The organism is Streptomyces sp. NPDC004435 (assembly GCF_042873895.1).
Taxonomy (GTDB): domain Bacteria; phylum Actinomycetota; class Actinomycetes; order Streptomycetales; family Streptomycetaceae; genus Streptomyces.
In genome coordinates, this window is the sequence record NZ_JBIAMB010000010.1 from 1 (window position 1) to 113,268 (window position 113,268).

Genomic DNA, 113,268 nt, shown 5'->3' on the forward strand with positions numbered 1-113,268 from the left:
AGCGTTAGGGAAACGCCCGGTTACATTCCGAACCCGGAAGCTAAGCCTTTCAGCGCCGATGGTACTGCAGGGGGGACCCTGTGGGAGAGTAGGACACCGCCGAACAATCATTGTGGGAAAGCCCCGCACCTTCTGGTGCGGGGCTTTTCTGCGTTCACCGCGACCCGGGTCGGGAAGGGGTACGGGCGGGAGGTAAGGTCAAGGGTCAACCCCGTCAGTACCGTTCTCAGCAGGAGGCCCTCGGGTGGAGGTCCAGGAGACCGAGGTCCAGACGGACCGGGTCCTCACCATCCCCAACATTCTCAGCATGGCGCGCCTCCTCGGCGTGCCGCTGTTCCTGTGGCTCATCCTCCGGCCGGAGTTCGGCGGGCCCAACAGCGACGTCTGGGCGCTGCTCGTCCTGATGCTCAGCGGCGTCAGCGACTATCTCGACGGCAAGCTCGCGCGGAAGTGGAACCAGATCAGCAGCCTCGGCCGGCTGCTGGATCCCGCCGCCGACCGGCTGTACATCCTGTCCACGCTCGTGGGCCTCACCTGGCGCGAGATCCTGCCTCTGTGGCTGACCGCCGTCCTCCTGGCGCGCGAAGTCATGCTGCTGGTCATGGTGGGAATCCTTCGCCGGCACGGCTACCCGCCGCCGCAGGTGAACTTCCTCGGGAAAGCTGCGACTTTCAACCTCATGTACGCCTTCCCGTTGCTGCTCCTCAGTGACGGAACCGGCTGGCTGGCGTCACTCGCTGAAGTTTTCGGATGGGCTTTCGCCGGATGGGGTACAACTCTGTATTGGTGGGCAGGGATCCTCTACGTGGTCCAGGTCCGTCGACTCGTGAAGGCGGATACCGAGGCCGATTGAGCCCGTCCGTCCCGTGCCGTGCAGCGTCGCCGACAGGAACGAGGACGTCCGAGGGCAAGTAAGCGGACAGGTTCGGTCGGCAGGACCGTCGTCTCTTCAAGGAGGACGCTTCCGACATGAAGGCCGTCGTGATGGCCGGTGGCGAAGGAACACGACTTCGCCCCATGACCTCGAGCATGCCCAAGCCTCTTCTGCCGGTGGTGAACCGGCCGATCATGGAGCACGTCCTACGACTGCTCAAGAGGCACGGTCTCAACGAGACCGTGGTCACCGTCCAGTTCCTCGCTTCTCTCGTCCGGAACTACTTCGGCGACGGCGAGGAGCTCGGGATGGAGCTCACGTACGCCAACGAGGAGAAGCCTCTTGGCACAGCGGGCAGTGTGAAGAACGCCGAGGAAGCGTTGAAGGACGACGCCTTCCTCGTGATCTCGGGGGATGCCCTCACCGATTTCGACCTCACCGACCTGATCCGGTTCCACAAGGAGAAGGGCGCTCTCGTCACCGTCTGTCTGACGCGTGTGCCGAATCCCCTGGAATTCGGCATCACGATCGTCGACGAGGAAGGACAGGTCGAGCGCTTTCTGGAGAAGCCGACCTGGGGACAGGTTTTCTCGGACACCGTGAACACGGGCATCTACGTCATGGAGCCCGAGGTCTTCGACTACGTCGAGGCCGACACCTCGGTCGACTGGTCCGGTGATGTCTTCCCGCAGCTGATGAAGGAAGGCAAGCCGATCTACGGCTATGTCGCCGAGGGCTACTGGGAGGACGTCGGCACCCACGAGAGCTACGTCAAGGCACAGGCCGACGTGCTGGAGGGCAAGGTCCAGGTCGACATCGACGGCTTCGAGATCTCGCCCGGCGTCTGGGTCGCCGAAGGGGCGGAGGTCCACCCCGACGCGGTGCTGCGCGGACCGCTGTTCATCGGCGACTACGCCAAGGTCGAGGCCGGCGCCGAGATCCGGGAGCACACCGTCGTCGGATCCAACGTGGTCGTCAAGTCCGGAGCCTTCCTCCACAAGGCGGTCGTCCACGACAACGTCTACATCGGGCAGCAGAGCAACCTCCGCGGCTGTGTGATCGGCAAGAACACCGACGTCATGCGGGCCGCCCGCATCGAGGACGGGGCCGTCATCGGCGACGAGTGCATGATCGGTGAGGAATCGATTGTGCAGGGCAACGTGAGGGTCTACCCGTTCAAGACCATCGAGGCCGGCGCGTTCGTCAACACCTCGGTGATCTGGGAGTCCCGCGGACAGGCCCACCTCTTCGGCGCGCGCGGCGTGTCCGGGATCCTCAACGTCGAGATCACGCCGGAACTGGCCGTCCGGCTCGCGGGGGCCTACGCGACGACGCTGAAGAAGGGCGCCACCGTCACCACCGCCCGCGACCACTCACGCGGTGCGCGAGCCCTCAAGCGGGCCGTGATCTCCGCGCTCCAGGCCAGCGCCATCGACGTGCGGGACCTGGAGAACGTGCCACTGCCGGTCGCCCGGCAGCAGACGGCGCGCGGGAGCGCCGGCGGGATCATGGTGCGTACCTCGCCCGGTGTGCCGGACTCGGTCGACATCATGTTCTTCGACGAGCGGGGAGCGGACCTGTCGCAGGCCGGACAGCGGAAGCTGGACCGGGTGTACGCGCGGCAGGAGTACCGGCGGGCCTTCCCGGGGGAGATCGGGGACCTGTCCTTCCCGGCGAGCGTCTTCGACTCGTACACCGGCTCCCTGCTGCGGAACGTCGACACCGGCGGGGTCGCCGAGGCCGGGCTCAAGGTGGTCGTGGACGCGTCCAACGGCAGCGCGGGCCTCGTGCTGCCGAGCCTGCTCGGGCGGCTCCAGGTGGACTCGCTGACCATCAACCCCGGACTCGACGAGTCGCGGCCGACCGAGTCCGCCGAGCGGCGGCGGGCCGGGCTCGTCCGGCTCGGGGAGATCGTGGCGTCGGCGCGGGCCGCGTTCGGCGTGCGGTTCGACCCGGTGGGCGAGCGGCTGTCGCTCGTCGACGAGCGGGGCCGGATCATCGAGGACGACCGGGCGCTGCTGGTGATGCTCGACCTGGTGGCGGCCGAGCGGCGGTCCGGGAGGGTCGCGCTGCCGGTCACCACGACCCGTATCGCCGAACAGGTGGCGGCGTACCACGGCACCCAGGTCGAGTGGACGACCACCTCGCCCGACGACCTCACCCGGGTCGGCCGGCAGGAGTCGACGATCTTCGGCGGCGACGGGCGCGGCGGGTTCATCGTGCCCGAGTTCAGCAGCGTCTTCGACGGGGCCGCGGCCTTCGTGCGGCTCATCGGGCTGGTGGCGCGGACGCAGCTCACGCTCAGCCAGATCGACGCGCGGATCCCGCGGGCGCACGTCATCAAGCGGGACGTCGCGACGCCGTGGGCCGTGAAGGGACTCGTGATGCGGCGGGTGGTCGAGGCGGCCGGCAGCAGGTCGGTGGACACCACCGACGGCGTGCGGGTCGTGGAGGCCGACGGGCGGTGGGTGATGGTGCTGCCGGACCCGGCGGAGGCCGTCACCCATCTGTGGGCCGAGGGTCCCGACGACACCTCCGCGCAGGCGCTCCTCGACGAGTGGACCCAGGTGGTCGAGAGCGCAGGTCGCTGACCGGATGACGGACGGAGGCCGGGCGGCGGCGGGACGGAGCCGCCCGGCCTTCCGTGGGGCCATTCGGCGGTAGGGCGCGCGACGTGCGACGATGTGCGGCATGTCGCAGCAGCCCCCCGTTCGGAGCACCGGTTCTCCGCCCCCGCGCCCGGACGCGTCGATGTCGCTGCTGAACAACGTCATGGACCACGCGCTGGACGACGGGTACGCGGAGGCGACCGCCCGGCGCAAGGCCGAGGGCGGTGCCCTGCCGAAGCCGCTGCGGGCGAAGCTCGGGCTGGCCGCCGGTCTCGTGCTGGCCGCCGCGGTGGTGACCGTGGGCGCGGCGGAGGCGAGGATCTCGGCTCCCGTCGTCGCCAAGGAGCGCCAGGAGCTCATCGACCGGATCGAGGGCGAGAACGAGGCGGCCGACGGCCTGGAGCGGGACGTCGAGCGGATCCGCACCGAGGTCGGTGACCGGCAGCGGGCCGCGCTCCAGGAGCACGGCGGCGACCAGGGAGAACTGGTCGCGCTGCTCTCCGGCGCCACCCCCGTGCAGGGCCCCGGGGTGAAGCTCGTGGTCGACGACGCGAAGGGTTCCGACGGCGGGGGAGGCGGTCCGCGCGAGAGCGCCGGCTTCTCCGACACCGGGCGGGTGCGCGACCGCGACATGCAGCGGGTGGTCAACGGGTTGTGGGAGTCCGGTGCGGAGGCCGTGTCGATCAACGGGCAGCGGCTGACCGCGCTCTCCGCGATCCGGGCCGCCGGCGACGCCATACTCGTCGACAACCGCCCCCTCGTGCCGCCGTACACCGTGCTCGCGGTCGGGGACGGGCAGCGGCTCAGCACCGCCTTCCAGGACAGCGCGGACGGGCAGTACCTGCACGCGCTGGTGGAGAACTTCGGGATCCGCAGCAGCATCTCGGCCGAGAGCGCCGTGACCCTGCCGGCCGCGCCGAGCCTGATCGTACGTACAGCTGAGCCGAGGGGGGCCGGGGCGGCGACGCCGTCCGGCCGGGCCACGGCCGACAAGGGGAAGGCAACATCGTGATCGCCGTACTGGGCCTGATCGTCGGAGTCGTGGCGGGACTGCTGGTCCGGCCCGAGATCCCGGCGGTCGTCGAGCCCTATCTCCCGATCGCCGTGGTCGCAGCCCTCGACGCGGTCTTCGGCGGGCTGCGGGCCATGCTCGACGGGATCTTCGTCGACAAGGTCTTCGTCGTCTCCTTCCTCTCCAACGTCGTCGTGGCCGCGCTGATCGTCTTCCTCGGCGACAAGCTCGGTGTCGGCGCGCAGCTCTCCACCGGTGTCGTCGTCGTGCTCGGCATCCGGATCTTCTCCAACGCGGCCGCGATCCGCCGCCATGTCTTCCGGGCGTGAGGCCGATGAGTGTGAACCCGAACGAGAAGCCCGAGCCGGGCGGCGAGGAGCCGAAGGCCGGGGAGACGGCGAAGTCGCCCGGGACGCGGGAGACTCCGGCCGAGCTGCCCGCGGCCGTACCGGTGCCCGCGTCCGCGGAGGGCGGTGAGAGCGCTCCCGAGGGGGCTGTGTCCCCTCCGGAGCCACCCGGCGGTGCCGGGGGCGGGCCCGACGGGCGTCGGCGCCTGGCGGACGCCCTGTGGCCGCCGCGGGTGACGCGGGCGCAGCTCGTCGTGGCCCTGCTGCTGGCCTGTCTGGGCTTCGGCCTCGCCATCCAGGTCTCCTCGACCAGCGAGGGCAGCGCCCTGCGCGGGGCCCGGCAGGAGGACCTCGTACGGATCCTCGACGAGCTCGACGACCGCACCCAGCGGCTGGAGGACGAGAAGGCGCGGCTGGAGAAGCAGCGCTCGGAGCTGGAGTCCAGCTCGGACCAGGCCGAGGAGGCCCGCCGGCAGACGCAGGAGAAGGAGCGGCAGCTCGGGATCCTGGCCGGCACGGTGGCCGCCGAGGGGCCCGGGATCACGCTGACCGTGACCGACCCGGTCGGCGCGGTCGAGTCCGACATGCTGCTCGACGTCATCCAGGAGCTGCGCGCGGCCGGTGCCGAGGCGATCCAGGTCGACGGGGTGCGGGTGGTGGCCAACACCTATTTCACCGGTGGCGGCGAAGACATGCGGATCGATGGAACGCAGGTGACCGCTCCGTACGTCTTCAAGGTCATCGGCAAGCCCGAGGATCTGGAGCCCGCGCTCAACATCCCCGGTGGAGTCGTCCAGACCCTCGAGAAGGAGCAGGCCACGGCCACCGTGGAGCGGTCGGCGAAGATCGTCGTCGACGCCTTGCGGCCCGCGAAGCGGCCTGACTACGCTCGGTCGTCCTCCCCGTGAGAGAGGGGGTGGGGGGTCCCGCGACATGGGCTGGAGCGTTGCGGGGGGTCGGCGCACCACAACGGTGGTGCGTGGTGGAAACTGTCCGGAGGATACGGACGTTGTGAAGGTGTCCGGGTCGGCAGGTGTGATGGATCTCGGTTCGTCCTGCCCCACGGGCGGGTCTGTTTCGGTCAAGGGGAATCGCCCGTGAAGTTGTTTGCGAAGTTGTTCGGCAAGAGCGCACGCGAGGACGGCGGCAACGCCAGGCACCGCGCGCCGCGCCACGCCCAGAGCGAGGAGCAGGGCGGCGAGCGCCCGCTCTTCCGTGACGAGGTGGGTGGCGACATTCCGGGCGCGCAGGGCGCGTCGTCTGTTGACCACACCGGTGCCGCGCGCATAGGTTTCGGTGAACCATCAACCTCAAGTACGGGTGGAGGGTTCAACCCCGATCCGTACGCGACCCAGACCTCCGCGGGGCAGCCGCGGCAGGAGGACGCGTCCATGCCGGTGTGTACGAGGTGCGGTCACCGCAACACGGCGGACAGCCGTTTCTGCTCCCACTGCGGTACGCCGCTGCGGGGCGGGATCGCCGCCGAGCGTCCCTCCGAGACGACGTCGACGATCTCGATCTCGGGTCTGGAGGCGTACGACGCGGAGACCACCGGCCAGATCGCGATCCCGGCGCTGTCCCCCGAGGCCCTGGCGGCCGTCGAGGCGCTGCCGCCGGGCTCCGCGCTCCTCGTGGTGCGCCGCGGCCCGAACTCGGGCAGCCGCTTCCTCCTGGACGGCGAGCTGACGACGGCCGGCCGTCACCCGCAGAGCGACATCTTCCTGGACGACTTCACGGTCTCCCGGAGGCACGTCGAGTTCCGCCGGGGCCACGACGGACGGTTCACCGTCGCCGACGTCGGCAGCCTCAACGGCACCTACCTCAACCGTGAGCCGATCGACTCGGTCGTGGTGCTCAACAACGGCGACGAGGTGCAGATCGGCAAGTACCGGCTGGTCTTCTACGCGAGCCAGCGAGGCGTCTGACACACGCCTGGCGGAGATCCTTCAGGAAAGGTCCATGGTGCGAACACCGACGGGCGGTGCCGGTTCCGGCACCGCCACCGCGGGCGACCGGCTGGTGAGTATCGGCACCGTGCTGAACCAGCTGCGGGACGAGTTCCCCGAAGTGACGATCTCCAAGATCCGCTTCCTGGAGGCCGAGGGGCTCGTGGAGCCCCGGCGTACGGCCTCCGGGTACCGGAAGTTCAGCCCGCAGGACGTGGAGCGGCTCGCCGCGGTCCTGCGGATGCAGCGGGACCACTATCTTCCGCTGAAGGTCATCAGGGAGCACCTCGACGCCCTCGCCCGCGGCGAGCAGGTGACCCTTCCCGCGCCCGGGCGGCGCCGTGATCTGCTGGACGGTCTGCTCGACGCGCCCGCGGACGGCGAGGCGGGCGAGCGGCCGACCGCTGCGCGTCTCGGCCGGGCCGAGCTGGTCGCCGCGGCCGGGGTCACCGAGGCCGAGCTGGCGCAGTGGGAGTCGTACGGCCTGATCGGCGAGAGCGAGGGCGGCGGCTACGACGCGGAGAGCGTGAACGTGGCCTTGGTCGTCGCCGATCTGGGGCGGTTCGGGCTCGAACCCCGGCATCTGCGGGCCGTGAAGGCGTCCGCGGACCGGGAGGCCGGGCTGATCGAGCAGGTGGTGGCGCCGCTGCGCCGGCACCGCAATCCTCAGACCAGGGCCCACGCCGAGGAGACCGCCGCCGAGCTGGCGCAGCTGTCGGTGCGGCTGCACGCAGCGCTGGTGCAGACGGCCCTCGGGATCCGCCTCCAGTGACGCTCTCCGGCGCCTCCCGGGCGGGGGCGAGGGGGTGTCGGGCGGGGCCCGACTATCCAAACCGGTCGGGCACGTCCTAGGGTTGCTGTGTGAACGAGCTCGACGTTGTGGGTGTCCGGGTGGAAATGCCCTCCAACCAGCCGATCGTTCTCCTGCGCGAGGTGGGAGGCGACCGGTACCTTCCCATCTGGATCGGACCCGGCGAGGCGACCGCGATCGCCTTCGCCCAGCAGGGCATGGCCCCGCCGCGGCCGCTGACGCACGACCTGTTCAAGGACGTGCTGGAGGCCGTGGGCCAGGAGCTGACCCAGGTGCGCATCACCGATCTGCGGGACGGCGTGTTCTACGCCGAGCTGGTCTTCGCCAGTGGGGTGGAGGTGAGCGCGCGGCCGTCCGACGCCATAGCCCTGGCCCTGCGGACCGGTTCGCCGATCTTCGGCAGCGACGGCGTCCTCGACGACGCCGGCATCGCGATCCCCGACGAGCAGGAGGACGAGGTGGAGAAGTTCCGCGAGTTCCTCGACCAGATCTCGCCGGAGGACTTCGGGAGCCAGTGACCGGTCGGTCCTGGGCGCCGGTTCGGTGACGGCGCGAAAGGGGCGGCCGGAGAGCGCCGTCAGCGCATTCGAGTAGCCTTTCCCCGGAGTGGGGCACGTGAAACCACTCTCTGGGTGATTATCACTCGGCGTGCCGAGTGTGGCGATCGTTGACGCACCCCTAGCGACTGCCTACCTTCGAGTGGGCAGGTCAAGGACGGAGGGTCGGCGTGATGAGCAGCGCGGACGGTACGGCAGGGAGCTCGCTCGGACGCGTGTCCGAGGAGAGCGGTCCGTATCCGCTTCACGGCAGTGTGGGCGACTTCGGCACGGAGACGAGCGCAGGGGTGGCGGACGAGGCGATCGGCTACCGGGGCCCCACGGCCTGCGCCGCCGCCGGCATCACCTACCGCCAGCTGGACTACTGGGCGCGCACCGGGCTCGTCGAGCCGAGCGTGCGGCCCGCGTACGGCTCGGGGACGCAGCGGCTCTACAGCTTCAGGGACGTCGTCGTCCTGAAGATCGTCAAGCGGTTCCTCGACACGGGCGTCGCCCTCCAGAACATCCGGGCCGCGGTGCAGCACCTGCGCGCCCGCGGTTTCCGCGACCTGGAGCGGATGACGCTGATGAGCGACGGGGCGACCGTCTACGAGTGCTCCTCGCCCGACGAGGTCGTCTCCCTGCTCCAGGGCGGGCAGGGAGTCTTCGGGATCGCGGTCGGGGTCGTCTGGCGGGACGTCGAGTCGGCGCTGTCGCAGCTGCACGGGGAGCGGGTGGACACCGGCGAGACGCTGGTCCGCCCCAACCCCCAGGACGAACTGGCCCGGCGGCGGCGCGACCGGGCCGTCTGAGGCGTCCCGGAGGGCTGTCCGGCGGTTCGCCGCACAGGGTTTTCCGGCCGGTGCGGGCCTGTCGCCCGTACGGGCGAATGTCAGTGGCGTGAGGCAGCATCGGAGACGTGAGAGCCGCCCCCACGATCCTGCATCTGGACATGGATGCCTTCTTCGCCGCCGCCGAGCAGGCGTCGAAGCCGAGCCTGCGCGGCAAGCCGGTCGTCGTGGGCGGGCTGGGGCCGCGCGGTGTGGTCGCCACCGCGTCGTACGAGGCGCGGCGCTTCGGGGTGCACTCGGCGATGCCGATGGGGCAGGCGCGGCGGCTCGCGCCCAACGCCGCGTATCTGGTGCCGCGCTTCGCCTTCTACCGGGCGATCAGCGGGCAGGTCATGGAGCTTCTGGGGCGGCTGTCGCCGCTGGTGGAGCCGCTCAGCCTGGACGAGGCGTTCGTGGACCTGGAGGCGGGCGGGCTGGCGGAGGACAGCGCGGGCGCGCGGGCCGTGGGCGAGCGGCTGCGGGCCGAGATCCTGGCGACGACGGGGCTGACCGGCTCGGTGGGGCTCGCCGGGTCGAAGATGCTCGCGAAGATCGCCTCGGAGGAGGCGAAGCCGGACGGGCTGGTGCTGTACGAGCCCGGCACCGAGCGGGCGCTGCTCGCTCCCCGGTCGGTGCGGATCATCCCCGGGGTGGGGCCGGCCACCGGTGACCATCTGCGGCGGGCGGGGATCACGACGGTCGCCGATCTGGTGGAGGCCGGCGAGGACGAGCTCGTACGGATCCTGGGGCGGTCGCACGGGGCCTCGCTGTTCCGGATGGCGCTCGGGCACGACGACCGGCCCGTGGTGGCCGAGCGGGACGCCAAATCGGTCTCGGTCGAGGACACCTTCGACATCGACCTGCACGACCGGCTGCGGATCCGGCTGGAGGTGGAGCGGCTGGCCGAGCGGTGCGTGGCGCGGCTGCGGGGGTCGGGGCACTCGGGGCGGACGATCGTGTTGAAGGTGCGCCGGTACGACTTCTCGACACTGACCAGGTCCGAGACCCTGCGCGGGCCGACGGACGATCCCTTGGTGGTGCGGGAGGCGGCGGAGCGACTGCTCGAACTGGTGGACACCACGGGCGGGGTGCGGCTGCTGGGGGTCGGGGTGAGCGGGCTCGCCGACTACACGCAGGAGGACTTGTTCGCCCAGGCGGAGGCCGAAGCGGGCGCAGGGGTCGGAGCGGGCGCTGAGGCGGGAGCGGAGGCTGAGGCGGGCGTCGGAGTCGGGGCCGGTGCCGGGGTTGGGGCCGGGACGGACGCGCGGGCGGGGGCCGGGCGCGGGACGGTCGGGGGAGCGGCCGCCGGGCCGGCGGGGGCCGGGGAGGCGGTGGAGGTCGTGGCCGCGCCGGGGACGGCCGCGGAGGCCGGGGGACGCCGGTGGGCGCCGGGGCACGACGTACGGCACGTGGTGCTGGGCGCGGGCTGGGTGCAGGGCAGCGGGCTCGGCCGGGTCACCGTCCGTTTCGAGGAGCCCGGCAGCACGGTCCCGGGACGGGTGCGGACCTTCGCGGTGGACGATCCGGAACTGGAGCCGTCGGATCCGCTGCCGCTGGTGCCCGGCGGGGTGACGGGCGCGGAGGGGGCCGCCCCGGTCACGCCGTCGGGCGGGTGAGGCGGGCACCGGGCGAGGTGCCCGGTGGGCGGGGGCGCCAGGCGGCGGTCCGCGTGGCGATGGGCGGCGTGGTGATGGCCGGGGCGGGCCGAGCGTGGGGGATACGAACGTACGGCCGGGGCCGGCGGCGGGTGGCCCGAGCGGCGGCCCGGCACCGGTCGGGAGGGACGCGGAGGCTGTGCGGTCCGGGGAGAGCCGGGACGGCCGGACCGGCTGGTTGACCGGCCGGCCCGGAGGCGGCCGGGCGGAACCGGAGGTCCGGTGGAAGGGGGCCGGTCCGGGATCGGGCGGGCGGAATCGGAGGCTTGCCGGAAAGGAGCCGTCCCGGAGGCGGCCCGTGCTGCGCGGAAGCCCGTCTTCCGCGCGAGCCCGGGTGGAGCAGTGGCGGTTCGGTCCCGGCCTCGGCCGGCCGGGCGGGGGTGTCAGGGGAGGATTCCGAGGCCGGGCCGGTGCTAGGAGGCGTCGTCCTGGCCGGCCAGGCGGCCGAAGTCGGGGATCGCGTCCGGCGCGGGCGGGAGCGTCAGCTCGTAGTGGCGGTAGAGCTGGAGCTCCTGCTCGGGGGAGAGGTGACGGCCCACCCCGAAGTCCGGGGCGTCCTTGATCAGGGAGCGTTCGAACGGGATGTGCAGACCGTCGTCGGCCAGCTCGCTCGGCTCCAGCGGGACGAAGGCGTCCCGGCTGAACAGGCCCGTGCGGACGGCGGCCCACTCGGGCACGCCCGTCGCGTCGTCCAGGTACACCTCGTCCACGGTTCCGATCTTGTGCCCGTTCCGGTCGTACGCCTTGCGGCCGATCAGGCTGCGCGGATCGATGTCGGTCTGCACGGTCCCTCCAACTGGTCGCAACTGCTCTACACCCCTACGAAAGTGCACATCCGAGATGTCGGCCACTTGAGCGATGGAGGCGACAACCGCGCTGGTAGGCTGGCTGTGGCTGTCGACACCGTGCGGGAGAGTCCTCCGGAGAAGGTTTCCGGGGGCGCCGAAGGAGCAAATCCTCCCCGGAATCTCTCAGGCACCCGGTACCGCGCGGGCGAGGTCACTCTGGAAAGCAGGGCGGGAGTCCGACGGCATCCGCTCTCACCGACGGTGAAAGCCGGCGTGCCCACGGGCGTGCCGGTGAAGCTCTCAGGTTGAGATGACAGAGGGGGAGGCCGTCCGGGCACCCGCGCCGTGGTGCCCCTCGCAGGTCGTGACGACCAGGAGGCCCCCGCATCATGACCGCCAACCGCACCCCGCTCTCCGAGCTCGAGCAGGGCATCCCCTTCGAGCAGCGGCACATCGGACCCGACGCCGAGGCGCGGGCCAAGATGCTCGCCCAGGTCGGCTACGGCTCGCTCGACGAGCTGACCGCCGCCGCGGTGCCGGACGTCATCAAGAACGCCGAGGCGCTCGACCTCCCCGGCGCCCGCACCGAGGCCGAGGTCCTCGCCGAGCTGCGCCGGCTCGCCGACCGCAACGAGGTCCTCGCCCCGATGATCGGCCTCGGCTACTACGGCACCTTCACCCCGCCGGTCGTCCTGCGCAACGTCATGGAGAACCCGGCCTGGTACACGGCGTACACGCCCTACCAGCCGGAGATCTCGCAGGGCCGCCTGGAGGCGCTGCTCAACTTCCAGACCATGGTCGCCGACCTGACCGGTCTGCCCACCTCCGGCGCCTCCCTCCTCGACGAGGGCACCGCGGCCGCCGAGGCCATGTCGCTCTCCCGCCGCGTCGGCAAGGTCAAGAACGGCGTCTTCCTGGTCGACGCCGACGCCCTGCCGCAGACCATCGCCGTCATCGAGACCCGCGCCGAGCCGACCGGCGTCGAGGTCGTCGTCGCCGACCTGAGCGAGGGCATCCCGGCCGAGGTCGCCGAGCGCGGCGTCTTCGGCGTCCTCATCCAGTACCCCGGGGCCTCCGGCGCCGTCCGCGACATCAAGCCGCTGATCGACGCCGCCCACGAGCTCGGCGCGATCGTGACCGTCGCCGCCGACCTGCTCGCCCTCACCCTGCTCGTCTCGCCCGGCTCGCTCGGCGCCGACATCGCCGTCGGCACCACCCAGCGCTTCGGCGTCCCGATGGGCTTCGGCGGCCCGCACGCTGGCTACATGGCCGTCCAGGACAAGCACGCCCGCTCGCTGCCCGGCCGTCTGGTCGGCGTCTCCGTCGACGCCGACGGGAACAAGGCGTACCGCCTCGCCCTCCAGACCCGCGAGCAGCACATCCGCCGCGAGAAGGCCACCAGCAACATCTGCACCGCCCAGGTGCTCCTCGCCGTCATGGCCGGCATGTACGCCGTCTACCACGGCCCCGACGGCCTGAAGCAGATCGCGCAGCGCACCCACCGGTACGCGGCGATCCTCGCCGCCGGCCTGACCGCCGGAGGCGTCGAGCTCACCCAGGGCGCGTTCTTCGACACGCTCACCGCCCGCGTGCCCGGCCGCGCCGACGCCGTCGTCGCCGCCGCCCGCGAGGCCGGGGTCAACCTGTACCGCGTGGACGCCGACCAGGTCTCCATCTCCTGCGACGAGACCACCGGCCGCGCCCAGCTCGCCGCCGTCTGGGGCGCCTTCGGCGTCGAGGCCGACGTGGAGGCCCTGGACGCCGCCACCGAGGACGGCCTCCCGGCCGGACTGCTGCGCTCCGACGCGTACCTGACCCACCCGGTCTTCCACGCGCACCGCTCCGAGACCTCGATGCTGCGCTACCTGCGCCGTCTCTCGGACCGCGACTACGCGCTCGACCGCGGCATGATCCCGCTCGGCTCCTGCACCATGAAGCTGAACGCGACCACCGAGATGGAGCCGGTGACCTGGCCCGAGTTCGGCCAGATCCACCCCTTCGCGCCGATCGACCAGGCCCAGGGCTACGTCACGCTCATCACCGAGCTGGAGGAGCGCCTGGCCGAGGTCACCGGCTACGACAAGGTCTCGATCCAGCCCAACGCCGGTTCCCAGGGCGAGCTGGCCGGTCTCCTCGCGGTCCGCGCCTACCACCGCGCCAACGGCGACGAGCAGCGCACCGTCTGTCTCATCCCGTCCTCCGCGCACGGCACCAACGCCGCCTCCGCCGTGATGGCCGGCATGAAGGTCGTCGTCGTCAAGACCGCCGAGGACGGCGAGGTCGACGTCGAGGACCTGCGCGCCAAGATCGCGCAGCACCGCGACGAGCTCTCCGTGCTGATGATCACCTACCCGTCGACGCACGGCGTCTTCGAGGAGCACGTCGCCGACATCTGCGCCGAGGTCCACGAGGCCGGCGGACAGGTGTACGTCGACGGCGCCAACCTCAACGCCCTGGTCGGCCTGGCCAAGCCGGGCCACTTCGGCGGCGACGTCTCGCACCTCAACCTGCACAAGACCTTCTGCATCCCGCACGGCGGCGGCGGCCCCGGCGTCGGCCCGGTCGGCGTCCGCGCCCACCTCGCCCCGTACCTGCCCAACCACCCGCTCCAGCCCACCGCGGGCCCGGAGACCGGTGTCGGCCCGATCTCGGCCGCCCCGTGGGGCTCCGCCGGCATCCTGCCCATCTCCTGGACCTACGTCCGCCTGATGGGCGGCGAGGGCCTCACGCGCGCCACCCAGGTCGCCGTCCTGGCGGCGAACTACATCGCCAAGCGCCTGGAGCCGCACTACCCGGTCCTCTACACCGGCCCGGCCGGGCTCGTCGCCCACGAGTGCATCGTGGACCTGCGCCCGCTCACCAAGGCCACCGGCGTCTCCGTCGACGACATCGCCAAGCGCCTGATCGACTACGGCTTCCACGCCCCGACCATGTCCTTCCCGGTCGCCGGCACGCTGATGATCGAGCCGACCGAGTCCGAGGACCTGGCCGAGCTGGACCGTTTCTGCGACACGATGATCGCGATCCGCGCCGAGATCGAGAAGGTCGCCTCCGGCGAGTGGCCCGCCGAGGACAACCCGCTCGCCAACGCCCCGCACACCGCGGCCGCGCTCGGCGGCGAGTGGAGCCACGCCTACGACCGTGACGTGGCGGTCTTCCCCGCCGGCGTCTCGGCCGCCGACAAGTACTGGCCGCCGGTCCGCCGCATCGACGGCGCCTTCGGCGACCGGAACCTGGTCTGCTCCTGCCCGCCGCTGGACGAGTACGACAACTGACCGCAGGCATGACCGAGGGCCGGACCGGAGGAGACTCCGGGCCGGCCCTCGGCCGTGCCCGAGCGGCGATCAGGCCGCCGTCGTCACCCGGCCCGTCGTCAGCGGCCGGTGCGGAGCGATGATCTGCCCGTCCGGCAGCAGTTCGCCGGTGTCCTCGAAGAGCAGGACACCGTTGCACAGCAGGCTCCAGCCCTGCTCCGGGTGGCACGCCACAGGGTGGGCGGCCTCACGGTCGGCGGAGTCGGCGGTGGGACAGGCAGGCTGGTGCTGGCACATGGGTGGGTTCTTTCGCTGCGTCGTGGTGGATGTCCTGCGGCTCTTCGCGCTCATGGCCGCCCCCGTCGGTCGGTTCGGTTCCGGTCCCCAGTCTTGCCGCACGGACGCTCTTCCGCAGGTATTTCGCGTCAGCTCGTCCTCTCCTGGGAAGACGCATCACCCGCAGGGGCGGTTCAGGGCAACACCCCAGCTCTTTCGGGTGGTTAGAGATGGCCCGACCGGGCTAGTCCGGATGGGAGGGGTGTTCGGCGAGGGCGTTCGGGCGCGGTTTCCGGACAGCAGTGCGCCCCGTGACCCGGGCAGGTCACGGGGCGGTGCGCGCGGTGCGGATCAGGCGGGCGCCGCGGAGCCGAGCAGCGGCGGCGGCGCGAGACGCGTACTGAGCACGGGCAGCAGATCGGCCACCCGATAGGGGCGGTTGGCGGCGATCCCGGGCGGGGCCGGGGCGAGCGGCACGAGGACGTCGGCGGACTCCGCCGCCGGTTCGGTGTCGTCCGGGTCCGGCTCGGCGTGCAGCCACAGCGTCAGCATGTACAGCTCCGGGACCGAGAGCAGCCGCGGCTGGTACGTGCCCGGCAGCGCCTCGGCCTGGACCAGGGCCCGCTCCGTGGCGGCGACGTACGGCCCCTCGAAGAAGTGCGAGAAGGACCAGCCGTCCGGGGTGAGCATGGTGTCCGCGGCGGCGACCGCCCGGTCCCCGCTCCTGATCAGGAAGCGCCAGCCGACGAGCCGGGTGCCGGGCGCCTGCCCCGGTGCCTCGGAGATCCTCAGCACATGGACGGGCAGCGGGAGTTCGGGGCACAGCGGGCCCGGCGCGGCACGCAGGGCCGGCGTGCGGGCCTCGCGTACGGCGGTGGGCGAGCCGAGTGCCGCGAGGACGCTGCGGAGGGCGGGCGCGGGGGCCGGGGAGGGTCGGAGCATCGTGTGGGTCGCCTCTCGCTCAGGAGACACGGGGATACGGGAACGCACGGCCAAGGGACTGGTACGACGGCGCTGTCGGCGGCGGGGGCGGAGCGGGGGGCCATGGGTCATGGCCGTCGCCGGCGCTCTGCCTCGTCCGCGGAGTTTATACGACACGTGTTCACAGAGTGTTTCCGCTAGACGCCGCCGATATTCCTGGCAAGGCGTCATCAGGTCGTATGCGGTGGGCCGCGGAGTCGAATCGGAGCGAAGACAGGATCTCCGTCCTCGCATTCCCCGGCAAGCCGGACGTCAGAATTCCGAAAGTCTAGCCGCCCGCACCGGCAGGGCAATATGACAGTGGTATATGTCGTCAGCCGGTCCGATCGCGGAGGGCCGTGCGCGCGGCGGCAGGTTCGTACCAGACTATCCGCGGAGCGGCCGGAAACGCAGGCGTTGTCGATCAGTGGCGTGGGCATCATCGTCCGTACGCGCGGCCCGCCCGGGCCGCCACGCGGGAGGGACGCCTCGATGGGGGAGAAGGTCGCGACGGACGGGTTCGGCCCGGCCGACCGACAGCGCTACCGGCGCAAGCTCCAGCAGTGTCTGGCGGGGCTCGCCCGGCTCCTCGCGGAGCAGCGGTTCGACCGTCCGCGGAACCTCATGGGCGTCGAGATCGAACTCAATCTCACAGGTTCCGACGGACTCCCCCGGATGTTGAACGAAGCCGTCCTGGAAAAGATCGCGAGCGCCGATTTCCAGACGGAACTCGGAATGTTCAACCTGGAAGTCAACATCGCTCCGCGGCGGCTCGGGGGCCATGTTTTCGACCGGCTCGCGGAAGAGCTGAGAACCGGCCTGGGATATGCCGACCGCAAGGCCGCCGAAGTCGACGCCGGGGTCGTCATGATCGGCATACTGCCGACCCTGTCGCAGCGCGAGCTCGTCTTCGAGAACCTTTCCTCGGCCGACCGCTACGCCCTGCTCAACGACCAGATCCTCATCGCCCGCGGTGAGCAGATCACCCTCGACATCCAGGGCGTCGAACGACTCCGGCACACCGCGGGGTCGATCATCGCGGAGGCCGCCTGCACCTCGGTCCAGCTGCACCTCCAGGTCACCCCGGCCCGCTTCTCCTCGGTGTGGAACGCGGCCCAGGCCGTCGCCGGGGTGCAGATAGCCCTGGGCGCCAACTCGCCCTTCGTCTTCGGCCGCGAGGTGTGGCGCGAGTCCCGCCCGCCGCTCTTCCAGCAGGCGACCGACACCCGCCCGCCCGAACTCCAGTCGCAGGGGGTGCGGCCGCGCACCTGGTTCGGCGAGCGGTGGGTGGACTCGGTGTACGACCTCTTCGAGGAGAACGTGCGCTACTTCCCCTCTCTGCTGCCGCTCTGCGACGAGGAGGATCCGCTGCGCGTCCTCGACGAGGGCGGGGTGCCGCAGCTCAAGGAGCTCGTCCTGCACAACGGCACCGTCTACCGCTGGAACCGGCCGGTGTACGGCTGGGTGGACGGCGTCCCGCACCTCCGCGTGGAGAACCGCGTCCTGCCCGCCGGCCCCACCGTCACCGACGTCCTCGCCAACGCCGCCTTCTACTACGGACTCGTCCGCTCGCTCGCCGACGACCCGCGCCCGGTCTGGAAGCGGCTGGCGTTCGAGGACGCGGAGGCCAACTTCGACACCGCGTGCCGGCACGGCATCGAGGCGGAGCTGCGCTGGCCCCGGCCGGGCCGGGCGGGCGGGACGGCGGTCGTGCCCGCCGCGCGCCTCGTCCTCGACGAGCTGCTGCCGCTGGCCGCGGCCGGGCTCGACGCCTGGCACATCGACCCGGCGGACCGCGACTTCTACCTCGGCGTCATCGAGCAGCGCTGCCGACGCGGGGTCAACGGGGCGTCCTGGCAGGCCGACACCTTCCACCGGGCCCTGGAGTCCGGCCTCGACCGGGAGGCGGCCCTGGCGGCGACGACCCGCCGCTACCGCGAGCTGATGCTGGAGGGCGAGCCGGTGCACACCTGGCCGGTGGGGGCCGACGGCGCCTGAGGCGGCGCCGGGCGGGGACCTGGATGGCGCTCCGGGCGTGCCGTCGCGGATGATCGTCCTACGGGGGACCGAGGGTGGTCCCCGAGGCGGTCGCGACGGGAACGGGAGTCGGGCGTGGTGTCGGAACAACGGGTCGTGGACGCGGCCCCGGGCGGTCTCTCGCGGCGGATGCTGGGCTCAGAGACGCTCATCGTGCTCGCGCTCTCGCTCGGGGCGAGCGCGGTCTCCTCGCTCATCAGCTTCATCGGCTCGCTGACCCGGCCCGGCGCGCTCAAGGAACAGGCCGCCAACCTCAACGGGTCGTACGCCCCCGGACGCCCCTGGCTCGACCTCACCTGGCAGCTCTTCGGCATCGCCACGGCACTCGTCCCTGTGGTGCTCGTGGCGCACCTGCTCCTGCGGGAGGGGGCCGGGCTCAGGGCCATCGGCTTCGACCGCACCCGGCCGTGGCCGGACCTCGGGCGCGGGACGCTGGTGGCCGCCGGCATCGGCAGCGCCGGCCTCGCCTTCTACCTCGTGGCCCAGGCGTCGGGCTTCAACCTCACCGTCGTCCCCGAGTCGCTGCCGGAGGTGTGGTGGAAGTACCCCGTCCTGATCCTCTCGGCGATCCAGAACTCCGTCCTGGAGGAGGTCATCGTCGTCGGCTACCTGCTGCGCCGCCTCGGCCAGTTGGGCTGGTCGCCGATGGCCGCGCTGGTGGCGAGCTCGGTGCTGCGCGGCTCGTACCACCTCTACCAGGGCATCGGCGGCTTCATCGGCAACATGGTGATGGGCGTCGTCTTCGTGCTGCTCTACCGGCGCTGGGGGCGGGTGGGACCGCTGGTGGTCGCCCACGCGCTGCTCGACATCGTGGCCTTCGTCGGATACGGGCTGCTGGCGGGGAAGGTGGACTGGCTGCCCACGGTGTGAGCGGGGGCGAAGAGAAGGGGCGTACGGCATGGGGCCGTGCGCCCCTTCGTCGTACCGGAGGGGCGGTCGGCGTCAGGCGTGCAGCTCGCCCTCGATGACCGTCACCGCGTGGCCGGTCAGGAGGGTGCGGTCGCCGCGCAGGCGGGTGCGGACCAGGCCCGTACGGGCTCCGCCCTGGAGGCCGGTGAGTTCGTCGCGGCCGAGGCGGGCCGACCAGTAGGGGGCGAGCGCGGTGTGGGCGCTGCCGGTGACCGGGTCCTCGTCGATGCCGACGGAGGGGAAGAAGCCGCGCGAGACGAAGTCGTAGCCCCGGCCGGGGTCGGCGGCGGGCGCGGTCGCGATCACGCCGCGGGAGGAGTGGGCCTTGAGGGCGGCGTGGTCGGGCGCGAGGCCGCGGACGGCGGCCTCGTCGCGCAGTTCGACCACCAGGTCGCCGACATGGGCGGCGGTGTCGTGGACGGCGAGGATCTCGGCGCCGAGTGCCTTCGCCAGACCGTCCGGGACCGGGAGCGGGGTGAGCGAGGAGGTCGGGAAGTCCAGGGTGATGCCGCCGTCCGCCCCGGTGACGGCGCCGAGGACGCCCGAGCGGGTGGCGAAGCGGACCGGGCCGGTCGCCGCGCCGGTGGTGTGCAGGACGTGGGCGGTGGCGAGGGTGGCGTGGCCGCACATGTCGACCTCGGTGGTCGGGGTGAACCAGCGCAGCGCCCAGCCGGCCTCGCCGCCCGCCGGCAGCGGGTGCGCGAAGGCGGTCTCGGAGAGGTTGACCTCGGCGGCGACCGCGCGGAGCCAGCTGTCGTCGGGGAAGGAGTCGAGGAGGAGGACTCCGGCGGGGTTGCCCGAGAAGGGCCGGTCGGTGAAGGCGTCGACGATTCGGATGCGCATGCTCCGGACCGTACCGGCGGGCGGTGGCGCCCGGCCAAGGCCAATCCGGGACCGGCGGCCTCGGATGCCGTACGAGGGGCCGCGACAGTCGGTGGGTTGCTCACCGAACAGTTCCGATATATCGTTGAGGCATCGCGACAGTTCAACGATGGATTCTCACGGAAGGAGCGTTGCGATGCGTTCACATGGACACGACCACGGACACGAATTCGGTCACGGGCACGGCCCCGGTGCCGGGCGCGGGAACTGCGGGCCCGGACCGCGGGGCGAATTCGAGGGACGGCGTGCCGCCTTCGGGCCCTTCGGCCCCGGTTTCGGCGGCGGGCCCGGTTTCGGCGGCGGCCCCTTCGGGCGCGGCCGCGGCGGCGGCCGGGGGAGGGCGCGGCGCGGCGACGTGCGCGCCTCGATCCTGGCGCTGCTCAAGGACCGCCCCATGCACGGCTACGAGATGATCCAGGAGATCGGCGAGCGCAGCGGCGGGGCCTGGAAGCCCAGCCCCGGCTCGGTCTACCCGACCCTCCAGCTGCTGGAGGACGAGGGGCTGATCGTCAGCGCGAGCGAGGGCGGCAAGAAGCTCTTCTCGCTGACCGACACCGGGCGCGAGGAGGCCGAGGCGGGAGCCGAGGCTCCTTGGGAAGAGGTCGGCCGCGGTGTCGACTGGGAGGCGATGAACGAGGTCCGGCAGGCCGGTTTCGGTCTGATGGAGGCGTTCGGGCAGGTCTGGAAGACCGGCAGCGCCGAGCAGCGGCAGAAGGCCGTCGGGGTCATCAACGAGGCCCGGAAGAAGCTGTACCTGATCCTCGCCGACGAGGACTGACGGCCGGTGACGATACGGAAGGGCCCCGGTGGCGGATGCCACCGGGGCCCTTCCCCGTGTCCGGGACGTTCGGCCGACGTGTCGGGGACGCTCAGCCGACCAGGCCGGCGAGCTTGCGCAGCGACTCGTTGAGCGCCGCCGTCGCGGAGTCCTTCAGCTTCCCGGCCATCAGCGAGACCGCCGCCCCGGTGAAGTCGCCGTCGATGCGCACCGTCGTGGCCCCGCCCTCGTCGGCGAGCGAGTAGCGGGTGCCGACGATCACGCCCATCGGGCCCTTGCCGCGGATGGCGAGGACCCGGCCGTCCTCCAGCTCCTCGACGGTCCACAGCACCTCGGCCGGGAACCCCATGAGCTTCATGTTCTCGGTGAACGTCGAGCCGGCGGCCAGGTGCTCGGGGCCGCCGTTCGGGAAGCTGGTGTGGGTGGCGTTCCACTCGCCGTACGAACCGAAGTCGGTGAGGCGTTCCCACACCTTCCCGGCCGGTGCCTCGATCCGTGCCTCCGCGGTGACTTCGGCCATGACGACCACCCCTTCACGCGTGCCCGCTCGGTTCTGGTGTCGCGGAACGTAGCCGGAGGGGCGTGAACATTCAATACTGATGAACCGTCAGTTCTGCGGCGGCCGGGCCCGTACCCCCGATCCACCAGATCTCGGCGGCGTCGAAGGCGTCCGAGACGCGCGGGCCGCCGTCCTCCTCGTGCCGGTGGAACGCGGCCCAGAACAGATCGCCCGGCAGCGCCTCCCGGGGCGCGTACACCCGGTACACGAACTGCCGGCCGTCACGCGCGGCCAGACCCACCATCCAGAACACACAGGGGAGACGCTCGGCCCCGGCACATGGTTGCGTTCCGGGCGCCGGGCAAGGCGGCGCGCGCCCCGTACGGGAAATCGCCCGGATCTCCTCCCCGAGGAGGAGGAGCCGCGCGCGGGTGCACGACTCGGGTGGGACGCGGACATGGTTCTCCCGTGGGATGTCCCGGGCGGGCGCGGCTGGTGAGGTGGGAGGGTGCACCCTCCCGTCCCGTCGCGCCCCACTCCGCCCCCGGCCCCCGCCGGGCACGCGCCGCTCCTGGCCACCGTGCTCGGGGCCGCCCGCCGCCGGGCCCTGCGCGACGGCGACCGCCAGGTGGACACCGCCCACCTGCTGCACGCCCTCGTCGAGTCCGACCCCGAGACCCGCGCCGCCTTCGACGGCGAACCGCGGGTCGCCCGGGTCCTCGGCTACCTGGTCCAGCGTTCGATCGGATACGGGCTCCGCTGGCAGAGGTCCGGCGAGGGCGGGGGAGCCCCGCTCCCGCTGCCCGCCGTCCGGGCCGGTGAGGGGACGCGGCGCCCCGGCTCCCGCTGGTCCCCGGCGGCCGCGGCCGCCCTGGAGGAGGCGCTGCGCCGCGCCGCCGCCCGGGGTGAGGAGCAGCCCCGCGGGCTCGACCTGCTCGCCGGACTCGCCGCCGACCCCGGCAGCCGGGCCGGCGAGGTGCTGCGGCACGCCGGGATCGACCCACCGGTGCTCGGCGCCCGGGCCGCCGCGCTCGCCTCCGCCTCCGCGCCGTACGGTGCCGGGCTCCTGGACGCGGACCCGGCGGGACGGGCGGGCCGGGAGGAGTGGGCGGGCCGCGAGGAGCGGGGGGACGCGGAGCGCTGAGTTCCGCACGGCGAGCGGATTCCGGAGGCCGCCGTCTCAACAGGTGCGACGGGGGTTACACGCCTGACCGGGTCCTGCCATGATGGCCCGATGCACGCGTCTCAGGGGAGAAGCGCCGGCCTGGGACTCGCCCTGGCCTCGGCCTTCGCATTCGGTGGTTCGGGAGTGGCGGCCAAGCCGCTGATCGAGGCGGGCCTCGATCCGCTCCATGTCGTCTGGCTCCGGGTCGCCGGCGCCGCGCTCGTGATGCTGCCCGTGGCCTGGCGCCACCGGGACCTGCTGCGCCGCAAGCCCGGCCTGCTCCTCGGTTTCGGCCTCCTCGCCGTCGCCGGCGTCCAGGCCTTCTACTTCGCCTCGATCTCCCGGATCCCGGTCGGGGTCGCCCTCCTCGTCGAGTACCTCGCCCCGGCGCTGGTCCTCGGCTGGGTGCGCTTCGTCCAGCGCCGGCCGGTCACCCGCGCCGCCGCCCTGGGCGTGGTCCTCGCCGTCGGCGGTCTCGCCTGTGTCGTCCAGATCTGGTCGGGCCTGAGCTTCGACCTGCTCGGACTGCTGCTCGCCCTCGCCGCCGCCTGCTGCCAGGTCGGCTACTTCGTCCTCTCCGCCCAGGGATCCGACGAGGCCGAACCGGCCGATCCGCTCGGCGTCATCGCCTACGGACTGCTCATCGGCGCGCTGGTGCTCACCGTCGTCGCCCGCCCGTGGAGCATGGACACCGGCGTCCTGGCCGGGCGGGCCGACCTCGACGGGACCTCCGTCCCGGCCTGGCTGCTGCTCGGCTGGATCATCCTGATCGCCACCGTCCTCGCCTACGTCACCGGCGTCGTCTCGGTGCGCCGGCTCTCGCCGCAGGTCGCCGGGGTCGTCGCCTGCCTCGAGGCGGTCGTCGCGACCGTCCTCGCCTGGGTGCTGCTCGGCGAGCACCTGGAGGCCCCGCAGCTCCTCGGCGGCGCCCTCGTCCTCGTCGGCGCCTTCATCGCCCAGTCCGCCGCGCCGAAGCCGGCGTCGGAGGGACCCGTCGCGGGCTCCGAGGGCGACGGGGGAAAGGTCCCCGAGGCCGGGCACGAGAAGGAGTTGTCGCGCGGAAGGACCACCCCCTAGGGTGACGGCCATGCTTCAGACCGTTCTTCCGCCGCCCGTCGCCTAGCGCGCGCGGCACCTTCCTCCCGAAGACGACCGACCGGGCTCGGCCGGGCGACCTCTCGCCCCCGAGCGGTCCGTCGCTGCCCGCGCGCGGAGCAGGCGACCACCCTTCACCCGGTCCGTCCGCACGGACGACCGTCTTCACGGAGAAACCACGTGTCGAATCCGCATTCCCCTTCCGCCGCGCACCCCGTCCTGCCCGTCGGGCGGAGCCTGACCTACCTCGTCGTCGCCGGCATCGCCTGGGGCACCGCCGGCGCCGCCGGCTCGCTCGTCTTCCGCAACAGCGACATGGGGCCGTTCGCCCTCTCCTTCTGGCGCTGCGCGGGCGGACTGCTCCTGCTGCTGGCGGTCCCGGCGGTGAAGGGTCTGCGACGGGGGCGGGTCCGTACGGCCGCCGCCGCGTCCGACTCCATCTCGTCCGACTCCTCCTCCGGTTCCTCCTCCGGCTCCTCGGCCGTCGCCGAGGCACGCCGGATCCGGCTGATCCGGATCGTCGGCACCGGGCTCGGGCTGGCCGTTTTCCAGACCGCCTACTTCGCCGCCGTCGAGTCCACCGGGCTCGCCGTCGGCACCGTCATCACCCTCGGCGCGGGACCCGTCCTCATCGCGGTCGGCGCCCGCGTCACCATGGGCGAGCGCCTCGGCCTCGGCGGCCTCGCGGCCGTCGCGGGCGCGCTCGCCGGACTCGCCGTCCTCGTGCTGGGCGGCGGGGGAGCCGAGGTCCGGCTCGCGGGGGTCGGGTACGCCGTGCTCTCCGCCGCCGGTTTCGCCGCCCTCACCCTGCTCACCCGTTGGCTGGGCCGTACCGGGGGCAGCGCGGCCGGATCGCTCGCGAGCACCGCGTGGACCTTCGGCGTCTCGGCCGTCGTCGTGCTGCCCCTCGCCGGCGTCGAGGGGCTGCTGCCGCACACCCACGACGTCGTCCGGCTGCTGCTCCTGCTGCTGTACGTGGCGGCCATCCCGACCGCCCTCGCCTACGCCCTCTACTTCGCCGGGGCGGCGGTCGTGCGGGCCACCACCGTCTCCGTGATCATGCTTCTGGAGCCGGTCAGCGCGGCCCTGCTCGCCGTCACCCTCCTCGGCGAGGAGCTGACGGCGACGACCGTGCTCGGGACCGTCCTGCTCCTCGCCGCCGTCACCGGGCTCGCCCTCGCGGAGGCCCGGACGGCGGCGGCCGTGCGGCGCGGGAGCGCGGAGCCGTCGCCGGTGTGACCCGCCGGCGCGCCTGCCCCGGCGGTGAGGACGGTGAGGGGCGGGACGGCCCTGGTCCGCCGCCGGACGTGCGGCCGAGGCCGCCGGGCCCACCCCCGATCCGGTGGGACGCGATCCAGCTGGTGGGGACGGCGGTCTGAGTCGGCCGGGATCCGGCCGGTGGGGATTCGGGGTTCGGCCGGGGGCGGGCCGGTCAGGGCTCGCCGGCCAGGCGGCGGAGCTGGTGGGCGCGGGCGGCGAGGTCGCCGGGGCCCGCCCGCTCGGCGAGCCGGGCGGCGATCCGGGTCCGCGTCCCGGCCGGTTTGTTGCCCGCGTACTTGAACTTCGCCCGCACCTCCTTCACCTCCAGGACCAGCCCGCGGATGCCGGGGAGCAGCCGGCCGAACGGGGCTTCGCCGGGGGCGACGCGGGCGGTGCCTCCGTCCGGCTGGAAGTGGGCGACCTGGCGGTTCAGCAGCTCGGCCTTCTCCTCGGGGTCGTCCACCACGCGGGCGGCGCAGCGCAGTTGCACCGCCGCGTAGTACGAAGTCGGCGTTCCGTGCTCCGGGGGCGCGCCCTCGGGCGCCGTCCAGGGGCCGGGGGCGTACACGTAGTCGTCGACCACGCTGAGGAGCACCAGCGGATCGGCCTCCAGGGCCCGCCACAGCGGGTTGGGGCGGGCGAGGTGGGTGAGGACGCGGCCGTACGGGCCGGACTCCGCCTCGTACCGGAAGTGCGCGGGCTGCACCCAGGGCGGGTCGCCGGGCAGGCCGTTGACGGCGAGCTGGCCGAAGTCGTGGCGGGCGAGCCACGCGCGCCACTCGGCGTCGTCGGCGGGGGCGTCCCAGGGGTGGATGAGCATGTCGGCCCCTCAGAGCGCGGTCAGATAGGCGGGCAGGGCGATCGACGGGTCCAGGTCTACGGACGGGACCGGGGAGCCGGTGGCCGGGGCGACCGGGACCACGCCCGCCCAGTGCGGCAGCGCCAGGTCCTCGGCGTCGTCGTTCGGTCCCGCGGCACGGACCTTGGCGGAGACCTCCTCCAGGTCCAGCCGGATGACGGCGGTGGCGGCCAGCTCCTTGGCGTTCGCGGGCCGCGCGTCGGCGGCGCGGCCGGGGACGACCTGGTCGACGAGCGCGTCGAGGGCGGCACGCAGCTCCTCGGGGTCGGTGACCTGGTGCGCGGTGCCGTGGACGACGACCGAGCGGTAGTTGAGCGAGTGGTGGAAGGCGGAGCGGGCGAGGACCAGGCCGTCGACGTGGGTGACGGTGAGGCAGACCGGCAGGCCGGGGGCCCCGGCGCCGTCGGAGGCTCCGTCGGCGCTCGCGGGCTTCGGGCGGCCGGCCGCGCGGAGCGGGCGGGAGCCGGTGGAGCCGTGGACGTACAGCCGCTCGCCGATCCGGCCGTAGAGGGTGGGCAGCACGACCGGGGCGCCGTCCCGTATGAAGCCCAGGTGGCAGACGTAGCCCGCGTCGAGGATCGCGTGGACGAGCGCCCGGTCGTAGGAGGCGCGCTGCCGGGCGCGGGTGGGCACCGTCCGGTCGGTGGGGGCGTACTCCGGAGAGCCCTCGCCGGAGGTGCGGTCCGCGGTTCGGTCGGCGGGGGCGCGGTCCGCGGGGTGTCCGGTGGCGGTGGTCGTGGTGCTCATGGCGGGTCCCCTTGCCCTGTGTATTGCACTAGTGCATAATGTGGTTTGTGCTAGGAGAGTATCGGATCGAAGGTCGTCGCGCATCGGAGATCGCCGCCAGCGTGGAGCGGGGGGTGGGGGCGGGAGCCCTGGAACCCGGTCAAGCCCTGCCGCCCATGCGGGAGTTGGCCGCCGTGCTGGGGGTGAACCCGAACACCGTCGCCGCCGCGTACCGGACCCTGCGGGAGCGCGGGGTCATCGAGACCGACGGGCGGCGCGGCAGCCGGGTGCGTCCACGCCCCGCCACGACCGCGCGCGGCTCGCTGCGCGTCGAGGCGCCGCCCGGAGTCCGGGACCTCAGCGGCGGCAACCCCGACCCCGCCCTGTTGCCGGCGCTCGACGCGGCCTTCGCCGAGGCGGCCCGGCGGTACGCCGTACGGCCCGGCCTCTACGGCGAGGCCCCCGTCGACCCGGAGTTCGCCCGGCTCGCGCGCGCCGCCTTCGACGCCGACGGTGTGCCCGACGGGCCGGTCGGCGTGGCCTCCGGCTCCCTCGACGCCATCGAGCGGATCCTCGCCGTCCACCTCAGGCCCGGCGACGCCGTGGCCGTCGAGGACCCCGGCTGGGGCAGCCTCCTCGACCTCGTGCCCGCCCTCGGCCTGCGGCCCGTACCGGTCGCCGTCGACGACGACGGGCCGCTCGCGGACGCCGTCGAGCGGGCCGTCACCCGGGACGGGGCCCGCGCGGTGATCGTCACCGACCGCGCCCAGAACCCCACCGGAGCCTGCCTCGGCGCCGCCCGCGCCACCGAGCTGCGCCGGGTCCTCGCCGCCCACCCCGGCGTGCTGCTCATCGAGGACGACCACGGGCACGGCATCGTGACCCGGCGGCTCCGGCCGCTCGCCGGGGTCACCGACAGCTGGGCGCTCGTCCGCTCGGTCGCCAAGGCGTACGGGCCGGACCTGCGCATCGCCGCCTTCACCGGCGACCCCGAGACCGTCGACCGCGTCCTCGGCCGGCAGCGCCTCGGCCCCGGCTGGGTCAGCCGCCTCCTCCAGCAGGCGGTCGCCCACCTCTGGAGCACGGACGCGGTCGACCCGGAGACGGTCGCCGGCGCCTACGGCGAGCGGCGGGACGCCCTGGTCCGGGCCCTGGCGCGGCGGGGGGTCGAGGCGCACGGGCGCAGCGGCATGAACGTCTGGGTGCCGGTCGCCGACGAGACCGGGGCCGTCGCGCGACTGCTCGCCGCGGGCTGGGCGGTGGCCCCCGGCGCCCGCTTCCGCCTCGCCACCGGGCCGGCCGTCCGCGTCACCGTCTCGACCCTCTCCCTCGACGACATCGACTCCTTGGCCGACGCCGTCGCGACGGCCGCGGGCCCGGCCCCCGCCCGCAGCTACGGCTGAGGGGGCGGGGCCGGGAGCCGGAGGGGCCGGGAGGGGTCGGGGCCGGGAGCCGGAGGGGTCGGGCCGGGGTCTGCCTGGTCGGGTGCGGGCCCGGCCCCCGGTCGTCGCGTGCGGGCCGGGAGCCGGACGGGTCAGGTGCGGGCCGGGTCAGGTGCGGGCCGGGGTCTTCCGGGGCCGCGCCGCGGGAGCGGAGGCGGGGGCGGGGGCGGGAGTCGTGCGGGGCGGGGGCGGGGTCCTGCGTGACGTGCGGGTCTGGGTGAGGGCCGCGCCGAGGAGGATCACGACGGCGCCGACCGGGGTGTTCCAGGCGAGCTGCTCGCCCAGGAAGGCCACGCCCGCGGCCGTCGCGATGACCGGGACGAAGTACGTGACCATCGAGGCCGTCGTCGGGCCGACCTCCGCGACGACGCCGTACTGGAGCAGCATCGCGTACCCCGTGCCGAGGGCGCCGAGGGCGATCACCGCGAGCAGCGGCAGGAGCTCGACGGAGTCCGGGACGGTCGTGAAGAGCGGGGTCACGACGGCGAGTTGCAGTGTGGCCACGCCGACCTGGCCGGTCGCCAGGGAGAGGTTCGAGGCGCCGGTGCCGCTCAGGGTGCGGCGGACGTAGATCCAGCCGACCGCGTAACTGGCGGAGGCGAGCAGCGCCAGCGCCGTGCCCGTCACGTCGAGTCCCGAGAAGCCCTGCCACGCGCCGAGGACCGTCAGGACGCCGACGAAGCCGATGCCGAGGCCCGCCGCGCGCACCCGGGTGGGCCGGTCCTCGGAGAGCGCCACGAGCGACAGGACCATGCCCCACAGCGGGGTCGTCGCGTTGCAGATCCCCGCCAGCGTCGACGGGATCGTCAGCTCCGCGTAGGCGAAGAGCGAGAACGGCAGGGCGTTGAGCAGGAACGCCGCCACCGTCAGGTGCCCCCAGGTGCGCGCCCCGCGCGGCAGCCGGTCCCGCTTCACCACCAGAGCCACCACCAGCACCGCCGTACCGAAGAGCAGCCGGCCGAAGGTCACCTGGAAGGGGGCGAACCCCTCCGTGCCGACCTTGATGAACAGGAAGCTGAAGCCCCAGATCAGGGCCAGCACGCCGAAGCGGACCCGCCAGTCGAGGAGGCTCGCGCGCAGGGGGCGGCGGACGGGGGAGGAGGGTGGTCCGGGCGGGGTGACGGGGGCGGCTGCGTGGCTCATGCACTCAGGGTGACGGCGAACGACCTCGTAGAACAAGCGAGATTCTGTCGACCCTTTCGCTTAGCATTGCTTACATGTTGAACCTGGAGCGCCTGCGCACCCTCGACGCCGTCGCCCGGCACGGCTCCGTGAGCGGCGCCGCCGACGGCCTGCACGTGACCACTTCCGCCGTCTCCCAGCAGCTGTCCAAGCTGGAGCGTGAGGTGGGCCAGCGGCTCCTCGCCAAGAACGGGCGCGGGGTGCGGCTCACCGACGCCGGGCTGCTGCTCGCCGAGCACGCGGCCCGGATCCTCTCCCACGTCCAGCTCGCCCAGGCCGACATCGAGGCCCAGCGGGGCCAGGTCGTCGGCGAGGTCCGGCTGGTCGGCTTCCCGACCGCCGCGCGCGGCCTCTTCCCCGCGGCCCTCGCCTCCCTCCGCGCCCGCCACCCCGATCTGCGGGTCCGCACCGCCGAGTTCGAGCCCGAGCACGGGGTGCGGGCGGTGCTGCGCGGCGACGCCGACCTCGCGATCGTCCTGGACTGGAGCAACCGGCGGGCGCCGGTCCCCGGCGAGCTGGAGCGGGCCCACCTGCTCGACGACGCCGCGGACGTCGCCCTGCCCGCCGGCCACCGGCTCGCCGGACGGGAGGCGGTGGACCTGGAGGACTTCGCCGACGAGGAGTGGGTGTCCTGGCCGGAGGGGGAGTTCTGCCACGACTGGCTGATGTTCACCCTCCGCTCCCAGGGCATCGAGCCGCGCATCGCCCACTTCGCGGGCGAGCACCACACCCAGCTCGCCCTCGTCGCCGCCGGACTCGGCGTCTGCGTCACGCCCCGGCTCGGGCGGCCGCACCCGGAGGGGGTCGTCTGCGTGCCCGTACGCCAGCAGATGCGGCGGCACATCTACGCCACCTGGCGCACCGACGCCGGCCGCCGGCCCTCGCTGCGCGCGGTCGTCGAGGCGCTGCGGGAGGCCGGTCGGCCGCACGCCGGCTGAACGGCGGACGCGGCCGGGGCCCGTACGCCGGACCGGGGCCCGTACGCCGGACCGGGGCCCGTACGCCGGACCGGGGCCGGGCGGGCCCTACGCGCCGCCGAGCTTGCGGAAGTCCCAGGAGGCGATCGCGTCCGGGGTCAGCCGGAGCCAGGCGTGCCGGCCGTCGTGCGGCATGGAGTCGAGGCCGAAGTTCTTCGCGGCGAAGAGGCGCTCCACCGCGTCGAGGCCGGGGCACGGCTCACCCGTCCGCGGCGCCTCGCCGACGAAGACCGCCGTCCCCGACAGCTCGGCCCCGCGCAGCTCGCCGTACTCCTCGCCGTCGTCCACCAGGACGGAGATCCGCGGATCGGCCCGCAGCTCGGCCCAGCGGCGGCTGCGCGTCAGCGAGTACAGCCAGAGCGAGGCGCCGTCCCACGCGAACCAGAGCGCGCTCACATGGGGCCGCCCGTCGGCGGACACGCTCGCGACCCGGCAGGTGCGCTGTTCGGCGAGGAAGGCGTCGAGCTCCTCCGGGGTCATCATGATCCGGCGTCCACGGCGCTGTGCGACGGTCATCGTCCGCACCCTTCTGGTTGTCCGACGAGGGAGGTCCGGTTCTCGGACGGGACCGAGTTCCCGAGGGGACTGGATTTCTGATGAGACGTCAGAAAGCATGGGCGCACGTCCACGCCGGTGCAAGGGGTACGTCCGAGGGGGAGCGATGAGCGGAAGCGGAACGACGGGCCGAGGGGGAGCCGGGAACCGCCGGGAGGAGCTCGACGAGCGGCTGCGCCCCGACACGACGGTGCTGCTCACGATCGAGTGCCAGGAAGGGGTCGTCGGCGAGAGGAGCGCCCTTCCCGAACTCGCCGCCGTCGCCCGGAGATCGGGCGCGCTGGCCAACGTCGCCCGGCTGGTCGACGCCGCGCACGGCGCCGGCGTCCAGGTCGTCCACGCCGTCGCCGAGCGGCGCCCCGACGGGCGCGGCTCCAACGCCAACGCGCGGCTCTTCCACGCCGCCGCGCGGCTCCCTGTGCAACAGCACAGCGGCTCCACGGCGGTACGGATCGCGGCGCCGATCCAGGTGGCGGACGAGGACCTGGTGGTGCGCCGCCTCCACGGGCTCTCCCCGCTGGCGGGGACGGACGTGGACGCGCTGCTGCGCAACCTCGGCTGCCGGACCCTCGTCGTCACCGGCGTCTCAGCGAATGTGGCAGTGCCCAACGCCGTCTTCGACGCCGTCAACCTCGGCTACACCGTCGTCGTCCCCCAGGACGCGATCGCGGGGGTCCCGGCCGACTACACCCCCGCGATGATCCGCAACACGCTCGCCCTCGTCGCGACCCTCGCCACCACCGACGACCTGCTCACCGCCTGGAAGGCGCCCCGGCGCTCCGCCGCCCGGGAGAGGTGACGGCCGTCGGTCCCCTCAGCCGAAGGAGATTGAGTCGCCCTTCACCTCGATGGGCTCCGGGGGAAGCGGGGAGGGTGCCGGGCCGGACTTCACGCTGCCGTCGTTCACGTCGAACCTGCTCTGGTGGCACGGGCAGATGATCACCCCGTCCTTCACCTCGCTCACCGCGCAGCCGGAGTGGGTGCACTTCGACGAGAACGCCTTGTACTCGCCGGCCTTCGGCTGGGTGATGACGATCCCCCGGTCCGCCAGGACCTTGCCGCCGCCGACCGGGATGTCCCCGGTCTTCGCGAGCGGCCCCTGCGGAGAGCCGTCCGAGCCCCCCGAGCCGGTGCCGCCCTCCCCGTCCGAGCCCCCGCAGGCGGCCAGTGCCGCCGACGCGAGCCCCGCCCCGCCGGCCGCCACCACGGTCCGCCGTGCCACTCCGCTCATGCCTGCCCCTCTCCCGTCCGTGCGCTCGCGCGCCGGCGGCCGCACAGCCGGCGCGTTCCTGGAGCGACGGTAGACGCAGTTCCTGTGACGTACGCCCTGTTCGGCACAGACTCACTCCCCCCCCAGGGCCTTCGGCTCCCGGCGGGACAGGCGGCCCGTCAGTTCAGGAGGCCGAGCAGCCAGCCGAAGAAGTCCCCCACGGCGCCGAAGGCCCACTGCGCCGCCACCACGAGCAGCACGCAGAAGCCGAGGAAGAGCACGGTGCCCCAGCCGCAGCCGTGGCCGCCCGTGTCCGGCACGTCGCCGCCGCGGCCGCCCGCCTCGAAGTCGAACAGGTCCATGTGGACTCCCCCGGATCGCCGGGCGGAGCCCCCCGGCTCCGCCCCTGTGATCCGAGACTCCGCCACGGCCCCGCCGGTTCCCCGACCGGCGATGCCGAGGCGGTGCGTTCACGGGGTCTCCGGGGCCTTGCGTTCGGCGCGGAAGCCCGTGACGGCCACCGTGACGAGGCAGCAGGCGATCACCGTCTCGGCCCAGAGGAAGGCGAGGTAGTCCAGGAGGCTGCCGATCGGCGGTGTGCCGGGGGCGGTGTTGCGGAAGGCGGCGAGGGCGAAGAGCGTGGCGGCCATCCAGCCGAGCGCCGGCCAGGTCAGCCCCTTGCGCCCGGTGACGAGGAACCAGGAGCCGAGCAGGACGGAGACGGCCAGGGCCCACATGGCCACCATCATGAAGACGGCGAAGACGAGGACGCTGTCGGAGCGGCCGAGGGAGACGTCGAAGAGCGCGGTCCCGTTCTCCTCGGAGGCGTCCACGGTCGCCGAGAAGAGCGCGTCGGCGTTGGTGAGCGTCATCCGGACGGGGACCGTCTCACCGCCCTGCACGGCGGTGAACTCGATCGCCGCGTCGTAGGCGTCGAAGGGGTAGTCGGTGATCGAGCCGCCCGTCAGCGTGACCGGCAGGTCCTTGGTCGCGATGCGGCTGTGCGCGGGGAAGGACAGGTCGCCCCGGGTGGAGGTGGAGGTCTGGAGCGTCAGGTCCTCGGTCGGCGAGACGCCGCCGGCCTCGGCCAGGTCGCCCCGGGGGGTGACCAGGACGCGGAGCGTCAGCTCGCGGCCGGCGGCGTCGACGCGCTGGACCGAGGCCAGGACGTCGACCCGGTCCGGGGCGGTGCTGCCCACGGCGTACACCGTGTCCTGGCTCTGGCGTTCGCCGAACTGGACCCAGACGCCCAGGGCGAGGGCGGCCACGACCAGGAGGCAGACGAGGACGGCGGGCAGCGGGCCGCCCTGTTTCGGTCCGCGGCGGCGGGTGGTGGACACGGTGGCTCTCCCTGGTCGTTTCCGGTCTCGCTCTTCTTCCGCCCGCGCGGTCAGTCGACCGGCTCGCCGGGCTGGTCGTGGGTGGCGCAGTGGATCCCGCCGCCGCCGGTGGCGATGGTGTCGATGTTCACCTGCACGACGTCCCTCTTGGGGAAGTGCTCCTGGAGGATGCCCCGGGCCCGGTCGTCGGCCTTCCGGTCGCCGAACTTGGGCATGTACACGGCGTCGTTGCCGATGTAGAAGTTCGCGTAGGTGGAGAGGAAGTCGTCGCTGTAGCCCGAGATCCGGTCGGGGTCGGGCTGCGGGAGGTCGATGACCTCGAAGCGGCGGCCCTTCGCGTCGGTCGCCCGGCTCAGCACGGACGCGGCCTGGTCCGACGACCGCGACCAGGAGTCCGCGGGCGTGCCGGGGAAGGCGCGGTCGAGGAGGATCACACCGGGGGCGGTGAAGCGTACGAGACTGTCGACGTGCGCGTCGGTGATGTCCTCGCCGCGCACGCCCTTCAGCCAGATCACCTTCTCCATGCCCAAGAGCTCCTTGAGGTCGGCCTCGATCTCGGCGCGGCTCATGCCCGGGTTCCGGTTCTCGTTGACGATCGAGCTCTCGGTGACGAGGAGGGTGCCCTCGCCGTCTGTCTCGAAGGAGCCGCCCTCGGAGACGAGGGGGGCTTCCTCGCGGGGGATGCCGTACCTGGCGAGCAGCTTCCGCCCGACCTGGGCGTCGTTGTCGTGGACCTGCTTCTCGCCCCAGCCGTTGAAGTTGAAGTCGACGCCGACGACCTCGCCGCCCTCCTCGACGAAGACGGGGACGGTGTCGCGCGCCCACAGGTCGTCGACGGCGAGCGGGATGACCTCGACGTCCCTGCCGCACGCCTTCTGGGCGGCGGACACCTGGTTCGGCCGGGCCATCATCACCACGTACTCGTACCTGGCGATGGCCCGGGCCACGCGGGCGATGTCCTCCCGTACGTAGGGCAGGTCCTCGCCCCAGACGGAGTCCAGGGCCGGCCACGACATGAAGGTGCGGGCGTGGCTCTCCCACTCGGCGCCCAGTCGGCGGTCCGCGTCGGTCCCGGAGCCCGCGCCGGGTGCCGAGCCGGTGGCGGCGGCCCCCGACCGGCCCTGGTCGGACGGGCCGCACGCCGTGGAGCCGAGGGCGAGGGCGCCGAGCCTGGCGAGCACCCGCAGCGCGGAGCGGCGGGAGGGACGGAAGTCGGACATCTGGGTCTCCGATCATGTGGGGGGCGGGACCAGGTCAACAGGGTGCATGGACAGGCCCCTGGATGCCTGGCAGCGCCGGGCCGGATGAGGCTGTCGTGTCGCCACTCTGACACTGACTGAAAATTCAGTCAAACTTTGGGATGGCGGGGGCGCCGGTCCGAGGTCGTCCGTGGCGGCGCCATGAGGTGTCCAGCGTCGGTCGGTGCCGCTGTCCATCGGTGTCCGCCGTCAGCGGCTCAGGCGTTCGAGTTCGAGGGTGACCGCCTCCTTCACCAGCTCGCGGGCGTGGGGGAGGGGGAGTGCGCCGCTGAGCCAGCGCGTACTGAGCCCCTCCAGGAGGCCGGTGAGCCGTTCCGCGGAGGCCGTGAGGGCGGGCGCGGGGGCCGTCGGCCGGATGCCGCCCAGCAGGTCCGCGACATCATGGATCCAGGTCAGCGTCGCCCTCGCCAGGTCGCCGCGCAACTCGGGCTCGAAGACCGCGCTGGCCCGCAGTTCCCCCCAGGCCGTGCTGTTCTCCCGGACCTCGGGGAGGTCCTGGAACTCCAGGAGCAGGGACTGCACCAGCTCCTGGCGGGGATCCCGCGGCACGTCGAGGCCGCCCCCGCCGGAGGTGTACCGGTCGGCGCGGTCGCTGATGAACTCCAGGGTGTGCCGGAGCACGCCGGCCCGGTCCTTGAAGTGGTAGTAGATCAGCGCGGTGGACACCCCCGCCTCCGCGGCGAGCTCCTCCATGCGCAGCCCGCGCACTCCTCGCCGGGCTATGACCCGGGCCGCGCCCTCCAGGATCGCGGTTCTGCGGTCCGTCGCCACGTGTGATCCCCTCCCGATCGGTCTGAGCCACCAGTGTCTCATGTTGACTGAATCTTTAGTTAGATGCACGATGCGCCCATTGCGTCCCTCGATCCCCGCCCCTCGTTCCACCTCGTCGAAAGAGCCACCCATGTCCGCTCAGCTCCCTGGTGCACAGCCCGTTCACACGGCGCTCACGGCCGACGACCCGCGCGAGATCGGCGGCTACCGCCTCCAGGCACGGCTCGGCTCGGGCGGCATGGGCGTGGTGTACCTCGCGCACACGCCCGGCGGGCGGCCGATCGCGCTGAAGGTGGTGCGGGAGGAGTACGCGGGGGACCCCGAGTTCCGCCTGAGATTCGCCCAGGAGGTGGCCAGCGCCGAGCGCATCCACGGCCTCTTCACCGCGCAGGTCGTCGCCTCCGGGGTGGACGCCCCGACCCCGTGGCTCGCCACCGCGTACGTCCCCGGGCCCTCGCTGCACGAGGTGGTCCGGCGGCACGGACCGCTCCCGGTGCGCACGGTCCTGCCGCTCCTGGCCGGGATCGCCGAGGCGCTGGAGGCGATCCACCGGGCCGGCGTCGTCCACCGCGACCTCAAGCCCGCCAACGTGCTGATCGCCGAGGACGGCCCCCGGGTCATCGACTTCGGCATCGCGCGGGCCGCCGACGCGGTCGCGCTGACCGGTACGGGCCTGCGGATCGGCACCGCCGCGTTCATGGCGCCCGAGCAGGCGCTCGGCGCCCCGGTGTCCCCGGCCACCGACGTCTTCGCGCTCGGCGCGCTCGTCGCGTACGTGGTGAGCGGCGAGCCGCCGTTCGGGGCGGGCCCGGAGTCGGCGGCCCTGTACCGGGTGGTCCACGAGGAGCCCGACCTCTCCCGCGTGCCGGAGGACCTGCGTGACCTGGCGGCCTGGTGCCTCGCCAAGCGGCCCGAGGACCGGCCGACTCCGGCGGAGCTGATCGCGGCCGTCCACGCCCACCCGCTGGTCGGGTCCCGCCCCGAGTTCGGGGAGGGCTGGCTGCCGTGGTCGATCAGCCACGAGGTCGCGGGTCGGGCGGGCCGCCCGGCGGCCGGCGGGCGGCGGGAAGAGCGGGGTGCGCCGGAGGGGGGTGCGCTGGAGCGGGGTGTGCTGGGGCAGGTGGCGTCGGGGCGGGTGGCGCACCCGGCGCCGCCGGTCCACGCCCAGCCGACGCTCGCGGCGCCAGCGGGGGCGCCGGGCGCGGGGGCTATGGCAGGTGTGAGTGCGGGTGGGGCGGGGGCCGTGGATGCGCCGGGGGAGCACTCGGCGCGCGGCGGTACGGGGCGCTCCGCCGCCTCCTCCGCGAGCGGGCGGCGCCGGGTCGTGTGGGCCCTGGCCGTCGGCGTCGCCGCGGGGGCGGTCGCCGGCGGGGTGTACCTCAGCGGTCCGGTGTCCGGTTCCGGCCCCTCCACCTACTCCCCGGCCGGGGAGGAGGTCACCCTCACCGCCCCGGACGACAGCTACGAGTTCGATCTGAAGGCCCGGAAGGTCGTTCCCGCCGACACGGCCGGCTGGTACCTGGCGCGGGACCGCTCGGAGTTCGTCCTGCCCGAGGACAGCGACGCCTTCGTCGCCGCGGGAGACGATCTGAGCCCCGCGGACTGCGTGCGGGGCATCGACACGGAACCCGTCACCCGGGTCGCCTTCGCGGACCTGGCCGACGAACGCCCCTTCTGCATCCGGGGCGGGGACGGCCGGGAGCTCGTCGTCGTACGGCTGCTGGAGGCCGCGCCCGACGGGGGTCCGGTCACCGCCGCCTTCGAGCCCCACCGGCGGGACTAGGACCCGCCGTCACCCTTCCCGTCCGCCCGCCCTCCGGGCGAGGACGGGAGCCCGGCGGCAGGCCCTCACCTCCGCGCCGACAGTCCGGACCAGATTATTGACTGAATTTTCAGTCTGTTGAACGATGGGTGAGGGCTCGGGCTTCTCGTCCGCCCCTCGCTTCTCCCTCCTCCCTCCCCTCCCCTCACCTCACCTCACCTCACCTCACCTCAGGCAGGTCCCTCATGGACAGTCCCACCACCTCCCGGCGCCGCCTGCTCCAGTTCGGCGCGGCCGCCCTGCCGCTCGCGGCCCTCGGGTCGGCGCTCCCCTCGGCCGCCGCCCACGCCGCCACCGGTTCCGCGGCCGCCCCGCCGCGGATGCCCGCCGAGACCGAACGTCACGTGCGTACCTTCATGGCGTGGCCGGCGCTGTCGTCGATCTGGTCCGACAGGCTCGACGGCGTCCGCTCCGACATCGCGAAGGTCGCCGACACGGTCTCCCGGTACGAGCCGGTCACCGTACTGGCCCGCCCCTCGCAGGCGGCCGACGCGCGGTACCGGTGCGGAGCGGGGGCGTACTACGGCATCGACATCCTGGAGATCCCCAACGACGACCTCTGGATACGGGACTTCGGCCCCACCTTCGTCGTCGCGCCCGGCACGGTCGCCGGGGTGGACACCAACTTCAACGGCTGGGGCAAGGCCGGCACCTCGTACGCGCAGCCCTACGGCAACGACGCCCTCGCGGCGGAGGCGCTGCTCGCGCAGTACGGCGTCCCGCGCGTGCGGGCCGGGTTCGTCGGCGAGGGCGGCTCGCTGGAGACCGACGGGCAGGGCACCCTCCTCGCCACGGTCAGCTCCCTCGTCAACGCCAACCGCAACCCGGGCATGACGCAGGATCAGGTCGAGCGCGAGCTGAAGGCGGCGCTCGGCGTCACGAAGGTGATCTGGGTCCCCGGGCTCGCCGGCCAGGACATCACCGACTGCCACATCGACTGCCTGGCCCGCTTCGTCGCGCCCGGGCACGTCATCCTCGACCGGCCCGGACCCCGGACCGACCCCCAGTGGGTCGCGGTCTACGAGGAGACGAAGCGGATCCTGGAGAGCGCCACCGACGCGCAGGGGCGCCGGCTGGCCATCACCGAACTGACGGGCCCCGACCGGCTCAAGATCCGCCGGGGCGGCGACGGCTTCCTCTCCAGCTACACCAACTACTACACGGTGAACGACGCCGTGCTCGTCCCGCACTTCGGTGACGCCGACGCCGACGCGGCGGCCTACTCGGTCCTCGCGGCGGCCTATCCGGGCCGGAACATCGTCCAGCTGAACGTCGACGGCATCGCGAGCGGCGGAGGCGGCATCCACTGCGCCACCCAGTCGATGCCGGCCGTGCCCCCGGCCGCCTGACGGCCCTCGCGCCGGGCCGTCCGGCAGGTGCGGAGCCGGTGGTCCGGCCGCTCGGACCACCGGCCTTCGGGCCGGTGATCCGGCCGGTCGTCCGGTGGTGTGCGGGGCCCGGTAAGGTTCGGGCCATGGCGTCTCGCAGTACTCAGATCCTCGAAGCAGCCGCCCGGGTGATCGCCCGGCGCGGGGTCCGTGGCCTGCGCGTGGAGGAGCTCGCCGCCGAGGCGGGCGTGTCCACCGCGCTGATCTACTACCACTTCAAGGACCGCAACGGGATCCTGCTGAAGACGCTGGAGTTCATCAACGACCGCGCCGAGCGGTACACGACCGAGCGCGACCCGGACGCCGCGCCGCTGAGCCCGCGCGAGGAGCTGGAGCACACCCTGCTGCTCGAACTCCAGGACACCACCGAGGTGCGGGAGAACAGCAGCGCCTGGGGCGAGCTGAGGGCCAGCGCCGTCTTCGACGACGTGCTGCGCGAGGACCTGACGCGCGCCACCCTGGTCTGGGTCCAGGAGGTCGCGGCGCTGCTCGGCCGGGTCTGTCCGATGGCCCCGGCGGTCGCCCTCGCGGGTGCCGCCGAGCGGCTCACGGCCCTGCTGGAGGGGCTGAGCATGCGCTGGCTGAGCGGCACGCTCCGGATCTCGCACGCCCGGACGCTGATGAGCGAGGGCATCGACGCCGAGATCGAGCGCCTCGGCCGCCACTGACGCGCTCCGCGCGCGCCCCGGCTCCTTCACCTGGCCGGGGCGGCTCACGGGGGTGATGCCGGGACCAGCCACGGTCCGGGGCCGATGGCGGGCCCAGGTCCGGGGCCGGGGGCAAGCCCGAGGCCGGGTCCAGGCCCGGGGCTCGGTTCAAGGCCGGGCCGCCCGCCGCGCGGCGAGGCCGTGCCGCGGATCCTCCTGACCGCCTGAGTCGGCTCCCGGCCCGGGGCCGCTTCTTCCGGCGCGTGCCTCCTCCGGGGCGTACCGCCCCGCTCGCACGAGTCGCCCTCTACTCCTCCGTACCGAAAACGCCTGTCCTGAAACCCTGCCCTCACTCTTGACTGAATTTTCAGTCGGGAGGAGGATGCTGTTCACACCGCGTACCCGTCCCCACGCTCGCGCCAGGCTGAGCCGGCGCCGCCGACGGGTACTTCTGGCGAAACGAAGAGAGATCCGTGATGACCGCATTCCGTATGCCCGCCGAGTGGTCCGAGCACGAGGCGTGCCTCATGGCCTGGCCCGTCCGCGAGGACCTGTGGAGCAGCGTGCTGGACGACGTCAAGGAGGAGTACGCGAACGTCGCCCGCGCCATCGCCGCCTTCGAACCCCTCACCATGGTCGCGCCGCCCGGCCACGGCGACGAGGCCCGGGCGAGGTGCGGCGACGGCGTCACCGTCGTCGAGCTGCCGCACGACGACTCGTGGTTCCGCGACTCCGCCCCGCTCTTCGTCCTGGACGGCGAGGGCAACCGCGCCGGCGTGGACTTCCGCTTCAACGCCTGGGGCCGCAAGCACCAGCCGTACGACTCCGACGACCGCGTCAGCGCGCTCCTCCTGGAGCACCTGGGCGTCGAGCGGATCGTCTCCGGGATGATCCTGGAGGGCGGGGCGATCACGGTCGACGGCGAGGGCACGCTCATCACCACGGAGCAGTGCCTGCTCCACCCCAACCGCAACCCCGGCCTCACCCGCGAGCAGATCGAGGCCGAGCTGAAGGCCCGGCTCGGCGTGGAGAAGGTGATCTGGCTGCCGTACGGCGGGCTCCTCGACACGGAGACCGACGGACACGTCGACGGCGTGTGCGCCTTCGCCGCCCCCGGCACCGTCGTGGTCTCCCTGCCCGACGACCCCGACCACCCGGACTTCGCCCGGATGCGCGCCAACCGCGCGGTCCTGGAGGCCACCCGTGACGCCCGCGGCCGCCGGCTGGAGATCATCGACGTGCCCCAGACCGCCTACGCCGACATGCCGGGCGGCGAGGTCGAGGTCTCGTACCTCAACTACTACGTGGCCAACGGCGGCGTCGTCGTCCCCGTGGCCGGGCAGCCCCAGGACGAGGCGGCCCTCGCGGTGATCGCCTCCGCCTACCCCGGACGCAAGGTCGTCCCGGTGCGCGCCGCCGCGATCGCCTACGGAGGCGGCGGCGTCCACTGCATCACCCAGCAGGTGCCGGCCGCCCGCGCCTCCGCGTAACGCGCGCCCGAGTCCGCCGCCGACGGGCCGGCCCCGCGGCCCGTCAGCCCCGTCAGTCCCGTCACCCTCACGGAAAGACAGCGCGACGATGACGACACCTCCCTCCCCGAGCCGCAGACGCCCCGGCCGTCGCGGCCGGACGGCCGCCGCGACCGCGGCGCTGGCCGCCCTCGCCCTCCTCGCGGCCTGCGCCGGTCCGCCCAAGGGCGCGGCCGGTGTCGAGGCCCGGCTCTCCGCCACCACGCCCCCCGCGCGCGGCGAGATCGACTCCTTCACCTGGGCGCTCTACGCCGAGCCGCCCACCCTCGACTACACGGTCGCCTTCGACTACCCGCAGAACACCGTCCTGTCCAACGTGTGCGAGAGCCTCATGCGCTGGACGCCGCAGCTCACCGTCGAACCGGGCCTCGCCCGCAAGGCGAGCAACCCGGACCCGCGGACCTGGGTGTACGACCTGCGGTCCGGCGTGCGCTTCCACGACGGGCGGACGATGACCGCCGACGACGTCGTCTTCAGCCTCGGCCGCCAGACCGACCCGAAGAACGCGGCGGCCTGGGCGCAGGTCTTCCAGAACGTCGCGTCGGTCCGCGCGACCGGCCCCCTCCAGGTCACCGTGAGCCTCAAGCGGCCCGACTCCCAGTTCCCGCAGTACATGGCCAGCGCCGCCGGCGTCGTCGCCTCCAGGAAGGGCGTCGAGGCGGCGGGCAAGGACTACGGCACCACCGGCGGCCTCGCCTGCACCGGCCCCTTCGAACTCGGCGCCTGGCAGAAGGGGCAGTCCATCGAACTGGACCGCTTCGACGAGTACTGGGGCACCGCCGCCAAGGCGAAGAAGGCCGTCCTCCGTGTCCTCACCGACCCCTCCGCACGCACCAACGCCATGCTCAGCGGCGAGATCGACGGCGGCTACCTCATCCCCACCGAGAGCTACGCCCGCCTCAAGGGCTCCGGGATCGGCACCCTGTACTTCGGCGAGGGCCTCAGCACCGTCAACGTCAACATCACGAACATGAAGGGCCCGCTCGGCGACGTCCGGGTCCGCCGCGCCCTCTCCCTCGCCCTCGACCGCTCCGGCTTCGTCAAGGCCGGACTCGGCGGCGCCGGCACCGTCACCAACTCCCTCACCACCCGTGCCGCCTGGGCCGCCGCGCCCGAGAGCGCCCTCAAGGCGGCGTTCGACGGCCTGCCGCCCACCGCACCGGACGTCGAGAAGGCCAAGGCCCTGGTCAAGGAGGCCGGTGCCACCGGCAAGACCCTGACCATGGTCACCAGCCCCATCGGCCAGGACGTCTCGCTGCTCGCCACCGCCGTCCAGGCCGCCGGCACCCGCATCGGCCTCGACATCCGCCTCAAGACGGTCTCCCCGAACGCCTTCACCGCGCTGTTCACCGACCCCGAGGCGCGCGAGGGCGTCGACATGTTCCCGCTCACCATTTACAACTCCATCACCGACCCCCTCGACCTGCTCACCAACTTCAAGACCGGGGCCTACCTCAACTACGCGGGCCACAGCGACCGGAGGTACGACGAACTCGTCGACCGGGCCGCCGCCGCGTACGAGCCCGGCAAGCGCCTGGCGATCGAGGCCGAGCTCAACAGGATCGCCGCCGAGCGGCTCCTCTGGATACCCGTGGCCGAGTGGCCCACCTCGGTCTTCCTCAACAAGAGGATCACCGGCGCCCCCACGACGATCTCGTACATGTACCAGCCGTGGGCCGCCTCCGTGGGGGCCGCGCAGTGAGCTTCCTCCGCTTCGCCGTACGGCGCGTGGCGGAGATGGCCGCGACCCTCCTCGCCGCCTCGTTCGTGGTCTTCGGCGCCCTGTACCTCGCCCCCGGCAGCCCGGCGAGCTTCCTGCTCGCCGGCCGCTCGGCCTCGCCCGAGGCGCTGGCCGCGATCAACGCCCGCTACCACCTGGACGACCCCTTCGCCGTCCGGTACCTGCGCTGGCTCGGGGACATGGTCCAGGGCGACTTCGGGCGCTCCCTCACCTACCGCACCGACGTCTCCCGGCTCCTCGCCGACCGGCTGCCGACCACCCTGCTCCTGATCGGCATGGCGCTCGTCGTGGTCGTGGTCGTCGGCCTCTTCCTCGGCCGGCTCTCCGCCGTCCGCGGCGGCGCCACCGACACCGCCGTCCTCGTCGGCACGACCTTCGCCGTCGGCACCCCGTCGTTCGTCGCCGCCGTGCTGCTCCAGGGCGTGTTCGCCGTGAAGCTCGGCTGGTTCCCCAGCAGCGGCGCCGGTGACGGCTTCCTCGACCGGGTCTGGCACCTGACCCTGCCCGCGATCGCCCTCGCGCTCTACCTGATCGGCATGCTCGCCCGGGTCACCCGCTCCGCCATGCTCGAAGCCCTCGACAGCGAGCACGTCACCGTCGCCCGCAGCCGGGGCGTCCCCGAGCGCCAGGTCATCCGCCGCCACGTCTTCCGCAACTCGCTCGGCACCGTCCTCACCACCGGCGGCCTCATCGTCTCCACCCTGCTCGTCTGCACGATCCTCGTGGAGACCGCCTTCAGCATCGGCGGGGTCGGCCAGCTCCTCGAACTGTCCACCTCGACCAAGGACTTCCCGACCGTCCAGGCGATCTCCCTGATCATCGTCGCTCTCTTCATGTCCGTGAACCTGATCGTCGACCTGCTGCTCCCGCTGGTCGACCCCCGGATCGCGCTCGGAACGAGGAGCTCCTCCGCATGACCGCCGTCCTCACGCGCCGTCCGGGCCTCGCCCGGCTCCGTACCACCCGGTCCCCGCTCCATCTGGTCTGCCTCGGCTTCGTCGGCCTCGTCACCGCCGCCGCCCTGCTCGCGCCCTGGCTCGTCCCGTACGACCCCAACGAGATCGACCTCGGCAACGCGCTCGCGGGCCCCTCCGCCGCGCACCCGCTCGGCGTCGACGCCGCCGGCCGCGACACCCTCTCCCGGCTGCTGCTCGGAGCCCGCACCTCGCTCCTCGGGCCCCTCGGCGTCGTGCTCTTCTCCACGCTCGCCGGCATCGCGATCGGCATGGCCGCCGCCTGGCGCGGCGGCTGGCTCGACTCGGTCCTCTCCCGCTCCACCGAACTCGTCTTCGCGTTCCCCGGCATGCTGCTCGCGATCCTGATCATCTCGATCCACGGCGAGGGGCTGCTCGCCCCCGTCATCGCGCTGTCGCTCGCCTACCTGCCGTACGTCAGCCGGCTCACCCGCTCGCTCGTCCTCGCCGAACGCGCCCGGCCCTACGTGAGCGCCTACCAGGTCCAGGGACACTCGGCGCTCCAGATCTGCCTGCGCCACATCCTGCCCAACATCGCCCCCGTCGTCCTCGCCCAGTCCACCATCAACTTCGGCTACGCGCTCATGGACCTGGCCGGCCTGTCCTTCCTCGGCCTCGGCGTCCCCGCCCTCACCCCCGACTGGGGCCGCATGGTCTTCGACGGACAGACCGCCGTCCAGCACGGCTACCCGCTCTCCGCGGTCCTGCCCTGCGTGTTCATCGTGCTGACCGTCGTCGCCTTCAACGTCGTCGGCGAGCGCTGGGCCGACCGCGTCGCCAGGAGAGACCGATGACCCCCACGAAACCCCCGCACGCGCTCGACGTCCAAGGTCTGACGGTCACGCTTCCCGGCACCGCCCGGCCCGTCCTCGACGGCGTCGACCTGCACGTCGCCGCGGGCGAGACCGTCGCCCTCGTCGGCGAGTCCGGCTCCGGGAAGTCCCTCACCTCGCGCGGCGCGCTCGGCCTGCTGCCGCCCGGCGCCGTCGCCGAGGGCCGGATCCGCGTCCGCGGCCACGACGTCCTCGCCATGAAGGCCGAACAACTGCGGGCCCTGCGCACCGACACCGTCGCCATGATCTTCCAGGACCCCCGGGCCGCCCTCAACCCGATGCGCCGCATCGGCGACTTCCTCACCGAGAGCGTCACCCTCACCCGGACCATGAACCGGGCCGACGCCACCGCCCGCGCCGCGGAACTCCTCCGCGCCGTCGGCCTGGACGACTCCGCGCTCCGCAAGTACCCCAGCCAGGTCTCCGGCGGCATGCTGCAACGCGTCATGATCGCTGCCGCGCTCATGGGCGACCCCGAGCTGCTGCTCGCCGACGAGCCCACCACCGCGCTCGACGTCACCACCCAGGCCGAGGTCATCGCCCTCCTCGCCGAACTGCGCGCCCGCTTCCGCACCGGACTGCTCTTCGTCACCCACGACCTCGACCTCGCCGCCGCCATCAGCGACCGCGTCTACGTCATGTACGCCGGCCGGATCGCCGAGAGCGGACCCGCCGAAGCCCTCTTCGCCCGGCCCCGGCACCCGTACACCGCGGCCCTGCTGGCCTCCACCCCCCGTCTCGAAGCGCCCGGGGGCCGCCTCGCCGCCATCGAGGGACAACCCCCGGACCTGCGGCAGGAGCTGAACGGCTGCCCGTTCGCCGCCCGCTGCCCCCTCGCCACGGAGCTCTGCGCACAGCGGGCACCCGAGCCGAGGACCGCGCCCGGCCTTCCGGGCCACCAGGCCGCCTGCCACCACACCGACCGGCTCGAAGGGAGCCCCGTCGATGCCTGAGAACGCCCTGGAGGCCGTCGGCCTCCACCGCGCCTTCGGGAGCGTCCCCGCCGTCGACGACGTCTCCTTCGTCCTCCCCGAAGGCGGCTCCCTGGGCATCGTCGGGGGGTCCGGCTCCGGGAAGACCACCACCGCCCGCATCGTCGTCGGCCTGGAGCGGGCCGACGCCGGAGAGGTACGGATCCGGGGCCGGGCCCGGACCGCCGGCGGCCGCGGCAGGGCCCGCCGCCTCGCCCGCGCCCGCGAGGTCCAGATGGTCTTCCAGGACCCGTACCTCTCCCTCGACCCCCGCACCAGCGTCGAGCAGGTGCTGCGCGAGACCCTCCGTCTGCACTTCCCCGGCACGGACCACGACCGGCGCGTCCGCGAACTCCTCGATCAGGTCGGCCTGGGGACCCGGGCCGCCGACGCCCGCCCCCGCCAGCTCTCCGGCGGCCAGCGCCAGCGGGTCGCCATCGCCCGCGCCCTCGCCGTCGAACCCGCCGTCCTCGTCCTGGACGAGGCGGTCGCCGCGCTCGACGTCTCCGTCCAGGCCCAGATCCTCAACCTCCTCGCGGACATCCGCGAACAGACCCGGATCGGCTACCTGTTCATCACCCACGACCTCGGCGTGGTCCGGTGCGTCACCGACGACGTCCTCGTCATGCGCCACGGCCGCGTCGTCGAGGCCGGCCGCACCGCCGACGTCCTCGCCGCCCCCGAACACCCCTACACCCGGCTGCTGCTGGAATCGGTGCCCCGCCCCGGCTGGGACCCCGAGGCGATCGCCGCCGCCCGCCGGGCCCTCTGACCTCCGGGGAGGTCCCTCCGCCGGGCGGCACCCGCCGTCACCCTCCGACCTCCCCCGCACGGGCGTTCCCCGCCTGCATTGCCCCCCACCCCCACGGGCCCGCCCCGGCGTCGCCGCGCACGTCGTGGCCACGCCGGCCGCGGGTCCGCCGACCACAGGAGACCGACCATGACCGAGCAGACCGCAGGACGCCACGCCCGCCGTGGCCTGAACCGGCGCGGATTCCTCGTCGCCACCGGCGCGACCGCCGTCGGCGCCGTCCTCGCGACGACGCTGCCCGAACGCGCCGACGCCATCGCCCGCCCCTTCCGGGTCCCCATCGAGGACGTCCGCCACACCCGCACCTGGATGGCCTGGCCCGACTCCACCTCCATCTGGGGCGGCCGGCTCGGCGGCGTCCAGGCGGACATCGCGCTCATCGCCCGCACGATCGCGAAGTACGAGCCGGTCGTCCTGTGCGCCAACTCCGGAAGCGCCGCGAAGGCCCGTGCGCTGTGCGGCCCCACGGTCACCGTGATCACCTCCATCCCGGTCGACGACTGCTGGATGCGCGACACGGGCCCCGTCTTCCGCACGGACGGCGCCGGCGGACTGGACGCCGTCGGCCTCAACTTCAACGGCTGGGGCGACAAGCAGGCCCACGCCAAGGACGCCCGCGTCGCCGAACGGATCGCCGCCTGGGCCGACGTGCCCTTCACCCACGCCGACGTGGTCGGCGAGGGAGGCGGCGTCGAGCAGGACGGCGCCGGCACCCTCATGGCCACCCGCAGCAGCTGGGTGAACCGCAACCGCAACCCCGGGATGTCGGAGCGCCGGATCACGGACGCCCTCTGCGACGCGTACGGCGCCTCCAAGGTCATCTGGTTCGACGGCGTCTACGGACAGGACATCACCGACGACCACGTCGACGCGACCTCACGCTTCCTCGCCCCCGGCGAGGCCCTCGTCCAGATGCCCCTCTCCTCGGACACCGACGACTACGCCCGCGACGCCCGGCAGCAGTTCGCCGTCCTGTCCCGCTCCACCACCGCCTCCGGCCGCCCCATCGACACGATGCGGCTCCAGGGCCCCGACTACGAGAAGATCCGCTCCACCGACCAGGGCTTCCTCGCCTCCTACGCCAACTTCTACCTCTGCAACGACGCCGTCATCAGCGCCCGGTTCGGCGACCGGCGCGCCGACGAGGCGGCCCGCGCCACCCTCGCCCGCCTCTACCCGGACCGCGTGATCGAACAGCTCGACATCGACCGCCTCGGCACCGGCGGCGGCGGCATCCACTGCGTCACCCAGCAGCAGCCCGTCGCCTGAGCCGGTGAGCGTCCGCCCGGCACCCGTGCGACGAACGGCCCCGACCTGCGGATCGGTGTGCCGGGCGGGCCTCCGACGACGAAATCCGCAGAAAAACTTCTGTCGATTCATCATGTCCAATGGATTGACTGAAATTTAGGTCAGTTCCTACGGTGTCTGCATCCGAGCGGCGCCCGGGGTCCTGAGGTGCTCGCCGGATTCGTGCACGCACCCGTGAACAGGAGCCCGCATGGGGCCAGTTGCCTCGCAGACGCATGATCCCGCCCGGCCCGCCGGGATCGAGCAGCACTCGATCGACTGGGTGCCCCTCTCGGAACGCCACGGCAAACCGTCGGACGTCGGGGCCATCTGGTTCGTCGGCAGTCTCAACCTCACCGGCCTGGCGACCGGTGTCGTGACCCTCTCCATGGGGGCCTCGCTCGTCTGGACGGTCACCGCCACCGTCCTGGGCTCCCTCTTCGGCACGTTCTTCATGGCGTTCCACTCGGCCCAGGGGCCCCAGCTGGGACTGCCGCAACTGGTGCAGTCCCGGCCGCAGTTCGGCTACCTGGGCGCCGCCCTCACCGTGTGGGTCTTCGCCCTGGTGAACTACGTGGCCTTCAACACCTCCGACGCGCTCCTCTCCGGCCAGGCCATGAACCTGCTCACCGGGATGCCGAACACCGTCGGCTACGTGCTGGCCGCCGCGGTGGCCACGGTGATCGCCCTGTTCGGGTACGAGTGGATCCACCGCATCAACGGCTGGCTCACCTGGCCCTTCGTCGCGGTCACCGCGGCCGTCACCGCCTCCGCCCTCTTCGGCGGAGGGCTCCCGGACGGCGTCTGGGAGCCGGGTCCCTTCGAACTCGCCCCGTTCATGCTCGTGTTCGTCTTCGTCGCCGGCTTCCAGCTGGGCTGGGCGCCGTACGTCTCCGACTACTCCCGCTACCTCAGACCCGACGTCCCCGTCCGCTCCACCTTCTGGTGGACGTACCTGCCGAGCGCGGTCTCCGGCATCTGGGTCTTCGTCCTCGGCGCCGTCGTCTCGGCCGGAGCCCCCGAGGGCACCGATCCCGTCACCGCCCTGAAGCTGTCGGCGGACCGGCTGTTCGACGGATTCGGCACCGTCGCGGTCGTCGTCCTCCTGGTCGGCCTGCTCTCCATCATGGCGATCAACCAGTACGGCGGCAGCCTCACCATGATCTCGATCATGGACTCGTTCCGCCCGGTCAGGCCGACCCGGAGGCTCCGCGTCGTGACGATCGGCATCATGCTGGCCGCCGTCGGCACGGTCTCCACCCTCGTCGGCATCGACCGCTTCACGTGGTTCTACTCCCACGTGGTCGTGGCCCTGACCTACCTCTTCATCCCGTGGACGGCGATCAACCTGGTCGACTTCTTCTTCGTCCGGCGCGGCCAGTACGTCGTCAAGGAGATCTTCAACCCCCGGGGGATATACGGCCGGTGGGGATGGCGGGGCAACCTCGCCTACCTCGTCGGACTGGCCTGCATGGCCCCGTTCATGGTCGTCACCGACGTCTACGTCGGTCCCGCCGCGCGCCTCCTCGGCGGCGTCGACTGCTCGCTCCTCGTCGGCCTGCCCGTGGCCGGCGGCCTGTACTGGGCGCTCGCCCGCAGCCTCGACCTGGCCGCCGAGCGCCGGATGGTCCGGGAGGAGGGGCTGCTGGACCGACTCCACTGAGCGCGCCCCTCGCGGCGCACCCGTACCGGACGAGCGGTGCACCCGCACCGGACGAGTGGTGCACCCGTACCGCACCGGCATCCGTACCGCACCCGCACCTTCACGCACAGAACCCAGGAGACAAGGAGCATCACGTGAAGAACGCACACGACGGCGACCGCCCCGGCCTCAGCCGCAGATCCCTCCTCGCCCGCACCGGAGCGGTCGCGGCCGCCCTGGCGGTGGGACCCGTCCTCGGCGCCCAGACCGCGCGGGCCGCCTCCTGGCGCGTGCCGGGGGAGGACGAGACGCACCGCAGGACCTGGATGGCCTGGCCGTCCAGCTCGACGATCTGGGGGAGCGACCTCTCCCTGATCCAGACCGACATCGCCAAGCTCGCGAAGGAGGTCGCCAAGCACGAACCGGTCATCATGTGCGCGGACGGCTCCACGGCCGCCTCGCGGGCCCGGAGCGCGTGCGGCTCCACCGTCACGGTGATCAGCTCGATCCCGGTCTCCGACTGCTGGATGCGTGACAGCGGTCCGCTCTTCCGCGTCGACGACGCCGGCGGCCTCGACTCCTTCGGCCTGAACTTCAACGCCTGGGGGGAGAACGCCACCCGCTTCTACGGCATCCCCGCCTCCGCCTACGACAAGGACCGCGTCGTCGCCCAGCGGATCGCCTCCTACACCGGCGTCCCGTTCGCGAAGTCCTCCGTGGTCGGCGAGGGAGGGGGGATCGAGTACGACGGCGACGGCACCCTGATGGCCACCGACAGCTGCTGGGTGAACTCCAACCGCAACCGCGGCAAGTCCCGCGCCCAGATCGAGGCGGAGCTGCTGGCCCGCTTCGGCGCCTCCAAGATGATCTGGCTGCCGGGCGTCAGGGGGGAGGACGTGACGGACGGGCACATCGACGGCACCGCCCGGTACATCAGGCCCGGCGTCGTCATGGTCCAGCTCGCCGGGGCGGTGCGCCCCGACGTCTGGACCGCCAACGCCCGGGCCATCCGCGACACCCTCGCCGGCGCGACCGACGCGCGGGGCCGCAGGCTCCAGGTGCTCACCATCGAGGGACCCGACACCCTGCCCCGCATCCCGGCGGGACGGCGGGACGAGTTCCTCAGCTCCTACATGAACTGGACGGTGACCAACGGGGCGATCATCACCACCCAGTTCGGCGACACCGCCAAGGATGCGGCGGCGAAGGCGGCCATCGCCGCCGCGTACGACCGCCCCGTCGTCCAGCTCAACCTCGACAAGCTCTACGGCAACGGCGGCGGAGGCGCCCACTGCGTGACCATGCAGGAACCGAGCCGCTGAGCCGGTGAGCCGCCGGCCCGGGACCGCCTCGCGTGTCCCGGGCCGTGTCCCGCGGCCGGACAGCCGAGGTGACGAGACCGGCCGCTGTGCGGCCGGTCTCGTTTCGTCCGAGGGAAATCCGCAGGAATACTTCATTAACCCATCCCGCTGGTCGTGCAGGTCGGCAGGCGCGGTCGTCCCGTGAATTCACCGGGTCCCGCGAGGTTCTCGTCGAGACCGGCTTTCCGACGTGCCGTATCCGGGTTTGTCCGGGGTAATGCGTGAGCCGCCGGGAGGCGTGCGCGGGAGGGCGAGGGGGTCCGGAGGCCCGTGTTCGGCATCCGCGGGGAGGGGTTCCGGGTGTCCGCCGATGCCGGGTCCGGCGTGTTGCCGCAGAGTCTGTCAGGTCGGAGTCGCGGGGGTTCCTGGACCCGGTCCGCGCCCATTTCGCGCCTGTTTTATCGATGAATAGGCGGCTTTTTCATCCCGAGTGGACGCCATGGACGGGGTGAGTGCCGCAACGGGCGATCCAGTCCGGATCGCCCGCGATGTCCGTTTCACCGGTCCGCATCATCGTGCGGCGCACAGGTGTGCGCTCGCGGTTCGTTGATCCGTGTCGCCCCTGGCCCACACGATGTGGAGGTCGGAAAGCGCACGCGGTCGAAAAACCCAACCGGCCGCCGACCCGAAACGGAGAGAGATGGTTACCAGCCGACTCGTCAATTCTGCCGGAACAGCCTTTTCGGCTCTTCTGCTCGCGACCGTCACCGCGGTCGCCGGCGCGATTCCGGCCGGTGCTTTCTCCGGGAAGGGCGGCCAGGTCGTGGCGGATCACGGCTGGGGCCGGAAGGCCGCCGACGTTCCCGCGTCGCCCGGCGGCCTCGTCGTCCTCGCCGGCGGGACCGGGGACCACGGCTGGGGCTGATGCGGGCGGGCGCGGTTCATTCACATCCAGCGGAGAGGTGGGACATGGCGGCAGACGGCGTGCACGAGGTCGTGGCACGGTGGGTCGAGCGGGAGCCTGACGCCTGCGCGGTACGGGAAGCCGAGAGCGGCCGTTCGCTCACGTACCGGGAACTGTGGCTCCGGTCCGGCTGGCTGGCCGCCGAGCTGGCCGCACGGGGAGTCCGCCGCGGCGACCTCGTACCGGTCGCCCAGGACCGCTCCGTCGACCTGGTCGTCACCTTCCTGGGCATCCTGCGCTGCGGCGCGGCCTATCTCCCGCTCGACGGTCTCGCCCCCACCAGCCGGCTCGCCGGCATCGTCGGCGAGTCCGGTGCGCGGGTCGTCGTCCGCGCCCCCGGCGCCGCCGGCCGGTGGGCCGACCTGGCGGCGTGGCTGCCGGCGGACGCCGAGCCGCTCGACCTGCCGGAGCGGGACCCTGGCCTGCCGGTGCCCGCGCCGGCCACCGACCGCGACGACCCGGCGTACGTGAACTTCACCTCGGGCTCGACCGGGCGCCCCAAGGGCGTCGTCGTCCCGCACCGGGCCGTGCTGCGGCTCGCGCTCCGCGCCCTGTTCTGCACCGTGGAGCCCGGCGACCGGGTGGCGAGTTCCGCGAACCCCGCCTTCGACGCCACCACCTTCGAGGTGTGGAACGCGCTCTGCGGCGGCGCGACCGTCGTGGTCCTCCCGTCCGTCACCGAACTCCCCATGGACGACTGGGCAGAGCTGGTCCGCTCCGAGCGCGTCGACGCGCTGTTCCTCACCACCTCCCTCTTCCACACGGTGGCCCGGGAGAACGCGGACGCCTTCGCCGGCGTGGGCACCGTCGTGGTCGGCGGCGAGCAGCTGGAGCTGGGCGCGGTGCGCCGGGTGCTGGCGGCCCGGGCGCCCGGCCGGCTGGTCAACGGCTACGGCCCGACCGAGACGACGACCTTCGCGGCGTACTTCGACTGCACCGAGGAGAGCCTGGCGGGCCTCGACCGGGTTCCGGTCGGCTTCCCGCTCCAGGAGACTTCCCTGCACCTCCTGGACGCGGGGCTGAACGAGGTGGCGCCGGGCGAGACCGGTGAGCTGTGCGTGGGCGGACCCGGAGTCGCACTGGGCTACCTCGCCCGCCCGGAACTGACGAAGGAACGTTTCGTCACGCTGCCCCGCACCGGTGAGCGGATCTACCGCACCGGCGACACCGGCCGACTGCTGCCCAGCGGCGCCGTCGAGCTCTTCGGCCGCACCGACCGCCAGGTCAAGCTCCGCGGCTTCCGCATCGAGCTGGAGGAGATCGAGCGCGCCGCCACCGCCTCCGGGCTCGCCGACGCCGCCTTCGTCGAGAAGGTCGGCGAGGGCCCCGCCGCCTCGCTCGTCGGATTCGTCCTCCCCTCGCCCGAGGCCGCCGCCGACCCCGGCCGCGCCGAACTCCCCACCGCGCTCCGGCGGCGCCTCGGCGAGACCCTCCCCGGCTACATGCTCCCCGCCCGCTGGGTGGTCCTGGACCGCGTGCCGTTCGGGTCCACCGGCAAGGCCGACCGCGCCCGTCTGCTCGCCCTGCTCGACGAGCCCGGGACCGGCGCGCCGGCCGGCCCCGCCGCCGCCCCACCCGCCACCCCGCCCGCCGTCCCGCCCACCGACCCGGGCTCCGCCCCGACCTCCGGGCACGCCGCGGCGCTCGCCGCGCTCCAGGAGATCTGGCGGGACGTACTCGGCACCGACGCCGTCGCCCCCGAGGCCAACTTCATCGACCTCGGCGGCAACTCCATCCTCGCCATGCAGGTGGCCGTCCGGATCCGCAAGCACCTCGACGTGCGCGTCGACGCCGGTGCCGTCCTGCTCACCGACAGCCTCGACGAGCTGGCCGCCCACGTGGCCTCGACCCCCCTGGCGGCCGCCCCGTGACCGTGAACCCGCCCGCACCGCTCTCCTTCGCGCAGGAGCGGCTCTGGTTCGCCGACGCCACCGCGCCCGGCAACCCCACGTACAACGTCCCGCTGTTCTTCCGCGCCCCGGGCCCGCTCGACCCCAAGGCCCTCTCCCTCGCGCTGGAGGCGGTCACCGCCCGGCACGAGCCGCTGCGCACCGTCTACCGGCTCCTCGACGACCTCCCCGTCCAGGACGTCCTGGAGCCCGAGCCGGTGCCCGTGGAGGTCGTCGACCTCCACGGCGTCCCCGACGCCGCCGCCCGCGCCGCGCGCGAGGCCCGCGAGCGCGGCCGCGCCCCCTTCGACCTGACCCGCGGACCGCTGCTGCGCTGCACCCTCTGGCAGGGCCTGCCCGACGGCGACGCCGTCCTCCTGACCGTCCACCACATCGCCGTGGACGGCTGGTCCCTCGCCCCGCTCTTCGACGACCTGGCCCGCGCCTACGAGTCGGTCCTCGCCGGCGACCCCGCCGAGCTGCCCCCGCTCCCCGCCCGCTACGCCGAGTTCGCCGCCCTCGAACGCGCCGCCGAGCGCGACCCGGAGTCCGTCCGGGCCCTGGAGGAGCGCGTCTCCGGGCTCCTCGACGTCGCCCCCGGCCTGCACCTCGCGGGGCGCGCCGACCGGCCCGCCGCCCCCGACGGCACCCGGACCGGCGCCCAGCTCACCCTCACGGTGCCCCCGACGGTCCGCGCCGGGGTCGACGCCCTCGCCCGCACCCTGCGCGTCACCCCGTACGTGGTGCTCGCCTCCGCCGTCCAGGCCCTGCTGCGCCGCTGGTCCGGCCGCACCGACTTCCTGGTCGGCACCATGACGGCCAACCGCGACCAGCCCGGCCTGGAGGAGGCCGTCGGCTTCTTCGTCAACACCGTGCCGCTGCGCTGCCGGGTCGACCCCGCCGACTCCTTCCGGGCCCTGTGCGCGGCCACCCGCATGGAGGCGTTCCGTTCCCTGGCCCACCAGCGCGTCCCCTTCGACCGGCTCACCGCCGCCGCGTCCGCCGCACGGGGCACCGGTCGCCGCCCCCTGGTCGAGGTCGGCTTCGTCTACCAGAACGCCCCCGCCCCCCACCCCGGCGCCACCGGATGGAGCGCCCCCGCCGTCCTCGGGACCGGCACCGCCAAGTTCGACCTCCTGCTGATCCTGGAGGACGGTCCCGACGGACTCTCCGTCACCGTCGAGTACGACACCGCGCTGTACGCGGCCGTCACCGCCCGCGCCCTCGCCGAGGGATTCGCGGGCCTGCTCGACGCGGCGGTCGAGGACCCCGACGCACCCCTGGCCGAACTCCCCGAGCCGCCGGGTCAGCCCGCCGCCGAGGCCCTGCCGATCGCACCGGCCGCGTCCGCCCCACCGGCCGCCGCGGAGTCCCGTACCCCGGCCGGCGTCCCCGGCAGCCCCGCGCTCGGTCCGGCCGAGCTCCGGGCGGCCGAGCTGTTCGCCGCCGTCCTCGCCCGCGGCGGCGGCCTCGGCCCCGCCCCCGCGGCGGCCGACCTCACCCCCGACTCCGACTTCTTCGCGCTCGGCGGCCACTCGCTGCTCGCCGTCAGCATGCTCGCCGAGGCCAAGCGCCGCCACGGCCTCGTCGTCTCGCCGCGCGCCTTCCTGCCCCGCCCCACCGTCGCCGGACTCGCCGGCCTCCTCACCGAGGCCGAGGCCGCGACGGAAGCCGAGCCCGCCACCCCCTCCGGCACCGCGACCCTCCACCCCGCCACCCGGCCCGAGTCCGCCCCCGCCGCCGACGACGAGGCCCATCCCGCCTCCCCGGTGCAGCAGCGCTTCTGGTTCCTCGACCGGCTGCCGTCGCTGCGCGCCGCCTACCTGATCCCCACCCTGGTCGAGTACGGAGGCACCGTCGACCCCGACGTGCTGCGCCGCGCGGTCGACCTCGTCCTCGGCCGTCACCCCGCGCTCGCCTCGGTCTTCTGCCTCGACCGGCGCAAGCGCCACGTCTGCTACCGCACCAGCGGCACGCCCGCGCCGACCGCCGTCACCGACGCCGCCGGCTGGGACCCGGACACCCTGCGCGACCGGCTCTCCCGGCTCTGCTGGGCCCCGATGGACCTGGGACAGGAGGCCGCGGCCCGCGCGGAGATCCTGCTCCTCGGACCCGACCGGACCGTCCTCGCCCTGGTCGTCCACCACATCGTCGCCGACGGCTGGTCCCGCGACCTGCTGCTCGCCGAGATCGGCACCGCCTACCGAGCCCTGGCCGCCGGCGCCGAACCCGCGCTCGCCCCACCGGTCCACCCGGCCCGGCTCACCCCGGACGCCGCCGGCCCCGCCCGGGAGAAGGAGCGGGCTGCCGCGCTCCTGGAGCACCTGCGCGACGCCCCCAACGACATCGCCCTGCCCCACGACCGGCCCCGCACCGAACTCCAGACCACCGAGGCCGCGCTGCTCACCGCCGCGCTGCCGCCGGCGACCGCGGCCCGGCTGCGCGCGGTCGCCGCGGCCGTGAGCGGCTGCACCCTCTTCATGACCACCGCGGCCCTCTTCGCGGTGGCCCTCGCCCGCCGCGGCAGCCAGCGGGACTTCCTCTTCGCCTTCCCCTGGGCGGGCCGCGAGGAGCCGGACGCCACCGAGGCGGTCGGCATGTTCGTCAACACCCTGATCCTCCGCCTCGACCTGCGCGGCGAACCCACCTGGCGGGAACTCCTCGGGCGGGTGAGGGAGTCCTGTTCCGTCTCCTACCGGCACGCCGACGTGGCCCTCGACGTCCTCGCCAACGAGCTGCACACCGACCGCGACCTCAGCCGCCCCGCCCTGACGCCGGTCTTCCTCAGCGCCCAGAGCGGCGCCCCGGGACCGGCCCCCCTGACCGGTGCCACCTCCGCGCGGCTCCTCCCGCTCGACCCGCTGCACATCAAGTACGAGCTCGAACTCGTCGCCACCGAGCCGAAGGCCGACCGCCTCGAGCTCGCGCTGGCCTACGCCGTCCACCTCTTCACCCGGGAGACCGCGCAGGCGCTGCTCGACGACGTGGTCGCCGCCGCGGAAGACCTCGCAGCCGACCCCGACTCCCTCCCCTTCACCAGGAGCACTCCGTGAACGACACCGTGGCCACGACCCCGCCCACCGGGACCGCACTCATCGACCGGGTCCGCCAGGCATGGTCCGACGTCCTCGACCTGGACGGCGTCGACCAGGTGCCCGACGACGTCAACTTCCTGGAGGCGGGGGGCAGCTCGCTGCTCCTCATCATGCTCTGGGAGGAGCTGGAGCCGCTGACCGAGCGGACCCTGAAGGTCTCCGACCTCTTCCAGCACAGCACCGTACGGGCCCAGGCCGCCCTGCTCGCCGACGCCTCCGGTGCCGAGGAGCCGCTGACCGCGCTCGGCGCCCGCAACCGCGGCGGCCTGCTCGGCCGCGCCCGCCGCGACCAGAGCCCGTCCGAGTGAGCGAGGAGAACCGGACCATGAGCGACAGCACCGCCGGCACCGCCGGCACCGACATCGCCGTCATCGGCATCGGCCTGCGCTACCCCGACGCCACCACCCCCGCCGAGTTCTGGCGCAACATCGACCGCGGCGTCGTCTCCATGCGCGAGATGTCCCCCGAGCAGCTGAAGGCCGCCGGCGTCACCGAGGAGATGCTCGCCGACTCCGCATTCGTCCGCGTCGCCACCTCCCTGCCCGGTGTCGAGGACTTCGCCTCCGAGTTCTTCGGCTACCCGCCGCGCGAGGCCGAGACCATCGACCCCCAGCAGCGGATCTTCCTGGAGGCGTGCTGGGAGGCGCTGGAGAACGCCGGCCACCCCGTCCGCAAGGACGGCACCGGCCCCGCCGACCCCGTCGTCGGCGTCTTCGCCGGCAGCGCCGCCGGCAACTACTCCGCCGCCCTCCTCGCCGCCAAGGCCCGCGAGTCCGGCCTCCGCGCCGCCGTCGACGACCTCGAACTCACCGTCGGCGGACAGGCCGACTTCATGACCTCCCGCGCCGCCTACAAGCTCGGCCTGCGCGGGCCCGCCGTCAGTCTCCAGACCGGCTGCTCCTCCTCGCTGTACGGCGTCCACTACGCCACCCTCAGCCTGCTCTCCGGCGAGTGCGACATCGCCCTGGCCGGCGGCGCCACCGTCCTCGAACCCTTCCGCGGCTACCGCCACCAGCCCGGCGGCGTGCTCTCCGAGGACGGCTACTGCCGCTCCTTCGACGCCTCCTCCACCGGCACCACGTACAGCTCCGGCGTCGGCGTCGTCGCCCTGCGCCGCCTCGACGACGCGCTCGCCGACGGCGACAACGTCCTCGCCGTCATCCGCGGCAGCGCCGTCGGCAACGACGGCGGAGACCGCCTCGGCTTCATCGCCCCCAGCCCGCGCGGCGTCGCCGACGTCGTCGCGGCCGCCCTCGGCACCGCCGGCGTCGGCGCCGACAAGCTCCGCTACGTCGAGGCCCACGGCACCGCCACCCCGGTCGGCGACAACATCGAACTCATCGCCCTCGACCGGGCGTTCCGCGCCACCACCGACAAGACCGCCTACTGCGCGCTCGGCTCGGTGATGTCCAACATCGGCCACACCGGCCCCGCCGCGGGCATCGCCGGCTTCATCAAGGCGGTGCACGTCGCCCGCACCGGCAAGATCCCGCCGCACCCGACCTTCGAGCGGCCGCGCGACCCCGACATCCTCGACGACAGCCCCTTCTTCGTCGCCACCACCGGAGAGACCTGCGACGACGCCGACCGGCACGTCCTGGTCAACTCGATGGGCGTCGGCGGCACCAACGCTGCCGTCGTGCTCGCCGCCCCGCCGGAGCCGGTCCGCGCCCCCGCCGCGCACCGCCCCGCCGTACGCCTCGTCGTCTCCGCCCGCACCCGCGCCGAACTCGACCTGGCCTGCCGCCGGCTCGCCGACCACCTCGACGAGGACGCCCCCGACGCCGGGGACGTCGCCCACACCCTGCGGGTGGGACGCGCCTCCTTCACCGAGCGCCGGGTCGTCGCCGCGGCCCCCGAGCGGCTGGCCGCCGCGCTGCGGATGCCCCGCCCGCCCGCCGTCCGCACCGAGCGCGCCACCGGCGCGGGACCCGTGCTCGTGCTGCCCGCCGCCGGCGAGCCGCAGCCGCCCGCCGCGCTCCTCGCCGCCCTCCGCCACGCGCTCCCCGCCCTCGGCGAGCCGCTCACCGCCGGCGCGGACGCCCTCCCCGAGGGCCGGTTCCCGATCCTCCTCGGACACGGCGCGCCCGCCCGCGGCCACCACGTCGCCGCCCTGCCCGACCCGGCCGACGCGGACGCCCTCGCCGACGTCCTCGACGACGTCGTCACCACCGCCTGGCTGCACGGCGCCGACGCCGACTGGACCGCGCTCGCCGGTCCGGCCGGCCGCCGCCTCGCCCTCCCCACGTACCCCTTCACGCGCAAGCGCCACTGGGCCCTCGACCGCCTCGTGTACGACGGCCCGGTCGCCGCCCCGACCCCCGCGCCCGGTGCCGGCGGCGCCTCCGACGCCGCCGAGGGCAGTGTCGAGGCGGGCCTCGTCCAGCTGTGGAAGGACCTCTTCGGTCACGAGACCATCGGCCTCGACGACGAGTTCGCCGCGCTGGGCGGCACCTCCCTCCTCTCCGTCCAGCTCGTCCTGGAGATCCAGCAGCGCTTCGGCGTCCTGGTCAACATCCACCGGGCCGGCGGCAGCCAGGCCACCGTCCGCCGCCTCACCACCATCGTCGAGGGCCTGCTGAACGGCGCCGGCCTCGGCGACGAGGAGGTCGACCCGGCCGCGGACGGCGACGGCGCCCTCGTCGACGCCGACCTCCAGCTCCCGCTGGAGCCGCTCGCCGCCACGCCCGCACCCGGCAAGGACGTCCTGCTCACCGGCGCCACCGGCTACCTCGGCGCCTTCCTCCTCGACGAACTGGTCCGCGCCTCCAAGGGCCGCGTCTACTGCGTCGTCCGCGCCGCCGACGAGGCCGAGGGCATGGAGCGGCTCCGCGCAGCCGCCGCCAAGTTCGGCCTGACCGAGCCCGACCCGGAGCGCGTCCACCCCGTCCCCGGCGACCTCCGCGACATCGCCGCCGTCTGCGCGACGTACCGCAGGGGCGAACTCGCCGCTCGCGTCGGCCACGTCGTGCACTGCGCCGCCAAGGTCGTCTTCACCGAGCCCTACCGGATGCTCCGCGACGACAACGTCCTGCCGCTGGTCGCCCTGCTCAACTGGATGCGCCCGCTCGGCATCCGCGACGTCAGCTTCATCTCCACCGTCGCCGCCACCGCCCCCGCCACGGCCGGCGGACGTCTCATGGAGACCCGCGAGCAGCCGCTCGACCCGCAGCTCGGCGGCTACGGCGTCAGCAAGTGGGTCGGCGAGCGGATCCTGGAACGCGCCGACCAGGACGGCATGCGGGTCCGGGTCTTCCGCCCCGGCCTCATCATGGCCTCCAGCACGAGCGGCGCGTGCAACGACAAGGACCTGATCTGGTTCCTGCTCACCAGCGGCCTCGTCGTCGGCGCCCGCCCGGTCGACGACCGCGGCATGCCGGTCTCCCCGGTCGACGTCCTCGCCCGCGCCGTCGCCGAACTCGCCCTCTCCACCAAGTCGGTGGGCCGTGCCTACCACCTCGTCGACGAGACGTCCCCCAGCCTGGAGGACCTCTTCGCCGCCCTGGAGGAGGCCGGACTGCCCACCCGCACCGTGCCGCTCACCGAGTGGCAGCGCCTGGTCGCCGAGCGCGCCACCGCCACCGGCAGCAAGGTCCTGGCCGCCACCGCCCTCTACGAGATGGAGGGCCACGAGCTCGACGAGGCCGGCGTCCAGGCCCGCGGCTGGCAGCCCTGGCTCCGCAAGGCAGGACTGTCCCCGCTGGTCACCGGCGAGCAACTGCGCAACGGACTGGCCTTCCTGGCCGCCCGCACCGAGGACATCGGCTCGCTCCTCCCGGCCCTCGCGGCCGAGGCGGCGGCCGTCGAGGGGGAGAAGTGAACGACGCACCGCGGGAGACCCGCCCCGACGACGGCGCCCCGGCCCGCCGGCACCGCCTCGCGGTCATCGGCGCCGGAGTCATGGGCACCGGCATCACGACCCTGGCCCTCGGCCGAGACGTGGACGTGATCCTCGTCGACGTCTCCGAGGACCTCCTCGACAAGGCCCGCGACGCCGTCACCGGCCAGCTGCGCCTGGCCCGGATGATGGGGAAGCTGCCCCGAGAGGGCGCCACCGGCGACCTGGTCACCACCACCCGGATCGCGGACGTCGCCGACGCGACCGCCGTCGTCGAGGCCGTCACCGAACTGGCCCCGCTCAAGGCCAAGGTGCTCGCCGAGGTGTCCGCCGCGGTCGCCCCCGGCACCCTGCTGATCTCCAACACCTCGGCCGTCCCCATCGACGAGCAGGCCGACGCGGTGGCCCGGCCCGAGGACCTGGTCGGCATCCACTTCATGAACCCGCCCTACCTGATCGGGACCGCCGAACTGATCCGAGGCCCCCGCAGCGGCGACGCCGCCGTCGAGGCGGCCCGGGAGCTGCTGGACACCCTCGGCCAGCACGGCGTCCTGGTCGGCGACGGACCCGGGTTCGTCATCAACCGGATCCTCCAGCGCATGATCAACGAGGCCGCCCGGATCGTCGCCGAGGGGATCGCCGACCCGGAGTCCGTCGACGCCGCCTTCGAAGGCTGCCTCGGCCACACCACCGGCCCCCTCGCCACCGCCGACCTCATCGGCCTCGACAACGTCGTGGACTCCCTGCGCGTCCTGCGTGAACGCACCGGGGACGCGGGCTACGAGCCCTGCGCCCTGCTCCTGGACAAGGTCGCCGCCGGCGACCACGGCCGCAAGACCGGCCGCGGATTCTTCGCCTACGGAGGCACCTCGTGAGCACCCCCACCCAGCAGGACGACACCGCCATCCGAGTGACGCTCACGGAGTTCCTGGAGCAGCGCACCAAGACCGCGGTCGCCCCCGACCTCGACCTCTTCGGCACCGGTCTCGTCACCTCCCTCTTCGCCATGGAGCTGCTCGTCCACGTCGAGCGCTCGTTCGGCGTCCAGGTCGGCGGCTCCGACCTCACGCTCGACAACTTCCGCAGCGTGGACGCGATGACCGCCCTCGTCCTGCGACTGCGGGGCGGCGATGAGTGAGCCCACGGCGGCCGACGCCGCCCGCACCGGCGCCGAACAGCTCGCCACCGGGCTGATCGGCGACCGCGCCGACGCCTGGGACCGGGCCGGCGAACTGCCGCACGGGCTGCTGCGCGAGCTCGGCGGCAAGGGAGTCCTCTGCGCCCAGGTGCCGGCCGCCTACGGCGGGCTCGGCCTGAGCAGCGCCGACAACGGCGAACTCACCGCGCACGTCGGCGCCCTCTGCTCCTCCGTCCGCAGCGTCATGACCTCCCAGGGCATGGCCGCCTGGACGGTCGAGCGGCTCGGTGGCGACGAGCAGAAGGCCGTCCACCTGGGCGAGCTCACCTCCGGCCGGCTCGCCGGCGTCGCCTTCAGCGAGCCGGGCGCCGGCAGCGACCTCGGCGCGATGACCACCACGATCCGCACCGAGGGCGACACCGTCGTCGTCGACGGCCGGAAGTCCTGGATCACCGTGGGCGCCTACGCCGACCTGCTGGTCGTCTTCGGCCGGTACGGCTCAGGGGCCGGCGCCGTCGTCGTCCCCACGGACGCGCCCGGCGTGACCGTACGACGCGTCCCCGACCCGATGGGCTGCCGGGCCGCCGGCCACGCCGACATCACCCTCGACCAGGTGCGCCTGCCCGCCGACCGCCTCCTCGGCGGCGCCGGCCTGCCCGTCGACTGGCTGGTCACCTCCGCGCTCACCTTCGGCCGCGTCTCCGTGGCCTGGGGCTGCGTCGGAATCCTCCGGGCCTGCCTGCGGGCCGCCACCGGACACGCCACCACCCGGCAGCAGTCCGGCGTCCCGCTCGCCGACCACCAGCTCGTCGCCCGACACCTCGCCGAGCTGTTCGTCGCCCACGAGGCCTCGCTGCGCTGCTGCGAGCAGGCCAGCCGCTGCTGGGACGGGAACACCCCCGAGCTCGTCGTCTCCGCCGTCACCGCCAAGCACCTCGCCGCCGGGCACGCCGCCCGCGGCGCCGCCGCCGCGGTCCAGGTGCTCGCCTCGGCCGGCGCCCGGGACGGCGGCCCGGTGGCCCGCGCCTACCGGGACGCCAAGCTGATGGAGATCATCGAGGGCAGCAACGAGATCAGCCAGCTGCTGCTCGGCAAGCACGCCGCGGCGGTGTGGTCATGACCGACACCACCACCGCCTCCACCACCGCCTCCACCGGCACCGACATCGGCACCGACATCGGCATCGGCCTCGTGCACACCGTGCTGCCCACCGTCCGCACCCCCCTCGCCGACCTTCCCGAGTTCCCCGGACTCGACCCGGAGACGGCGGAGTTCGCGCGCGGCAGCGGCATCGAGACCGTCGGCGTCCTGGAGGACACCACCGCGGGCGACCTCGCCGCCCTCGCCGTCCGGGGCCTGCTCGACCGGCTCGGCGAGCAGGGCCCCGGCGCGGTCCGGCCCGACACCCTCATGCTCGTCGGTCCCCGCGCCCCCGACGTCCTGCTCGGCTCCGACGCCTGCCGCGTCCAGGCCGAGGCGAAGCTCGACGGCACCTTCGCCTTCACCCTCGACGGCCTCGGCTGCACCGGCTCCAGCGCCGCCTGGGCCCTCGGCCGCGACCTGCTCCTCGCCGACCCCGCCCGGCAGAGCGTCCTCATCGCCCACGGCAGCCGCCCCACCGGCTACGACCGGGTCCGGTACCCCGTCACCGTCATCGGCGACGGCGCCTACGCGATGACCCTGGTCCGCGGCGGCCGGCCGGTGCTCCGGGCCCACCGCCAGGAGACCGACGGCACCTTCCACGACCTCTTCCGGGTCGACTACAAGCAGGTGCCCTCGTACGAGTGGCGCGAGGAGTGCGCCTCGCCCGACCGGTACCGCTTCGAACTGGCCATGAACAGCCGGATGCGGCTCTCCCGGATGGTCGACGAGGTCCTCGCGGACGCCGGCGTCGACAAGTCCGCCGTCGCCACGACGCTCATGCAGAACGTCACCGCCGGCGCCTACCAGTTCTACGAGACGCTCCTCGGCCTGCCCCTCCACCCCGTCTGCGGCGAACACCTCGCCGCCTACGGCCACCTGGGCGCCATGGACGTCGTGCTCAACCTCGACCGGCTCCTCGCGACCGGCGGACTCGCCCCGGGCGACCTCGTGCTCGTCCTCAACAACAGCCCCGTCGCGGCCTGGGCCGTGACCCTGTGGGAGGTGTGACCATGACCGAGCAGCCCGGGACCGCCGAGGCCGCCCCGACCGTCAAGTGCCTGGTGTGGGACCTCGACAACACGCTGTGGCAGGGCACCCTGCTGGAGGACGGCGAGGTCGTCCTCTCCGACGAGGTCCGCGCGGTGATCACCACCCTCGACGAGCGCGGCATCCTCCAGGCCGTCGCCAGCAAGAACGACCACGACCACGCCTGGGAGCGGCTGGAGAAGCTCGGCGTCGCCGAGTACTTCGTGCACCCGCGGATCGGCTGGAGCCCCAAGTCCGGCTCCGTCCGCGAGATCGCCGAGCGGCTCAACTTCGCCCTGACGACCATCGCGTTCGTCGACGACCAGCCGGCCGAACGCGCCGAGGTCGCCCACCACCTCCCCGAGGTGCGCTGCTACCCGGCCGAGGACGTCCTGGAACTGACCGGACGCCCGGAGTTCAGCCCCGTCGCCACCGCCGACTCGCGCCGCCGCCGCGCCATGTACCAGGAGGGCTTCCGCCGCGAGGCCGCCCGCCAGGACTTCACCGGCGCGGACGAGGAGTTCCTGCGCACCCTCGACCTCGTCATGACGATCCGGCGGGCCGCCGCCGAGGACCTGGCCCGCGTCGAGGAACTCACCCTGCGCACCAGCCAGATGAACGCCACCGGCGTCCACTACGGCGACGCCGAGCTGCGCGGCCTGATCGCCGACCCCGGCCACGAGGTCCTCGTCATCGCGCTGCGCGACCGCTTCGGCGACCACGGCGCCGTCGGCATCGTCCTCCTGGAACGGCTCCCCGGCGTCTGGCACCTCAAACTCCTCGCCACCTCCTGCCGCGTGGTCTCCTTCGGCGCCGGGACCGTCATCCTGCGCTGGCTCACCGACCGGGCCGCCGCCGCGGGCGTCCACCTCGCCGCCGACTTCCGCCGCACCGAGCGCAACCGGATGATGGAGGTCGCCTACCGCTTCGCGGGCTTCACCGGCGACCCGTGCCCCTGCGCCGCCGCCGTCACCGGGCCCGACCGGGACGGCATCGAGCTGCTCCACATCGAGCCCGCCCGCCAGGAGCCGCCCACCACCATGCGGCTCGACGCCCCCGACCTGACTGTCACCGCCGCCCCGGAGGTGGCGCGTGACTGAGGCCACCCCCGCCACCCTCTGGGCGTGGTTCGACCGGACCGCCGCACGCCACCCGGACGAGCCCGCCCTGGAAGCCGCCGGCACCGTCCTCACCTACGGCGAACTGCGCCGCGCGGCCGAGCACGTCGCCGCCCGCCTCGTCGCGGCGCACGGCTCGGCGCCCCGCCGCGTCTCCGTCATGGCGACCCGCTCCGTCGCGGTCCTCGCCGCCTACCTGGCCGGCCAGCGCCTCGGCGCGACCGTCACCCCGGTCAACCCCGGCTTCCCGGCCGAGCGCAACCGCATGATCGTGGAGCTGTCGGGCGCCGAGGTCCTCGTCGCGGACGCGGCCGACGCCGTCCAGCTGGACGGCGGCCTGGCGGGCGCGGTCCCCACCGAACTGCGGCTGGACTCCGCGGAGGTCACCGCCGCCGGGCGCGCCGCCGACACCGCGGCCCCCGGTCTCCCTGCGTACGCCGCGGGACCGGACGACGTCGCCTACGTCCTGTTCACCTCGGGCTCGACCGGCCGGCCCAAGGGCGTGCCGATCCGGCACCGCAACCTCGGCCCCTACCTGGCGCACAACATCGCCCGGTACGGCATCGGACCCGGCTGCCGCACCTCGCACACCTTCGACCTGACCTTCGACCCCTCGGTCTTCGACCTGTTCGTCACCTGGGGAGGCGGCGCCACCCTCGTGGTGCCCGGCCGGGCCGAACTCCTCTCGCCCGTCGACTACATCGCCGACCACGCCATCACCCACTGGTTCTCGGTGCCTTCCGTCGTCTCCATCAGCGCCCAGCTCGGCAACCTGCCCGCCGGACGCGCGACGAGCCTGCGGTCGAGCGTCTTCATCGGCGAGCAGCTCTCCTACGACCAGGCCCGCGCCTGGCACGCCGTCGCCCCGGGGGCCGCCATCGAGAACGTCTACGGACCCACCGAACTCACCGTCGCGTGCACCGAGTTCGCACTCCCCGCAGACCCGCGGCGGTGGCCCGCCACCTCCAACGACACCGTCCCCGTCGGGCCCGTCTACCCCTTCCTCGACCACCTGGTGCTCGACGAGGACGGCCGGCCCGCCGACGAGGGCGAACTCGTCGTCCGCGGCTCCCAGCGCTTCGACGGCTATCTCGACCCCGCCGACGACCGGGGCCGCTTCCTCTCCCACGACGAGCGCGGCACCCTGCCGTACGACGGCGACGGCCCCCTCACCGCCGAGCACTACTACCGCACCGGCGACCGGGTGCGCCGGGAGGACGGCGGTCTCGTCCACCTCGGGCGGCTCGACAACCAGGTGAAGATCCGCGGCTACCGCGTCGAGCTCGGCGAGATCGAGGCCGCGCTCCGCCGCCACCCCGACATCGACCAGGCCGTCGTCGTCGCCCTCGGCCGGGGCGACGAGACCGAGCTCGTCGGCTGCCTCACCGGCGCCCCCGTCGAGCCCCAGCCGCTCGTCCGCTGGCTGCGCAAGCGCCTCCCCGTCCACATGGTGCCCCGCCGCTTCCGGCACCTGGACACCCTGCCGCTCAACCCCAACGGCAAGATCGACCGCCCGCGCATCACCGCGGACCTCCAGACCCCCGACCTCGCCGCGGCCGGACCGGCCGACGGCAACGGAGGCCACCATGGCGCTTCTCGATGACATCGTTCCGCCGCCCGGCATCGTCCGGACCCTGTGCCTGAGCAACTTCGCCAAGACGGCGGGCCACGGCGTCCTCATGGCGGTCAGCGTCCTCTTCTTCACCCGCACCGTCGGCATCCCCGCCGAACAGGTCGGCCTCGCCCTCAGCATCGGCGCGGCCATGGCCATGGCCGCCAGCATCCCGGCCGGCCGGCTCGCCGACGCGGTCGGGCCCCGCAACACCACGGTCGGCTTCCTCCTGCTGCTCGGCGTCTTCGTCGGCGCCTACGCCTTCGTCGAGAGCTTCGCCGCCCTCGTCGTCGTCACCAGCCTCGCCCTGATGGCCGAGTCCTCCACGGACGCCGCCCGAGGCGCCCTCATCGCCGGCCTCATCCCGCAGGAGGAACGGGTCCGCGCCTGGTCCTACATGCGGGCCGTCAGCAACCTCGGCGTCACCCTCGGCGCCGCCGCCGGCGCGGTCGCCCTGTGGTTCGACAACCGCCCGGCCTACGTCGGCCTCCTCATCGCGGGCGGCGCGATGTTCCTGATCGCGGGCGCCGCCTACATGACGGTCCCCGCCGTCGCCCCCGTACCGAAGGAGCGCACCGGACGCACCTGGGTCGTCCTGCGCGACCTCCCGTACGCGGCCGTCGCCCTGCTCAACTCGGTCCTCGTGATGAACGTCGCCATCCTCACCGTCGCCCTGCCGATCTGGATCACCGGCCACACCGACGCGCCGAAGTGGCTCTACTCCGTCATCCTCATCCTGAACACGATCGTGGTCGTCACCTTCCAGGTGCGGGCCGGCAAGGGCAGCGAGACCGTCCGCGGCGGCGCCCGGACCCTGCGGCGGTGCGGCGTCCTGCTCGCCCTGTGCTGCGCCCTCTTCGCCCTCGCCGCCGACCGCCCGGTCTGGATCGCCGTCGTCGCCCTCCTCGCCGGCGCCCTCGTCCACGTCGTCGGCGAGATGTTCTACAGCGCCGGCTCCTGGTCGCTCGCCTACGGCCTCGCCCCCGACCACGCCCAGGGGCAGTACCAGGGCATGTTCGGCATGTCGACCCAGCTCGGCTCGATGGTCACCCCCGCGCTCGCCACCCTGCTCATCGTCAAGCTCGGCTGGCCGGCCTGGATCGTCTTCGCCGCCCTCCTCCTCGCCGCCGGCCTCGCCGCCCCCTCGGTGGCGGCCTGGGCGGAACGCACCCGCAAGCCGGCCCCCGAGACGGGCGCCGAACCGGCCGTCGCCACCTGACCACGGCCCGATCGGAGAACGCACGCCATGGACTTCAGCCTCTTCTACTTCGCCAACGACAGCACCGAGTCCACCAGCGGACGGTACGAACTCCTCCTGGAGGGAGCCAAGTTCGCCGACCGCAACGGCTTCAGCGCGGTCTGGACCCCGGAGCGCCACTTCCACCCCTTCGGCGGCCTCTACCCCAACCCGTCGGTCACCGGCGCGGCCCTCGCCGCCGTCACCGAGCGGATCGGCATCCGGGCCGGCAGCGTCGTCGCCCCCCTCCACCACCCCCTGCGCATCGCCGAGGAGTGGTCGGTCGTCGACAACCTCTCCGACGGCCGGGTCGGCCTCTCCTTCGCCTCCGGCTGGCACGCCACCGACTTCGCGCTGCGCCCGGAGAACTACGAGAACCGCCGCGCGATCCTCCTGGAGCAGGTCGAGCAGGTCCGCGCCCTGTGGCGCGGCGAGAAGATCGCCGTCACCGACGGCGTCGGCGGCGAGCAGCGGCTCGGCATCTACCCGCCGCCCGTCCAGCCCGAGCTCCCCGTCTGGGTCACGAGCGCCGGCGGCGTCGAGACCTTCCGCAACGCGGGCCGCTCCGGCTCCGGGCTCCTCACCCACCTCCTCGGCCAGGACCTCGACGACCTCGCCGGCAAGATCGCCGAGTACCGCAAGGCCGTGGCGGAACTCGGCCGCGCCGACGGCTGGACCGGCCACGTCGCCCTCATGGTGCACGCCTTCCTCGGCCCGGACGAGGACGCGGTGCGGGACACCGTACGGGCCCCGCTCGGCGACTACCTGCGCAGCTCCCTCGGCCTGCTGCTCGGCTCCCGGCTCGACGGGCGGCGGATCGACGCCTCCCGCCTCGCGCCCGAGGACATCGACTTCATCGTGGCCCGCTCCTTCGACCGCTACTTCGACGACGGCGGCCTCCTCGGCACCGTCGACAAGGCGGAGCGCATGGTGGAGCGGTTCCGCGCGATCGGCGTCGACGAGATCGCCTGCCTCATCGACTTCGGCCTGCCCACCCCGGCCGTCCTCGCGAGCCTGGAGCACCTGAACCGGCTCCGCGAGCGCACCGCCCGCGACGGGGAGGGCGTACCGGCATGACCGAGCGCATCCCGCGGGCCCGGCCCGCCGGCGGCATCGTCGACTTCGAGGTCGTCCTCCCCTCGTCGGCCGTGGACGTGCACGAGCTGCACGCGTCCTCCGGCGTGCCCGTCGCCGACATCCTCGCGATCACCCACACCGAGCGGTTCCCCGCCCTCGACGAGGACGAGACCGCCTGGGAGCTCGCCGCCGCGGCCGGGCGCACCGTCCTGGAGCGCACGGGTACGGACCCGGACACCGTCGGCCTCGTCCTGTACGCGGGGTCGGGGGAGTGGGACCTGCCGTTCTGGTCGCCGGCCGCCAAGGTCGCCGACGTCCTCGGCATCCGGCACGCCCACTGCTTCGAGGTGGCGAACTTCTGCAACGGCGGCATGACCGCGGTCCGCACCGCCCTCGCCGAACTCGCCCTGGGCGGCGCCCCGCACGCCCTCGTGCTCATCGGCGACCGGCTCAGCCGGCTCGTCGACCACGAGGACCCCGAGTCCAGGGCCCTGTTCAACTTCGGCGACGCGCCGGCCGCGCTCCTCCTCGGCCGGGAGGACTGCCTCTTCGACGTCGTGGCCTCCTCGGCGCGCACCGACCCCTCGTGGGCCGACTACTACTCCGGCGACGTGGAGGACGACCGCGTGCTCATGCGCCGCCGCGGCCGCCGGCAGGGGCTCGGCGACGCCTACCTGGAGAACTTCCCGGCCCGCGTCGACGACGTGCTGACCGACCTGGGCAAGGACATCGCCGACGTCGACCGGTTCCTGATCAACCAGGGGGACAAGGGGATGCACGAGAAGCTGCTGGCCCGGCTCGGGATCCCGCCGGAGAAGAGCGTCTTCAACTACCACCGCTACGGGCACATGGGCGGCTCCGACCCGTTCCTCGCGCTCGGCGACCTCCGTGCGGAGGGCCGCCTCCGCACCGGGGACCTGGTGCTCGTCGCCGCCAGCGGCATGGGCTTCAGCTGGAGCGTCACCGCACTGGAGTACCGGGGCCGATGACCGCCGCCACGCAGCCGTACGCGGGCTGGAAGGACCTGCGGAGGTACCTCGCCCCGGTCACCGGACCCGACTCCGCGGGCCCGTCCGGCGCCCCCTTCACCCTGCTCCTGCTCCACCACGCGGGGGGCTCGGCGGCGGCGTTCGCCCCGCTGTTGCGGCACCTGCCCGCCGAGTGGCGGCTGCTCTCGCTCGACCTGCCGGGCCGCATGATGGCTCCGGACGAGCGGGGCCTGCGCTCCACCGGCGAGGCGGTCGCCTGGCTCGCCCCGCTGACCCGCGGGGTGCTGGACGGGCCGTACGGCGTCTTCGGCCACAGCATGGGGGCCCTCGTCGCGTACGAGCTGGCCCGCGAGCTCTCCCGGGGCGGGCCGCCGCCCGCCTGGGTGGGCCTCTCCGGCGCCCCGGCGCCGGGCCACCGGCCGGACCGGGACCGGCGGGACCTGTGGCCCACCGAGCGGCTCACCGGCCTGATGCGGCAGCTCGGCGGCACGCCCGAGGAGGTCCTCGCCATCCCCGAACTGGTCGGCCTCATGGTGGAGGTGCTCCGCGGCGACCTCGCGATCGTCGACACGTACACGGAGCACCCGGGCCCGCCGCTGGGGGCGCCGCTCTCCCTCTTCACCGGCCATGACGACCCGGTCGCCCACCCCGCGCTCGCCGCCCCCTGGGCCACCCGCACCACGGCCGGGACCGCACAGCACTCCTGGCCCGGTGGCCACTTCTACCTCTTCGAGCACGCGGCGGCGGTGGGCCGGGGCATCGCCCGGGACGTCTCCGCCGTGCGCGACCCCCTCCTGGAGCGACCGTCATGACACACCGCCTGTTCACCTCGGAGTCCGTCACCGAGGGCCACCCCGACAAGATCGCCGACCAGATCAGCGACACCGTCCTCGACGCGCTCCTCGCCCAGGACCCGCAGGCCCGGGTCGCCGTGGAGACCCTGATCACCACCGGGCTCGTGCACGTCGCCGGCGAGGTCTCGACCACCGCCTACGCCCCGATCGCCCGGCTTGTCCGGGAGAAGATCCTGGAGATCGGCTACGACTCCTCCGCGAAGGGTTTCGACGGCGCCTCCTGCGGCGTCTCGGTCTCCATCGGCGCGCAGTCCCCGGACATCGCGCAGGGCGTCGACACCGCCTACGAGACCCGGGTCGACGGCGCGGGCGACGAGCTGGCCGCGCAGGGCGCGGGCGACCAGGGCCTCATGTTCGGCTACGCCTGCGACGAGACGCCCGAACTGATGCCGCTGCCGATCCACCTCGCGCACCGGCTCGCCCGCCGCCTGACCGAGGTCCGCAAGGACGGCACCGTGCCGTACCTGCGGCCCGACGGGAAGACGCAGGTCACCATCGAGTACGACGGCGACCGGCCCGTCCGCCTCGACACCGTCGTCGTCTCCTCGCAGCACGCCCCGGACGTCCACCTGGACGAGGTGATGGTGCCGGACATCCGCGCCCACGTCGTGGAGCACGTCCTCGGCCACCTCTCCGAGGACGGCATCAAGCTCGACACCGACGGCTACCGGCTGCTCGTCAACCCGACCGGGCGCTTCGAGGTCGGTGGCCCGATTGGCGACGCGGGCCTGACCGGCCGGAAGATCATCATCGACACGTACGGGGGCATGGCCCGGCACGGCGGCGGCGCGTTCTCCGGCAAGGACCCGTCGAAGGTGGACCGCAGCGCGGCCTACGCGATGCGGTGGGTCGCCAAGAACGTCGTCGCGGCCGGGCTCGCCCGCCGCTGCGAGGTGCAGGTCGCGTACGCGATCGGCAAGGCGGAGCCGGTCGGCCTCTTCGTGGAGACCTTCGGCACCGAGACCGTCCCCGTCGAGCGGATCCAGCGGGCGGTGACCGAGGTCTTCGACCTGCGGCCGGCCGCCATCATCCGCGACCTCGACCTCAAGCGGCCGGTGTACGCCCGGACCGCCGCGTACGGCCACTTCGGCCGCGAACACCCCGACTTCACCTGGGAGCGCACCGACCGGGCCGACGCGCTGCGCGCCGCGGCCCGCTAGGACCGCGGCGTGAGACGTGCAAGGCCCGGAGCACGGGCCGCGCGGCCCGGACCGGGCGCCTTCCCGGCCCGGAAGGCGGCCGGCCTGCCGCCCGGGCGACCGGCGGGAGCGGCGGGTGCGGCGGGTGCGGCGGGTGCGGCGGGCGCGGCGGGCGCGGGAAAGCCACCGCGTCCGGCGGGTGAGGGGGAGCGACCGCGTCCGGCGGGTGAGGGCGCGGCGTCAGGGCGGGCAGGACTCCTCCAGCTCCGGCTCGGGGAGCAGCCCCTTCGTCGCGATGAGATAGCCGAGCTGGGCCCGGCTCACGCTGCCGAGCCGGCGCGAGATCCGGCTGATGTATTCGGCCACGGTCCGTCGGCTGATTCCGAGCCCCCGGGCGATCTTCTCCTCGGTGTGACCGGCGACAAGGAAACGGACGATGCTCTGTTCCAGTTCCGAAACGACGATTTCCGGCCGTTTACCCGTGGCGGGATCCACCAGGGTTCCGCGGGCCCACGTGCATTCGAAGACATTGGCCAGATAGCGGACGACGTGCGGGTCCCGGACCTCCAGCGCCTCGTCGGGCGAATGGGAAAGGGTGGGAATGAAGGCCACCGCGCGGTCGCAGATGATCACCCGGTCGAACATCTCGTCCACGGTCCGTATGTTTCCGCCGGCCTCCGCGACGGTGCGAATGTAATCCGCGGTCGGCGGGTGATTCCACACCGCGTGCTGATAGAGGGTCCGCTGCGCCACGCCCCGGGCCAGCAGGTCCAGGTTGCGCTGGACCACGGTCTCCAGGATCTCCGGCGGACGCCGCCCGCCAGGCTGGGCGGTCAGCAGTTCCGCCTTGCACAGCGCCACCGCCGTGTCGATCGTCTCCGCGATCTCCCCGGCGCCCCGCAGCACCCGCGAGTTCTGCGGTCCCCCCTGTCTGGCCTCGGTGTACACGGCCTTCGCCGTCGCGAACGACTTGGTCAGCGCTTCGAGGCGCAGCTGCCCCTCCGTCAGGATCCGCGACAGCGGGGTCAGGGTCAGGCCCGCCGCGATCGTCGGCGTGACGGGAGCCAGCAGCCCGGGCTCGCCCGGCACCGGCACCAGCAGCCCCAGTCCGGTGGCGCAGGCGACGGGCGGATCGGCCGGCGCCGTGCCGTTCACCACGGCGCTTTCGTAGCGCCGCAGCCCGGACGCGCACAGCCCGGGACCGCACGCCGGTTCCTCACAACCTGTTTGCGACATTTTCCCCCCTGAGTGATCATGCGCTGCGTATCCATGTTAGGCCAGAGCGTTGTTGCGGCAACGGCCCGCCGTAAACCACGAGCGAACCGCACTCCCACCCGCTTCTACCAGGCATTTACCAAAGGATGGAAATGAATCATTCGATTCACAGCGAAGAGTTCCGCGCGGCGGTCGCCCGGCTGTCCGTTCCCGGAATGGGTACAGAAGTGGTGGGCCCGCTTCTCGCCAACCTCGTCCAGCTGCTGAGGCCCCGGCGGGTTCTGGAGGTGGGGATGGGGTACACCACTCCCTTCCTCGCGGCCGCGCTCGCCGAGGCGGAGGCGACCGTCGCCGCCGAGTCCCTGGCGCTCGCCGAGAAGACCCGCGTCCATCTCGACGCCGGCCGCGCCCTCGACGACAGCTGGCTCCTCGCCGAGCCGCCCCTCGTCACCCCCTCGCTCCACCTGGAGCCGTACCGGCCGGTCCTCGCGGCCGTCGACAACCTCTCGATCGCCGAGTCCTCCGCCGGCCGGGTCCGCGAGGTCCTCGCCGAACTCGGCCTCGACGAGCGGGTGACCGTCGTCAACGCCGACCTCAAGGACTCCCTCGACAAGCTCCCCGAGGAGCTCACCCCCATCGACTTCGCCTGGGTCGACGCCTGGGAGTGCCTGTGGTTCTTCGACCACTTCTGGCCCCTCATCGACCCCGACGGCGGCCTCGTCGTCATGCATTACCTGATGACCTACCCGGAGGGCGACGCCGTCCGCCGCTACATCGCCAAGTTCCAGGAGCGCCACCCGGGCGAACTGGAGGTCGTGAGCCTCCTGGAGTCGCAGAAGCTGATGCAGAACAGCGTCACGATCCTGCGCCGCACCTCCGGCGACCGCGCGCCCCGCTACGCCGGTCCCGGTGGCCGCATCGACTACTCGGACCAGCTGCACAGCGACGCCCGCGAGCACCTGCGGCTGGTCGCCGACCGGTCCGCCTGACCACGACGAGCCGTGAGGACTGCCGTGACTGCCACGCTCGAATCGGTACGGAGCAGGAACTTCGCCTTCATCCTGGGCAGCCCGGGGAGCGGCGGCAACACCGAGGCCCTGGCCCGGTACGCCGCCGGCGGCCTCCCGCCGGACACCGCCGCGAGCTGGCTCAGCCTGAGCGAGCTTCAGCTCCCCGCGACCCCGGACGGCCCCCTCCCGGACGGCGCGGAGAAGGTGCTGCTCGACGCGACGCTGGACAGTACGGACATCGTCGTCGCCTCCCCGCTCCACTGGTACAGCGTCTCCGCCGCCACCAAGCTCTACCTCGACTACTGGGCCCGCTGGAGCGGACTCCCGGACGTCGGCTTCCGGGACCGGATGCGCGGCAAGAACCTGTGGGCCGTCACGGCGTACGCCCGCGGGGACGACGCTGACGCCGAACCACTCACCGGGATGCTCCGCCGCACCGCCGACTACCTCGGCATGCGCTGGTGCGGCGCCCTCCTCGCCCGCGCCCACCGCGCGGGCGACCTGGAGGCCGACCCGGCCGCGCTGGCCCGCGCGACGGCCTTCTTCGACCCGGCGGGGGAGGAGGCCCGGAGGCGGTAGGGGACGGGCCGTGACCCAGGGGGCGGGGCGGGCCGGCCGGTGCCCCGGGACGGGCGGCGCCGGTCGGGGCCCTCGGGCCGCGCCGGTGGGGGATCCCCGGGCCGGGCCGATGGCGGAGCCCCGCGTCAGGCCGGGTCCGCGGCGAAGTGCGAGGCCAGGAGGTCGAACAGCGGGGCCGCGGCCGGATGCGGGTCGCGGCGCGGTGTGACGGCGTACACGCCGCGCGTCGGCGGATCCACCAGACGCACCGTGGTGACGTCGGTCCGCAGCGCCCGGGTCAGCACCCCGGGCACCAGCGCGACGGCGTGTCCGGTCGCGACCAGGGCCAGCTTGCCCAGCAGATCGGCCGCGGCGAGGTCGATCCGCGCGACGAGCCCGGCCCGCGCGGCGTGCTGCCGCAGCAGCGCCTCCGAACCGTCGTCGTCCTCCACCCAGCTCTCCCCGGCCAGCGCCCGCAGCGGTACCGGGCCCTCACCCGCCAGCGGGTGACCGGCCGGAAGCGCCACCACCATCTCGTCGAGCCCCAGGAAACGGCGCTCGACCCGCGGCACGTGGGGAAGTCCCGGCGGAGCGTCGGTGACCACGGCGAGATCCAGGTCGCCGACGAGCACGCGGTCGTACAGGGAGGCGCTCAGCGCGGGCAGCAGGCTCCACGGCAGCGGTCCCGACCGCTCCAGCAGCGCCCGGATCGCCTCGGGCACCACCCCCGCCGCCAGAGACGGCGTCGCGCCCACGGCCAGGGGCCGGGCGGCCGGCCCGTCGCGCGCCTCCCGCACGGCACGCACGGCGCGGTCGGCCTCGTCGAGCGTCGCCTGGGCGTGCCGGCGGAACACCTCGCCGGCCGGCGTCGGCCGCACCCCGCGCGCGTGCCGGTCCAGCAGCGCGACGCCGAGCTCCCGCTCCAGCCCGGCGATCTGCCGGGAGACGGCCGATTGGGTTCGGTGGAGGGCGACCGCGGCCGCCGACAGCGAGCCGAGCCTGCACACGGTCACGAAGGTCCGCCAGCCCCGCAGTTCCATCCGCCCAGTATGACCGGCTGATATGCGCCGCGCGCAGGGGAAGTCTGCCGGATCTGCGCTTGTCGCAACCCTCCGGGTGGGTGATCGTGGCCGTATGACCGCACCGCGCAAGATCGCCGTCCTCGGCCTCGGCCGCATGGGCGAGGCGATGGCCGTACGCCTCTCCGACCAGGGCCACGACGTGGTCGGCTGGACCCGCTCCGGGCGCACCCCGGACGCCGTGAAGACAGCCGCCGACCCCCAGGAGGCGGTGTCGGGCGCGGACCTCGTCCTGCTGTCCCTGTTCGACGGCAAGGCGTGCCGCGAAGTCCTCGCCGCCGTTCGCGACGCGCTGCCGGCCGGCGCGCCGGTGGTGAACACCAGCACCGTCGCCCCGGCGGAGGCGGCCGAACTGGCACGGTCGGTCGGCGCCGACGCCGTCCACGCGCCCGTCCTCGGCTCCGTCCCGGCCGTCGCCGGCGGCACCCTGCAGATCCTCGCCGCGGGCGGCACGGCCGCGCTCGACCGGGCCCGGCCGGTGCTGGAGGCGCTCGGCACCGTGCGGGAGACGGACGACGCGGCGACCGCCGCCGCCCTCAAGCTGGTCGCCAACAACAGCCTCGCAGGCGCCGTCCTGGCCCTGCGGGACGCCCTGCGCCAGGCCGACGCGCTGGGCCTCCCCCGTGAGCGGGCCCTGGACGTCCTCGCTCTGGGCCAGCTCGGCGGTCTCGTCACCCGCAAGCGCCCCTTCCTCCTGGGCGAGGAGCGCGAGGCCGAGTTCACCGTCGGCGCTCTGGCCAAGGACTCGGACCTGCTGGCCGACGCCACGCAGGTGCCGCTGCGCAGCGACGCCGGGCTGACCGACGGCACCGCGGGCCCCGACGACGACATCGCCGTCGCCGCCACCGAGCCCGCCGTCCCGGACGAGGTCCTGGAACCGCTCCGTGCCTACGTCCGCGGCCACGCCACCGGCGACCCCGCCCACTTCCGCGACGCGTTCCTCCCCACCGCCCATGTCGAGGGCGTCCGCGACGGCGTGTTCACCTCGTGGCCCCTGGACACCTACTGCGCCCTCTTCCACGGCACCCCGGCCCCCGACGAGCCGACCCGCCTGCGCCGTGTCGACGCGGTCACCGTCCACGGCACGGTCGCCACCGCGACGATGACCCTGTTCCACGGCCCCGACACCTTCACGGACGTCTTCCTCCTGGTCCGCACCGACGACGCCTGGCGCATCGCCAACAAGGCGTACCACCGCCGCACCTGACCGCCCCACGGACGCGCCCCCGGCCTCGGCGCCCCGCACGACGGCTCCGCCCCACCTCGTCGGCGATCACCCTCGGTTACCCTGGTCACTTCATGCCGGAAGCCGGCAGCGAGGGGCGCGACACCATCGACGACCTCCCGGGGAGCGGCGGGACCGGCCCGCCGGCCGGAACCCCCGGACGCTCCCCGGCGCCGTCGACCCGTGTCCCGCCCTGCCTCCGAGCTCCGGAGAAGTCGTCCGTGGTCTGTAGGGCTGAAGAGATGGGTGGCCTGGGAAGTGCTGGAAGAGGTCGTTGCGACCCGCTACGTCACACCCTTGCGTGAGGGCGGATCGCTCCCCGGGATCGTCGAGGCCGACGATCTCGGCACGTACGTCATGAAGTTCACCGGCGCCGGGCAGGGGCGCAAGACCCTGGTCGCCGAGGTGATCTGCGGGCAGCTGGCCCGGCGGCTCGGGCTGCGCGTGCCCGAGCTGGCGGCCATCCAGCTGGACCCGGTCATCGGGCTGTCCGAGCCGGACCAGGAGGTGCAGGAGCTGCTCAAGGCGAGCGGCGGGCTCAACCTGGGCATGGACTTCCTCCCCGGCTCGCTGGGGTTCGACCCGCTCGCGTACGAGGTCGACCCGGCCGAGGCCGGGAAGGTCGTCTGGTTCGACGCGGTCGTCAACAACGTGGACCGGTCCTGGCGGAACCCGAACATGCTCGTCTGGCACGGCGATCTGTGGCTCATCGACCACGGCGCCACCATGATCTGGCACCACAACTGGCCGGGCGCCGCCGCCTCCGCGGCCAAGCCCTACGACGCCTCGGACCACGCGCTGGCCCCCTTCGCGCCCGACGTCGCCGCGGCCGCCGCGGAGCTCGCCCCGCTCGTCACCCGCGAGCTGCTCGACGAGGTCGCCGCCGACGTACCCGACGAGTGGCTGCTGGACGAGCCCGGCTTCGAGTCCACCGACGCCCTGCGCGCCGCCTACGTCGAGGCCCTGCTGCCCCGCGCGGCCACCATCCACGAGCGGATCACCCTCGGCCCCCGCACCGACCGCCGCCCGCAGCAGCCGCCCGGCTGGCTCGCCGAGCGCCTCGCCCCCCGGCCGCAGCACGCCCCCGAGAAGGACAGCACCCCGTGACCGACCGCGATGTCTTCGAGTACGCGCTGCTGCGCGTGGTACCGCGCGTCGAGCGGGGCGAGTGCTTCAACGCCGGCGTGGTCGTCTACTGCCGCGCCCGCTCCTTCGTCGCCGCCCGCACCCATCTCGACGAGGCCAAGCTGGCCGCGCTCGACCCGTCGGCCGACGTCACCGGCGTCCGCGCCGCCCTGCGCGCCGTCGAGGGCGTGTGCCTCGGCGGCGACGCGGCGGGACAGGCCGCGGGGGACGACGCCGGCCGGCGCTTCCGCTGGCTGATCGCGCCGCGTTCCACGGTGGTCCAGCCCGGCCCGGTCCACACCGGCCTCACCGGCGACCCCGAGGCCGAGGTGGAACGTCTGCTCGACCTCCTCGTGCGGTGACCCGCCGCACCCGCCGCCTTCCGTGCACGGGGTGACGGCCGAGTGACGGGGTGCACCCGGTGGGCCGTTGACACCGGGTGCCAGGGCTTCTAGCGTCTCGTTCTGCGGGCGATACTAAGCGGTCGCTCATGAGCCCGGGGAGAGCCCGGGACCCCTGAGGGCGAGGAGAAGCAAGCATGTCCACCACCGAGCAGCGCGTAGCCGTCGTCACCGGTGCCGCACGGGGCATCGGCGCCGCCACCGCGCTCCGCCTCGCGGCCGAGGGCCGTGCCGTCGCCGTTCTCGACCTCGACGAGGCGGCCTGCAAGGACACCGTCGAGAAGATCACCGCCGCCGGCGGCCGCGCCCTGGCGGTCGGCTGCGACGTCTCCGACGGCGCCCAGGTGGAGGCCGCGATCGCCCGTGTCGCCGCCGAGCTCGGCGCGCCGACCATCCTCGTCAACAACGCCGGCGTCCTGCGCGACAACCTGCTCTTCAAGATGTCGGAGTCCGACTGGGACCTCGTCATGAACGTGCACCTCAAGGGCGCTTTCCTGATGGCGAAGGCGTGTCAGAAGCACATGGTGGACGCGGGCTTCGGCCGGATCGTCTCGCTCTCCTCCTCCTCGGCGCTCGGCAACCGCGGCCAGGCCAACTACTCCGCGGTCAAGGCCGGTCTCCAGGGCTTCACCAAGACCCTGGCCAAGGAGCTTGGCAAGTTCGGCATCACGGCCAACGCGGTCGCCCCCGGCTTCATCGTCACCGAGATGACCGCGCAGACCGCCGAGCGCGTCGGCATGGGCTTCGAGGACTTCCAGGCCGCCGCGGCCTCCATGATCCCGGTCCAGCGCGTCGGGCGCCCCGAGGACGTCGCCAACGCCATCGCCTTCTTCACCGGCGACGACGCGGGCTTCGTCTCCGGCCAGGTCATGTACGTGGCCGGCGGCCCGCTCAACTGAACCGGCACGACCAGAGTCGAGAGTGAGGAGAGCGGGATGACCGCACAGCAGCTGCCGGAGCCCTCCGGCAAGGTCGCCCTCGTCACCGGCGCCAGCCGGGGCATCGGCTACGGCATCGCCGAGGCGCTCGTCGCCCGCGGCGACCGGGTCGTCATCACCGGACGCGGCGAGGAAGCCCTCAAGGAGGCCGTGGAGCGGCTCGGGGCGGACCGGGCCGTCGGGGTCGCGGGCAAGGCCCACGACACCGCCCACCAGGCCGCCGCCGTCGAGGCGGCGATGGACGCCTTCGGCCGCGTCGACTATCTGGTGAACAACGCCGGCACGAACCCGGTCTTCGGCCCCATCGCGGACCTGGACCTCGATGTGGCCCGAAAGGTGTTCGAGACGAATGTCGTCTCGGCGCTCGGATTCGCGCAGCGGACCTGGCACGCCTGGCAGAAGGAGAACGGCGGCGCGATCGTGAACATCGCCTCCGTCGCCGGAATCTCCGCCTCCCCGTTCATCGGGGCGTACGGGGTGAGCAAGGCCGCGATGATCAACCTCACCCAGCAGCTCGCGCATGAATTCGCGCCGGTGGTCCGGGTGAATGCCATCGCGCCGGCCGTGGTGAAGACGAAATTCGCCCAGGCGCTCTACGAGGGCCGCGAGGCCGAGGCGGCCGCCGCCTACCCGATGGGCCGGCTCGGCGTCCCGGAGGACATCGGGGGCGCCGCGGCCTTCCTGACCTCGGAGCAGTCGGGCTGGATCACCGGTCAGACGCTGGTCGTCGACGGGGGCATTTTCCTGAACGCCGGAGTCGGGTGACCGATAACCGGACACTCTCCGGATTCCCTGTCCGGATTGGCCCCGGTTCCATCTCGATTGCCTCAAGTGCCCCGTCGGGCTCGCCCATTGACCTGACGGGGTACTGCGGTATCGTCGGCCGACCCCAGGCTGAACGAGGAGCGTGCACGTGTTCAACCGGACGAGTCTGCAGGCCGCTGCAGCCCTTGCGTCCATATCCCTGGTATCCGGATGCGGTGTTTTCTCGGATACCGAGTCCGCCGGGGACCAGAGGATCACGATCGGGACGACGAGTTCCCCGACGACACTCGACCCCGCCGCTTCCTGGGACAATTCCTGGGAGCTTTTCAGGAACGTCTACCAGACTCTCCTGAGTTTCCCGACGGGAAGCACCACGCCGAAGCCGGACGCGGCCGAATGCAAATTCACCGACACGTCCAGCAGGGTCTTCGAGTGCACGCTGGTCGAGGGGCTCAAGTTCTCCAACGGCCACAAGCTCGACGCCGCGGCCGTGCGCCACTCGATCGAACGCATCCGCACGATCGACGCCGAGGGCGGCCCCAACGGCATGCTCGGCTCGCTCGACTCCGTCGAGACCGTCGGCGAGCGCACGATCGTCTTCAAGCTGAACAAGGCCGACGCCACCTTCCCCTTCGTCCTCGCCACCCCGGCGATGTCGATCGTGGACCCGGCCGAGTACCCGGCCGACGCGCTCCGCAAGAAGGACGGCAAGATCGCCGGCTCCGGCCCGTACGTCCTCGACGGCTACGAGGTGCGCAAGCAGGCCGAGCTGACCCGGAACCCGTCGTACAAGGGCTTCGCCGACCGCAAGAACGGCGGCGTGACCATCAAGTACTTCGACCACTCGGACGCGATGGTCAAGGCGCTGCGCGCCGGGGAGATCGACGCGACCTACCGCGGTCTGACCGCCGAGGAGGTCACCTCGCTGGAGGAGGACACCGAGGCGAACAAGGGCCTCCAGCTCGTCGAGTCCACCGGGGCCGACATCCGCTACCTGGTGTTCAACACCGAGGACGAGTCCGTCGCCGACCCGGCCGTCCGCCGCGCCATCGCCCAGCTCGTCAACCGCGACGAACTGGTCAGCAAGGTCTACCGCGGCACCGCCGAGCCGCTCTACTCGATGGTGCCCAAGGGCATCGCCGCTCACACCACCAAGTTCTTCGACACCTACGGCCACCCGGACAAGAAGAAGGCCAAGAAGATCCTGGAGAAGGCCGGGATCACCGAGAAGGTCGAGCTGAGCTTCTGGTACACCACCGACCGGTACGGCTCCTCCACGGCCGCCGAGTTCGCCGAGCTCAAGCGCCAGCTGGAGGAGTCCGGCCTCTTCAAGGTCACCATCCAGGGCAAGCCGTGGACCGAGTACCAGGCCGCCTACCAGCAGGGCGAGTACCCCGTCTTCGGTCGCGGCTGGTTCCCGGACTTCCCGGACCCGGACAACTTCATCGCCCCCTTCCTGGGCAAGAAGAACGTCCTCGGCACCCCCTACCTGAGCCCGCGGATCACCGACGAGCTGCTGCCCAAGTCCCGCCGCGAGAGCGATCGCGGGGCCGTCTCGGACGAGTTCGTCGAGGCTCAGTCGATCATGGTCGAGGACGTCCGGCTGCTGCCGCTGTGGCAGGGCAAGCTGTACATCGCGGCCCGTGACGACATCGGCGGCGGCGAGCGCGCGCTCGACCCGCAGACCGTCATGCAGCTGTGGGAGCTGCACCGCCGGGCCAGCTGGTAGGCACCCGTACCGGAGGCCGCCGGGACCCACTGTCAGTGGGTCCCGGTAGGTTCCGTGACGGAACTGCCGAACCACCGGAGGTTGTGGACCGTGACCGACATCAACATGCTGCCCGAGTCCTGGCGGGGCGTCCTCGGCGAGGAGCTGGACAAGCCGTACTTCGCGCAGCTGGCCGAGTTCGTCGAGCAGGAGCGGGCCGCCGGACCGGTCTACCCGCCGAAGGACGAGGTCTTCGCGGCCCTGTCCGCCACCCCCTACGACAAGGTCAAGGTCCTGATCCTCGGTCAGGACCCGTACCACGGCGAGGGCCAGGGCCACGGCCTCTGCTTCTCCGTCCGCCCCGGCGTGAAGACCCCGCCGTCGCTGCGGAACATCTACAAGGAGATGCAGGCCGAGCTGGGCCACCCCGTGCCGGACAACGGCTACCTGATGCCGTGGGCCGAGCAGGGAGTCCTCCTGCTGAACGCGGTCCTCACCGTCCGCGCCGGCGAGGCGAACTCGCACAAGGGCAAGGGCTGGGAGAAGTTCACCGACGCCGTCATCACGGCCGTCGCCTCCCGGCCGGACCCGGCCGTCTTCGTCCTCTGGGGGAACTACGCCCAGAAGAAGCTGCCCCTCATCGACGAGGAGCGGCACATCGTGGTGAAGGGCGCCCACCCGTCGCCGCTGTCGGCGAAGAAGTTCTTCGGCTCGCAGCCGTTCACCCAGATCGACCAGGCCGTGGCGGCCCAGGGCCACGAGCCGATCGACTGGCGCATCCCCGACCTCGGCTGAGCCTCGGCGGGATCGGGCCCCCGGCCGGTTAGCGTCGGACCTCCACGCAGTGTGAGTGCCGGGAGGCCGCGGTGACCGAGCAGCAGCGGACGTCGGACGAGGCGGTCCTGACCAGGATCGGGCAGGCCAGGATGCTGCTGCACGGCGGCGACCGGGAGGAGGCCCGCAACCGCCTCGGCGTGCTGTGGCAGCAGCTCGACCCCGAGGGGGACCCGCTGCACCGCTGCACCCTCGCCCACTACCTGGCCGACGCCCAGGACGATCCCGACACCGAGCTGGCCTGGGACCTGCGCGCCCTGAGCGCCGCCGAGGGCCTGGAGGACGGGCGGCTCGCCGCGCACGACTCGGCCGCCGCCCTCCGGGCCCTCTATCCCTCGCTGCACCTCAACCTCGCCGCCGACTACGCCAAGCTGCGGCGGCCGGACGCGGCACGGGCCCATCTCGACCGGGCCCGCGCCGCCTCCGAGGCACTCGACGACGACCGGTACGGCATGGGCGTCCGGGCGGCGATCGAACGGCTCGACCGGCGGCTCCGCGAAGGGTGACGGCGGTGCGCCTCAGCGTCCGTACACATCCCGGCAGAGCCCGGCCTGCACACTCGCCGGGTCCCAGCCGCCGTACCGTTCGCCCAGCTCGCACACGTCCGCCCGGGGGACCGGCGGAGCCTGCGGCAGCCGATCGGCGAGCCGCGCCGCCTCCCCCGCCCCGGGCGCTACCAGAGCGGCCGGGGAAGCCGGGGAAGCCGGGATCCGGACCTCGGGCAGCGGTGCGGCGCGCCGGACGGCGGGGGAGGCCGGTTCGGGTGAGGGGGTACGGGACGGGGCCGCGCGACCGGTGGCACGGCGGGTCTCGCCGCGCGGCGCGGCCGGGGTCGCCGCCGGGGACGGGAGGGCCGCTTCGAGCGCTTCCCTGGCCGGCCCCTGGAGGGCGATCTGCGGCTCCACGTCCTGGACGGGGCGGACCGGGTCGGAGACGGGAGCGCGGGCGGGCGAGGGCGCCGGAGACGGCCCGTCGACGGCCACGCACCCGGTCAGCGCGGCGGCGACAGCCACCCCGGCCAGGAGGCGCGCGGAGGTTCGGGTTTCATGCACCCGCGCCACTCTGGTGGCCCCGCGCCGATCTTCGAACCCCTACCGGCGGGGAATGCCCCGCACGGGTGAGCGCGCCGTCGTCCACCTTGACCGGGGCGGGCCGCGCTCCCGGTGTCAGGCGCCGGTGGCGCCGTCGATGCGCTCGCGGATGAGGTCGGCGTGGCCGTTGTGCCGCGCGTACTCCTCGATCATGTGGAGGTAGACGAAGCGCAGGTTGACGAAGTCGCCGCTGCGCCGGTGGGCGGCCGCCCCCAGGTCGTCGAGGGCTCGGTCGGCGGCGAGCGAGCGGGCGTGGGCGATCTCCGCCTGCCAGACGGCGTACGCCTCCTCGTAGGTGTCGCGGCCGGTGAAGCGGATGTCCCGGTCGTAGTCCTCCGCGTCGGCGTACAGCCAGCCGATCTCCTCGCCGCCGAGGATCTTCCGGAACCAGCCGCGCTCGACCTCGGCCATGTGGCGGACCAGACCGAGCAGGCTGAGCTCGGAGGGCGGGACGGAGACGGTGCGGAGCTGTTCGTCGGTGAGCCCCGCGCACTTCATCGCGAGGGTCGCGCGATGGAATTCGAGCCACTGCTCCAGGGCCTGCCGCTCGCCCGCGGTGGGATCGGGCCAGACGCGCTCGGGCGTTTCGGTGCGATCGGTGGTCATGTGCAGCATGGTGGCGGACCGCCGGGTTCCCTGCCGGTGTTTCGTCATGACGCCCCGGTGAGCATTCCGCGCAGCAACTCGTCGAATCCGGTCCGCAGTTCCGTCCGGCTGGGGACGGCCGCGTGGAAGGAGCCCGCCGCGCAGGAGAACATCAGCCCCTCGCACCAGGCGATGACGGAGAGCGCGTGGCGCTCCGGGGCGGGCGAGCCGGCGCCGCGCATCATCGCGGTGACCGGATCGTGGAAGGCCGAGCCGGTCCGGTCGAAGAAGCCGCGCAGCTCGGGACGGCGGGTCGCCTCCAGGGCCAGCTCGTAGCGGGAGACGAGCAGCGCCCGGTGGTCCGTCAGATAGCGGTGCAGGGCGAGCGCGAGGGCGTCCGCGAGCACCTCGGGTCCGGCGCCCGGCGGTGGCAGCTCGTCCGGTGTCAGCACCTGGGCCTCGCGTTCGGCCTGCCGCCGTACGGCGGTCTCCAGGAGGGCCTGGCGGGTGCGGGCGTGGTTCGAGGTCGAGCCCTGCGGCAGCCCGGCCCGCTCGTCCACCGCGCGGTGGGTCAGCCCGCGCATCCCCCGCTCCACCAGCAGGTCGAGCGCCGCGTCGCCGATCCGCTCGGCGCGGTTCTGCGGGGCGGGGCCGGCCTGGGCGGGGGTGCGCGCGGTCATGGGGGACAACCTACCCATCGCCCCGCGACTACACCTGTAGTACGGTCGTCATGTCAGGCGGACTACAGCTGTAGTGCCTCTGGTGGCGGCTGCCCGCACACCGGGCCGCCGGGCCAACCACCGCCCGTGCCGGGGCAGCGCCACCGTGGACAGCCGGCACCGCGTCGGCCACCACCGGGCCCGGCGCGTCCGCCCCGTCCGAACCGAGGGAGCAGTCATGACACAGCACCGCGCCGTCGTCCTGGGAGCGGGCATCGGCGGGCTCACCGCCGCCGTCGCCCTCCACCGGCGCGGCTGGAACGTCACCGTCCTCGAACGCGCCGCCGACCTCGCCCCCGTCGGCGCCGGCATCGGCCTCGCCCCCAACGCCCTCCGCGCCCTCGACGTGATCGGCCTCGGCGACCGCGTCCGCGCGCTCGCCGCGTGGCAGGGCGACGGCGGGATGCGTTCCCCGGACGGGCGCTGGCTCGCCCGCACCGACGCCCGCGCCGCGGCCGCCCGCTTCGGCGACCCCCTCGTCCTCCTCCACCGCGCCACCCTCGTCGAACTCCTGGCCGGAGCCCTCCCCGCCGGCACGGTCCGCACCGCCGCGCCCGCGGCGCTCGACCACCCCGGCGACGCCCGTACGCCCGCCCGCGTCACCACCCCCGACGGCGTGACCGAGTCCGAACTCGTCGTCGCCGCCGACGGCATCCGCTCAGCCGCCCGCGCCGCCCTCTTCCCCGCCCACCCCGGCCCCCGCTACTCCGGCTGCACCACCTGGCGGCTCGTCGTCCCCGCCCCCGAGCGGCCCTTCGCCCCGCACGAGACCTGGGGCGCGGGACGCCTCTGGGGCACCCAGCCCCTCAAGGACGGCCGGATCTACGCGTACGCCATGGCCGCCGCGCCCGCCGGCGCCCACGCCCCCGACGACGAGCGGGCCGAACTCCTGCGGCTCTTCGGCGACTGGCACCACCCGGTGCCCGAACTCCTCGCCGCCGCCGACCCCGACCGGATCCTGCGGCACGACGTCCACCACCTCACCGACCCCCTGCCCGCCTACCACCAGGGCCGCACCGCGCTCCTCGGCGACGCGGCGCACGCGATGATGCCCACGCTCGGGCAGGGCGGGAACCAGGCCGTCGAGGACGCCGTCGTCCTCGCCCACCACGCCCGCACCCCCGCCGCCTTCGACCCGGGACCCGCCCTCGCCGCGTACACCGCCGACCGGCTGCCCCGCGCCACCGCCCTCGTCCGCAAGGCGGCCCGCACCGGCGCCCTCACCCTCGTCCGCGCCCGCCCCGCCGTCCTCCTGCGCGACACCCTCGTCCGAACCGTCTCGCGCTTCGGCCCCGGCTTCGTGCTCCGCGGCTTCGACGGCATCGCCGACTGGCACCCGCCGGTCGCCCCGGAGCCGTCCCGCGTAAGCTGACCGGCGCGAACGGCCCCCGTGCCCCGGGCCGTCGGACCACCGCAGAGGGAGAGACCCCGTGAAGATCGGCTGCATCGGACTCGGCGACATCGCCCAGAAGGCGTACCTGCCCGTCCTCGCCACCCTCCCCGGGGTCGAACTCCACCTCCAGACCCGCACCCCCGCCACCCTGGACCGCGTCGCCGACACCCTCCACCTGCCGGCCACGCGACGCCACCGGGACCTCGACTCGCTGCTCTCCGCAGGACTCGACGCGGCCTTCGTGCACGCCTCCACCGCCGCCCACGCCGAGATCGCCACCCGCCTCCTCGACGCCGGCGTCCCCACCTACGTCGACAAGCCGCTCGCCTACGACTACGCCGACTCCGAGCGGATCGTCGAACTCGCCGAGAAGCGGTCCGTCTCCCTCGCGGTCGGCTTCAACCGGCGCCTCGCCCCCGGCTACGCCCAGTGCCTCGACCACCCGCGCGACCTGATCCTGCTGCAGAAGAACCGGATCGGGCTCCCGGAGGACCCGCGCACGATGGTCCTCGACGACTTCATCCACGTCGTCGACACCCTCCGCTTCCTGCTCCCCGGCGAGGCCGACCACATCGACGTCCGCGCCCGGGTCGTCGACGGCCTGATGCACCACGTGGTGCTCCAGCTCTCCGGCGACGGCTTCACCGCCATCGGCATGATGAACCGGATGAACGGCTCCACCGAGGAGGTCCTGGAGGTCTCCGGCCAGGACACCAAGCGCCAGGTCCTCAACCTCTCCGAGGTCGTCGACCACAAGGGCCAGCCCACCGTCCGCCGCCGCGGCGACTGGGTCCCGGTCGCCCGGCAGCGCGGCATCGAGCAGTCCGTGCTCGCCTTCCTCGACGCCGTCCGCGACGGACAGGTGCTCAGCGCCCGCGACGCCCTGCTCACCCACGAGCTGTGCGAGCGCGTCGTCCGGGACGCCCTGCTCCGGTCCGCCTGAACGCCCCGGCGCCCGCCGCCGCGCACACGGCGCCGATCACCACGAACGCCCCGTACACCGGCCAGTCGCCCCAGCGGGCGTAGCCGGTCGTCGACTCCGACAGGGGCAGCTCCCGTACGACGGCGGTGCTCGCGTCCGTGCCGACGGACGGCCCCACGCGCCGGCCGTCGGGACCGTACGCGGCGCTGACCCCGGTCAGCGTCGCGTGCACCACCGGGCGGCCCGTCTCCGCCGCACGGAGCGCGGCCAGCGACGCATGTTGTGCGGGTGCCCAACTCTGCTGGAAGGTGCTGGTCGCGGACTGCACCGCGATCACATCGGCCCCGTCCCGGACCAGGCGGCGGCTCATGTCGGGGAACGCGGACTCGAAACAGACCAGCGGGCCCACCGTCAGGGGGCGCTCGCCGTCGGGCAACCGGCCGTCGGGCAACTGCATCACCACCGGCGCCGTGCCCCGGCGCCGGTCCTCCTCCGCCGCCTTGCCGACGGAGGTCGCCCAGCCGAACAGGCCGCGCGCCGGAACGTACTCGCCGAACGGCACCAGCCGCATCTTGTCGTACCGGTCACCGGTCGGTCCGTCCGGCGCGAACAGCAGCGCGCTCTTGTAGATCCCGGGGCGGTCCGCGCGCCGCGCGTCCACGTTCACCAGAAGCGGCGCGTCGACCGTCCGCGCCAGCGCGGTCAGCCGCGCGGTCAGCGCCGGATCGGCGGCCGGGTCCCGGGCCACCCCGCTCTCGCCCCACACCACCAGGTCGAGCCGCTGCCCGGCGAGGCCGCGCGTCAGCTCCTCGGCCCGGTCGAACCGCCGCTCGGCGCCGTCCGTACCGCCGTGCACCCCCGGCTGCACCATCGCCACCCGCACCGAGCCGGAAGGGCGCGGCGCCCCGACACCCCACGCCGCCGTCCCCACCACCAGCGCGCACGCGGCGAGCCCCGCCACCCCGACCGCCCGCAGCCCCGGCGCGGCGATCAGCACCACCAGCGCCGTGTTCACCGCCACCACCAGCAGGCTCACCAGCCACACCCCGCCCACCGACGCGAGCCGCAGCGCCGCGGGCACCTCCCACTGGCTCGCACCGAGCAGCCCCCACGGCCCGCCCAGCCCCTCCCAGGACCGCACCAGCTCGATCATCAGCCACCCCGACGGCACCGCGCACAGCGCCGCGGCGGCCCGCGCGGGGGTCGGCACCCCGCCGAGCAGCGCCCGTACGAGCACCCCCCACGGCAGCCACAGCAGCCCCAGCAGCACCGCCATCACCAGCAGGAACACATGGACGCTCGGCAGCAGCCAGTGGTGCACGGCCAGCAGGAACCCGATGCCCCCGCACCACCCGTCCAGCGCGGCCCGCCGGGCGCCGGGCGCCGTCCGCACCAGCAGCAGCCACGGCACCAGTGCGACGTACGCCCACCACCACAGCCCCGGCACGGGGAACGCGAGCGCCGGCAGCGCGCCGAGGACGACGGCGAGCAACGACCGCAGCAGCCCCGCCGCGCGCCGGCCACCGTGCGGCCCCGGTTCCGGCCCTGGTTCCGGTTCCGTACGCGATCCGGAGTCCGGCTCCGCGCGCGGCCGGGGGTCCGGCTCCGCGCGTCCGAAGGGGTTCCGCATGGGTGCCTCCCGCTGCCCGTCGCCTCCAGTCTGCGCCGCGCGCCCGGACGGGGCCCGGTCGAAACGCGGCCGGGTCTGACCGGCGCCGGCCAGGGCGGGCCAGGGCGAGGCCAGGGCCGGGGCCAGTGCTCGACCAGGACCCCGGGGTCAGGGCCGGGCCAGGGACCCCAGGTCAGGGATCAACCAGGACTCCGGGCAGGGCTCGGCCGGGACTCCGGGCAGGGCTCGGCCGGGACTCCGGGTCAGGGGAGCCGGCGCCAGCGCTCCTCGACCACGACCGAGCGCAGCCGCCAGCCGTCGGCGGTGCGGCGGGCGGCGAAGGCGTACCGGCCTCCGCACACGAAGTCCTCGCCGGAGGTCATCCGCATCGGGTTGACGTAGTCGGCGCGGACATCGGCCGCGTCGCCGGTCTCGGCGTAGCCGCCGGGCCGGTGGAAGGTCACCCGCCGGTTGACGATGAGGTGCTGGCGTACCGGGAAGAGCGTCATCGTCTCCGCCAGCCAGTCGGCCACCCGGGCGGCGGGCCCCTCGATGCCGCCGGAGCCGGTGTAGTCGGCGCGCCCGTCGGGGGTGAAGAGGGCCAGGTAGGCGGTCCAGTCGGCGTCGTCCACGGCCGCCGCGTAGCCGGTGACCAGGTCCTCCACGGCGAGCCGGTCCATCACGTTCGCGAGGTCCACGCGCTGCGTCATCGCCTCAGTGTCGGGCAGCGGGCGCGCGCCGCCAAGAGGCGCGCGCCCCCGGCCCGTTCCCGGGACGGCGCGTCAGTGGCCGGACTCGCCCGCGTGCGGGCTCAGGACGTCCGTGCCGACCAGGACGAACAGCAGGATGCCCAGTGCGATGCGGTAGATCACGAACGGCATGAAGGACTTCGTGGTGATGAACTTCATGAACCAGGCGATCACCGCGTAGCCCACACCGAAGGCGACGATCGTCGCGAAGATCGTCGGACCCCAGGAGACGTGTCCGCCCTCGCCCGCGTCCTTCAGCTCGTAGACGCCGGAGGCGAGCACGGCGGGGATCGCCAGGAGGAAGGAGTACCGGGCGGCGGACTCGCGGGTGTACCCCATCAGCAGACCGCCGGAGATCGTCGCGCCGGAGCGCGAGACGCCCGGGATGAGAGCCATCGCCTGGCAGAAGCCGTAGATCAGGCCGTCGCGGACGTTGAGGTCCTTGAGCGTCTTGCGCTCCCGGATCGCGCGGTGCCGGCCGCCGGCCTCGTCGCGGGCCGCGAGACGGTCGGCGATGCCGAGGACGATGCCCATCACGATGAGCGTCGTGGCGATGAGCCGCAGGTCGCGGAAGGGGCCCTCGATCTGGTCCTTGAGCGTGACGCCGAGGACGCCGATCGGGATCGAGCCCACGATCACGAGCCAGCCCATCTGGGCGTCGTGGTCGGAGCGCATCGACTTGTCCGTCAGCGAACGGAACCATGCCGTGACGATCCTGCCGATGTCCTTGCGGAAGTAGATCAGGACGGCGGTCTCCGTACCGATCTGTGTGATCGCCGTGAAGGCGGCGCCCGGGTCCTCCCAGCCAGCGAAGGCGGCGGTCAGCCGGAGGTGCGCGCTGGAGGAGATGGGAAGGAACTCCGTCAGCCCCTGGACGAGTCCCAGGATGAACGATTCGAACCAACTCATGGGGCTTGGGCCGTCCCGGTATGTACGAGTGCGTCATCAGGTCGAGCGCACTGTACAGCCCCAAGGTGACGTGTTCGTGATCAGACGGTGTCGGCGGCGGGGCCCCGTCCGTGCGACAGCCGTCGAGCCCGCGCGAAGGCGGGGGATCGGCTACGGGGCCGGTACGGGCTCCCGCTCGGCCGAGGCACCGGAGGCCGCCACCGGGGCGGAGGTCGGGCGCTCGGTGGCGGGCTCGGCGGCAGGGGCGGCCGGGGCCTCGGCGGCAGAGGCGGCCGAGGGCTCAGCGGCAGGGCGTCGCAGCGCGTGCCGCTTCCGCCAGGCCACCACCGCGGCGGCCAGCCCCGACACCACGATGAACCCCGCCGAGATCAGGAACGCCGGAGACCCCGGCTCGCCCGCCTGCGCCCCGGCCACCACGTACGCCGCCGTGTTCGGCACCGTCCCGATCGCCGTCGCCAGCAGGAACGGCACGTACCCCATCCGGGAGACCGCCGCGCAGTAGTTGGCGGCGGCGAACGGCACACCCGGGAAGAGCCGGATCGCCAGCATCGAGCGGAAGCCGTGCCGGCTCAGCTGCCCGTCCGCCGCCCGCAGCCACCGCCCCTTCACCAGCGGCCGGAGCGCGTCCTGCCCCAGCACCCGGCCCAGGGTGAACGCGATGCCCGCGCCCAGCACCGTCCCCGCGACCGCCGCCGTGAGACCCGCGGCCGTACCGAAGAGCGCGCCCGCCGCCAGGTTCAGCACCGGCCGGGGCACGAACGCCGCCGTGCACAGCCCGTACGCCAGGGCGAACAGCAGCACCGCGCCCGCGCCGCCCGTCTGCGGCCACCCCGAGGACAGCAGCCGCTGCGGCTCGTACAGCAGCACGAGGCTGCCCGCGGTCAGCAGGACGAGCGCGAGCAGCGAGAGCCGCGACCGGGGCGAGAGCAGGGCCCGGGAGCAGCGGACGGCGAACGGGTCCGTCGGCCGGGGCACGGGAGCGAGCATCCCGGGAGAGTAACGGACACCTCCGTATGATCGCCGTAATGTGCGCCATGTCCGCCACCCCGCGACCCGAAGCCTCCTCCGGTCCCGCGCCCGGCTCCGAACCCGCTCCGGGCCGCCCCACGCCGCCGTCGCGCGCCGCCGCCCCCGAGCCCGCGCTCGCCGTCCCCGAGCCCGCGCTCGCCGACGGCCGGCTCCCGGACAGCGAGCTCGCCGACCTCGTCCTGGGCCGGCTCACCACGCTCTACCCGGCCGCAGGGAACCCCTTCCGGGCGCAGGAGATGGTGGCGTACATGAAGGGGGTGGCGCCCTTCCTGGGCATCCGCACACCGGAGCGCCGCGCCCTCTCCCGTACCGTCCTGGCCGGCACGCCCCGCCCGGAGGAGGACGACTGCACGGCCGTCGCGCTGCGCTGCTTCGCGCTCCCCGAGCGGGAGTACCACTACTTCGCCGTCGACTATCTGCGCCGGCACGTGAAGCGGTGTTCGTCCGGCTTCCTGCCGGTCGCGCGCCGGCTCGTGACCACGGTCTCGTGGTGGGACACCGTCGACCACCTCGCCGCCCACGTCGTCGGCGGACTCGTCGCCGCCGATCCTGCGCTCGCCGTGGAGATGGACGCCTGGATCGACGACGAGGACCTGTGGATCGCCCGCACCGCCCTCCTCCACCAGCTGCGGTTCAAGGGGGACACGGACGCCGACCGGCTCTTCGCGTACTGCCTGCGGCGCGCCGCGGACACCGACTTCTTCCTGCGGAAGGCGATCGGCTGGAGCCTGCGCGAGTACGCCAAGACCGCCCCCGGCGAGGTGCGGGCGTTCGTAGCCGACAACCGTTCCCTCTTCTCCCCGCTCTCCGTCCGCGAAGCGCTCAAGCACCTGTGAACCCCGCGCAGCCGTCGACGTCACCCCGCCGGGACGGCCCTCCCGGGCGCCGCCTGCGAGGGCACGAGCAGCCTCTGGGCGGTTGCACAATGAAGGGGTGAACGAGCAGATCCCCGTCCTGCGCGCGGTCGACCACGGCACCGCGCGCCTCATGCCCGACGTGGACCGGGAGCGGGCCTGGCTCCTCACGGTCGACGGTGCCCCGCAGTCGTACGTGGACCTCGACGCCCCGGACCACCTGGAGTTCGAGTACGCCCGCAGGCTCGGTCACGTCCTCGACTGCGCCGCTGGCGCGGGCGCGCCGCTGGAGGTGCTCCACCTCGGCGGCGGGGGGCTCTCGCTGCCCCGGTACGTCTCCGTCACCCGGCCCGGTTCCCGCCAGGACGTCGTCGAGGCGGACGGCGGGCTCGTCGCACTGGTCGCCGAGCATCTGCCGCTGCCCGAGGGCTCGGGTGTCACCGTGCACAAGGGCGACGCGCGCGCGTGGCTGGAGGCGGCGCCCGCCGGCTCCGCCGATCTGATCGTCGGCGACGTCTTCGGCGGCTCGCGCGTCCCGGCGCACCTCACCTCCCTCGCGTACGCGCGCGAGGTCCGGCGGGTGCTGCGTCCGGGTGGGATCTACGCGGCGAACCTCGCCGACGGGGCGCCGTTCGGCTTCCTCCGCGGCCAGCTCGCCACCTTCGCCGTCGTCTTCCCCGAGCTGGCGCTGGTCGCCGAACCGGCCGTGCTGCGCGGCCGCCGGTTCGGGAACGCGGTCCTCGTCGCCTCCGGCGCGCCCCTGGACATCGCGGGCCTCAGCCGTCGTGCCGCAGGGGACGCCTTCCCCGCGCGGGTGGAGCACGGGACGGCGCTGGCCCGCTTCACCGGGGACGCGGCCCCGGTGAACGACGCCGAGGCCGTGGGGTCACCCGTTCCGCCGGAAGGCGCCTTCGGCATCGGCTGACACGCCGGGCGCGGGCACCGCACCCGCCGCTCCGACCGGTCCGCCCGCGGGGGCCACCGGCGCGCCGACGCCCGCGCCCCCCTCACCCGGCGTGCCCCCGTCACCCTTCGTACCGCCGACCCCACTCGTACGGCCGTCCCCCTTCGCCGCCGGTTCGCCGTGCGGGCGGCGGGTCATGTTGCGTACGTCCGGGACGAGCAGGACGAGCGTGGTGACGAGGGTCATCAGCACCGCAGCTCCCCACAGCGACTCCTTCCGGCCGAACGCCGCCTCGGCCGGACCGGCGAGCGCGGTCGACAGCGGCAGCAGCGCGGTCGAGCCGAACCAGTCGTAGGCGGAGACCCGGGACAGCTTCTCCTCCGGGATCTCCTGGTGCATCGTCGTCATCCAGGTGACGCCGAAGATCTCCATCGCCACGCCGCTGACGAACATCACCGCCGTGAGCCCCACCGGGTGCAGCGGAACGGCGAGCGCGGCCGAGGGCAGCGCGATCGGGAACACGCCGAGCGTGCCGACCAGGAGCATCCGGCGCGGCTTCCACCGCGTCATCAGGATCGCGCCGGCGACGGTGCCGACGCCGTATCCGGCGAGTGCGATGCCCCAGGGCCGGGCGCCGCCGAGTTCGTCCCGGGCGACCAGCGGCCCGTACACCGACTCGACCGCGCCGATGAGACCGACGACGACCGAGAACTGGGCGACGATCGACCAGAGCCACGGGCGGCCGATGAACTCCTGCCACCCCTCGCGCAGGTCGGAGAGGAGCCCGCCGCCGGGCTTGCGCTCCGGGATGCCGCTGACGTCGAGGAAGGCCCGCAGCGCGCCCGCCACGGCGAACGCGGCGGCGTCGATGGCGAGCACCCAGCCCGCGCCGACGAAGGCGACGAGCGCGCCGCCGAGCGCGGCGCCGCCGATACCCGCCCCGTGCATGGCCATCCGGTAGAAGGCGAAGGCGCGGCTCGCCTGTTCCCCGGTGACGGTGGACATGAGCATGCCCTCGGCGGCCGGGTTGAAGAACGCCTGCCCGGCGCCGCAGAGTCCGGTGAGCACCATCATCTGCCAGAGCTCGGCGGTGCCGGAGAGCACGAGGACCGCGAAGACCGCCTGGGAGACGAAGTTGACCGTGTTGGCGGCGACCATCACCCGGTGCCGGGGTATGCGGTCGGCCACGGCTCCGCCGATGAGCAGGAACAGGACGAGCGGCAGGAAGCGCGCCATCGCCACCAGGCCCACGTCGCCGGCGTCGCCGCCGGCCTCGAAGACGGCCCAGGTCGTGGCGATCAGGGCGCCGTTCGCGCCGAGGCTGGTCACGATGGTGGCGGCGGTGAGCAGCATGTAGTTGCGCCCGGCCCATTCGGGGCGGCGGGTGCCGTGGGGGGAGGCGGAGCGTTGTGTCACCCCGGGACTATCCCCGCCTCCTCCCGTTCCTGCCAAACCGATTACCGGACGAACGCCGGACGCGGGATCGGCGCGTCGGACCAGTGCGTCGGACCAGTGCGTCAGATCGGTGCGTCGGATCGGTGCGTCAGATCAGGACGCGGGATCCTCGGTGAGCCGGACCGTGGAGAGGATCTTCTTGATCGTCGCGTCCGGAAGCTCGTCCTTCACCCCGTCGACGCCGTAGAGCACGAATGCCGCGTAGTCGTTCGCGGCGTTCTTGAAGGCGAAGGCGACCGACTTGCCGTCGGTCTCGCACTTGTTCCGCTTCTTCACCTTCGGGGCCGTGGCCGTGGCCAGGCTGCCCTGGAGTCCGGAGGCCGTGGTGTACGGGACGGCCTTGGTGATCTGGATGCTCTTCTCGGGCATGTGCTGGGCGAACGCCGCCCACACCCACACGCCGGCCTGGTTGCGCGCGGCGGTGGCGGTGTCCTTCGCGCCCTGGAGCCCCTTGGAGCCGGCGGAGGCGAGGCCCCAGGTGTCCGGGGAGCCGCTCTTGTCCTTGTCGAAGGAACACCACTCGCTCTTGAAGTCGGTGGAGCCCGACATCACGACGAGCGGGGAGCCGTCGCCCTTCTTCGCGTCGCTGTAGCCCCTGCTCATGGTGGGCTTGAGGACCTCCCACTCCGGCGGGACGTCGAAGAGGGTGCCGTACGTCGGGTTGTGGACGACCTTCCAGCCGGGGATCGTCGGCTCGAAGGTCTTCCCGTCACGCGGGTTGTCCAGCTCCGTCGTGGCGCCGTCGGTCGGCTCCGTCGGCGCGGTCGATCCCGTCGAGTCCGTGCCGGAGGGCGGGGCCGAGGTGGTCGTGACCGGCTTGTCGGCGACGTCCTTCTCGCCGTCGTCCCCCAGGACGAGGAAGGTGGTCACGCCCGCGGCGACGACGACGGCGGTGGCGGCCGCGATCGCGATCAGCGTCTTCCGTCCGCCTCCGCCGCCGGAGCCCTGCGGAGGGGTGGGGCCGGGCACCTGGTACTGCGGCACGGTCGGCTGCTGGTACGGGTTGGGCTGCGCGTATCCGTGGTGCGGCTGTCCCTGTGGGGGGCCCTGCGGGTGTCCCTGTGGCGGGTAGCCCGGCTGCGGCTGCTGCCAGCCGCCCTGCTGCGGGTATCCCGGCTGTGTCGGCTGCTGGTACGGGTTCGGCTGCTGGTAACCCGGCTGCTGGTACGGGTTCTGATTCGGGTCCTGCGGGTTCTGCTCGCCCCCGGGCGGCTGCTGTCCTGGCCACATGGGCCGTAACGATAGAGGGGTGCGGGCGGCCCGGTCATGCCCGGCCCCCGTTCCCGGGGGGAGGGATCCGCCCGGCAGGGGCATGGCCAAGACATCTACTCGCGGGTAACATCCCGGTGCATGAGCGCAGACCAGAAGTCCATCGGCGACATGCTCGCCGCCACGGTCCCCATGGCCGGAACCCTCAACCTGGAGTTCCTGGAGACCACCGCCGAGCGCGCCGTCGTGCGCCTGCCCGACCAGCCCGCCTACCACAACCACGTGGGCGGCCCGCACGCCGGCGCCATGTTCACCCTCGCCGAGTCCGCCAGCGGCGCCATCGTCCTCGCCGCCTTCGGCGACCAGCTCGGCCGGGCGGTACCGCTCGCCGTCAACGCCGAGATCGCGTACAAGAAGCTGGCCATGGGTGTCGTCACCGCGACCGCCACCCTCGGCCGTCCGATCGCCGACGTCGTCGCCGACCTCGACGCGGGACAGCGCCCCGAGTTCCCGGTCCGCATCGACATCACCCGCGAGGACGGCGCCGTCACCGGTGAGATGACCGTCCTGTGGACGCTCAGGCCGAACTCCTGACCTCCGGCCGGGGAAGGATCGGCGCGGGTCGGGAGGGACTGGCGCCGGTCTGACCGGACCAGGACGGATCGACGGATCAGGGCGGAGAGTGCCGTGTACGCGGCACTCTCCGCCCGCCCTTTTTCGCGGCGCTCTCCGGCCGCCCGTTTCGACGCGCTCTCCGCCCGCCGTGGATGCCGCTTCCCCGTCCACCACCTCCGGCGGCGCTCGCCACGCGCCGCAACCTCCCCGGCCCGAGCGGCCGGCCCGGCGGACAGCGAGGCGACGGACGCACGCCGCCCACCCCCTCGCGGGCGTGACGGACGAGGGGCAGCCGTATCCCTCGGGGGCACGGCGGATGAGGGGCGGCCGGACCCACTTTGCCACCCCTTTACCACCCCTTTGTCACCCCCTTTCCTCCCCTCGCCGTTGGGGCGAGGTCCGGCCGAAACGAGCCGGTAGGCTGCCCGGCGGCGTGCCCGACGCGGGGCAGGCCGACGCAGCGGCCCGTCACCGGCGCCGCGCCCGCACAACGGGAGGAACCCGCGTTGCACGTCCAGGAGTGGCTGGAGACCATCCCGCCCGTCGCCATCTACGCCCTGGTGGGGGTGGTGATCGGCCTGGAGAGCCTCGGCATCCCGCTCCCCGGCGAGATCGTCCTCGTCAGCTCGGCGCTGCTCGCCTCGCAGCACGGCGACATCAACCCGTACGTGCTCGGCGGCTGCGCCACCGCCGGCGCGATCATCGGCGACTCGATCGGGTACGCGATCGGCCGCAGGGGAGGCCGTCCGCTGCTCGCCTGGCTCGGTGGCAGATTCCCCGGGCACTTCAGCGAGGCGAACATCGCGCTCGCCGAGCGCTCCTTCCAGAAGTGGGGCATGTGGGCGGTCTTCTTCGGCCGCTTCATCGCGCTGCTGCGGATCTTCGCCGGGCCGCTCGCGGGCGTCCTCCAGATGCCGTACTGGAAGTTCCTCGTCGCCAACGTCTTCGGCGGCATCCTGTGGGCGGGCGGCACGACCGCCGTCATCTACTCGGTCGGCATCGTCGCCGAGGCGTGGCTGAAGCGCTTCTCCTGGCTGGGCCTGGTGCTCGTCGTCCTCATCGGCGTCGCCTCCATGCTGATCATCAAGAACCGCGCCAAGAAGGCGGCGGCGGAGGCGCACCACCGCGCGGAGGCCCCGCTGGAGCCGGTCGCGGCGGACTGAGCCACGGCCGTACGCGGCGGACTGAGTCACGTACGTACGCGGCGGAGGGCGGCGCCCGGGAATCGTCCCGGGTGCCGCCGTCCGGCGGCGGTCAGCCCTCGTACGCCTCGGCGTGGCTCTTGGCCAGGTGGAGGTACATCTCGGCGTTCAGCCGGATGCCGGCCTGCTCCTCCTCCGTCAGCGCGCGGCGCACCTTCGCGGGGACGCCGGCGACGAGGGAACCCGGCGGGACCTCCATGCCCTGCGGCACCAGCGCCTGCGCCGCGATCAGCGAGCCGGCGCCGATCCGGGCCCCGTTGAGCACCGTCGCGCCCATGCCGACGAGGACGTCGTCCTCGATGACGCAGCCGTGCACGGTCGCGTTGTGCCCGACCGTCACCCGGTCGCCGATGGAGACGGGGAAGCCGGGGTCGACGTGGACGGTGCAGTTGTCCTGGATGTTGGAGTCCTCGCCGACGGTGATGGGCCCGCAGTCGGCGCGCAGCACCGCGTGGTACCAGATGCCGGCGCGCGCGCCGAGCGTGACGTCGCCGAGCACCACCGAGGTCGGGGCCGTGAAGGCGGTCGGGTCGACGACCGGCTCCTTGCCGCCGACGGCCTGGATCAACGCCTCTGCCATGGGTCACTCCTGAGGGTCTCTACGGCTCGCACGGTCGTGGTGCACGGCCCGCGCGGCCGTGATGGTGTCGCGCCTTCCGGTTGTCTGCCCGCACCCTATGCCGACCCCATGACGGACATCACAGGGGACCGCCCTGATCAGGCCCGAAGCCGCCGACTACGGTATCGGGGTGCCCAGAAACGGAAACACGTTCTCATCGCTCGCCGCCTGGCGGCGCCGGGTCGTCGCCCACGCCCTCCAGGGCGGCTGGCGCTGGGCGCAGCAGGCGGGCGCGGTCACGGCGGAGCACCCCGGGCGCCTCCGGTTCCGGCGGCTCGGCGCGGGCACCCGACTGGCCTTCCCGCAGGCCACGGTCTTCGGCGAGCGATGGATCGAGATCGGCGAGTGCTGCATCATCGCCGAGCAGGTCACCCTCACCGCCGGGATGCTGCCGGGGCTCGACCTCGGCACGGAGACGGTCCTCACCCTGGGCGACGGCGTCGTGCTCGGCCGCGGCAGCCACGTCATCGCCGACACGACGATCACCATCGGCTCGGACACCTACTGCGGGCCGTACGTCTACATCACGTCGACCAATCACAGCTACGACGACCCGCACGAACCCATCGGCCGCCAGTGGCCCCGCTCCGAACCGGTCTCGATCGGCCCCGGCTGCTGGCTGGGCACCGGGGCGGTGATCCTGCCGGGCGCGCGGATCGGCCGCAACGTCGTGGTCGCGGCCGGCGCGGTCGTACGCGGCGAGGTGCCCGACCACTCGGTGGTGGCGGGCGCCCCGGCCAGGGTCGTACGACGCTGGGATCCGGAACAGGGCTGGCAGCCGCCGCTGCGTACCCCGGCCCCGAAGCCGATCCCCGAGCACATCACCCCCGAGCAGCTGGCGGCGCTGGCGGCGTGGGAGGCCGAGCAGACGGAGGCGGCGGAGGCCGCTCGCATGGTCGGCGCGGTCGACGCGGTCGGCGCGGCGGAGCCTGTGGAGCTGCCGGATGCGGCGGATGCGGCGGATGCGGCGGGTGTGGCGGAAGCGATGGAGGCGGCGCGCGTCAGCCGCCCGCGATGAGGACCGTGCCGACGAGGGCGAGGCCCGCGCCCGCCGCCTGGATCGCGCGCAGGCGTTCGCGGAGCAGGCCGAAGGCGGCGAGCGCGGTCACCACCGGGTAGAGACTGGCGAGCACGGCGGCGGCGATGACCGGGCCGCGCTGCGCGGCCAGCGCGTACGTACCGTTGGCGGCGACGTCGGCGAGGCCCACGAAGGCGAGCGCCGGCAGCGCGCCGCGGATCACTCCGAAGCCCTCCTCCGGCAGCGCGCGGCCGCCGCGCCGTACGGAGAGGTACAGCGCGCCGCCGCCGACGGCCACATTGGTCACGCGCTGCACGAACAGCGCCAGGAAGAGCCCGGTGACCGTGGTGGACGCCTCGGCGATGAGCGCCATGACGGCACCGAACCCGAACGCGGCGAAGAGGGTGAGCAGCACGGCCTGTCGCTGCACGGGTGCACCGCGCAGTTCGGGGCCGCCCGCGAGGACGATGCCGACCACCGCGGCGAGGATGCCGCCGACCTGGAACAGGCCGGGCCGGTCGCCGAGCACCAGGCCGACGCTGACGGGGACGACGACGCCGAGCGAACCGAGCGGCGAGACGACGCCCATCGGGCCGAGCGCGAGCGCCTTGTAGAAGGCGAGCATGGCGGCCGGGCCGACGACGCCCGCGGCCACCGCGTACCAGAGCCCGGGTCCGGCCTCGGTCCACGCCGAGGTGGCGACGACGACCGTGCCGAGGACGACGACCGCGATGCACTGCGAGACCACGACGACGGTGAGGGCCGGGATGCGGCGCGTGAGCAGTCCGCCCCCGAAGTCGGCGAAGCCCCAGAGGAGGGCGGTGGCCAGGGCGAACACGGCGGTCATGGGGTTCCTCGCAGGCAGGTACGGGGCGGAGCGGGGCAGTACAGTGCAGTGCACAGTCGGGTACACCCCACCGTAGTGCAGTCTGTTGAACTATGTCATCCAGGGTATTGGACGGAATGTGTCGGACCTCGACCAGCTGACCCAGTCGCTCGCCCGTAACCTGAAGCGCTGGCGCAAGGAACGGGGCTTCACCCTGGACGCGCTCGCCGCCCGCTCCGGGGTCAGCCGCGGCATGATCATCCAGATCGAGCAGGCCAGGACCAACCCGAGCGTCGGCACCACCGTGAAGCTGGCCGACGCCCTCGGCGTCTCCATCACCACCCTCCTCGACCACGAGCAGGGCCCTCATGTCCGGCTCGTCCCGCCGGATCAGGCCGTCCGCATGTGGTCCACCCCGGCAGGCAGCCACACCACCCTGCTCGTCGGCACCGAGGCCCGAGGCCCCCTCGAACTCTGGTCCTGGTCCCTCGTCCCGGGCGAGGGCAGCGCCTCCGACCCGCACCCGCAGGGCACCACCGAGCTGCTCCATGTCGTCGCCGGCGTGCTCACCCTGGTCGTCGACGGCGTCGAGCACACCGTCCCCGCCGGCACCTCCGTCGCCTTCGAGGCCGCGGCCCCGCACACCTACCGCAACGACGGGGACGAGACGGTCGAGATGACGATGGCCGTCTCGATCCCGCCCGTACGCTGAGACGTCCGGCCGCGCGGTGGGCGCGAGCGGTTAGCGTGACGGCATGCGCGCACCCATCGGAGACTTCGACGACGCCCTGCCCGCCCCCGACTGCCTCGGCCTCCTCACCCCGCCGGTCGCCGCTGCCGTCCGCGCCTGGACCGGCCCGGTCCCGGCCGACCAGATCCTCTACGTCGACACCGACCCGGCCATCGCCGACACCGCCGTCTTCGTCGAGCACTACGGCCCTGACCTGCTCGACCAGTCCGCCAACTGCGTGGTCGTCGCCGGCAAGCGGGGCGAGACGACGACCCTCGCCGCGTGCGTGGTGAAGTCGGCGACCCGCGTCGACGTCAACGGCGTCGTGCGCAAGCACCTCGGTGTGCGCAAGGCGAGCTTCGCCGCGATGGACACCGCGACCGGCGACAGCGGCATGGAGTACGGCGGCATCACGCCCATCGGCCTCCCCGCCGACTGGCCCCTCCTCGTCGACGCCGCCGTCGTCGACACCCCGTGGGTCCTGATCGGCAGCGGCCGCCGCCGAGGCAAGATCATCGTCCCGGGCAAGGCGATCGCCCAACTCCCGAACGCCGTGGTCCTGGAAGACCTGGGCCGCCCCGCGATCTGACGGACGGGATGTTGGGCATCAGCCCAGGCGCGGGATCTCGATGGCGGGGCAGCGGTCCATCACCATGTCCAGTCCCGCGTCCGTCGTGCGCGCGTACGCGGCCTCGTCCACGACGCCGAGCTGGAACCAGACCGCCTTCGCCCCGATCTCCCGCGCCTCGTCGGCCACGGCGCCGGCGAGGTCGCTGTTGACGAAGACGTCCACGACGTCGACCGGGAAGGGGATGTCGGCGAGGGAGGCGTAACCCGGCTCACCGTGGACCGTCTCCGCCTTCGGGTGGACGGGCACGATCCTCTTGCCGAAGCGCTGGAGGACGGCCGCGACCCCGTACGCGGCACGCTCCCGGTTCGAGGAGAGACCCACGATCGCCCAGGTGTCACCCGTGCCCGTCAGGATCCGGCGCACGGTCTCCTCCTCGGAACGCTCCGCCGCCTCCGTGGTCGTGGTGTCGACGCTCATCCCTGGTGCCTTCCTTCGGTCCGTCCGGTGTCTTCACCGGTACGAACCCGCCGCGGCCCCGGATCCTTCCCGTTCCCGGGGCGCGGGTCGCGCACGGCGGCGGCATCAGGCGTCCCAGGCGTGCCGTTCGTCCTCCCGCGGGGCCAGGACGAGGGCCGGCCGGCCCGGGCCGAAGGTCATCACAGGCCGTTCGGCGTCCCAGGACCGCCACCCTGGATCGCCGTCCGCCGCGAAGGCCACCCAGGCCGCGTGCATCGCCGCCGCCAGATCGCGCGGCGCGTCCGGGCCCGTCATCGCCTCGGCCTCGGGCGTATCCAGGGTGTCGAAGACGAACCCGAGCTCCAGCGCGTGGCAGGCGCCCAATCCGAGCACGGGCGACGGCCACCCGAACTCGTACAGATACGTCCGCCCCGCGGCCCCCGACCGAAGCCGCGCGTCGGCGACGCGGTTCAACGGCACCCGCAGCAACTTGTCGGTGGCGAGCGCCCCCAGCACCTCGCCGGGCCGCGCCTGCGGCCGGTTCGCCCGATAGACGCGCGCCGTACGCGACGGCACCCGTGTCTTCCACAGGGCCAGCCGCAGCATCAACGGCGACAACCGCTCGACGAGCCCGCTCGGTACGAACCAGAGCCGGTACTCCTCCGAGGTCGTCCCCATCAACAGGTCCACGCCATGAGACTCCACGCCACCTGGCTCCGCACCATCCGGCTCCACGCCACCCGACTCGACGCCACTTGGTCCGGCGTCACCCGGCTCCACGCCCGCGCCGGCGAACGCCTCGCCGAAAGCTCCCTTGGGCAGCTGCCCAGCAACCCGTCGCCCAAGGCGCGCACCCGGACCCGTACCCGCACCCGAATCCGCACCCGCGGCCGTCAGCGCCTCCGCCGGATCGCGCGGTACGACATCCCCGTCCACGGCTATCTGGAACGACTGCCCGCCGCCCGTCAACGGCGAGCCCTTCGACGTCACTTCGTTCTGCGCGGCGAGCAACCGCTCCCGGTCCACCGCCGCGAACGCCTCCGCCGTCGCGGGTATCCCCAGCCGCTTCGCCATCGCCTCCGTCGTCCGGCGCGCCCGCTCCAGAGGCAGCGCCATCGGCGCCCCGCTCTGCACGACCGCTCGCCGGAACAGGCCGCGCGCGAGTGGCGACGCGAGCAGCGCGGCGATCGAGATCGCGCCCGCCGACTCGCCGAAGACCGTCACCCGTCCGGGATCGCCCCCGAAGGCCGCGATGTTCTCCCGCACCCACACGAGCGCGGCGATCTGGTCGCGCAGCCCGAGGTTGGCGGGCGCGTCGGGGAAGACGCCGAACCCTTCGACGCCGAGCCGGTAGTTGACGGAGACGAGAACCACGCCGTCGCGTGCGAACGCGGAACCGTCGTAGAGGGACACGGCGTTCGAACCATGGATCAGGGACCCGCCGTGGATCCACACCATGACCGGCCTGCCACCGCCCCCCTTCCTTCCTCCGTCGGCGCCGGCCGCAGAACCTTGGGGGCCCCACGGCGCCCAGACGTTGACGTTGAGGCAGTCGTCCCCCTCCACGGTCGGGTCCGGGAGCAGTCTGTCCAGCGGCGGAGCGTACGGCCGCTTCGGCGCGGTCGCCCCGAACTCCGTCGCCTTCCGCACGCCCTCCCACGGCTCCACCGGCTCGGGCGCCCGGAAACGGAGCGGCCCGAACGGCGCCCGCGCGTACGGCACGCCGAGGAAGCCGGCCACACCTTCGCCCACGTACGCACCGCTCACCCGCCCCGCGACGAGCACCGCCTCGGGCGCCGCCCCCGCTCCGCGCACGGCGCCCCCCGCCCGCTCCTGGTCCTGCGTCGTCATGGCTGCGTCCTTCCGCGTCGAGAGGGTGGAGCGGGTCGAGTGCGTCGAATGACACCGGCCCCCGCGCGCGCAGGCGCGGCCGGCCGGCGGTCAGGGGGCCGGGGCCAGCAGGGCGCGCTTGAGCACCTTTCCGGTCGGGCCCAGCGGCAGCGCGTCGACGAAGCGGACGATCCGCGGGTACTTGTGGCGGCCGAGGCGCTCGCGCGCCCAGTCGACGAGCTCGACCTCCGTCACGGGGGAGACGCCCTCGCGGCGGACCACCACCGCGCACACCTCCTCGCCCTTCGCGTCGTCGGGCACGCCGATCACGGCGACCTCGGAGATCGACGGGTGCCGGACCAGGACCTCCTCGACCTCGCGCGGATAGATGTTGAAGCCGCCGCGGATCACCAGGTCCTTCTTCCGGTCCACGATCCGCAGGAACCCGTCCTCGTCGCGCGCGCCCAGATCGCCCGTGCGGAACCAGCCGTCCACGACGGCCGCCGCCGTCGCCTCCGGATCGTCGAGGTAGCCGGCGAAGACGTTGTGCCCCCGCACCACCACCTCCCCGACCTCGCCGTCCGGCAGCAGCCGGATCGCGCCGTCGAGCGCAGCGTCCGCCACCCCGATCTCGACACCCCACACGGGATGGCCCACGGTGCCGGGGCGACGCCCGAGGTGCGGCTGGTTGAACGTCGCCACCGGCGAGGTCTCCGTCAGGCCGTACCCCTCCAGGATCTGCGTCCGGAACGTCTCCTCGAAGCGCTCCAGCACCGCGACCGGCAGCGCCGCGCCACCGGAGACCGCCGCACGCAGCCCCGCCGGACGCCGCTCCGACACCGCCGCCGCCTCCACCAGCGCGTGGTACATCGTCGGCACGCCCATGAACACGGTCACGCCCTCGTCGGCCAGCACCTCCAGCGCCGCCGGCCCGCTGAACCTGGGCATCAGCACAAGCGTGGCTCCCTGGCGCAGCGTCCCGTTCATCGCGCACGTCTGGCCGTAGCTGTGGAAGAGCGGCAGACATCCGAGGACGACGTCGTCCGCGCCGAGGCCGAGCAGATCCTGCGAGGTCACGGCGGCGTTCATCACGATGTTGAGATGCGTCAGCCGTGCGCCCTTGGGGCGCCCGGTGGTGCCGCTCGTGTAGAGGATCACCGCCGTGTCGGAGGGCTCCGCCGGCTCCACGGCGGCCAGCGGCTCCGGGGCCGACGGCGCACCCTGGAAGGCGCGCACACCGGCCGCCCTCGCCGCCTCGTCGGCGACCGCCCACAGCGGGCCGGCGCTCACGATCGCGACCGCGCCACTGTGCTCCAGCACAAAACGCACCTCGTCGGCGACGAGGAGCGCGTGCACCGGCACGACGGTCGCGCCGACCGCGAGCGCACCGTAGTAGACGCGCAGGAACTCCGTCGTGTTCGGCAGCAGCACCGCCACCCGATCGCCCGGCTTCACCCCCGCCTCGCGCAGCCCGGCGGCGCAGCGCAGCGCCGCGTCCCACAGCTCGCGGTAGGTGAACCGGCTCGCGCCTTCGACGACGGCGATCCGGTCGGGGAAGTGGCGGGCGGACTCGCCCAGCACGCCGGCGACGCTCAGTGACATGACACGCTCCAGAGACGTGGTGTTGACGGCGGTGTCAACATTCCGTGACACGGCACAGAATCGATCGTGGAAGCACCTCGAGGCCATGTGCAGACGCCCATCATGTGGGTCTTCGAGCTGGGCATCGGCCCCTCCGCCGCTTCCGGGCCGTGGCAATCGCCAAAGCGCGGCGCTACGGTGCCAGCCATGACGCCCCGCCCGCCCGGCGCCCCCGACCCCTCGTCCCCCCGTCGGAACGGCGCCTCGTCGCGCCCTTCCTCCGGCGCGTCGGACGCGCCTCGTACGCACACCCCCCTCGGTTCGGCCGGCGGCTCCGGCGCTCTGCGCCGCGCCCTCGCGTCCGCCCTCCTCGCCGACGTCGACCGGCTCACCGACCGGGCTGTCGACGACATCCGCGCCCACTCCGGCGCGTACGCCTCGGGCGACCCCGTCACCCGCGAGGACCTGTGGGCGATCTGCCGCGACAACCTGCTGCGGGCCCTGGAGGACTTCGGCGGGCTCGCCCCCACCGGCGGCGACTTCGAGGGCGCGGCCCGCGAGACCGGCCGCCGCCGCGCCGAACAGGGCGTCCCGCTCGACACCGTCCTCCAGGCGTACCGGCGCGGCGGGCGGATCCTGTGGCAGGTCATGGCCGAACACCTGCGCTCCCGGGCGGGCCGCGAGGCGGACCACCGCGACCTGGAACTCGACATGGCCGGCGCCGTCTGGGAGACCATCGACCGCTACTCGGTCGCGATGGCCGACGCGTACCGCCTCGGACAGCTGGAGCTCCAGAACCGCCAGGACACCCGCCGTGCAGCGCTCTTCGAAGCACTGCTCGACGGCCGCGCCGACGACCCCGCCGTCGCGACCGCCGCGGCCGCCGCACTGGGCGTGCCCGCGCAGGACCGGTACGTCGTCGTGGTCGCCACCCAGGACCCGGCCGCGCCGCCGCACCCGGCGCCCGTCCTGGAGGCCCAGGGGCTGTGGTCGTTCTGGCGCCCGCGCTCCGGGCGGTACGCCGGCCTCGTCCGCCTTCCGCGCCGCGACACGCCCGCCGGCCGGACACCGCCCCCGCCCGGCGCCCTCCTCGACTCGCCACTGCTCCGCCTCCTCGACGTGCTCCGCGAACGAACCGGCGCCACCGCCGGTGTCTCGCCCGAGTTCGAACGCCTCGACCAGGCGGGCCGCGCCCTCCGTCTCGCCGAGCAGACCCTCCGTACCCTCCCCGCCGGAAGCGGCGAGGCCGCCGTCTTCGACGTGCGGCTCGTCGAGGTCCTGCTCAGCGGACGCCCCGACATCGCGGAGCGGATCGTCACCGTCAACCTCGGGCCCGTCCTCGTCACCGGCGGCGAACGCACCGCGCTCCTCACCACCCTCCGTGTCTGGCTCGACCACGGCTGTTCCGCCTCCCGGGCAGCGGAGCTCCTCTACTGCCACCGCAACACCGTGCTCAACCGGATCGGACGCGTCGCCGAGCTCACAGGCCGCTCCAGCGAATCCGGCGAGGCGCGCCTCGGTTGGGCACTTGCCCTGCGCGCGCTTGCCTACGTGGGCCTCCCCGACGCACCGGGGGCCACCTCCACCGTGGTGGAGCCGTCCGGTCCGGGCGGGGCGGAGCGGGACGCGTACGGCACGTAGGCTGGCGGAATGCAGGAGCAGTACCGCACGCCGGCCCGCGAGGGCGTACACGAGACCGAGATCAACCGTTCGCGCTTCCTCTGTGCACTCGCACCGGTCGCCGATGAGCGCGAGGCCCAGGAGTTCGTGGCGCGGATCCGTCGTGAGCACCCCACGGCCAGCCACAACTGTTTCGCGTACGTCCTCGGCGCCGACGCTTCCGTCCAGAAGGCGAGCGACGACGGCGAGCCCGGCGGCACCGCGGGCGTCCCCATGCTCCAGATGCTGCTGCGCCGCGAGATCAGGTACGTCGCCGCCGTCGTCACCCGCTACTACGGCGGTGTGAAGCTCGGCGCAGGCGGCCTCATCCGCGCGTACGGCGGCGTCGTCGGCGAAGCGCTCGACGAGCTCGGCACCATCACCCGGCAGCGCTACCGGCTCGCCACCGTCACCGTCGATCACCAGCGCGCCGGCAAACTGGAGAACGACCTCCGCTCCACCGGCAGCGCCGTGCGGGACGTCCGCTACGCCGACGCCGTCACCATCGAGATCGGTCTCCCCGACGCCGACGTGCCCGCCTTCCAGGCATGGCTCGCCGACGTGACCGCCGGCACCGCCACCATGGAGCTCGGCGGCGAGGCGTACGGCGACGCCTGACCCTCACCCTCACCCTCACCGAAGGCCGCCCGCCACCGCTCGGCCGCCCGAGCCGTCCGCCACCTCCAGCCCGCCCGAGGCCGCCCGCCACCTCCCACCCGGCCGGCGCCACCTCCTGCCCGTAGCCAACCGGCGCCGCCCGCCACATTCCGGCTGCCCCCGCCCCCCCCGCCACATTCCGGCTGCCCCCGCCCCCCCGCCACATTCCGGCTGCCCCCGCCCCCCCCGCATCTCCCCGGTGTGGCCCCGCCCACCACCCCCGCCGGGTTAGCGTGGTGGACACACACGAACAGACCCGGAACCAGTGCACACGCACAAGCGGGGCGCACGCCGTGCGCCCGCACGCAGCCGGCGCACACGCCGTGCGCCGCGCCCGGCACGCGGATCCGGACACCAGGGGCGAGGAGCGGCACGCGCATGCGGGGTGGGACGACGACGTGAGGTTCCTGCACACCTCGGACTGGCACCTCGGCCGGTCCTTCCACCGCGTCGGCCTCCTCGACGCCCAGGCCGCCTTCGTCGACCACCTCGTCGCCACCGTCCGCGACCGCGAGGTGGACGCCGTCCTGGTCGCCGGCGACGTCTACGACCGCGCCGTGCCGCCGCTGCCCGCCGTCGAGCTCTTCGACCGAGCTCTGCACCGCCTCGCCGAGGCCGGCGTGCCCACGGTCATGATCTCCGGCAACCACGACTCCGCCCGCCGCCTCGGCGTCGGCGCCGGGCTCCTCGGCCGCGCCGGCATCCACCTCCGTACCGACCCCGCCGGCATCGGCACCCCGGTCGTCCTCGCCGACACCCACGGCGAGGTCGCCCTCTACGGTCTGCCGTACCTGGAGCCCGCGCTCGTACGCGAACAGCTCGGCGCCGAGAAGTCCGGCCACGCGGCGGTTCTCTCCGCAGCCATGGGCCGGGTCCGCGCCGACCTCGCCGCCCGGCCCGCCGGCACCCGTTCCGTCGTCCTCGCGCACGCCTTCGTCGCCGGCGGCGCGCCCAGCGACAGCGAGCGCGACATCACCGTCGGTGGTGTCGCCGCCGTCCCCACCACCGTCTTCGACGGCGTCGACTACGTGGCCCTCGGCCACCTCCACGGTTCCCAGACCCTCACCCCGCGCGTGCGGTACTCCGGCTCCCCGCTCGCCTACTCCTTCTCCGAGGCCGACCACCGCAAGACGGTGTGGCTGATCGACCTCGGTGCCGACGGCGCCGTGACCGCCGCCGAACGCGTCGACTGTCCGGTGCCCCGCCCCCTCGCGCGGCTCCGCGGCCGGCTCGACGACCTCCTCGCCGACCCCGCGCACGACCGGCACAAGGAGTCCTGGATCGAGGCCACGCTCACCGATCCGGTACGCCCCCACGATCCGATGGCCCGGCTCACCGAGCGGTTCCCGCACACGCTCAACCTCGTCTTCGAGCCCGAGCGCGCCGACACCGACTCCCTCGCGTCCTACGCCCAGCGGCTCCGTGGCCGCAGCGACCAGCAGATCGCCGAGGACTTCGTCAGCCACGTGCGCGCCGGCGGCGGACTGGACGCGGCGGAACGGACCGTGCTGTACGGCGCCTTCGACGACGTCCGCGTCGACGCCGCCACCACCGAGCGGGAGGCGGGCCGATGAGGCTGCACCGGCTGGAGATCACCGCCTTCGGTCCCTTCGGGGCCACCCAGACCGTCGACTTCGACGCCCTGTCCACCGCCGGACTCTTCCTCCTCCACGGCCCCACCGGCGCCGGCAAGACGTCCGTCCTCGACGCCGTCTGCTTCGCCCTGTACGGGAGTGTGCCCGGCGCCCGCCAGGCCCCCGGGACCACCCTCCGGAGCGACCACGCGCCCGTCGGGACGCTCACCGAGGTGCTGCTCGATCTCACCGTCGGCGGCCGCCGCCTGGAGATCAGGCGCAGCCCCGCCCAGCTCCGTCCCAAGAAGCGCGGCGGCGGTTTCACCACCGAGAAGGCGCAGAGCACCCTGCGCGAGTACGACCCCGCCACGCGCGCGTGGACCGGTCTCAGCAAGTCCCACCAGGAGATCGGCGAGGAGATCACCCAGCTCCTCGGCATGAGCCGGGAGCAGTTCTGCCAGGTCGTCCTGCTGCCTCAGGGCGACTTCGCCCGCTTCCTGCGCGCCGACGCCGAGGCCCGCGGCAGGCTCCTCGGCCGCCTCTTCGACACCCGCCGCTTCGCCGCCGTCGAGGAGCGCCTCGCCGAGCTGCGACGGGCCGCCGCCCACCGCGTCGAGGAGGGCGACGCCCGGCTCCTCGCCCTCGCCCACCGCATGGCCCAGGCCGCCGACGGGCTCCCCGCCGCGCGCACCCCCGTCGACGGCAAGCCCGGCGAGCCCGGTCTCGCCGACGCCGTCCTCGGCTGGGCGGCCGTCGCCCGCACCGAGGCCCGCGAGGCCGCCGACATCGCCGGCGTACGCCTCGCCGCCGCCGAACACGCCGAGGCCCGCGCCCGCGCCGCGGCGGAACACGCCCGAGACCTCGCCGCACGGCAGGCCCGCCACGCCGAGGCCCTGCGCCGACGCGAGGCGCTCACCGCCCGGATTCCCGAGCGCGACCGCGATCAGCGCGCCCTCGACCTCGCCCTCAAGGCCGAGCGGGTCGCCCCGTCCCTCGACCTGCGCCAGGAGGCGGATCGGGAGCACGCCGGGGCGCTGGCCGCCCGCGGATCGGCCCGTTCCCTGCTGCCCCCCGACCTCGTGGAGGCCCCGGCCGAGCAGCTGTCCACCCTGGAGAACCGGCTCCGCGAGGACCTCGGCGGCCTCGCCGCCGCCCGCCGTGCCGAGGCCCGGGCGGCAGCGCTCGCCGAGGAGCGGACGCTCCTCGAACGCGAGGCCCGGTCCGACGAGGACGCCCTCCAGGAGGCGGCCGGCTGGCTCGCCGACTGGGAACCCCGGCGGGCGGCCCTCCAGCAGCGCATCGACATGGCGCAGGAAGCCGCCGCCCGCGCCGAACACCTCGCCGGCCGGCTCGAACCCCTCCGCCACCGGCTCGCCGCCGCCCGCCGCCGCGACGGCCTCGCCCGTACGCTGACCCAGGCCGAGGAGCGGTACGCCGCCGCCCGCGAGCGCCGCAACACGGCGCACGAGACCTGGCTCGACCTCAAGTCCCGCCGTCTGCGCGGCATCGCCGCGGAACTCGCCGCCACCCTCACCGACGGCGATCCCTGCCAGGTCTGCGGCTCCACCAGCCACCCCGCTCCGACGCCCACCACCGCCGACCACGTCGACCGGGCCGCCGAGGAGACCGCGTACGCCCGTTACACCCAGGCCGACGACCTGAGCCGCACCGCCGAACGCGAGCTCGCCGGAACCCGCGAAGCCCTCGCCGCGGCCCGCGACGAGGTCCGGACACTCGCCTCCGCCGAACACACCGACCCTCAGCCCATGGTCGCGGAACTCACCGACGAGACCGAGGAGCTGACCGCCCGCCACGCGGAGGCGCACGCGCGCGCCGCACAGAACCATGCCGCGCGCGAAGCACTGGCGCGTGCCGAGCGCGAGCACGAGGAGAGGGCAACTGCCCAAAGGGAGGCCGAGCGGCGCGTTGCCGCGCGTACCTCGCACCGCGAAGGCATCGAGAGGCAGCGGGCCGAACTCGTCGAGGAGCTGACCCGGGGACGGGGCGCGTTCGCCACGGTCGCCGAGCACGCCGACCGTCTGGAGCGACGCATCGCCCTCCTGGTCGACGCCGCAGGAGCCGTACGCGCCGAGGAACTCGCCGCCGACCGCCTCAAGAAGGCAGATGCACAACTCGCCGACGCCGCCTACCGGGCCGGGTTCACGACCCCCGCCGAAGCGGCCGCCGCTCTCCTCGACGACCACGGCCGGCGCTCTCGCCAGCACCGGCTCGACGTCTGGCAGGCCGAGGCCGCCGCCGTCGCCGACCGGCTCGCCGAACCCGGCATCGAGGAGGCGTCCTCCCTCCCTCCCGCCGACCCGGCCACCGCCGACGCCGTCCACACGGCCGCCGAGCGCACCCTGCGCGCCGCCGGATCGGGACTCGCCACCGCGCGCGAACGCGTCACCGGACTCGCCGGCCTCGCCCGCCAGGCCGAGACGGAAGTACGGCGCCTGGGCCCGCTGCGTACGGAACACGACCGGGTCGCGCGGCTCGCCGGCCTCACCGCCGGCACCTCCGCGGAGAACGAACGCCGGATGCGCCTGGAGGCGTACGTCCTGGCCGCCCGGCTCGAACAGGTCGCCGCGGCCGCTTCCGCGCGCCTCCAGCGGATGTCCTCCGGCCGCTACACCCTCGTCCACTCCGACGTCCGCGCCGGAGCCCGGCGCAGCGGTCTCGGCCTGCACGTCGTCGACGCCTGGACCGGCAACGAGCGCGACACCGCCACGCTCTCCGGCGGCGAGACGTTCTTCGCCTCGCTCGCGCTCGCCCTGGGCCTCGCCGACGTCGTCACCGACGAGGCCGGCGGCGTCCGCCTCGACACCCTCTTCATCGACGAGGGCTTCGGCAGCCTCGACGACCAGACCCTCGACGAGGTCCTCGACGTCCTCGACTCGCTCCGCGAACGGGACCGCAGCGTGGGCATCGTCAGCCACGTCGGCGACCTGCGCCGCCGCATCCCGGTCCAGCTGGAGGTCACCAAGTCCCGCCACGGCTCGGCCGTACGCCTCCGCACCGGTGGCGAGGGGATCAGCGGCTGACGGCCTCGGCGGCTCGCGGCCTCAGCGGCCGACTGCTCGGCGGGGGAGCGGCGACGAGTACACGACGCTCGTCGTCACCGACCCGAGTGTGCCGATCTTCCCGGAGATCTCCTCCAGGTGGCGCATCGAGCGGGCGGCGACCTTGATCACGAAACAGTCGTCACCGGTGACGTGGTGCGCCTCCAGCACCTCGGGGGTGACGGCGACCAGGTCGTGGAAGGGCTTGTAGTTCCCGGTGGGGTAGCGCAGCCGTACGAAGGCGAGGATCGGCAGCCCGAGGCGCTCGTGGTCCACCACGGCGGTGTACCCGGTGATCACCCCGGCCTCCTCCAGGCGCCGCACCCGCTCGGTCACCGCCGACGGAGACATCGACACGGCGCGGGCGAGCTCCGCGTAACTGGCCCGGCCCTGGGCCTGGAGGGCGTCGAGGATCCGCCAGTCGGTGGCGTCCGGGGCGTAGTCGTTCGGGGGACCGTTCATGGGAGGAGAGCCAACAGGGATTTCCCCGGCGGATCAAGCCGCCCGCCGGGGAAATCCGCTGTGAGGTGGTCAGAGGCGGGAGATCTCGTCCACGAGATCGTCCAGGCCCAGCGGCCCCTGGCTCAGCGCCGCCATGTGCCACGCCTTCGCGTCGAAGGCGTCGCCGTGCGCCGCGCGGGCCTGCTCGCGGCCGAGCAGCCAGGCCCGCTCGCCCAGCTTGTAGCCGATCGCCTGCCCCGGCATCGACAGGTACCGCGTCAGCTCGCTCTCGACGAACGCGGGCGGCCGGCTGCTGTGGCGCTGGAAGAACTCCTGCGCCAGCTCCGGCGTCCACCGCTCACCCGGGTGGAACGGCGAGTCCGCCGGGATCTCCAGCTCCAGGTGCATGCCGATGTCGACGATCACCCGGCAGGCCCGCATCATCTGCGCGTCCAGGTAGCCGAGCCGCCGCTCCGCGTCCGGCAGGAAGCCGAGCTCGTCCATCAGCCGTTCCGCGTACAGCGCCCAGCCCTCCGCGTTGGCGCTGACCATGCCGATGGTGGCCTGGTAGCGGGAGAGGCTCTCGGCGACGTGCACCCACTGCGCGATCTGGAGGTGGTGCCCGGGCACGCCCTCGTGGTACCAGGTCGACACGAGGTCGTACACGGGGAACCGGGTCTGCCCGTCCACCGGCAGCCAGGTGCGGCCGGGACGCGAGAAGTCCTCGGAGGGGCCGGTGTAGTACGGGGCCGCCGCGCCGCCCGCCGGCGCGATGCGCGACTCCACCTTCCGTACCCGGTCGGCGAGTTCGAAGTGGGTGCCGTCGAGCGCGTCGATCGCCTCGTCCATCAGCCGCTGGAGCCACTCGCGGACCTCTTCGACGCCCTCGATGTGGGTGCCGTGCTCGTCGAGGTGGGCGAGTGCCTCCCACGGGTCCGAGCCGGGCAGGATCCGGTCGGCCTCGGTGACCATCTCGCCGCGCAGCCGGTGGTACTCGGACCAGCCGTAGGCGTACGCCTGGTCGAGATCCAGGTCCGTGCCGTTGAAGTAGCGGCTCCAGCGGCGGTAGCGCTCGCGGCCCACGGTGTCGGGCGCGTCGGCGACGGCGGGGGCGTACACGTCGCGCATCCAGTTCCGCAGCGAGGCGACGGCGTCGTTCGCCTCGGTTGCGGCCGCGGCGAGTTCGGTACGCAGCTCCTCCGGGAGCGTGTCGGGACGAGCAGCGGCGTACTGCT

104 protein-coding genes, 1 rRNA gene and 1 riboswitch (1 of these 106 only partly in view) are annotated in these 113,268 nt (G+C 73.6%); of the genes, 72 read left to right on the forward strand and 33 right to left on the reverse strand.

All coding sequences use genetic code 11. The features are described 5' to 3' along the window. From rrf to ACFYT9_RS19275, 11 genes are all read left to right on the forward strand, one after another. Window positions 1-105: ribosomal RNA gene (gene rrf, locus ACFYT9_RS19225) — 5S ribosomal RNA — on the forward strand; the annotation flags it as partial. Between the two features lie 139 nt (window positions 106-244). Next, entirely contained in the window at window positions 245-853 is a 609-nt protein-coding gene (locus ACFYT9_RS19230) for a CDP-alcohol phosphatidyltransferase family protein (protein WP_376605335.1), read from the forward strand. Window positions 854-969: 116 nt separating this feature from the next. Next, window positions 970-3,465 (forward strand): sugar phosphate nucleotidyltransferase, encoded by a 2,496-nt coding sequence (locus ACFYT9_RS19235; RefSeq protein WP_376605334.1) that lies wholly within the window; start codon window positions 970-972, stop codon window positions 3,463-3,465. Window positions 3,466-3,565: 100 nt separating this feature from the next. Further along, entirely contained in the window at window positions 3,566-4,495 is a 930-nt protein-coding gene (locus tag ACFYT9_RS19240; protein WP_389165342.1) for a DUF881 domain-containing protein, read from the forward strand. After that, window positions 4,492-4,824, forward strand: coding sequence for a small basic family protein (locus ACFYT9_RS19245; protein WP_030492461.1), 333 nt, complete (start codon window positions 4,492-4,494; stop codon window positions 4,822-4,824). The genes ACFYT9_RS19240 and ACFYT9_RS19245 overlap by 4 nt, the downstream gene beginning before the upstream one ends. A gap of 5 nt (window positions 4,825-4,829) precedes the next feature. Beyond that, on the forward strand, window positions 4,830-5,750 hold the full coding sequence (locus ACFYT9_RS19250; RefSeq protein ID WP_389165345.1) for a DUF881 domain-containing protein: 921 nt from the start codon (window positions 4,830-4,832) through the stop codon (window positions 5,748-5,750). 81 nt (window positions 5,751-5,831) lie between these two features. After that, window positions 5,832-6,767 (forward strand): FHA domain-containing protein, encoded by a 936-nt coding sequence (locus tag ACFYT9_RS19255; RefSeq protein WP_376601878.1) that lies wholly within the window; start codon window positions 5,832-5,834, stop codon window positions 6,765-6,767. Between the two features lie 34 nt (window positions 6,768-6,801). Beyond that, window positions 6,802-7,560, forward strand: a complete 759-nt coding sequence (locus ACFYT9_RS19260) for a MerR family transcriptional regulator (RefSeq protein WP_376601868.1) — start codon at window positions 6,802-6,804, stop codon at window positions 7,558-7,560. Between the two features lie 89 nt (window positions 7,561-7,649). Then, a complete protein-coding gene (locus ACFYT9_RS19265) occupies window positions 7,650-8,117 on the forward strand; it encodes a bifunctional nuclease family protein (RefSeq protein ID WP_030492457.1) in 468 nt (155 codons plus the stop codon). A 212-nt stretch (window positions 8,118-8,329) separates the two neighbouring features. Next, window positions 8,330-8,947 (forward strand): MerR family transcriptional regulator, encoded by a 618-nt coding sequence (locus ACFYT9_RS19270; protein ID WP_389165348.1) that lies wholly within the window; start codon window positions 8,330-8,332, stop codon window positions 8,945-8,947. Between the two features lie 107 nt (window positions 8,948-9,054). Beyond that, entirely contained in the window at window positions 9,055-10,581 is a 1,527-nt protein-coding gene (locus ACFYT9_RS19275) for a DNA polymerase IV (RefSeq protein ID WP_389165351.1), read from the forward strand. A gap of 452 nt (window positions 10,582-11,033) precedes the next feature. Here ACFYT9_RS19275 and ACFYT9_RS19280 read toward each other — a convergent pair whose 3' ends face one another. Then, window positions 11,034-11,405, reverse strand: a complete 372-nt coding sequence (locus ACFYT9_RS19280; RefSeq protein WP_376601874.1) for a PRC-barrel domain-containing protein — start codon at window positions 11,403-11,405, stop codon at window positions 11,034-11,036. A gap of 113 nt (window positions 11,406-11,518) precedes the next feature. Continuing rightward, a riboswitch (glycine riboswitch) is annotated at window positions 11,519-11,618 on the forward strand. Between the two features lie 179 nt (window positions 11,619-11,797). On the opposite strand from ACFYT9_RS19280, the gene gcvP reads away from it, so the two are divergent. Then, complete coding sequence (gcvP, locus tag ACFYT9_RS19285) at window positions 11,798-14,683, forward strand: aminomethyl-transferring glycine dehydrogenase (protein ID WP_389165353.1); 2,886 nt, start codon at window positions 11,798-11,800, stop codon at window positions 14,681-14,683. Between the two features lie 69 nt (window positions 14,684-14,752). On the opposite strand, the gene ACFYT9_RS19290 is transcribed toward gcvP, so the two are convergent. Together ACFYT9_RS19290 and ACFYT9_RS19295 are read right to left on the reverse strand one after the other, a co-directional pair. Further along, window positions 14,753-14,959 (reverse strand): DUF5999 family protein, encoded by a 207-nt coding sequence (locus tag ACFYT9_RS19290; protein WP_189849263.1) that lies wholly within the window; start codon window positions 14,957-14,959, stop codon window positions 14,753-14,755. Window positions 14,960-15,289: 330 nt separating this feature from the next. Beyond that, window positions 15,290-15,880, reverse strand: a complete 591-nt coding sequence (locus ACFYT9_RS19295; RefSeq protein ID WP_376597848.1) for a hypothetical protein — start codon at window positions 15,878-15,880, stop codon at window positions 15,290-15,292. A gap of 510 nt (window positions 15,881-16,390) precedes the next feature. Between ACFYT9_RS19295 and ACFYT9_RS19300 the strand changes: the two genes are divergently transcribed. Together ACFYT9_RS19300 and ACFYT9_RS19305 are read left to right on the forward strand one after the other, a co-directional pair. Then, window positions 16,391-17,896, forward strand: a complete 1,506-nt coding sequence (locus ACFYT9_RS19300) for a glutamate-cysteine ligase family protein (protein WP_389165356.1) — start codon at window positions 16,391-16,393, stop codon at window positions 17,894-17,896. Between the two features lie 168 nt (window positions 17,897-18,064). Then, window positions 18,065-18,805 carry a CPBP family intramembrane glutamic endopeptidase gene (locus ACFYT9_RS19305; protein WP_387276448.1) on the forward strand — a complete coding sequence of 247 codons (741 nt, stop codon included), beginning with the start codon at window positions 18,065-18,067 and terminating at the stop codon, window positions 18,803-18,805. 72 nt (window positions 18,806-18,877) lie between these two features. Here ACFYT9_RS19305 and ACFYT9_RS19310 read toward each other — a convergent pair whose 3' ends face one another. Further along, window positions 18,878-19,687: a PhzF family phenazine biosynthesis protein gene (locus ACFYT9_RS19310; RefSeq protein ID WP_389165359.1), complete on the reverse strand. Its 810-nt coding sequence runs from the start codon at window positions 19,685-19,687 to the stop codon at window positions 18,878-18,880. Window positions 19,688-19,862: 175 nt separating this feature from the next. Between ACFYT9_RS19310 and ACFYT9_RS19315 the strand changes: the two genes are divergently transcribed. Further along, window positions 19,863-20,504: a PadR family transcriptional regulator gene (locus tag ACFYT9_RS19315; protein ID WP_389165361.1), complete on the forward strand. Its 642-nt coding sequence runs from the start codon at window positions 19,863-19,865 to the stop codon at window positions 20,502-20,504. 91 nt (window positions 20,505-20,595) lie between these two features. Here the strand turns inward: ACFYT9_RS19315 and ACFYT9_RS19320 are convergent, their stop codons facing one another. Then, window positions 20,596-21,024, reverse strand: a complete 429-nt coding sequence (locus ACFYT9_RS19320; RefSeq protein WP_376597855.1) for an SRPBCC family protein — start codon at window positions 21,022-21,024, stop codon at window positions 20,596-20,598. 70 nt (window positions 21,025-21,094) lie between these two features. After that, the gene (locus tag ACFYT9_RS19325; protein ID WP_030492445.1) at window positions 21,095-21,316 is read right to left on the reverse strand and encodes a hypothetical protein; all 222 of its coding nucleotides are present in this window, start codon (window positions 21,314-21,316) and stop codon (window positions 21,095-21,097) included. A 195-nt stretch (window positions 21,317-21,511) separates the two neighbouring features. Here ACFYT9_RS19325 and ACFYT9_RS19330 point away from each other — a divergent pair, with 195 nt between their 5' ends. From ACFYT9_RS19330 to ACFYT9_RS19340, 3 genes are all read left to right on the forward strand, one after another. Further along, a complete protein-coding gene (locus ACFYT9_RS19330; protein WP_389165366.1) occupies window positions 21,512-22,147 on the forward strand; it encodes a Clp protease N-terminal domain-containing protein in 636 nt (211 codons plus the stop codon). A 90-nt stretch (window positions 22,148-22,237) separates the two neighbouring features. Next, a complete protein-coding gene (locus tag ACFYT9_RS19335) occupies window positions 22,238-23,245 on the forward strand; it encodes a DMT family transporter (RefSeq protein WP_389165368.1) in 1,008 nt (335 codons plus the stop codon). A gap of 198 nt (window positions 23,246-23,443) precedes the next feature. Further along, complete coding sequence (locus tag ACFYT9_RS19340) at window positions 23,444-24,502, forward strand: DMT family transporter (protein WP_389165370.1); 1,059 nt, start codon at window positions 23,444-23,446, stop codon at window positions 24,500-24,502. Between the two features lie 193 nt (window positions 24,503-24,695). On the opposite strand, the gene ACFYT9_RS19345 is transcribed toward ACFYT9_RS19340, so the two are convergent. Then, window positions 24,696-25,343 carry an FMN-binding negative transcriptional regulator gene (locus tag ACFYT9_RS19345; protein WP_387276406.1) on the reverse strand — a complete coding sequence of 216 codons (648 nt, stop codon included), beginning with the start codon at window positions 25,341-25,343 and terminating at the stop codon, window positions 24,696-24,698. Between the two features lie 9 nt (window positions 25,344-25,352). After that, window positions 25,353-26,129: a pyridoxamine 5'-phosphate oxidase family protein gene (locus tag ACFYT9_RS19350; protein WP_389165373.1), complete on the reverse strand. Its 777-nt coding sequence runs from the start codon at window positions 26,127-26,129 to the stop codon at window positions 25,353-25,355. A gap of 47 nt (window positions 26,130-26,176) precedes the next feature. On the opposite strand from ACFYT9_RS19350, the gene ACFYT9_RS19355 reads away from it, so the two are divergent. Further along, entirely contained in the window at window positions 26,177-27,511 is a 1,335-nt protein-coding gene (locus tag ACFYT9_RS19355) for an aminotransferase class I/II-fold pyridoxal phosphate-dependent enzyme (protein ID WP_387276410.1), read from the forward strand. A 147-nt stretch (window positions 27,512-27,658) separates the two neighbouring features. Here ACFYT9_RS19355 and ACFYT9_RS19360 read toward each other — a convergent pair whose 3' ends face one another. Beyond that, window positions 27,659-28,693, reverse strand: coding sequence for a DMT family transporter (locus tag ACFYT9_RS19360; RefSeq protein ID WP_389165376.1), 1,035 nt, complete (start codon window positions 28,691-28,693; stop codon window positions 27,659-27,661). 74 nt (window positions 28,694-28,767) lie between these two features. Here ACFYT9_RS19360 and ACFYT9_RS19365 point away from each other — a divergent pair, with 74 nt between their 5' ends. After that, window positions 28,768-29,670 carry a LysR substrate-binding domain-containing protein gene (locus ACFYT9_RS19365; protein WP_387276414.1) on the forward strand — a complete coding sequence of 301 codons (903 nt, stop codon included), beginning with the start codon at window positions 28,768-28,770 and terminating at the stop codon, window positions 29,668-29,670. 87 nt (window positions 29,671-29,757) lie between these two features. On the opposite strand, the gene ACFYT9_RS19370 is transcribed toward ACFYT9_RS19365, so the two are convergent. Then, window positions 29,758-30,225 (reverse strand): pyridoxamine 5'-phosphate oxidase family protein, encoded by a 468-nt coding sequence (locus tag ACFYT9_RS19370; RefSeq protein WP_389165379.1) that lies wholly within the window; start codon window positions 30,223-30,225, stop codon window positions 29,758-29,760. A 145-nt stretch (window positions 30,226-30,370) separates the two neighbouring features. On the opposite strand from ACFYT9_RS19370, the gene ACFYT9_RS19375 reads away from it, so the two are divergent. Continuing rightward, window positions 30,371-31,063, forward strand: a complete 693-nt coding sequence (locus tag ACFYT9_RS19375; RefSeq protein WP_389165381.1) for a cysteine hydrolase — start codon at window positions 30,371-30,373, stop codon at window positions 31,061-31,063. 15 nt (window positions 31,064-31,078) lie between these two features. Here the strand turns inward: ACFYT9_RS19375 and ACFYT9_RS19380 are convergent, their stop codons facing one another. The 5 genes from ACFYT9_RS19380 to ACFYT9_RS19400 all read right to left on the reverse strand — a co-directional run bounded on the left by ACFYT9_RS19380 (window position 31,079) and on the right by ACFYT9_RS19400 (window position 34,886). Continuing rightward, a complete protein-coding gene (locus ACFYT9_RS19380) occupies window positions 31,079-31,495 on the reverse strand; it encodes a Rieske (2Fe-2S) protein (RefSeq protein WP_376597871.1) in 417 nt (138 codons plus the stop codon). Between the two features lie 158 nt (window positions 31,496-31,653). Further along, entirely contained in the window at window positions 31,654-31,836 is a 183-nt protein-coding gene (locus ACFYT9_RS19385) for a hypothetical protein (protein WP_387276420.1), read from the reverse strand. Window positions 31,837-31,944: 108 nt separating this feature from the next. Next, window positions 31,945-32,814, reverse strand: a complete 870-nt coding sequence (locus ACFYT9_RS19390; protein ID WP_389165385.1) for a DUF4436 domain-containing protein — start codon at window positions 32,812-32,814, stop codon at window positions 31,945-31,947. A 50-nt stretch (window positions 32,815-32,864) separates the two neighbouring features. Next, entirely contained in the window at window positions 32,865-34,034 is a 1,170-nt protein-coding gene (locus ACFYT9_RS19395) for an agmatine/peptidylarginine deiminase (RefSeq protein WP_389165387.1), read from the reverse strand. Between the two features lie 228 nt (window positions 34,035-34,262). Next, on the reverse strand, window positions 34,263-34,886 hold the full coding sequence (locus tag ACFYT9_RS19400) for a TetR/AcrR family transcriptional regulator (protein ID WP_389165388.1): 624 nt from the start codon (window positions 34,884-34,886) through the stop codon (window positions 34,263-34,265). A gap of 88 nt (window positions 34,887-34,974) precedes the next feature. Here ACFYT9_RS19400 and ACFYT9_RS19405 point away from each other — a divergent pair, with 88 nt between their 5' ends. The 28 genes from ACFYT9_RS19405 (at window position 34,975) to metK (ending at window position 70,930) form a co-directional block, all read left to right on the forward strand. Then, on the forward strand, window positions 34,975-36,627 hold the full coding sequence (locus tag ACFYT9_RS19405) for a serine/threonine-protein kinase (RefSeq protein WP_389165391.1): 1,653 nt from the start codon (window positions 34,975-34,977) through the stop codon (window positions 36,625-36,627). Between the two features lie 224 nt (window positions 36,628-36,851). Continuing rightward, window positions 36,852-38,015 (forward strand): agmatine deiminase family protein, encoded by a 1,164-nt coding sequence (locus ACFYT9_RS19410; protein ID WP_389165394.1) that lies wholly within the window; start codon window positions 36,852-36,854, stop codon window positions 38,013-38,015. A gap of 125 nt (window positions 38,016-38,140) precedes the next feature. After that, window positions 38,141-38,722 (forward strand): TetR/AcrR family transcriptional regulator, encoded by a 582-nt coding sequence (locus ACFYT9_RS19415; protein WP_376605707.1) that lies wholly within the window; start codon window positions 38,141-38,143, stop codon window positions 38,720-38,722. 455 nt (window positions 38,723-39,177) lie between these two features. Further along, window positions 39,178-40,191 carry an agmatine/peptidylarginine deiminase gene (locus ACFYT9_RS19420; RefSeq protein WP_387276434.1) on the forward strand — a complete coding sequence of 338 codons (1,014 nt, stop codon included), beginning with the start codon at window positions 39,178-39,180 and terminating at the stop codon, window positions 40,189-40,191. 88 nt (window positions 40,192-40,279) lie between these two features. Beyond that, entirely contained in the window at window positions 40,280-41,932 is a 1,653-nt protein-coding gene (locus ACFYT9_RS19425; RefSeq protein WP_389165397.1) for an ABC transporter substrate-binding protein, read from the forward strand. Then, entirely contained in the window at window positions 41,929-42,888 is a 960-nt protein-coding gene (locus tag ACFYT9_RS19430) for an ABC transporter permease (protein WP_376601895.1), read from the forward strand. Before ACFYT9_RS19425 ends, ACFYT9_RS19430 begins: the two co-directional genes overlap by 4 nt. After that, window positions 42,885-43,739 (forward strand): ABC transporter permease, encoded by an 855-nt coding sequence (locus tag ACFYT9_RS19435; protein WP_387276440.1) that lies wholly within the window; start codon window positions 42,885-42,887, stop codon window positions 43,737-43,739. Before ACFYT9_RS19430 ends, ACFYT9_RS19435 begins: the two co-directional genes overlap by 4 nt. Next, a complete protein-coding gene (locus ACFYT9_RS19440; protein WP_376601898.1) occupies window positions 43,736-44,731 on the forward strand; it encodes an ABC transporter ATP-binding protein in 996 nt (331 codons plus the stop codon). Before ACFYT9_RS19435 ends, ACFYT9_RS19440 begins: the two co-directional genes overlap by 4 nt. Further along, a complete protein-coding gene (locus ACFYT9_RS19445) occupies window positions 44,724-45,521 on the forward strand; it encodes an ABC transporter ATP-binding protein (RefSeq protein WP_389165402.1) in 798 nt (265 codons plus the stop codon). Before ACFYT9_RS19440 ends, ACFYT9_RS19445 begins: the two co-directional genes overlap by 8 nt. Window positions 45,522-45,689: 168 nt before the next feature. Beyond that, the gene (locus tag ACFYT9_RS19450; RefSeq protein ID WP_389165404.1) at window positions 45,690-46,829 is read left to right on the forward strand and encodes an agmatine/peptidylarginine deiminase; all 1,140 of its coding nucleotides are present in this window, start codon (window positions 45,690-45,692) and stop codon (window positions 46,827-46,829) included. 229 nt (window positions 46,830-47,058) lie between these two features. Continuing rightward, window positions 47,059-48,510 carry a purine-cytosine permease family protein gene (locus ACFYT9_RS19455; protein ID WP_389165406.1) on the forward strand — a complete coding sequence of 484 codons (1,452 nt, stop codon included), beginning with the start codon at window positions 47,059-47,061 and terminating at the stop codon, window positions 48,508-48,510. A gap of 134 nt (window positions 48,511-48,644) precedes the next feature. Then, window positions 48,645-49,811: an agmatine/peptidylarginine deiminase gene (locus ACFYT9_RS19460; protein ID WP_389165408.1), complete on the forward strand. Its 1,167-nt coding sequence runs from the start codon at window positions 48,645-48,647 to the stop codon at window positions 49,809-49,811. Window positions 49,812-50,490: 679 nt separating this feature from the next. Beyond that, on the forward strand, window positions 50,491-50,715 hold the full coding sequence (locus ACFYT9_RS19465) for a hypothetical protein (protein ID WP_376601709.1): 225 nt from the start codon (window positions 50,491-50,493) through the stop codon (window positions 50,713-50,715). A 44-nt stretch (window positions 50,716-50,759) separates the two neighbouring features. Beyond that, window positions 50,760-52,625: an amino acid adenylation domain-containing protein gene (locus ACFYT9_RS19470; RefSeq protein ID WP_389165411.1), complete on the forward strand. Its 1,866-nt coding sequence runs from the start codon at window positions 50,760-50,762 to the stop codon at window positions 52,623-52,625. After that, window positions 52,622-55,696 (forward strand): condensation domain-containing protein, encoded by a 3,075-nt coding sequence (locus ACFYT9_RS19475; protein WP_389165413.1) that lies wholly within the window; start codon window positions 52,622-52,624, stop codon window positions 55,694-55,696. Before ACFYT9_RS19470 ends, ACFYT9_RS19475 begins: the two co-directional genes overlap by 4 nt. Continuing rightward, window positions 55,693-56,046, forward strand: a complete 354-nt coding sequence (locus ACFYT9_RS19480; protein WP_387278859.1) for an acyl carrier protein — start codon at window positions 55,693-55,695, stop codon at window positions 56,044-56,046. The genes ACFYT9_RS19475 and ACFYT9_RS19480 overlap by 4 nt, the downstream gene beginning before the upstream one ends. 17 nt (window positions 56,047-56,063) lie before the next feature. Further along, the gene (locus ACFYT9_RS19485; protein ID WP_389165416.1) at window positions 56,064-59,558 is read left to right on the forward strand and encodes a thioester reductase domain-containing protein; all 3,495 of its coding nucleotides are present in this window, start codon (window positions 56,064-56,066) and stop codon (window positions 59,556-59,558) included. After that, on the forward strand, window positions 59,555-60,451 hold the full coding sequence (locus tag ACFYT9_RS19490) for a 3-hydroxyacyl-CoA dehydrogenase family protein (protein WP_387278855.1): 897 nt from the start codon (window positions 59,555-59,557) through the stop codon (window positions 60,449-60,451). Before ACFYT9_RS19485 ends, ACFYT9_RS19490 begins: the two co-directional genes overlap by 4 nt. Further along, a complete protein-coding gene (locus ACFYT9_RS19495; RefSeq protein WP_376601718.1) occupies window positions 60,448-60,714 on the forward strand; it encodes an acyl carrier protein in 267 nt (88 codons plus the stop codon). The genes ACFYT9_RS19490 and ACFYT9_RS19495 overlap by 4 nt, the downstream gene beginning before the upstream one ends. Next, entirely contained in the window at window positions 60,707-61,834 is a 1,128-nt protein-coding gene (locus ACFYT9_RS19500) for an acyl-CoA dehydrogenase family protein (RefSeq protein WP_389165419.1), read from the forward strand. The genes ACFYT9_RS19495 and ACFYT9_RS19500 overlap by 8 nt, the downstream gene beginning before the upstream one ends. Continuing rightward, window positions 61,831-62,865, forward strand: a complete 1,035-nt coding sequence (locus tag ACFYT9_RS19505; protein ID WP_389165421.1) for a 3-oxoacyl-ACP synthase — start codon at window positions 61,831-61,833, stop codon at window positions 62,863-62,865. Before ACFYT9_RS19500 ends, ACFYT9_RS19505 begins: the two co-directional genes overlap by 4 nt. A 2-nt stretch (window positions 62,866-62,867) precedes the next feature. Beyond that, on the forward strand, window positions 62,868-63,983 hold the full coding sequence (locus ACFYT9_RS19510) for an HAD-IIIC family phosphatase (protein ID WP_389165424.1): 1,116 nt from the start codon (window positions 62,868-62,870) through the stop codon (window positions 63,981-63,983). Then, the gene (locus ACFYT9_RS19515; protein WP_389165427.1) at window positions 63,976-65,604 is read left to right on the forward strand and encodes an amino acid adenylation domain-containing protein; all 1,629 of its coding nucleotides are present in this window, start codon (window positions 63,976-63,978) and stop codon (window positions 65,602-65,604) included. The genes ACFYT9_RS19510 and ACFYT9_RS19515 overlap by 8 nt, the downstream gene beginning before the upstream one ends. Then, complete coding sequence (locus ACFYT9_RS19520; protein WP_389165428.1) at window positions 65,588-66,832, forward strand: MFS transporter; 1,245 nt, start codon at window positions 65,588-65,590, stop codon at window positions 66,830-66,832. Before ACFYT9_RS19515 ends, ACFYT9_RS19520 begins: the two co-directional genes overlap by 17 nt. A gap of 27 nt (window positions 66,833-66,859) precedes the next feature. After that, window positions 66,860-67,927: a MupA/Atu3671 family FMN-dependent luciferase-like monooxygenase gene (locus ACFYT9_RS19525; RefSeq protein WP_376602570.1), complete on the forward strand. Its 1,068-nt coding sequence runs from the start codon at window positions 66,860-66,862 to the stop codon at window positions 67,925-67,927. Beyond that, window positions 67,924-68,916, forward strand: a complete 993-nt coding sequence (locus ACFYT9_RS19530; protein WP_389165431.1) for a 3-oxoacyl-ACP synthase III family protein — start codon at window positions 67,924-67,926, stop codon at window positions 68,914-68,916. The genes ACFYT9_RS19525 and ACFYT9_RS19530 overlap by 4 nt, the downstream gene beginning before the upstream one ends. After that, window positions 68,913-69,728 (forward strand): thioesterase II family protein, encoded by an 816-nt coding sequence (locus tag ACFYT9_RS19535; protein WP_389165433.1) that lies wholly within the window; start codon window positions 68,913-68,915, stop codon window positions 69,726-69,728. The genes ACFYT9_RS19530 and ACFYT9_RS19535 overlap by 4 nt, the downstream gene beginning before the upstream one ends. Continuing rightward, on the forward strand, window positions 69,725-70,930 hold the full coding sequence (gene metK / locus ACFYT9_RS19540) for a methionine adenosyltransferase (protein ID WP_389165435.1): 1,206 nt from the start codon (window positions 69,725-69,727) through the stop codon (window positions 70,928-70,930). The genes ACFYT9_RS19535 and metK overlap by 4 nt, the downstream gene beginning before the upstream one ends. Window positions 70,931-71,149: 219 nt before the next feature. Here metK and ACFYT9_RS19545 read toward each other — a convergent pair whose 3' ends face one another. After that, entirely contained in the window at window positions 71,150-72,067 is a 918-nt protein-coding gene (locus tag ACFYT9_RS19545; RefSeq protein WP_376605587.1) for a helix-turn-helix transcriptional regulator, read from the reverse strand. Between the two features lie 272 nt (window positions 72,068-72,339). Here ACFYT9_RS19545 and ACFYT9_RS19550 point away from each other — a divergent pair, with 272 nt between their 5' ends. Together ACFYT9_RS19550 and ACFYT9_RS19555 are read left to right on the forward strand one after the other, a co-directional pair. Beyond that, window positions 72,340-73,113: a class I SAM-dependent methyltransferase gene (locus tag ACFYT9_RS19550; RefSeq protein WP_389165438.1), complete on the forward strand. Its 774-nt coding sequence runs from the start codon at window positions 72,340-72,342 to the stop codon at window positions 73,111-73,113. Window positions 73,114-73,137: 24 nt separating this feature from the next. Continuing rightward, window positions 73,138-73,713, forward strand: coding sequence for a flavodoxin family protein (locus tag ACFYT9_RS19555; RefSeq protein ID WP_387278556.1), 576 nt, complete (start codon window positions 73,138-73,140; stop codon window positions 73,711-73,713). Window positions 73,714-73,838: 125 nt separating this feature from the next. Here the strand turns inward: ACFYT9_RS19555 and ACFYT9_RS19560 are convergent, their stop codons facing one another. After that, the gene (locus tag ACFYT9_RS19560; RefSeq protein WP_389165441.1) at window positions 73,839-74,732 is read right to left on the reverse strand and encodes a LysR family transcriptional regulator; all 894 of its coding nucleotides are present in this window, start codon (window positions 74,730-74,732) and stop codon (window positions 73,839-73,841) included. Between the two features lie 94 nt (window positions 74,733-74,826). Between ACFYT9_RS19560 and ACFYT9_RS19565 the strand changes: the two genes are divergently transcribed. From ACFYT9_RS19565 to ACFYT9_RS19600, 8 genes are all read left to right on the forward strand, one after another. After that, on the forward strand, window positions 74,827-75,978 hold the full coding sequence (locus ACFYT9_RS19565; protein WP_387278560.1) for a nuclear transport factor 2 family protein: 1,152 nt from the start codon (window positions 74,827-74,829) through the stop codon (window positions 75,976-75,978). 276 nt (window positions 75,979-76,254) lie between these two features. Then, on the forward strand, window positions 76,255-77,103 hold the full coding sequence (locus ACFYT9_RS19570) for a HipA family kinase (protein ID WP_389165823.1): 849 nt from the start codon (window positions 76,255-76,257) through the stop codon (window positions 77,101-77,103). Further along, window positions 77,100-77,483 (forward strand): DUF3037 domain-containing protein, encoded by a 384-nt coding sequence (locus ACFYT9_RS19575; RefSeq protein WP_389165444.1) that lies wholly within the window; start codon window positions 77,100-77,102, stop codon window positions 77,481-77,483. Before ACFYT9_RS19570 ends, ACFYT9_RS19575 begins: the two co-directional genes overlap by 4 nt. A 176-nt stretch (window positions 77,484-77,659) precedes the next feature. Beyond that, window positions 77,660-78,421: a 3-oxoacyl-ACP reductase FabG gene (gene fabG, locus ACFYT9_RS19580; protein WP_360313369.1), complete on the forward strand. Its 762-nt coding sequence runs from the start codon at window positions 77,660-77,662 to the stop codon at window positions 78,419-78,421. A gap of 36 nt (window positions 78,422-78,457) precedes the next feature. Next, window positions 78,458-79,225 carry an SDR family oxidoreductase gene (locus tag ACFYT9_RS19585; protein WP_387278565.1) on the forward strand — a complete coding sequence of 256 codons (768 nt, stop codon included), beginning with the start codon at window positions 78,458-78,460 and terminating at the stop codon, window positions 79,223-79,225. A gap of 148 nt (window positions 79,226-79,373) precedes the next feature. After that, window positions 79,374-80,954 (forward strand): ABC transporter substrate-binding protein, encoded by a 1,581-nt coding sequence (locus tag ACFYT9_RS19590; RefSeq protein WP_387278567.1) that lies wholly within the window; start codon window positions 79,374-79,376, stop codon window positions 80,952-80,954. A 90-nt stretch (window positions 80,955-81,044) separates the two neighbouring features. Continuing rightward, window positions 81,045-81,728, forward strand: coding sequence for a uracil-DNA glycosylase (gene ung / locus ACFYT9_RS19595; protein ID WP_376597345.1), 684 nt, complete (start codon window positions 81,045-81,047; stop codon window positions 81,726-81,728). Window positions 81,729-81,799: 71 nt separating this feature from the next. After that, the gene (locus ACFYT9_RS19600) at window positions 81,800-82,273 is read left to right on the forward strand and encodes a hypothetical protein (RefSeq protein ID WP_389165449.1); all 474 of its coding nucleotides are present in this window, start codon (window positions 81,800-81,802) and stop codon (window positions 82,271-82,273) included. 12 nt (window positions 82,274-82,285) lie between these two features. On the opposite strand, the gene ACFYT9_RS19605 is transcribed toward ACFYT9_RS19600, so the two are convergent. The 3 genes from ACFYT9_RS19605 to ACFYT9_RS19615 form a co-directional block, all read right to left on the reverse strand. Next, window positions 82,286-82,819 carry a hypothetical protein gene (locus ACFYT9_RS19605; protein ID WP_389165451.1) on the reverse strand — a complete coding sequence of 178 codons (534 nt, stop codon included), beginning with the start codon at window positions 82,817-82,819 and terminating at the stop codon, window positions 82,286-82,288. Window positions 82,820-82,933: 114 nt separating this feature from the next. Continuing rightward, the gene (locus ACFYT9_RS19610; RefSeq protein WP_376597350.1) at window positions 82,934-83,464 is read right to left on the reverse strand and encodes a DinB family protein; all 531 of its coding nucleotides are present in this window, start codon (window positions 83,462-83,464) and stop codon (window positions 82,934-82,936) included. Window positions 83,465-83,508: 44 nt separating this feature from the next. Then, window positions 83,509-84,123 (reverse strand): TetR/AcrR family transcriptional regulator, encoded by a 615-nt coding sequence (locus tag ACFYT9_RS19615; RefSeq protein WP_387278572.1) that lies wholly within the window; start codon window positions 84,121-84,123, stop codon window positions 83,509-83,511. A gap of 217 nt (window positions 84,124-84,340) precedes the next feature. Here ACFYT9_RS19615 and ACFYT9_RS19620 point away from each other — a divergent pair, with 217 nt between their 5' ends. Beyond that, complete coding sequence (locus ACFYT9_RS19620) at window positions 84,341-85,534, forward strand: FAD-dependent monooxygenase (protein WP_389165454.1); 1,194 nt, start codon at window positions 84,341-84,343, stop codon at window positions 85,532-85,534. 58 nt (window positions 85,535-85,592) lie between these two features. Continuing rightward, window positions 85,593-86,498, forward strand: a complete 906-nt coding sequence (locus ACFYT9_RS19625) for a Gfo/Idh/MocA family protein (RefSeq protein WP_389165457.1) — start codon at window positions 85,593-85,595, stop codon at window positions 86,496-86,498. On the opposite strand, the gene lnt is transcribed toward ACFYT9_RS19625, so the two are convergent. The 4 genes from lnt to ACFYT9_RS19645 all read right to left on the reverse strand — a co-directional run bounded on the left by lnt (window position 86,443) and on the right by ACFYT9_RS19645 (window position 90,731). Beyond that, the gene (lnt, locus tag ACFYT9_RS19630; RefSeq protein WP_389165458.1) at window positions 86,443-88,107 is read right to left on the reverse strand and encodes an apolipoprotein N-acyltransferase; all 1,665 of its coding nucleotides are present in this window, start codon (window positions 88,105-88,107) and stop codon (window positions 86,443-86,445) included. The genes ACFYT9_RS19625 and lnt overlap by 56 nt on opposite strands. A 242-nt stretch (window positions 88,108-88,349) precedes the next feature. Continuing rightward, the gene (locus ACFYT9_RS19635; RefSeq protein ID WP_387278580.1) at window positions 88,350-88,796 is read right to left on the reverse strand and encodes a nuclear transport factor 2 family protein; all 447 of its coding nucleotides are present in this window, start codon (window positions 88,794-88,796) and stop codon (window positions 88,350-88,352) included. Window positions 88,797-88,868: 72 nt separating this feature from the next. Continuing rightward, window positions 88,869-89,744 (reverse strand): undecaprenyl-diphosphate phosphatase, encoded by an 876-nt coding sequence (locus ACFYT9_RS19640; protein ID WP_387278582.1) that lies wholly within the window; start codon window positions 89,742-89,744, stop codon window positions 88,869-88,871. Window positions 89,745-89,894: 150 nt separating this feature from the next. After that, on the reverse strand, window positions 89,895-90,731 hold the full coding sequence (locus ACFYT9_RS19645; RefSeq protein WP_389165460.1) for a TVP38/TMEM64 family protein: 837 nt from the start codon (window positions 90,729-90,731) through the stop codon (window positions 89,895-89,897). A gap of 38 nt (window positions 90,732-90,769) precedes the next feature. Here ACFYT9_RS19645 and ACFYT9_RS19650 point away from each other — a divergent pair, with 38 nt between their 5' ends. Together ACFYT9_RS19650 and ACFYT9_RS19655 are read left to right on the forward strand one after the other, a co-directional pair. Next, entirely contained in the window at window positions 90,770-91,609 is an 840-nt protein-coding gene (locus ACFYT9_RS19650) for a DNA alkylation repair protein (protein WP_389165463.1), read from the forward strand. A 97-nt stretch (window positions 91,610-91,706) separates the two neighbouring features. Beyond that, window positions 91,707-92,552 (forward strand): spermidine synthase, encoded by an 846-nt coding sequence (locus ACFYT9_RS19655; RefSeq protein WP_389165466.1) that lies wholly within the window; start codon window positions 91,707-91,709, stop codon window positions 92,550-92,552. Here the strand turns inward: ACFYT9_RS19655 and ACFYT9_RS19660 are convergent. After that, entirely contained in the window at window positions 92,514-93,947 is a 1,434-nt protein-coding gene (locus tag ACFYT9_RS19660; RefSeq protein WP_389165468.1) for an MFS transporter, read from the reverse strand. The two genes, ACFYT9_RS19655 and ACFYT9_RS19660, sit on opposite strands and share 39 nt — an antisense overlap. 132 nt (window positions 93,948-94,079) lie before the next feature. Further along, the gene (locus ACFYT9_RS19665; protein ID WP_389165470.1) at window positions 94,080-95,216 is read right to left on the reverse strand and encodes a hypothetical protein; all 1,137 of its coding nucleotides are present in this window, start codon (window positions 95,214-95,216) and stop codon (window positions 94,080-94,082) included. 120 nt (window positions 95,217-95,336) lie between these two features. Here ACFYT9_RS19665 and ACFYT9_RS19670 point away from each other — a divergent pair, with 120 nt between their 5' ends. After that, window positions 95,337-95,789: a DUF4442 domain-containing protein gene (locus ACFYT9_RS19670; protein ID WP_376597367.1), complete on the forward strand. Its 453-nt coding sequence runs from the start codon at window positions 95,337-95,339 to the stop codon at window positions 95,787-95,789. Between the two features lie 527 nt (window positions 95,790-96,316). Next, window positions 96,317-96,973: a DedA family protein gene (locus ACFYT9_RS19675; RefSeq protein ID WP_389165473.1), complete on the forward strand. Its 657-nt coding sequence runs from the start codon at window positions 96,317-96,319 to the stop codon at window positions 96,971-96,973. 91 nt (window positions 96,974-97,064) lie between these two features. On the opposite strand, the gene ACFYT9_RS19680 is transcribed toward ACFYT9_RS19675, so the two are convergent. Next, complete coding sequence (locus tag ACFYT9_RS19680) at window positions 97,065-97,592, reverse strand: gamma carbonic anhydrase family protein (RefSeq protein WP_387270170.1); 528 nt, start codon at window positions 97,590-97,592, stop codon at window positions 97,065-97,067. A 169-nt stretch (window positions 97,593-97,761) separates the two neighbouring features. Here ACFYT9_RS19680 and ACFYT9_RS19685 point away from each other — a divergent pair, with 169 nt between their 5' ends. Further along, a complete protein-coding gene (locus ACFYT9_RS19685) occupies window positions 97,762-98,649 on the forward strand; it encodes an acyltransferase (protein ID WP_389165476.1) in 888 nt (295 codons plus the stop codon). On the opposite strand, the gene ACFYT9_RS19690 is transcribed toward ACFYT9_RS19685, so the two are convergent. After that, complete coding sequence (locus ACFYT9_RS19690; RefSeq protein ID WP_389165478.1) at window positions 98,633-99,496, reverse strand: EamA family transporter; 864 nt, start codon at window positions 99,494-99,496, stop codon at window positions 98,633-98,635. The genes ACFYT9_RS19685 and ACFYT9_RS19690 overlap by 17 nt on opposite strands. 118 nt (window positions 99,497-99,614) lie before the next feature. Between ACFYT9_RS19690 and ACFYT9_RS19695 the strand changes: the two genes are divergently transcribed. Both ACFYT9_RS19695 and ACFYT9_RS19700 read left to right on the forward strand, forming a co-directional pair. Then, the gene (locus ACFYT9_RS19695) at window positions 99,615-100,187 is read left to right on the forward strand and encodes a helix-turn-helix domain-containing protein (RefSeq protein ID WP_376603718.1); all 573 of its coding nucleotides are present in this window, start codon (window positions 99,615-99,617) and stop codon (window positions 100,185-100,187) included. A 43-nt stretch (window positions 100,188-100,230) separates the two neighbouring features. Beyond that, on the forward strand, window positions 100,231-100,794 hold the full coding sequence (locus tag ACFYT9_RS19700; RefSeq protein WP_389165481.1) for a YbaK/EbsC family protein: 564 nt from the start codon (window positions 100,231-100,233) through the stop codon (window positions 100,792-100,794). 18 nt (window positions 100,795-100,812) lie between these two features. On the opposite strand, the gene ACFYT9_RS19705 is transcribed toward ACFYT9_RS19700, so the two are convergent. From ACFYT9_RS19705 to ACFYT9_RS19715, 3 genes are all read right to left on the reverse strand, one after another. Then, window positions 100,813-101,253, reverse strand: coding sequence for a CoA-binding protein (locus ACFYT9_RS19705; RefSeq protein WP_387270174.1), 441 nt, complete (start codon window positions 101,251-101,253; stop codon window positions 100,813-100,815). A gap of 105 nt (window positions 101,254-101,358) precedes the next feature. Then, window positions 101,359-103,083 carry a carboxylesterase/lipase family protein gene (locus ACFYT9_RS19710; RefSeq protein ID WP_389165484.1) on the reverse strand — a complete coding sequence of 575 codons (1,725 nt, stop codon included), beginning with the start codon at window positions 103,081-103,083 and terminating at the stop codon, window positions 101,359-101,361. A gap of 90 nt (window positions 103,084-103,173) precedes the next feature. Further along, entirely contained in the window at window positions 103,174-104,664 is a 1,491-nt protein-coding gene (locus ACFYT9_RS19715) for a long-chain fatty acid--CoA ligase (protein WP_389165487.1), read from the reverse strand. A gap of 186 nt (window positions 104,665-104,850) precedes the next feature. Here ACFYT9_RS19715 and ACFYT9_RS19720 point away from each other — a divergent pair, with 186 nt between their 5' ends. The 4 genes from ACFYT9_RS19720 (at window position 104,851) to ACFYT9_RS19735 (ending at window position 111,574) form a co-directional block, all read left to right on the forward strand. Then, window positions 104,851-106,284 (forward strand): PucR family transcriptional regulator, encoded by a 1,434-nt coding sequence (locus ACFYT9_RS19720; RefSeq protein ID WP_389165490.1) that lies wholly within the window; start codon window positions 104,851-104,853, stop codon window positions 106,282-106,284. Between the two features lie 9 nt (window positions 106,285-106,293). Further along, complete coding sequence (locus tag ACFYT9_RS19725; protein WP_389165493.1) at window positions 106,294-106,920, forward strand: YigZ family protein; 627 nt, start codon at window positions 106,294-106,296, stop codon at window positions 106,918-106,920. A gap of 437 nt (window positions 106,921-107,357) precedes the next feature. Further along, window positions 107,358-108,533: an exonuclease SbcCD subunit D gene (locus ACFYT9_RS19730; RefSeq protein WP_389165826.1), complete on the forward strand. Its 1,176-nt coding sequence runs from the start codon at window positions 107,358-107,360 to the stop codon at window positions 108,531-108,533. Continuing rightward, a complete protein-coding gene (locus ACFYT9_RS19735; protein WP_389165495.1) occupies window positions 108,530-111,574 on the forward strand; it encodes an AAA family ATPase in 3,045 nt (1,014 codons plus the stop codon). Before ACFYT9_RS19730 ends, ACFYT9_RS19735 begins: the two co-directional genes overlap by 4 nt. Before the next feature lie 21 nt (window positions 111,575-111,595). Here the strand turns inward: ACFYT9_RS19735 and ACFYT9_RS19740 are convergent, their stop codons facing one another. Further along, a complete protein-coding gene (locus tag ACFYT9_RS19740; protein WP_376597390.1) occupies window positions 111,596-112,054 on the reverse strand; it encodes an Lrp/AsnC family transcriptional regulator in 459 nt (152 codons plus the stop codon). Window positions 112,055-112,123: 69 nt separating this feature from the next. Further along, window positions 112,124-113,268, reverse strand: the 3' portion of a protein-coding gene (locus tag ACFYT9_RS19745; RefSeq protein ID WP_389165499.1) for a DUF885 domain-containing protein. It continues 565 nt past the right edge of the window; only the last 1,145 of its 1,710 coding nucleotides appear in the window; the start codon falls outside the window, past its right edge — the gene reads right to left on this strand; the stop codon is at window positions 112,124-112,126.

Coding starts and splice junctions, on each gene's coding strand:
- ACFYT9_RS19235 (WP_376605334.1), top strand. CDS start 970: ATGAAGGCCGTCGTGATGGCCGGTGGCGAAGGAACACGACTTCGCCCC.
- ACFYT9_RS19240 (WP_389165342.1), top strand. CDS start 3,566: ATGTCGCAGCAGCCCCCCGTTCGGAGCACCGGTTCTCCGCCCCCGCGC.
- ACFYT9_RS19250 (WP_389165345.1), top strand. CDS start 4,830: ATGAGTGTGAACCCGAACGAGAAGCCCGAGCCGGGCGGCGAGGAGCCG.
- ACFYT9_RS19260 (WP_376601868.1), top strand. CDS start 6,802: ATGGTGCGAACACCGACGGGCGGTGCCGGTTCCGGCACCGCCACCGCG.
- ACFYT9_RS19270 (WP_389165348.1), top strand. CDS start 8,330: ATGAGCAGCGCGGACGGTACGGCAGGGAGCTCGCTCGGACGCGTGTCC.
- gcvP (WP_389165353.1), top strand. CDS start 11,798: ATGACCGCCAACCGCACCCCGCTCTCCGAGCTCGAGCAGGGCATCCCC.
- ACFYT9_RS19290 (WP_189849263.1), bottom strand. CDS start 14,959: ATGTGCCAGCACCAGCCTGCCTGTCCCACCGCCGACTCCGCCGACCGT.
- ACFYT9_RS19295 (WP_376597848.1), bottom strand. CDS start 15,880: ATGCTCCGACCCTCCCCGGCCCCCGCGCCCGCCCTCCGCAGCGTCCTC.
- ACFYT9_RS19300 (WP_389165356.1), top strand. CDS start 16,391: ATGGGGGAGAAGGTCGCGACGGACGGGTTCGGCCCGGCCGACCGACAG.
- ACFYT9_RS19305 (WP_387276448.1), top strand. CDS start 18,065: ATGCTGGGCTCAGAGACGCTCATCGTGCTCGCGCTCTCGCTCGGGGCG.
- ACFYT9_RS19310 (WP_389165359.1), bottom strand. CDS start 19,687: ATGCGCATCCGAATCGTCGACGCCTTCACCGACCGGCCCTTCTCGGGC.
- ACFYT9_RS19315 (WP_389165361.1), top strand. CDS start 19,863: ATGCGTTCACATGGACACGACCACGGACACGAATTCGGTCACGGGCAC.
- ACFYT9_RS19320 (WP_376597855.1), bottom strand. CDS start 21,024: ATGGCCGAAGTCACCGCGGAGGCACGGATCGAGGCACCGGCCGGGAAG.
- ACFYT9_RS19335 (WP_389165368.1), top strand. CDS start 22,238: ATGCACGCGTCTCAGGGGAGAAGCGCCGGCCTGGGACTCGCCCTGGCC.
- ACFYT9_RS19345 (WP_387276406.1), bottom strand. CDS start 25,343: ATGCTCATCCACCCCTGGGACGCCCCCGCCGACGACGCCGAGTGGCGC.
- ACFYT9_RS19350 (WP_389165373.1), bottom strand. CDS start 26,129: ATGAGCACCACGACCACCGCCACCGGACACCCCGCGGACCGCGCCCCC.
- ACFYT9_RS19360 (WP_389165376.1), bottom strand. CDS start 28,693: ATGAGCCACGCAGCCGCCCCCGTCACCCCGCCCGGACCACCCTCCTCC.
- ACFYT9_RS19365 (WP_387276414.1), top strand. CDS start 28,768: ATGTTGAACCTGGAGCGCCTGCGCACCCTCGACGCCGTCGCCCGGCAC.
- ACFYT9_RS19370 (WP_389165379.1), bottom strand. CDS start 30,225: ATGACCGTCGCACAGCGCCGTGGACGCCGGATCATGATGACCCCGGAG.
- ACFYT9_RS19375 (WP_389165381.1), top strand. CDS start 30,371: ATGAGCGGAAGCGGAACGACGGGCCGAGGGGGAGCCGGGAACCGCCGG.
- ACFYT9_RS19380 (WP_376597871.1), bottom strand. CDS start 31,495: ATGAGCGGAGTGGCACGGCGGACCGTGGTGGCGGCCGGCGGGGCGGGG.
- ACFYT9_RS19385 (WP_387276420.1), bottom strand. CDS start 31,836: ATGGACCTGTTCGACTTCGAGGCGGGCGGCCGCGGCGGCGACGTGCCG.
- ACFYT9_RS19395 (WP_389165387.1), bottom strand. CDS start 34,034: ATGTCCGACTTCCGTCCCTCCCGCCGCTCCGCGCTGCGGGTGCTCGCC.
- ACFYT9_RS19400 (WP_389165388.1), bottom strand. CDS start 34,886: ATGAGACACTGGTGGCTCAGACCGATCGGGAGGGGATCACACGTGGCG.
- ACFYT9_RS19405 (WP_389165391.1), top strand. CDS start 34,975: ATGTCCGCTCAGCTCCCTGGTGCACAGCCCGTTCACACGGCGCTCACG.
- ACFYT9_RS19410 (WP_389165394.1), top strand. CDS start 36,852: ATGGACAGTCCCACCACCTCCCGGCGCCGCCTGCTCCAGTTCGGCGCG.
- ACFYT9_RS19415 (WP_376605707.1), top strand. CDS start 38,141: ATGGCGTCTCGCAGTACTCAGATCCTCGAAGCAGCCGCCCGGGTGATC.
- ACFYT9_RS19420 (WP_387276434.1), top strand. CDS start 39,178: ATGACCGCATTCCGTATGCCCGCCGAGTGGTCCGAGCACGAGGCGTGC.
- ACFYT9_RS19425 (WP_389165397.1), top strand. CDS start 40,280: ATGACGACACCTCCCTCCCCGAGCCGCAGACGCCCCGGCCGTCGCGGC.
- ACFYT9_RS19435 (WP_387276440.1), top strand. CDS start 42,885: ATGACCGCCGTCCTCACGCGCCGTCCGGGCCTCGCCCGGCTCCGTACC.
- ACFYT9_RS19440 (WP_376601898.1), top strand. CDS start 43,736: ATGACCCCCACGAAACCCCCGCACGCGCTCGACGTCCAAGGTCTGACG.
- ACFYT9_RS19445 (WP_389165402.1), top strand. CDS start 44,724: ATGCCTGAGAACGCCCTGGAGGCCGTCGGCCTCCACCGCGCCTTCGGG.
- ACFYT9_RS19450 (WP_389165404.1), top strand. CDS start 45,690: ATGACCGAGCAGACCGCAGGACGCCACGCCCGCCGTGGCCTGAACCGG.
- ACFYT9_RS19455 (WP_389165406.1), top strand. CDS start 47,059: ATGGGGCCAGTTGCCTCGCAGACGCATGATCCCGCCCGGCCCGCCGGG.
- ACFYT9_RS19465 (WP_376601709.1), top strand. CDS start 50,491: ATGGTTACCAGCCGACTCGTCAATTCTGCCGGAACAGCCTTTTCGGCT.
- ACFYT9_RS19470 (WP_389165411.1), top strand. CDS start 50,760: ATGGCGGCAGACGGCGTGCACGAGGTCGTGGCACGGTGGGTCGAGCGG.
- ACFYT9_RS19485 (WP_389165416.1), top strand. CDS start 56,064: ATGAGCGACAGCACCGCCGGCACCGCCGGCACCGACATCGCCGTCATC.
- ACFYT9_RS19500 (WP_389165419.1), top strand. CDS start 60,707: ATGAGTGAGCCCACGGCGGCCGACGCCGCCCGCACCGGCGCCGAACAG.
- ACFYT9_RS19505 (WP_389165421.1), top strand. CDS start 61,831: ATGACCGACACCACCACCGCCTCCACCACCGCCTCCACCGGCACCGAC.
- ACFYT9_RS19510 (WP_389165424.1), top strand. CDS start 62,868: ATGACCGAGCAGCCCGGGACCGCCGAGGCCGCCCCGACCGTCAAGTGC.
- ACFYT9_RS19520 (WP_389165428.1), top strand. CDS start 65,588: ATGGCGCTTCTCGATGACATCGTTCCGCCGCCCGGCATCGTCCGGACC.
- ACFYT9_RS19525 (WP_376602570.1), top strand. CDS start 66,860: ATGGACTTCAGCCTCTTCTACTTCGCCAACGACAGCACCGAGTCCACC.
- ACFYT9_RS19530 (WP_389165431.1), top strand. CDS start 67,924: ATGACCGAGCGCATCCCGCGGGCCCGGCCCGCCGGCGGCATCGTCGAC.
- ACFYT9_RS19535 (WP_389165433.1), top strand. CDS start 68,913: ATGACCGCCGCCACGCAGCCGTACGCGGGCTGGAAGGACCTGCGGAGG.
- metK (WP_389165435.1), top strand. CDS start 69,725: ATGACACACCGCCTGTTCACCTCGGAGTCCGTCACCGAGGGCCACCCC.
- ACFYT9_RS19550 (WP_389165438.1), top strand. CDS start 72,340: ATGGGTACAGAAGTGGTGGGCCCGCTTCTCGCCAACCTCGTCCAGCTG.
- ACFYT9_RS19560 (WP_389165441.1), bottom strand. CDS start 74,732: ATGGAACTGCGGGGCTGGCGGACCTTCGTGACCGTGTGCAGGCTCGGC.
- ACFYT9_RS19565 (WP_387278560.1), top strand. CDS start 74,827: ATGACCGCACCGCGCAAGATCGCCGTCCTCGGCCTCGGCCGCATGGGC.
- fabG (WP_360313369.1), top strand. CDS start 77,660: ATGTCCACCACCGAGCAGCGCGTAGCCGTCGTCACCGGTGCCGCACGG.
- ACFYT9_RS19585 (WP_387278565.1), top strand. CDS start 78,458: ATGACCGCACAGCAGCTGCCGGAGCCCTCCGGCAAGGTCGCCCTCGTC.
- ACFYT9_RS19610 (WP_376597350.1), bottom strand. CDS start 83,464: ATGACCACCGATCGCACCGAAACGCCCGAGCGCGTCTGGCCCGATCCC.
- ACFYT9_RS19615 (WP_387278572.1), bottom strand. CDS start 84,123: ATGACCGCGCGCACCCCCGCCCAGGCCGGCCCCGCCCCGCAGAACCGC.
- ACFYT9_RS19620 (WP_389165454.1), top strand. CDS start 84,341: ATGACACAGCACCGCGCCGTCGTCCTGGGAGCGGGCATCGGCGGGCTC.
- lnt (WP_389165458.1), bottom strand. CDS start 88,107: ATGCGGAACCCCTTCGGACGCGCGGAGCCGGACCCCCGGCCGCGCGCG.
- ACFYT9_RS19635 (WP_387278580.1), bottom strand. CDS start 88,796: ATGACGCAGCGCGTGGACCTCGCGAACGTGATGGACCGGCTCGCCGTG.
- ACFYT9_RS19640 (WP_387278582.1), bottom strand. CDS start 89,744: ATGAGTTGGTTCGAATCGTTCATCCTGGGACTCGTCCAGGGGCTGACG.
- ACFYT9_RS19645 (WP_389165460.1), bottom strand. CDS start 90,731: ATGCTCGCTCCCGTGCCCCGGCCGACGGACCCGTTCGCCGTCCGCTGC.
- ACFYT9_RS19650 (WP_389165463.1), top strand. CDS start 90,770: ATGTGCGCCATGTCCGCCACCCCGCGACCCGAAGCCTCCTCCGGTCCC.
- ACFYT9_RS19665 (WP_389165470.1), bottom strand. CDS start 95,216: ATGTGGCCAGGACAGCAGCCGCCCGGGGGCGAGCAGAACCCGCAGGAC.
- ACFYT9_RS19670 (WP_376597367.1), top strand. CDS start 95,337: ATGAGCGCAGACCAGAAGTCCATCGGCGACATGCTCGCCGCCACGGTC.
- ACFYT9_RS19680 (WP_387270170.1), bottom strand. CDS start 97,592: ATGGCAGAGGCGTTGATCCAGGCCGTCGGCGGCAAGGAGCCGGTCGTC.
- ACFYT9_RS19690 (WP_389165478.1), bottom strand. CDS start 99,496: ATGACCGCCGTGTTCGCCCTGGCCACCGCCCTCCTCTGGGGCTTCGCC.
- ACFYT9_RS19700 (WP_389165481.1), top strand. CDS start 100,231: ATGCGCGCACCCATCGGAGACTTCGACGACGCCCTGCCCGCCCCCGAC.
- ACFYT9_RS19705 (WP_387270174.1), bottom strand. CDS start 101,253: ATGAGCGTCGACACCACGACCACGGAGGCGGCGGAGCGTTCCGAGGAG.
- ACFYT9_RS19710 (WP_389165484.1), bottom strand. CDS start 103,083: ATGACGACGCAGGACCAGGAGCGGGCGGGGGGCGCCGTGCGCGGAGCG.
- ACFYT9_RS19715 (WP_389165487.1), bottom strand. CDS start 104,664: ATGTCACTGAGCGTCGCCGGCGTGCTGGGCGAGTCCGCCCGCCACTTC.
- ACFYT9_RS19720 (WP_389165490.1), top strand. CDS start 104,851: ATGACGCCCCGCCCGCCCGGCGCCCCCGACCCCTCGTCCCCCCGTCGG.
- ACFYT9_RS19725 (WP_389165493.1), top strand. CDS start 106,294: ATGCAGGAGCAGTACCGCACGCCGGCCCGCGAGGGCGTACACGAGACC.
- ACFYT9_RS19735 (WP_389165495.1), top strand. CDS start 108,530: ATGAGGCTGCACCGGCTGGAGATCACCGCCTTCGGTCCCTTCGGGGCC.
- ACFYT9_RS19740 (WP_376597390.1), bottom strand. CDS start 112,054: ATGAACGGTCCCCCGAACGACTACGCCCCGGACGCCACCGACTGGCGG.